104 protein-coding genes (1 of these 104 only partly in view) are annotated in these 113,717 nt (G+C 64.5%); 32 read left to right on the forward strand and 72 right to left on the reverse strand.

From position 1 onward, the window contains the following. Positions 1-132: 132 nt before the first annotated feature. Positions 133-606, reverse strand: a complete 474-nt coding sequence (locus tag TO66_RS14565; RefSeq protein WP_044462986.1) for an LEA type 2 family protein — start codon at positions 604-606, stop codon at positions 133-135. A gap of 225 nt (positions 607-831) precedes the next feature. Next, a complete protein-coding gene (locus TO66_RS14570; protein ID WP_044462987.1) occupies positions 832-2,271 on the reverse strand; it encodes a nucleobase:cation symporter-2 family protein in 1,440 nt (479 codons plus the stop codon). Between the two features lie 455 nt (positions 2,272-2,726). Between TO66_RS14570 and TO66_RS14575 the strand changes: the two genes are divergently transcribed. From TO66_RS14575 to TO66_RS14595, 5 genes are all read left to right on the forward strand, one after another. Then, the gene (locus TO66_RS14575) at positions 2,727-3,443 is read left to right on the forward strand and encodes a YafY family protein (RefSeq protein ID WP_044462988.1); all 717 of its coding nucleotides are present in this window, start codon (positions 2,727-2,729) and stop codon (positions 3,441-3,443) included. A 54-nt stretch (positions 3,444-3,497) separates the two neighbouring features. Further along, positions 3,498-3,839 (forward strand): nuclear transport factor 2 family protein, encoded by a 342-nt coding sequence (locus tag TO66_RS14580; protein WP_044462989.1) that lies wholly within the window; start codon positions 3,498-3,500, stop codon positions 3,837-3,839. 210 nt (positions 3,840-4,049) lie between these two features. After that, a complete protein-coding gene (gene zapE / locus TO66_RS14585; protein ID WP_044462990.1) occupies positions 4,050-5,162 on the forward strand; it encodes a cell division protein ZapE in 1,113 nt (370 codons plus the stop codon). A 27-nt stretch (positions 5,163-5,189) separates the two neighbouring features. Continuing rightward, the gene (locus tag TO66_RS14590) at positions 5,190-5,777 is read left to right on the forward strand and encodes a DinB family protein (RefSeq protein ID WP_044462991.1); all 588 of its coding nucleotides are present in this window, start codon (positions 5,190-5,192) and stop codon (positions 5,775-5,777) included. Positions 5,778-5,878: 101 nt separating this feature from the next. After that, positions 5,879-6,370 (forward strand): GNAT family N-acetyltransferase, encoded by a 492-nt coding sequence (locus TO66_RS14595; protein WP_044462992.1) that lies wholly within the window; start codon positions 5,879-5,881, stop codon positions 6,368-6,370. A gap of 72 nt (positions 6,371-6,442) precedes the next feature. On the opposite strand, the gene TO66_RS14600 is transcribed toward TO66_RS14595, so the two are convergent. The 5 genes from TO66_RS14600 to TO66_RS33665 form a co-directional block, all read right to left on the reverse strand. Continuing rightward, positions 6,443-7,864: a heavy metal sensor histidine kinase gene (locus tag TO66_RS14600; RefSeq protein WP_044462993.1), complete on the reverse strand. Its 1,422-nt coding sequence runs from the start codon at positions 7,862-7,864 to the stop codon at positions 6,443-6,445. Next, positions 7,861-8,535, reverse strand: a complete 675-nt coding sequence (locus TO66_RS14605; RefSeq protein ID WP_044462994.1) for a heavy metal response regulator transcription factor — start codon at positions 8,533-8,535, stop codon at positions 7,861-7,863. The genes TO66_RS14600 and TO66_RS14605 overlap by 4 nt, the downstream gene beginning before the upstream one ends. 500 nt (positions 8,536-9,035) lie before the next feature. Then, positions 9,036-9,254 carry a hypothetical protein gene (locus TO66_RS14610; RefSeq protein ID WP_044462995.1) on the reverse strand — a complete coding sequence of 73 codons (219 nt, stop codon included), beginning with the start codon at positions 9,252-9,254 and terminating at the stop codon, positions 9,036-9,038. 293 nt (positions 9,255-9,547) lie between these two features. Further along, positions 9,548-11,299, reverse strand: a complete 1,752-nt coding sequence (locus tag TO66_RS14615) for a phosphoethanolamine transferase CptA (RefSeq protein ID WP_044462996.1) — start codon at positions 11,297-11,299, stop codon at positions 9,548-9,550. 286 nt (positions 11,300-11,585) lie between these two features. Continuing rightward, positions 11,586-11,759: a DUF6026 family protein gene (locus TO66_RS33665; RefSeq protein WP_171820054.1), complete on the reverse strand. Its 174-nt coding sequence runs from the start codon at positions 11,757-11,759 to the stop codon at positions 11,586-11,588. A gap of 237 nt (positions 11,760-11,996) precedes the next feature. Between TO66_RS33665 and gnd the strand changes: the two genes are divergently transcribed. The 3 genes from gnd to TO66_RS14630 are packed head-to-tail and all read left to right on the forward strand — an operon-like array spanning position 11,997 to position 15,339. Continuing rightward, positions 11,997-13,004 carry a phosphogluconate dehydrogenase (NAD(+)-dependent, decarboxylating) gene (gene gnd, locus TO66_RS14620; protein ID WP_256243769.1) on the forward strand — a complete coding sequence of 336 codons (1,008 nt, stop codon included), beginning with the start codon at positions 11,997-11,999 and terminating at the stop codon, positions 13,002-13,004. Beyond that, a complete protein-coding gene (gene zwf / locus TO66_RS14625) occupies positions 13,001-14,521 on the forward strand; it encodes a glucose-6-phosphate dehydrogenase (protein WP_044462998.1) in 1,521 nt (506 codons plus the stop codon). Before gnd ends, zwf begins: the two co-directional genes overlap by 4 nt. Then, the gene (locus tag TO66_RS14630; protein WP_044462999.1) at positions 14,518-15,339 is read left to right on the forward strand and encodes a Cof-type HAD-IIB family hydrolase; all 822 of its coding nucleotides are present in this window, start codon (positions 14,518-14,520) and stop codon (positions 15,337-15,339) included. The genes zwf and TO66_RS14630 overlap by 4 nt, the downstream gene beginning before the upstream one ends. 47 nt (positions 15,340-15,386) lie before the next feature. On the opposite strand, the gene nhaB is transcribed toward TO66_RS14630, so the two are convergent. The 16 genes from nhaB to paaF all read right to left on the reverse strand — a co-directional run bounded on the left by nhaB (position 15,387) and on the right by paaF (position 32,614). Beyond that, positions 15,387-16,889, reverse strand: a complete 1,503-nt coding sequence (gene nhaB / locus TO66_RS14635) for a sodium/proton antiporter NhaB (RefSeq protein ID WP_044463000.1) — start codon at positions 16,887-16,889, stop codon at positions 15,387-15,389. 184 nt (positions 16,890-17,073) lie between these two features. Next, positions 17,074-19,128, reverse strand: coding sequence for a phenylacetic acid degradation bifunctional protein PaaZ (paaZ, locus tag TO66_RS14640; RefSeq protein ID WP_044463001.1), 2,055 nt, complete (start codon positions 19,126-19,128; stop codon positions 17,074-17,076). A 58-nt stretch (positions 19,129-19,186) separates the two neighbouring features. Then, positions 19,187-20,434: an OprD family porin gene (locus tag TO66_RS14645; protein ID WP_044463002.1), complete on the reverse strand. Its 1,248-nt coding sequence runs from the start codon at positions 20,432-20,434 to the stop codon at positions 19,187-19,189. A gap of 33 nt (positions 20,435-20,467) precedes the next feature. Then, positions 20,468-22,114, reverse strand: coding sequence for a cation acetate symporter (locus TO66_RS14650; RefSeq protein ID WP_080925965.1), 1,647 nt, complete (start codon positions 22,112-22,114; stop codon positions 20,468-20,470). Then, on the reverse strand, positions 22,111-22,419 hold the full coding sequence (locus TO66_RS14655; RefSeq protein ID WP_044463003.1) for a DUF485 domain-containing protein: 309 nt from the start codon (positions 22,417-22,419) through the stop codon (positions 22,111-22,113). Before TO66_RS14655 ends, TO66_RS14650 begins: the two co-directional genes overlap by 4 nt. Positions 22,420-22,513: 94 nt before the next feature. Beyond that, positions 22,514-23,590: a 1,2-phenylacetyl-CoA epoxidase subunit PaaE gene (gene paaE, locus TO66_RS14660; RefSeq protein ID WP_044463004.1), complete on the reverse strand. Its 1,077-nt coding sequence runs from the start codon at positions 23,588-23,590 to the stop codon at positions 22,514-22,516. 24 nt (positions 23,591-23,614) lie between these two features. Then, positions 23,615-24,148: a 1,2-phenylacetyl-CoA epoxidase subunit PaaD gene (paaD, locus tag TO66_RS14665; RefSeq protein ID WP_044463005.1), complete on the reverse strand. Its 534-nt coding sequence runs from the start codon at positions 24,146-24,148 to the stop codon at positions 23,615-23,617. Further along, on the reverse strand, positions 24,135-24,896 hold the full coding sequence (paaC, locus tag TO66_RS14670) for a 1,2-phenylacetyl-CoA epoxidase subunit PaaC (RefSeq protein WP_044463006.1): 762 nt from the start codon (positions 24,894-24,896) through the stop codon (positions 24,135-24,137). The genes paaD and paaC overlap by 14 nt, the downstream gene beginning before the upstream one ends. 8 nt (positions 24,897-24,904) lie before the next feature. After that, positions 24,905-25,186, reverse strand: coding sequence for a 1,2-phenylacetyl-CoA epoxidase subunit PaaB (paaB, locus tag TO66_RS14675; protein ID WP_044463007.1), 282 nt, complete (start codon positions 25,184-25,186; stop codon positions 24,905-24,907). 62 nt (positions 25,187-25,248) lie between these two features. Further along, positions 25,249-26,238 carry a 1,2-phenylacetyl-CoA epoxidase subunit PaaA gene (gene paaA, locus TO66_RS14680; protein WP_044463008.1) on the reverse strand — a complete coding sequence of 330 codons (990 nt, stop codon included), beginning with the start codon at positions 26,236-26,238 and terminating at the stop codon, positions 25,249-25,251. Positions 26,239-26,416: 178 nt separating this feature from the next. Then, positions 26,417-27,739, reverse strand: coding sequence for a phenylacetate--CoA ligase PaaK (paaK, locus tag TO66_RS14685; RefSeq protein ID WP_044463009.1), 1,323 nt, complete (start codon positions 27,737-27,739; stop codon positions 26,417-26,419). Between the two features lie 104 nt (positions 27,740-27,843). Beyond that, on the reverse strand, positions 27,844-29,049 hold the full coding sequence (gene pcaF, locus TO66_RS14690; RefSeq protein WP_044463010.1) for a 3-oxoadipyl-CoA thiolase: 1,206 nt from the start codon (positions 29,047-29,049) through the stop codon (positions 27,844-27,846). Beyond that, positions 29,042-29,491, reverse strand: coding sequence for a hydroxyphenylacetyl-CoA thioesterase PaaI (gene paaI / locus TO66_RS14695; RefSeq protein WP_044463011.1), 450 nt, complete (start codon positions 29,489-29,491; stop codon positions 29,042-29,044). The genes pcaF and paaI overlap by 8 nt, the downstream gene beginning before the upstream one ends. Then, on the reverse strand, positions 29,484-31,001 hold the full coding sequence (gene paaH, locus TO66_RS14700; RefSeq protein WP_044463012.1) for a 3-hydroxyacyl-CoA dehydrogenase PaaH: 1,518 nt from the start codon (positions 30,999-31,001) through the stop codon (positions 29,484-29,486). The genes paaI and paaH overlap by 8 nt, the downstream gene beginning before the upstream one ends. A gap of 2 nt (positions 31,002-31,003) precedes the next feature. After that, a complete protein-coding gene (gene paaG, locus TO66_RS14705) occupies positions 31,004-31,795 on the reverse strand; it encodes a 2-(1,2-epoxy-1,2-dihydrophenyl)acetyl-CoA isomerase PaaG (RefSeq protein WP_044463013.1) in 792 nt (263 codons plus the stop codon). A gap of 45 nt (positions 31,796-31,840) precedes the next feature. After that, a complete protein-coding gene (gene paaF, locus TO66_RS14710) occupies positions 31,841-32,614 on the reverse strand; it encodes a 2,3-dehydroadipyl-CoA hydratase PaaF (RefSeq protein WP_044463014.1) in 774 nt (257 codons plus the stop codon). Positions 32,615-32,972: 358 nt separating this feature from the next. Between paaF and paaY the strand changes: the two genes are divergently transcribed. Together paaY and paaX are read left to right on the forward strand one after the other, a co-directional pair. Beyond that, positions 32,973-33,569, forward strand: a complete 597-nt coding sequence (gene paaY, locus TO66_RS14715) for a phenylacetic acid degradation protein PaaY (protein ID WP_044463015.1) — start codon at positions 32,973-32,975, stop codon at positions 33,567-33,569. Between the two features lie 82 nt (positions 33,570-33,651). Beyond that, positions 33,652-34,575 (forward strand): phenylacetic acid degradation operon negative regulatory protein PaaX, encoded by a 924-nt coding sequence (gene paaX, locus TO66_RS14720; RefSeq protein ID WP_044463016.1) that lies wholly within the window; start codon positions 33,652-33,654, stop codon positions 34,573-34,575. A 255-nt stretch (positions 34,576-34,830) separates the two neighbouring features. On the opposite strand, the gene TO66_RS14725 is transcribed toward paaX, so the two are convergent. Further along, entirely contained in the window at positions 34,831-35,097 is a 267-nt protein-coding gene (locus tag TO66_RS14725) for a hypothetical protein (RefSeq protein ID WP_044463017.1), read from the reverse strand. Between the two features lie 352 nt (positions 35,098-35,449). Between TO66_RS14725 and TO66_RS14730 the strand changes: the two genes are divergently transcribed. Continuing rightward, entirely contained in the window at positions 35,450-36,775 is a 1,326-nt protein-coding gene (locus TO66_RS14730) for a sigma-54 dependent transcriptional regulator (protein ID WP_044463018.1), read from the forward strand. Between the two features lie 63 nt (positions 36,776-36,838). Here TO66_RS14730 and TO66_RS14735 read toward each other — a convergent pair whose 3' ends face one another. The 9 genes from TO66_RS14735 to TO66_RS14775 form a co-directional block, all read right to left on the reverse strand. Continuing rightward, positions 36,839-38,128, reverse strand: a complete 1,290-nt coding sequence (locus tag TO66_RS14735) for a transporter (protein ID WP_044463019.1) — start codon at positions 38,126-38,128, stop codon at positions 36,839-36,841. 46 nt (positions 38,129-38,174) lie between these two features. Further along, a complete protein-coding gene (locus TO66_RS14740; protein ID WP_044466036.1) occupies positions 38,175-38,921 on the reverse strand; it encodes a hypothetical protein in 747 nt (248 codons plus the stop codon). Positions 38,922-38,965: 44 nt separating this feature from the next. After that, the gene (locus TO66_RS14745; protein ID WP_044463020.1) at positions 38,966-39,646 is read right to left on the reverse strand and encodes a C39 family peptidase; all 681 of its coding nucleotides are present in this window, start codon (positions 39,644-39,646) and stop codon (positions 38,966-38,968) included. Positions 39,647-39,709: 63 nt separating this feature from the next. Further along, positions 39,710-40,720: a hypothetical protein gene (locus tag TO66_RS14750; RefSeq protein ID WP_044463021.1), complete on the reverse strand. Its 1,011-nt coding sequence runs from the start codon at positions 40,718-40,720 to the stop codon at positions 39,710-39,712. A gap of 63 nt (positions 40,721-40,783) precedes the next feature. Continuing rightward, complete coding sequence (locus TO66_RS14755) at positions 40,784-41,362, reverse strand: hypothetical protein (RefSeq protein WP_044463022.1); 579 nt, start codon at positions 41,360-41,362, stop codon at positions 40,784-40,786. A 1-nt stretch (position 41,363) separates the two neighbouring features. Next, on the reverse strand, positions 41,364-41,816 hold the full coding sequence (locus tag TO66_RS14760) for a hypothetical protein (protein ID WP_044463023.1): 453 nt from the start codon (positions 41,814-41,816) through the stop codon (positions 41,364-41,366). A 323-nt stretch (positions 41,817-42,139) separates the two neighbouring features. Continuing rightward, the gene (locus tag TO66_RS14765; RefSeq protein ID WP_044463024.1) at positions 42,140-42,664 is read right to left on the reverse strand and encodes an AAA family ATPase; all 525 of its coding nucleotides are present in this window, start codon (positions 42,662-42,664) and stop codon (positions 42,140-42,142) included. Beyond that, the gene (gene pnuC / locus TO66_RS14770) at positions 42,661-43,227 is read right to left on the reverse strand and encodes a nicotinamide riboside transporter PnuC (RefSeq protein WP_044463025.1); all 567 of its coding nucleotides are present in this window, start codon (positions 43,225-43,227) and stop codon (positions 42,661-42,663) included. The genes TO66_RS14765 and pnuC overlap by 4 nt, the downstream gene beginning before the upstream one ends. Before the next feature lie 109 nt (positions 43,228-43,336). Beyond that, on the reverse strand, positions 43,337-44,971 hold the full coding sequence (locus TO66_RS14775; RefSeq protein ID WP_044463026.1) for a methyl-accepting chemotaxis protein: 1,635 nt from the start codon (positions 44,969-44,971) through the stop codon (positions 43,337-43,339). A 283-nt stretch (positions 44,972-45,254) separates the two neighbouring features. Here TO66_RS14775 and TO66_RS14780 point away from each other — a divergent pair, with 283 nt between their 5' ends. Both TO66_RS14780 and TO66_RS14785 read left to right on the forward strand, forming a co-directional pair. Then, positions 45,255-46,085 carry an undecaprenyl-diphosphate phosphatase gene (locus TO66_RS14780; protein ID WP_044463027.1) on the forward strand — a complete coding sequence of 277 codons (831 nt, stop codon included), beginning with the start codon at positions 45,255-45,257 and terminating at the stop codon, positions 46,083-46,085. Continuing rightward, positions 46,085-46,504, forward strand: a complete 420-nt coding sequence (locus TO66_RS14785; protein ID WP_044463028.1) for a DUF1294 domain-containing protein — start codon at positions 46,085-46,087, stop codon at positions 46,502-46,504. The genes TO66_RS14780 and TO66_RS14785 overlap by 1 nt, the downstream gene beginning before the upstream one ends. A gap of 18 nt (positions 46,505-46,522) precedes the next feature. On the opposite strand, the gene TO66_RS14790 is transcribed toward TO66_RS14785, so the two are convergent. Together TO66_RS14790 and TO66_RS14795 are read right to left on the reverse strand one after the other, a co-directional pair. Continuing rightward, entirely contained in the window at positions 46,523-46,867 is a 345-nt protein-coding gene (locus tag TO66_RS14790) for an MmcQ/YjbR family DNA-binding protein (protein WP_044463029.1), read from the reverse strand. Between the two features lie 23 nt (positions 46,868-46,890). After that, on the reverse strand, positions 46,891-47,799 hold the full coding sequence (locus tag TO66_RS14795) for a LysR substrate-binding domain-containing protein (RefSeq protein WP_044463030.1): 909 nt from the start codon (positions 47,797-47,799) through the stop codon (positions 46,891-46,893). Between the two features lie 130 nt (positions 47,800-47,929). Here TO66_RS14795 and TO66_RS14800 point away from each other — a divergent pair, with 130 nt between their 5' ends. Further along, the gene (locus TO66_RS14800) at positions 47,930-48,541 is read left to right on the forward strand and encodes an FMN-dependent NADH-azoreductase (RefSeq protein ID WP_044463031.1); all 612 of its coding nucleotides are present in this window, start codon (positions 47,930-47,932) and stop codon (positions 48,539-48,541) included. A 231-nt stretch (positions 48,542-48,772) separates the two neighbouring features. Then, positions 48,773-49,810, forward strand: coding sequence for a dienelactone hydrolase (locus TO66_RS14805; protein WP_044463032.1), 1,038 nt, complete (start codon positions 48,773-48,775; stop codon positions 49,808-49,810). A gap of 1 nt (position 49,811) precedes the next feature. Here TO66_RS14805 and TO66_RS14810 read toward each other — a convergent pair whose 3' ends face one another. Then, a complete protein-coding gene (locus tag TO66_RS14810; protein WP_044463033.1) occupies positions 49,812-50,999 on the reverse strand; it encodes an MFS transporter in 1,188 nt (395 codons plus the stop codon). Between the two features lie 234 nt (positions 51,000-51,233). Next, complete coding sequence (locus tag TO66_RS14815; RefSeq protein ID WP_044463034.1) at positions 51,234-52,820, reverse strand: ABC-F family ATPase; 1,587 nt, start codon at positions 52,818-52,820, stop codon at positions 51,234-51,236. Between the two features lie 535 nt (positions 52,821-53,355). Here TO66_RS14815 and lpxO point away from each other — a divergent pair. Next, positions 53,356-54,255, forward strand: a complete 900-nt coding sequence (lpxO, locus tag TO66_RS14820) for a lipid A hydroxylase LpxO (protein WP_044463035.1) — start codon at positions 53,356-53,358, stop codon at positions 54,253-54,255. A 59-nt stretch (positions 54,256-54,314) separates the two neighbouring features. On the opposite strand, the gene ligD is transcribed toward lpxO, so the two are convergent. Both ligD and TO66_RS14830 read right to left on the reverse strand, forming a co-directional pair. Further along, positions 54,315-56,912 carry a DNA ligase D gene (gene ligD, locus TO66_RS14825; protein WP_044463036.1) on the reverse strand — a complete coding sequence of 866 codons (2,598 nt, stop codon included), beginning with the start codon at positions 56,910-56,912 and terminating at the stop codon, positions 54,315-54,317. 33 nt (positions 56,913-56,945) lie between these two features. Next, positions 56,946-57,815 carry a Ku protein gene (locus TO66_RS14830; RefSeq protein WP_044463037.1) on the reverse strand — a complete coding sequence of 290 codons (870 nt, stop codon included), beginning with the start codon at positions 57,813-57,815 and terminating at the stop codon, positions 56,946-56,948. A gap of 217 nt (positions 57,816-58,032) precedes the next feature. Here TO66_RS14830 and TO66_RS14835 point away from each other — a divergent pair, with 217 nt between their 5' ends. Both TO66_RS14835 and TO66_RS14840 read left to right on the forward strand, forming a co-directional pair. After that, entirely contained in the window at positions 58,033-58,401 is a 369-nt protein-coding gene (locus tag TO66_RS14835) for a hypothetical protein (RefSeq protein WP_044463038.1), read from the forward strand. Between the two features lie 68 nt (positions 58,402-58,469). After that, positions 58,470-59,621, forward strand: a complete 1,152-nt coding sequence (locus TO66_RS14840; RefSeq protein ID WP_044463039.1) for a PQQ-dependent sugar dehydrogenase — start codon at positions 58,470-58,472, stop codon at positions 59,619-59,621. A 105-nt stretch (positions 59,622-59,726) separates the two neighbouring features. Here the strand turns inward: TO66_RS14840 and rimI are convergent, their stop codons facing one another. Continuing rightward, complete coding sequence (gene rimI, locus TO66_RS14845; RefSeq protein WP_044463040.1) at positions 59,727-60,842, reverse strand: ribosomal protein S18-alanine N-acetyltransferase; 1,116 nt, start codon at positions 60,840-60,842, stop codon at positions 59,727-59,729. Between the two features lie 92 nt (positions 60,843-60,934). Between rimI and TO66_RS14850 the strand changes: the two genes are divergently transcribed. Further along, positions 60,935-62,521, forward strand: a complete 1,587-nt coding sequence (locus tag TO66_RS14850) for a RimK family protein (RefSeq protein WP_044463041.1) — start codon at positions 60,935-60,937, stop codon at positions 62,519-62,521. Positions 62,522-62,528: 7 nt separating this feature from the next. Continuing rightward, on the forward strand, positions 62,529-63,464 hold the full coding sequence (locus tag TO66_RS14855; protein WP_044463042.1) for a magnesium transporter CorA family protein: 936 nt from the start codon (positions 62,529-62,531) through the stop codon (positions 63,462-63,464). Between the two features lie 4 nt (positions 63,465-63,468). On the opposite strand, the gene map is transcribed toward TO66_RS14855, so the two are convergent. Continuing rightward, positions 63,469-64,233, reverse strand: coding sequence for a type I methionyl aminopeptidase (gene map / locus TO66_RS14860; RefSeq protein ID WP_044463043.1), 765 nt, complete (start codon positions 64,231-64,233; stop codon positions 63,469-63,471). Further along, positions 64,230-64,433, reverse strand: coding sequence for a ParD-like family protein (locus TO66_RS14865; protein ID WP_044463044.1), 204 nt, complete (start codon positions 64,431-64,433; stop codon positions 64,230-64,232). Before TO66_RS14865 ends, map begins: the two co-directional genes overlap by 4 nt. A gap of 274 nt (positions 64,434-64,707) precedes the next feature. Between TO66_RS14865 and ilvA the strand changes: the two genes are divergently transcribed. After that, positions 64,708-65,733, forward strand: coding sequence for a threonine ammonia-lyase, biosynthetic (gene ilvA / locus TO66_RS14870; RefSeq protein WP_082061085.1), 1,026 nt, complete (start codon positions 64,708-64,710; stop codon positions 65,731-65,733). A gap of 191 nt (positions 65,734-65,924) precedes the next feature. Here ilvA and eco read toward each other — a convergent pair whose 3' ends face one another. Then, positions 65,925-66,407, reverse strand: a complete 483-nt coding sequence (gene eco, locus TO66_RS14875) for a serine protease inhibitor ecotin (protein ID WP_044463045.1) — start codon at positions 66,405-66,407, stop codon at positions 65,925-65,927. 508 nt (positions 66,408-66,915) lie between these two features. Here eco and TO66_RS14880 point away from each other — a divergent pair. After that, positions 66,916-67,185 (forward strand): DUF1652 domain-containing protein, encoded by a 270-nt coding sequence (locus TO66_RS14880; RefSeq protein WP_044463046.1) that lies wholly within the window; start codon positions 66,916-66,918, stop codon positions 67,183-67,185. 115 nt (positions 67,186-67,300) lie between these two features. Here the strand turns inward: TO66_RS14880 and TO66_RS14885 are convergent, their stop codons facing one another. The 8 genes from TO66_RS14885 to TO66_RS14910 all read right to left on the reverse strand — a co-directional run bounded on the left by TO66_RS14885 (position 67,301) and on the right by TO66_RS14910 (position 75,476). Next, positions 67,301-67,558: a DUF2790 domain-containing protein gene (locus TO66_RS14885; RefSeq protein WP_044463047.1), complete on the reverse strand. Its 258-nt coding sequence runs from the start codon at positions 67,556-67,558 to the stop codon at positions 67,301-67,303. Positions 67,559-67,789: 231 nt separating this feature from the next. Beyond that, complete coding sequence (locus TO66_RS14890; RefSeq protein ID WP_256243632.1) at positions 67,790-69,616, reverse strand: phospholipase effector Tle1 domain-containing protein; 1,827 nt, start codon at positions 69,614-69,616, stop codon at positions 67,790-67,792. Then, entirely contained in the window at positions 69,613-70,122 is a 510-nt protein-coding gene (locus TO66_RS32580; protein WP_082061086.1) for a DUF3304 domain-containing protein, read from the reverse strand. The genes TO66_RS14890 and TO66_RS32580 overlap by 4 nt, the downstream gene beginning before the upstream one ends. Positions 70,123-70,245: 123 nt before the next feature. Continuing rightward, positions 70,246-70,746, reverse strand: coding sequence for a DUF3304 domain-containing protein (locus TO66_RS32585; protein WP_082061087.1), 501 nt, complete (start codon positions 70,744-70,746; stop codon positions 70,246-70,248). A gap of 40 nt (positions 70,747-70,786) precedes the next feature. Continuing rightward, positions 70,787-71,269 carry a DUF3304 domain-containing protein gene (locus tag TO66_RS14895; RefSeq protein ID WP_044463049.1) on the reverse strand — a complete coding sequence of 161 codons (483 nt, stop codon included), beginning with the start codon at positions 71,267-71,269 and terminating at the stop codon, positions 70,787-70,789. A gap of 1 nt (position 71,270) precedes the next feature. Continuing rightward, on the reverse strand, positions 71,271-72,110 hold the full coding sequence (locus tag TO66_RS14900) for a DUF4123 domain-containing protein (RefSeq protein ID WP_044463050.1): 840 nt from the start codon (positions 72,108-72,110) through the stop codon (positions 71,271-71,273). Further along, complete coding sequence (locus TO66_RS14905) at positions 72,107-74,179, reverse strand: type VI secretion system tip protein VgrG (protein WP_044463051.1); 2,073 nt, start codon at positions 74,177-74,179, stop codon at positions 72,107-72,109. The genes TO66_RS14900 and TO66_RS14905 overlap by 4 nt, the downstream gene beginning before the upstream one ends. Positions 74,180-74,447: 268 nt before the next feature. After that, positions 74,448-75,476 carry an NAD-dependent epimerase/dehydratase family protein gene (locus tag TO66_RS14910; RefSeq protein WP_044463052.1) on the reverse strand — a complete coding sequence of 343 codons (1,029 nt, stop codon included), beginning with the start codon at positions 75,474-75,476 and terminating at the stop codon, positions 74,448-74,450. Between the two features lie 767 nt (positions 75,477-76,243). On the opposite strand from TO66_RS14910, the gene TO66_RS14915 reads away from it, so the two are divergent. Next, the gene (locus TO66_RS14915) at positions 76,244-77,545 is read left to right on the forward strand and encodes an OprD family porin (protein ID WP_044463053.1); all 1,302 of its coding nucleotides are present in this window, start codon (positions 76,244-76,246) and stop codon (positions 77,543-77,545) included. Positions 77,546-78,483: 938 nt separating this feature from the next. Here TO66_RS14915 and TO66_RS14920 read toward each other — a convergent pair. From TO66_RS14920 to TO66_RS14960, 9 genes are all read right to left on the reverse strand, one after another. After that, positions 78,484-79,101 carry a lipoprotein gene (locus TO66_RS14920; RefSeq protein WP_044463054.1) on the reverse strand — a complete coding sequence of 206 codons (618 nt, stop codon included), beginning with the start codon at positions 79,099-79,101 and terminating at the stop codon, positions 78,484-78,486. A gap of 51 nt (positions 79,102-79,152) precedes the next feature. Then, on the reverse strand, positions 79,153-80,091 hold the full coding sequence (locus TO66_RS14925; protein WP_044463055.1) for a carbohydrate kinase: 939 nt from the start codon (positions 80,089-80,091) through the stop codon (positions 79,153-79,155). Between the two features lie 2 nt (positions 80,092-80,093). Beyond that, positions 80,094-81,602, reverse strand: coding sequence for a xylulokinase (xylB, locus tag TO66_RS14930; RefSeq protein WP_044463056.1), 1,509 nt, complete (start codon positions 81,600-81,602; stop codon positions 80,094-80,096). A 393-nt stretch (positions 81,603-81,995) separates the two neighbouring features. Then, a complete protein-coding gene (locus TO66_RS14935) occupies positions 81,996-83,468 on the reverse strand; it encodes a mannitol dehydrogenase family protein (protein WP_044463057.1) in 1,473 nt (490 codons plus the stop codon). A gap of 17 nt (positions 83,469-83,485) precedes the next feature. After that, a complete protein-coding gene (locus TO66_RS14940) occupies positions 83,486-84,589 on the reverse strand; it encodes an ABC transporter ATP-binding protein (protein WP_044463058.1) in 1,104 nt (367 codons plus the stop codon). 131 nt (positions 84,590-84,720) lie between these two features. After that, positions 84,721-85,551: a carbohydrate ABC transporter permease gene (locus tag TO66_RS14945; protein WP_044463059.1), complete on the reverse strand. Its 831-nt coding sequence runs from the start codon at positions 85,549-85,551 to the stop codon at positions 84,721-84,723. Between the two features lie 10 nt (positions 85,552-85,561). After that, positions 85,562-86,488, reverse strand: coding sequence for a carbohydrate ABC transporter permease (locus TO66_RS14950; RefSeq protein ID WP_044463060.1), 927 nt, complete (start codon positions 86,486-86,488; stop codon positions 85,562-85,564). Positions 86,489-86,623: 135 nt separating this feature from the next. Continuing rightward, entirely contained in the window at positions 86,624-87,895 is a 1,272-nt protein-coding gene (locus TO66_RS14955) for an ABC transporter substrate-binding protein (RefSeq protein ID WP_409077193.1), read from the reverse strand. A gap of 356 nt (positions 87,896-88,251) precedes the next feature. Further along, complete coding sequence (locus TO66_RS14960; RefSeq protein WP_044463062.1) at positions 88,252-90,459, reverse strand: TonB-dependent siderophore receptor; 2,208 nt, start codon at positions 90,457-90,459, stop codon at positions 88,252-88,254. Positions 90,460-90,697: 238 nt separating this feature from the next. Between TO66_RS14960 and TO66_RS14965 the strand changes: the two genes are divergently transcribed. The 6 genes from TO66_RS14965 (at position 90,698) to TO66_RS14990 (ending at position 98,413) form a co-directional block, all read left to right on the forward strand. Then, positions 90,698-91,714 carry an AraC family transcriptional regulator gene (locus tag TO66_RS14965; protein WP_044463063.1) on the forward strand — a complete coding sequence of 339 codons (1,017 nt, stop codon included), beginning with the start codon at positions 90,698-90,700 and terminating at the stop codon, positions 91,712-91,714. A 1,128-nt stretch (positions 91,715-92,842) separates the two neighbouring features. Then, a complete protein-coding gene (locus TO66_RS14970; RefSeq protein WP_044463064.1) occupies positions 92,843-94,507 on the forward strand; it encodes an AMP-binding protein in 1,665 nt (554 codons plus the stop codon). Between the two features lie 19 nt (positions 94,508-94,526). Next, entirely contained in the window at positions 94,527-95,288 is a 762-nt protein-coding gene (locus tag TO66_RS14975) for an SDR family NAD(P)-dependent oxidoreductase (protein ID WP_044463065.1), read from the forward strand. Between the two features lie 12 nt (positions 95,289-95,300). Then, positions 95,301-96,488, forward strand: coding sequence for an acetyl-CoA C-acyltransferase (locus tag TO66_RS14980; protein ID WP_177330402.1), 1,188 nt, complete (start codon positions 95,301-95,303; stop codon positions 96,486-96,488). Between the two features lie 9 nt (positions 96,489-96,497). Further along, a complete protein-coding gene (locus TO66_RS14985; protein ID WP_044463067.1) occupies positions 96,498-97,625 on the forward strand; it encodes an acyl-CoA dehydrogenase in 1,128 nt (375 codons plus the stop codon). A 14-nt stretch (positions 97,626-97,639) separates the two neighbouring features. Further along, positions 97,640-98,413 carry an enoyl-CoA hydratase gene (locus TO66_RS14990; protein ID WP_044463068.1) on the forward strand — a complete coding sequence of 258 codons (774 nt, stop codon included), beginning with the start codon at positions 97,640-97,642 and terminating at the stop codon, positions 98,411-98,413. 374 nt (positions 98,414-98,787) lie between these two features. On the opposite strand, the gene TO66_RS14995 is transcribed toward TO66_RS14990, so the two are convergent. From TO66_RS14995 to TO66_RS15015, 5 genes are all read right to left on the reverse strand, one after another. Further along, positions 98,788-99,939: an acyl-CoA dehydrogenase family protein gene (locus tag TO66_RS14995; RefSeq protein WP_044463069.1), complete on the reverse strand. Its 1,152-nt coding sequence runs from the start codon at positions 99,937-99,939 to the stop codon at positions 98,788-98,790. 3 nt (positions 99,940-99,942) lie between these two features. Further along, on the reverse strand, positions 99,943-101,031 hold the full coding sequence (locus TO66_RS15000; RefSeq protein ID WP_044463070.1) for an enoyl-CoA hydratase/isomerase family protein: 1,089 nt from the start codon (positions 101,029-101,031) through the stop codon (positions 99,943-99,945). A 239-nt stretch (positions 101,032-101,270) separates the two neighbouring features. Further along, on the reverse strand, positions 101,271-102,710 hold the full coding sequence (locus TO66_RS15005; protein WP_044463071.1) for a glycosyltransferase family 39 protein: 1,440 nt from the start codon (positions 102,708-102,710) through the stop codon (positions 101,271-101,273). Further along, on the reverse strand, positions 102,707-103,699 hold the full coding sequence (locus TO66_RS15010) for a glycosyltransferase family 2 protein (protein ID WP_044463072.1): 993 nt from the start codon (positions 103,697-103,699) through the stop codon (positions 102,707-102,709). The genes TO66_RS15005 and TO66_RS15010 overlap by 4 nt, the downstream gene beginning before the upstream one ends. Next, complete coding sequence (locus tag TO66_RS15015; protein WP_052506122.1) at positions 103,686-104,060, reverse strand: GtrA family protein; 375 nt, start codon at positions 104,058-104,060, stop codon at positions 103,686-103,688. Before TO66_RS15015 ends, TO66_RS15010 begins: the two co-directional genes overlap by 14 nt. A 327-nt stretch (positions 104,061-104,387) precedes the next feature. Between TO66_RS15015 and TO66_RS15020 the strand changes: the two genes are divergently transcribed. The 3 genes from TO66_RS15020 (at position 104,388) to TO66_RS15030 (ending at position 107,148) form a co-directional block, all read left to right on the forward strand. Next, entirely contained in the window at positions 104,388-105,158 is a 771-nt protein-coding gene (locus tag TO66_RS15020; RefSeq protein WP_082061089.1) for a molecular chaperone, read from the forward strand. Continuing rightward, positions 105,158-106,168 carry a fimbrial protein gene (locus tag TO66_RS15025; RefSeq protein WP_044463074.1) on the forward strand — a complete coding sequence of 337 codons (1,011 nt, stop codon included), beginning with the start codon at positions 105,158-105,160 and terminating at the stop codon, positions 106,166-106,168. Before TO66_RS15020 ends, TO66_RS15025 begins: the two co-directional genes overlap by 1 nt. A 116-nt stretch (positions 106,169-106,284) precedes the next feature. Continuing rightward, on the forward strand, positions 106,285-107,148 hold the full coding sequence (locus tag TO66_RS15030; RefSeq protein WP_044463075.1) for a LysR family transcriptional regulator: 864 nt from the start codon (positions 106,285-106,287) through the stop codon (positions 107,146-107,148). A 216-nt stretch (positions 107,149-107,364) separates the two neighbouring features. Here the strand turns inward: TO66_RS15030 and TO66_RS15035 are convergent, their stop codons facing one another. From TO66_RS15035 to arnE, 7 genes are all read right to left on the reverse strand, one after another. After that, a complete protein-coding gene (locus TO66_RS15035; RefSeq protein WP_044466038.1) occupies positions 107,365-108,072 on the reverse strand; it encodes an HPP family protein in 708 nt (235 codons plus the stop codon). Positions 108,073-108,228: 156 nt separating this feature from the next. Continuing rightward, a complete protein-coding gene (locus tag TO66_RS15040; RefSeq protein ID WP_044463076.1) occupies positions 108,229-109,413 on the reverse strand; it encodes an MFS transporter in 1,185 nt (394 codons plus the stop codon). Positions 109,414-109,606: 193 nt separating this feature from the next. Beyond that, positions 109,607-110,128 (reverse strand): GNAT family N-acetyltransferase, encoded by a 522-nt coding sequence (locus TO66_RS15045; protein ID WP_044463077.1) that lies wholly within the window; start codon positions 110,126-110,128, stop codon positions 109,607-109,609. Positions 110,129-110,169: 41 nt separating this feature from the next. Then, on the reverse strand, positions 110,170-111,789 hold the full coding sequence (locus TO66_RS15050; protein ID WP_044466039.1) for a phospholipid carrier-dependent glycosyltransferase: 1,620 nt from the start codon (positions 111,787-111,789) through the stop codon (positions 110,170-110,172). After that, on the reverse strand, positions 111,789-113,162 hold the full coding sequence (locus TO66_RS15055) for a UDP-glucose/GDP-mannose dehydrogenase family protein (RefSeq protein ID WP_044463078.1): 1,374 nt from the start codon (positions 113,160-113,162) through the stop codon (positions 111,789-111,791). The genes TO66_RS15050 and TO66_RS15055 overlap by 1 nt, the downstream gene beginning before the upstream one ends. Beyond that, positions 113,159-113,572, reverse strand: a complete 414-nt coding sequence (gene arnF, locus TO66_RS15060) for a 4-amino-4-deoxy-L-arabinose-phosphoundecaprenol flippase subunit ArnF (protein ID WP_044463079.1) — start codon at positions 113,570-113,572, stop codon at positions 113,159-113,161. Before arnF ends, TO66_RS15055 begins: the two co-directional genes overlap by 4 nt. Continuing rightward, positions 113,569-113,717, reverse strand: partial view of a 4-amino-4-deoxy-L-arabinose-phosphoundecaprenol flippase subunit ArnE gene (gene arnE / locus TO66_RS15065; protein WP_044463080.1) — the end only. It continues 196 nt past the right edge of the window; only the last 149 of its 345 coding nucleotides appear in the window; its start codon lies beyond the right edge, outside the window; it ends in the stop codon at positions 113,569-113,571. The genes arnF and arnE overlap by 4 nt, the downstream gene beginning before the upstream one ends.

Below are 113,717 nucleotides of genomic sequence, written 5' to 3' on the forward strand. Positions count from 1 at the left end.
CGTAAAACCTGCATCCGCGATCTGCGTGGAGAAATGCAGCGTCCGATTTGCGACCGCTACGCGCTCGATCGCAGCCTCGCTGGCGCTCGACAGCGGCTACAGGCTCGGCAGCGGCTACAGGGATTGTGGGGGTTACCAGACGACGTTGGCGGTCTTGGGCAGGCTCAACTGGCCTTTGTCGACGAAACGCATGGTGCCGAACAGGCCGCCGGCGAGCTTGCCACGCAGCACGTAGGGCAGGTTGTCGAGGCTTTGCGTCTGGCTCAGGCCCAGGGTCTGGCGCAGCACGGCGAAGGCCGAGACGCTGACCGGCACCACCAGCACGCCCTCGGAGAAGCGCCCGATGGTGCCGCGCTGGTCGCTGACCCCGGACGCCAGCGGCCGGCCGTTGACTTCCAGGTCCAGCGCCACGCCGTTGTAGTCGATCGCGGTTTCATTGGGGTTCTGCAAGCGCAGCTTGATCGCGAAACGCACTTCCAGGTCCTGGCTGGGCAGGGGGTCGATGCCCACCACATTGATATTCAGCGGATCGCGCTGGGGAAACAGGGCGCAGGCGCTCAGGCTGAGCAACAGCAGGGACAGGATAAGGCCGAAGGATCTGCGCATCGCGGAAGGTCTCAGGAGAAGAAGGCTGCGACGAATCTAACGCGCCCAGGCCGTGGCTACAAACCGCGAGCGCTTTGCCGGTGCTTTTGTAGGAGCGAGGCTTGCCCGCGATAGCGTCCGGTCTGGCACCGCACGGGCAAGTCGGATCGCCGTCCGCCCGTTCTGTCGGCGCGAGGCTTGCCGGCCCTATCGCGGGCAAGCCTCGCTCCTACAACGGCGTGGGGTTCAGGCGTTGGACTTGGCGCTCATGTCCGGGTCCTGCATGACCTTGAGGGTCGCCGCTTCCGGGTCGAACTCGTCTTCTTCGAGCTCGATGAATTCTTCCGGCAGGAAGATGTTCAGCAGGATCGCGCACATCGCGCCCACGGTGATCGGCGACTCGAAGATGTTGTGCAGCGCCTTGGGCAGCTCGCGCAGGACTTCCGGCACCGCCGCCACGCCCAGGCCCATCCCCAGGGAAATGGCCACGATCAGCACGTTGCGCCGGTGCAATCCGGCTTCGGCGAGGATCTTGATCCCGGCCACGGCAACGGTGCCGAACATAATCAGGGTCGCGCCGCCCAGCACCGGCTTGGGCATCAGTTGCAGCACCGCGCCGATCACCGGGAACAGCCCCAGCAGCACCAGCAGGCCGGCGATGAAGTAGGCCACGTAACGGCTGGCCACGCCGGTCAGCTGGATCACCCCGTTGTTCTGCGCGAAGGTGACCATCGGCAGGCTGTTGAACACCGCCGCCACGGCCGAGTTGAAACCGTCGGCCAGCAGCCCGGACTTGATGCGCTTGATGTACAGCGGGCCCTTGACCGGCTGCTGGGAAATCATCGAGTTGGCGGTCAGGTCGCCGGCCGCTTCCAGGGGCGAGATCAGGAAAATCACCGCCAGCGGGATAAAGGCGATCAGGTCGAAGGAGAAGCCGTACTTGAACGGCACCGGCACGCTGACCATCGGCACGTCCGGCATCGTTGCCATGTCCACCCGGCCCAGCAGCCAGGCGACGACGAAGCCCAGGGTCAGGCCGATGACGATCGAACCCAGGCGCAGCATCGGGTGGCTGAAGCGGTTGAGGACCACGATGGTCAGCAGCACCAGGGCGGCCAGCCCCAGGTTGCTGGCGGCGCCCAGGTCCGCCGTGCCGAAGCCGCCGGCCATGTCGGTGACCGCCACCTTGATCAGCGACAGGCCCATCAGGGTGATGATGGTGCCGGTCACCACCGGGGTGATCAGCTTGCGCAGCTTGCCGATGAACTGGCTGAGGAACATCTCGATAAAGGCCGCGCAGAAGCAGATGCCGAAGATGGTCGAGAGGATCTCTTCGTTGTTGCCGCCGCGGCCCTTGACCATCAGGCCGGCGCTGAGCAGCACGCTGATAAAGGAAAAGCTGGTGCCCTGCACGCACAGCAGGCCGGAGCCGATCGGCCCCAGGCGTCGGGCCTGGACGAAGGTGCCCAGGCCGGAGACGAACAGCGCCATGCTGATCAGGTAGGGCGTTTCGTTCTGCAGGCCCAGCACGCCACCGAAGATCAGGGTCGGGGAAATGATGCCGACAAAACTCGCCAGCACATGTTGCAGCGCGGCGAAGATCGCCGCGCTGAAATGCGGGCGGTCCTCCAGGCCGTAGATCAGGTCGGACTTGTAGCGCGGCGTGGAGCGATCAGGTGCGGTCATGGGAAAGAGCCTGCCAATGACGTGTCGATGGGGCATGAAACACGTGGAAAAAGGGGCGCGACACGGGTGGTCGAAGGATGGCGCAAGACAAATCTGCGAACCCGGTCAGAAAAATGGAGGCGAAGAATGCCAGAAAGGCGCCGGGGCCAGAAGGGTAGATTTGCCCCAACACCGATGCACCGCGTTTCTCCAGGCAGATCGCAGGTCCAGGTTTTGCGGCAACTGCGTTGCCGATCGCAGCCTCGCAGGCTCGGCAGCGGCTACAAAGACGCTGCACTCCCTGTAGCCGCTGCCGAGCGTGAGCGAGGCTGCGATCGAGCTGGGCGGCATTCCGACAAAGCGCTCGCCAAACCAGGCAGCGCGTCTCTCCAGGCAGATCGCGAAATCGCTACTGACAGTTCCTGACAGGAGGCTCTGCTAAGCTGCGCCGGTCTTTTCCTGCCGAGCCTGCCGACGTGTCGCGTACCACTCGTTTATTGACCCTGCTGCAAGTGCTGCGCAGCAAGCGCTGCCCGGTGACCGCCGCGGCGCTGGCGGCGGAGCTGGAGGTGTCCGAGCGCACCCTGTACCGCGACATCGCCGAGCTCACCGCCCTCGGTGCGCCGATTCATGGCGAGGCCGGGATCGGTTATGTGTTGCGCAGCGGCCTGTTCCTGCCACCCCTGATGCTCAATGCCGACGAAGCCGAAGCCATAGTGCTGGGCCTGCGGTATGTCGACCAGCGCGGCGACGAGGTGCTGGGCAAGGCCGCCGCCGATGCCCTGGCGAAGATCGCCGCGGTGCTGGCGCCGGCGGCCCGGGAAGCCTTGCACAATCCGACATTGCTGCCCGGCCCTCCGGGCTATCGCTTCCCGGAAAACGTGGTGCCGCTGAATGTCTTCCGCCAGGCCATCCGCGAGCAGGCCAAGCTGCAGATCGACTACGCCGACGTGAACCAGACCCCGAGCCAGCGCCTGATCTGGCCGCTGGCCCTGGGCTTTCTCAACGAGGCGCGGGTGATCGTCGCCTGGTGCGAGCTGCGCAACGATTTCCGCACCTTTCGCACCGACCGCATCGCCGTCGCCAGCGAGCAGGGTGAGCGTTATCCGGGGCGCCGCAGCGACCTGCTGCGCACCTGGCGCCAGCGCATGCAACTGGACGATGCCGGGCGTTTCACTCCTGACAAGAACTGACACCGCGGCGTCTTAGCATGGCGGCAGTCTCGATCAACAAGGAGTTGCAGCACCATGTCCAGCACCGCCACCTCACTCGCACCGGCCATCGCCGCCTACCTGGCCGCCACTAATGGCCGCGACAGTTCGGCCGTCGCCAGTTTCTTCGCCGCGGACGCCCAGGTGTTCGATGAAGGCCAGCACCAGGCCGGCACCCGAGCGATTGCCCAGTGGATGGACGACACCGGGCGCCGTTACCAGCCACGGCTCGAGGTACTCAAGGTCCAGCAGCGCACCGGCAAGGTGCTGGTGGACAACCTGATCTCCGGCAGCTTTCCCGGCAGCCCGCTGGAGTTGCGCTACGTGTTCCGCCTCGACGAACAGGGCAAGATCGCCCGGCTGGATATTTCCTTGTAGCTGCTGTCGAGCGTGTTTCCAGATGGATCGCTTGCGGCAACTGCGTTGCCGATCGCAGCCTCGCGGGCTCGGCAGCGGCTACAGGGGTCGCGGCGCGCCTGTTTTTTGCCCAACACTGAACGTGTCGTCGCTGCTCGGCAGCGGCTACACGGCATCGCAGTTCCCGGGGCGTGGCATACTGCGCGGCACATTTGCCGATGCGTGGACGCCATGCCTTTCGATTCCCCCCTCAGCGCCTACCAGTACGCCCTCCAGGAGCGCGGTTTTGTCGCCGACGCGGCCCAGGAACGGGCGATGCAGGCCTTGCAGCAGTGCCATGCCGCCTTGCAGGAAGGGCGGCGTCCCATCCGGGGCGTCTATCTGTGGGGGCCGGTGGGGCGCGGCAAGACCTGGCTGATGGACCAGTTCTACCAGAGCCTCGACGTGCCGGCGCGGCGTCAGCATTTCCACCATTTCATGGGCTGGGTCCACCAGCGTTCGTTCCAGCTGACCGGCACCGCCGACCCGTTGCAGGCCCTGGCCCGGGAGCTGAGCGAAGAGGTACGGGTGCTGTGTTTCGACGAGTTGTTCGTCAATGACATCGGCGACGCGATCATTCTCGGGCGCCTGTTCCAGGTGATGTTCGAGCAGGGCGTGGTGATGGTCTGCACCTCCAACCAGCCGCCGCAACAGTTATATGCCGACGGCTTCAACCGCGAGCGCTTCCTGCCGGCGATTGCCGCGATCGAGCAGCACATGCAGGTGGTGGCGGTGGACGGCGACCAGGACCATCGCCTGCACCCCGGGGCCGCCACCCAGCGTTACTGGGTGACCCCGGCCGGTGAGCCCAGCGCCCTGGGGCCGGTGTTCGCGCAACTGACCGCGGGGCAGGCGGTGTCCGGCGCGGCGCTGTCGGTGGGCTACCGCGAGGTGCAGGTGGTCAAGGCCAGCGAGCAGGTGCTCTGGTGCCGTTTCGCCGACCTCTGCGAACAGCCGTTCGCCGCGATGGACTTCATGGCCCTGTGCGACCGCTTCAGCGCGATCCTGCTCAGCAAAATCCCCGAACTCAGTGCGCAACAGCGCCCGGGGCGCATTGCCCGTGGCACCGAAGACGGGGTCGAGCGGGTAGAGGCCGGCGACCGCGAGCTGCCGCAGTTGTCGGTGCACGACGACGGCGTGCGGCGCTTCATTGCCCTGGTGGACGAATGCTACGACCGCAAGGTGCCGCTCTACCTCGAGGCGCAGGTGCCCATGGAGGCGCTGTACACCGAGGGCTACCTGGAGTTTCCATTCCGCCGGACCCTCAGCCGCCTGAAGGAGATGCAGTTGCAGCGTTTCGGCTGAGCAGGCCATTACAAGGGAGACCTGACCGTGAACCAGCCCCTGTCCCATCATCTGCTGACCATGGCCTACCAGAATGCCTGGGCCAACCACCGCCTGGGCAAGGCCTGGGAAGTGCTGGACCCGAGCGAGCTGGCGGCGCCGCGGGTGAGTTTCTTTCCCAGCCTCAAGGCCACCCTCAACCACATCCTCACGTGCGACTGGTTTTATGTCGACGCGCTGGAGCGCGAGATGCGCGGCGCGGCGCCGCGGCTCGACTGCTATGTGTTTTTCGACGACGAGGAACCCTTCGACCAGGCTGCCGACCTGCGGCGCGAACAGGCGCTGGTGGACCGTCGGCTGATCGCCTACTGCGAGCAATTGCGCGATGCCGACTTGCAGCGCATCGTCACCATCGCCCGGGAACAACCGCAACGCGATACCCGGTTGCGCCTGCTTTCGCACCTGTTCGAGCACCAGTTGCACCATCGTGGCCAGGTGCACGCCATGCTCGCCGGCACCCGGGTGGCGCCGCCGCAGCTGGACGAGTTTTTCTGCGCGGGCGAGGCGGCCCTGCGCGCCGGGGACTTCGCCGAGCTGGGCTGGAGCGAAGCGCAGATCTGGGGCCCGGGCGCCTGAAGCAAAAGCGGCGCGGTATTTGCTCGTTTCGTCATGTCGCGCTGTTTACAATCGCCTGTGCCGGGTGCGTATCCGGATCAATCGAATCGTTGAGGACACACATGGACGTTACAGACGTACTGGTACTCCAGGCCAGCTACAGCAACCCGGTACACGCCGAGGCGATCGCCCTGGTGCTGGACCACTACGCCCGGGATCCGATGGGCGGCGGCGAGCCGCTGGACCCGGATATGTTGCAGCAGTTGCCCGGGGAGCTGGCCAAGCGCCCGCATGCCTTCAGCGTGCTGGCCTTTGTCGGCGGCGAACCGGCGGGGCTGGTGAATTGCTTCGAGGGCTTTTCCACCTTTGCCGGACGGCCGCTGGTGAACGTGCACGACGTCGCGGTGATCGACCGCTTCCGTGGCCTGGGCCTGAGCCGCAAGATGCTGCACAAGGTCGAGGAGATCGCCCGCCAGCGCGGCTGCTGCAAGATCACCCTGGAGGTGCTGGAGGGCAACGCGGTGGCGCAGGCTGCGTACCGCAAGTTCGGTTTCGACGACGCCAGGCTCGACGCGAGCCACGGCCGGATGCTGTTCTGGAATAAATTCCTGTAAGCCACCGGCGTGGCGTTCATCGATCGATGAGCGCACGCCGCCGGTGCTCCTGGGGCAGGGGCGCCGCCCGGCTCATTGCGCCCGTGGTGGGTGGTTGAGCCGGGCGAATACCAGGCGGAACAGGGTAAAGCTGCCCGGTACGCTGCTGACCTCGGTACGGCCCTGGTGCAGGTTCATGATCGAACGCACGATCGCCAGCCCCAATCCGGTGCCGCCTTCGGCGCGCGAGCGGCTGCTGTCGACCCGGTAGAAGCGCTCGAACAGATGCTCCAGATGCTGCTCGGGAATGCCGGCCCCCGGGTTGCCCACCGCCAGCGACACGCTCGAATCGTGTTCTTCCACCAGGATCGAAATGCTCGATGCCCGCGGGCTGTGGCGGATCGCGTTGGACAGCAGGTTGGAGATCGCCCGCTGGATCATCAGGCGGTCGCCATACACCTGGGCGTCGCCGGACAGGCTGATGCCCAGGTGCTTTTCCTCGGCGCTCAGGGCGAACAGCTCCATGACCCGCCGCGCTTCCTCGCCCAGCGAAACCTTCTCGAACGCCACCTGGGACGCCGGGTGGCTGACCTGGGCGAGAAACAGCATGTCGCTGACGATCCGCGCCAGGCGCTCCAGCTCCTCGGTGCTCGACTCCAGCACCGCCTTGTACTCCTCGGGCGGGCGCTCCCGGGACAGGGTGACCTGGGCCTTGCCCATCAGGTTGGTGATGGGCGAGCGCAGTTCGTGCGCCAGGTCGTCGGAGAACTGCGAGAGCTGCTGCACGCCGCCGTCGAGCCGGTGCAGCATGAAATTGATGCTGTGGGCCAGTTCCGCCAGCTCGCGCGGCAGGTTGTCCGGCGTCAGGCGGTGGGTCAGGTCCTGGGTCGTGACCTTGGCCGCCACCCGGCTGAACTGCTGCAGCGGCGCCAGGCCGCGTTGCACCACCCACCAGGCGCCGATGCCGATCAGCATCAGCAGCAGGGGCAGGGCGATCACGGTGGAGCGCAGGTAGGCGCTGAGCAGCGCCTGGTCGTTGGCCCGGTCCAGGGACAGCACCACCCGTACCTGATCGCCGTTGCGCAGGCTGATCAGGTTGGTCGCGCTGAGCAGGCGGTTGCCGGCGGGGTCGAGCCAGTCGAGGAAGGCCGGGCTTTCTGGGCGGGTCAGGGGCTCGGGCAGCGGCTCGAGGCTGCGGTTGCCGATGTTCAACAGCGGTTCGGCAGCGGAATCGGGGCCGTAGATGCTCAGGTGCAGGTTGTCATGGCCCATCACCAGGTCCAGCAGCGAATGCGGCCGGGCGGCGATGTCGCCGGTCTTGAGGTCGGTGGTCAGGGTGTGGCGGATCTGTTCGAGCTTGCTGTCCAGGCTCTTCCTGGCCAGGCTGTCCAGCTCATGGCTCAGTGCCAGGTACGCCAGGGTCGCCAGCAGCAGCACCAGACCGGCGCCCATCAGGCTGACGGTCAGGCCCAGGCGCATCGACAGGCTGCTGGCAGCGCGACTCGCGGCTTTCATTGGCGCACTTCCAGGACATACCCGACGCCGCGGATGGTGTGGATCAGCTTGATGTCGCTGGCATCGTCGATCTTGGCCCGCAAGCGGCTGATGGAGACTTCCACCACGTTGGTGTCGCAGTCGAAGTTCATGTCCCAGACCAGGGAGATGATCTGGGTGCGGGTCAGCACCTCGCCCGACTGGCGCATCAGCACCTGGAGCAGAGTGAACTCCTTGGTGGTCAGGTCGATGCGCCGCGAGCCGCGGTAGGCCCGGTGCCGGCGCGGATCGAGCTCCAGGTCGGCGACACGCAGGGTATCGGTGGCCGGCAGGTGCTCGCTGCGGCGCAGCAGGCTGCGGACCCGCGCCAGCAGTTCGGGAAACTCGAACGGCTTGACCAGATAGTCGTCGGCCCCCAGGTCCAGCCCCTTGACCCGGTCGGCCAGGCGGCCGCGCGCCGAAAGCATCATCACCCGGGTGCTGCTGTCCTTGCGCATGTCTTCCAGGACTTGCCAGCCGTCCTTTTCCGGCAGGTTCACGTCCAGGATCACCAGTTCGTAGTTCTGTTGTTCGATCAGGTAAAGACCGTCGACGCCGGTGGCGGCGCGGTCGACCACATAACCGCTTTCGGTCAGGCCCTGATGCAGATAATCGGCAGTTTTACGCTCGTCTTCGACAACCAGAATGCGCATATGGAAGTGACCTCTTGATCATTAAAAGGAGTTCAAGGGCGCTGGATATGAAGTTGTTGTTGGACCAGCTGTAAAAGCCCGCGAAGTTGTCCCGGACTTGGAGCCCGGACTTCTCGGCGAGAGCAATGCTCAAGCCTGAAGTGGCTTTAGGGTCAAGATTTAAATGGATTCATATCAATGGCTTGTGAGGTTTTTCGACGGCCGGCAATCCAGGGTTCGCCGGTTGACAGGGCGCCATCGCTCGCGGCGGGGACAATAGACTCTTTCATCGCTTATTACTGTTTCTGTATGTTTCAAAGTTGCGGTGAGCTTCATGTTAATACAGGCGAAAACGCGAAATCGTTATATGGCGTAATTGTCATTTTGACGTCAGAAAGTTGATAGCCGGTTGTTAGGTAATCGATATCGAAGGCAAAAAAAGGCGCCCTGAAAAGGGCGCCTCAAGGATCCTCTCTACCAAAGGAGCGTTATTGACAGAGAGGAGCAGAGCTCCGGGCATATCAGGCATCCGGTTGCGCAGTGGCGCGAACCTGGTCCTCGGAAGGCTGGGCGGGTTTCCCGGTCTCGGAGGAGGCCTGTTGGGTATCGGTGCGTGATGCCTGCTGGCTGATGGGGAAGTTGTCCCAGTAGTGCTTCATGCGTTCAGCGCCGCCTTCGGCGAACGCTGCACCCGAGCTGGCGAGCATCAGGCCGGCGAGCAGGAGGGTGGAGGTTTTCATTGGCAGTGTCCCCTTAACGATGATCGGTTCTGGTTGCGTCCCTGTAACCCAGTGGTGAGCGAAGACTGCCGTCATCTTATTAACTGCGGGTTAACAGGACCCTGATGCGGGGATGACAATCCTGTCATCCCCAGGGAAAGCATGCTGTAGGCCTATGTGCAGGCCCTGTGCGGGGACGGTTGCAGCGCAGTAAACGCGCCGGATGATGGTTTTTGCGCGGCAAAAAAAATGCCCCGTGAAGGGGCATCGGAGGCGATGGGCGTGGGGCTGGGGCGGCCCACGCGGGATCTATCCTATTTTTGCACCACGGAGGCCGGGGCGGGGGCGGGCGGGGCCTTGGGCTTCATCAGGCTGAAGTCGATCAGGGCCTTTTCCTGGCGCTCGTAAGGGTTGCCGATCAGCAGCGGACGGGGCTTGAAGCTGTCGCTGACCAGGCTCTTGCTGCGATCCAACTCGTCGAAGCTCAGGCCGGCCATGTCGGCCCAGGTATGGATCAGGTGCGAGCTGCTGTACGGACGGCCCAGGTCGCCGGCGAAGTTCCAGTCATGGTTCTGTTTCCACTTCGGCGAAGCCCAGGCCATGAACGGGATGGTGTACATCGGCGCGGTCGGCTTGCCCTCGTTGCGGCCCAGGGTGTTGTGGCCGGCGGAGTCGAACACGTCTTCACCGTGGTCCGACAGGTACAGCAGGAAGCCGTTCGGGTCGGTCTTGGCGTAGTCCTTGATCAGGCTGGAGACCACGAAGTCGTTGTACAGCACGGCATTGTCGTAGCTGTTGTAGGTCGGCACCTGGTCGTCGCGCACGCCGGCCGGCACGCCGGTGCGGTCGGTGAACTTGTCGAAGGTCGGCGGGTAGCGGTACTGGTAGCTCATGTGGGTGCCCAGCAGGTGGACCACGATGAACTTGCGCGGCGCGCTGTCGGCCAGGGCCTTGGAGAACGGCTCCAGCACGTCGCCGTCGTATTGGCGGGCGTTCTGGTTGCGGTTGTTGTTCAGGTAGACCTGCTCGTCCGCCTGCTCGGAGAAGGTGGTGAGCATGGTGTTGCGCTTGGTCATGGTCTGCTGGTTGGTGATCCAGTAGGTCTTGTAGCCGGCCTGCTTCATCACGCTGACCAGGGACGGGGTCTTGAGGTACAGGTCCGGGTTTTCTTCGTCGGCGAAGGTCAGCACCTGCTGCAGGGCTTCGATGGTGTAGGGGCGCGGGGTGATGACGTTGTCGAAGATCGCCAGCTGGTCCTTGAGCTTGTCCAGCTCCGGCGTGGTCTGGCGCGGGTAGCCGTACAGGCTCATGCGCTGGCGGTTGGTGGACTCGCCGATCACCAGCACCAGGGTCGACGGCTGGTTGGCCATGCTGTCCTTGAGGTTGTGCAGCGGCGGGATCTTGCTCACGTCGTCGAGCATGCCTTGCATGTTGTCCAGCTGCTCGCGGTAGCGCCGATAGGCCACCACCATCTGCCATGGCACCGCGGGTTCGATGCGCGTTTCGAATTTTTCCAGGCCGCCGGCGAAGCTGCCGGTACGCGCGGTCTGCTTGACCAGCGGGTAACCGATGACGGCGACCAGGATGGCCGTGGCCGCGACCAGGGCCTGGCCGCGCGGCAGGTAGACCGGGCGCAGGCGGCTCCAGAGGAAGATCGCGAACGCGGTATGGGCGAGGAACGCCAGCACCATCCACCAGGCGAAGTACTGGGTCAGGTACTCACCGGCTTCGGAAGGGTTCGACTCGAACATGATGAAGATGACGCTCTGGGAGAACTCCTGCTGATAAATGAAGAAGTAACCCAGGCTGGCCATGGAGCAGGCCCAGAGCACGACGCCGATCACCGCCGCCATCAGCCGCGTGCGGGCCGGGAACAGCAGCATCGGCGCCAGCCAGATCGCGCTCATGATGAAGGCCTGGCGGAAACCCGCGAAGCCGGAGGTATCGGTCAGCTGGATCAGCAGCTGGGTGATGCCGGAGAAATACCAGAAGAACAGGAACAGCCAGCCCAGGCCGGCCCAGTCAAATCGTTTCGCGGACGTCTTGTCGCGTTTAAACACTGCCATCGAGCGCTCCAGCCACATTGAACATCACGTTCGCCGCAGAGCTTCGACGACCCCACGGAACGCGTGCCGCACCCGCGGGGGCGGCAATATTGCGCCGGAGTATCCAGAAAAGGGTGTGAAAACTTTGTGAGTTGGTACCTGCGTGTCAGATAATGCCGCCGCCACGAGGTGGGGAAGGGCAGAAAGCGACGGGCAAAAAGAAGCCGGCGATCCGCGAAGGGTTCAGCCGGCTTCAATCGATGACCTGTTGCAGGGACCGGCCACGCCGGGCGGGTTCCGCGTTGCGTCAGGCCTGTAGCTGGGTGACGGCGGCCACCTGACCCTGGTTCTGCAATGCCAGGCGCAGCTGCGCCAGCTCTTGCTTCAACTGGTCGCGCTCGTTCTTGAGATTGCGCAACTCGTCACGACGGATAGTGACGTAGAGGGTTTGTGCAGGTCGTGCCGGTAGTACTGTGCCCATTGCTCACCTCGCAAATGGCGTGCATCAACTGTGATCCGGCCGCCTGAAAATGCCGGCCTGAATCACTATCGGCGGCAATTTTGATTTCTTTTGCCGGCAAAGGGAACTTTTTTATTTTTAACGATCGTTGTGCCTTCGAGGCGATTCGCGTCGTTATCCACTCACTGCGAGGGAAACTTAGTCCGCACGCTCTGGACTAACCCTCACTGGCTCCATTGGGCTAACCTTTTGACACAAATTTTTCGTAGTAAGGAGCATCAGCACATGCAACTGGGGATTATCGGACTGGGCCGCATGGGCGGGAACATCGCACGGCGCCTGATGCTCAATGGGCATGAAACCGTGGTCTATGACCGCAACAGCGCATTCGTCGACACCCTGAGCGGCGAGGGCGCCAAGGGCGTCGCCGACCTGCCGGCGCTGGTCGCCGGCCTGGAAAAGCCTCGCGCGGTGTGGGTGATGCTGCCGGCCGGCGCGCCGACCGAAGACACCATCGAGACCCTGAGCCAGTTGCTCGAGCCGGGCGACGTGATCATCGACGGCGGCAACACCTACTACAAGGACGACATCCGTCGCGCCCAGGCGCTGTCGGAAAAGGGCCTGAACTACATCGACGTCGGCACCTCCGGCGGTGTCTGGGGCCTGGAACGCGGCTACTGCATGATGATTGGCGGCGACGCCGAAGTCGTCCGCCGCCTGGACCCGCTGTTCGACGCGCTGGCCCCGGGCATGGGCGACATCCCGCGCACCAAGGACCGCGTGGCTGAAGACGATCGCGCCGAGCGCGGCTACATCCACGCCGGCCCCGCCGGTGCCGGGCACTTCGTGAAGATGATTCACAACGGCATCGAGTACGGCATGATGCAGGCCTTCGCCGAAGGTTTCGACATCCTCAAGACCAAGGCCTCGCCAAGCCTGCCGGAAGACCAGCGCTTCGATCTCAACGTCGCCGATATCGCCGAAGTCTGGCGCCGCGGCAGCGTGGTGTCGTCCTGGCTGCTGGACCTGACCGCCGACGCCCTGGCCAGCGATCCGCAACTGGACGGCTTCTCCGGCGAAGTGGCCGACAGTGGCGAAGGCCGCTGGACCATCGAGGCCGCCATCGAGCAGGCCGTGCCGGTCCCGGTATTGTCCAGCTCGCTGTTCGCCCGCTTCCGTTCCCGCCAGCAGAGCACCTATGGCGACAAGATGCTGTCGGCCATGCGCTTCGGCTTCGGCGGCCACGTGGAGGCGCCGAAAAAATGACCGCCTCGCGAAAGAAGTCCAAGGCTCAACCGGCTCCACCGACCACACTGTTTCTGTTCGGCGCCCATGGCGACCTGGTCAAGCGCCTGCTGATGCCGGCGCTGTACAACCTCAACCGTGACGGCTTGCTGGATGAAGGGCTGAAGATCGTCGGCGTCGACCACAACGCGGTCAGCGACGGGGATTTCGCCAAGAAGCTCGAGGACTTCATTCGCACCGAGGCCGCCGCCAAGGTCGGCAATGGCGCGCAAGCGCTGGACCCGGCGTTGTGGGCCAAGCTGGCCAGCGGCATCAGTTACGTCCAGGGCGACTTCCTGGACGACAGCACCTACGACGCGCTGGCGGCCAAGATCGCCGCCAGCGGCACCGGCAACGCGGTGTTCTACCTGGCCACCGCGCCGCGCTTCTTCAGTGAAGTGGTGCAGCGCCTGGGCGCGTCGGGGCTGCTGGTCGAGGATGAAAACGCCTTCCGCCGGGTGGTGGTCGAAAAGCCGTTCGGCTCCGACCTGCACACGGCGCAAGCGCTCAACGAATGCCTGCTCAAGGTGATGAGCGAGAAACAGATCTATCGGATCGACCATTACCTGGGCAAGGAAACGGTGCAGAACATTCTGGTCAGCCGTTTCTCCAACAGCCTGTTCGAGGCTTTCTGGAACAACCATTACATCGACCACGTGCAGATCACCGCGGCGGAAACCGTCGGGGTGGAAACCCGTGGCAGCTTTTATGAAAACACCGGCGCCTTGCGCGACATGGTGCCCAACCACCTGTTCCAGCTGCTGGCGATGGTCGCCATGGAACCGCCGGCGGCCTTCGGCGCCGATGCGGTGCGCGGGGAAAAGGCCAAGGTGGTGGGGGCGATCCGCCCCTGGAGCACCGAGGAAGCCCTGGCCAACTCGGTGCGCGGCCAGTACGTGGCGGGCAAGGTGGGCGACAAGCCGGTGGCCGGCTACCGGGAAGAGGCCAACGTGGCCGCGGACAGCAACACCGAGACCTACGTCGCCCTCAAGGTGATGATCGACAACTGGCGCTGGGTCGGCGTGCCGTTCTACCTGCGCACCGGCAAGCGCATGAGCGTGCGCGACACCGAGATCGCCATCTGCTTCAAGCCCGCGCCCTACGCGCAGTTCCGTGATACCGAGGTCGACCGCCTGCAGCCGACCTACCTGCGCATCCAGATCCAGCCCAACGAGGGCATGTGGTTCGACCTGCTGGCGAAAAAGCCCGGGCCGACCCTGGACATGGCCAATATCGAACTGGGGTTCGCCTACAAGGACTTCTTCGAAATGCAGCCTTCCACCGGCTACGAGACGCTGATCTACGATTGCCTGACCGGCGACCAGACCCTGTTCCAGCGTGCCGACAACATCGAGAACGGCTGGCGCGCGGTGCAGCCTTTCCTCGATGCCTGGAAGGAAAAGGCCAAGGTCCATATCTATCGCGCCGGCGAGGACGGACCGGCGGCCGGCGACGAGCTGCTGACCCGCGACGGCCGCGAATGGCACAGCCTCGGATGAGCGGCGAAGGGCGGCCGCCCATCCAGTTCCTGCTCAGCGACATGGACGGCACCTTGCTGCTGCCCGACCACAGCCTGAGCCAGCGCACCGTTGCCGCGGTGCGCGCGCTGCGCGAGGCCGGGGTGTGGTTCAGCCTCGCCACCGGACGGCCGCCGCGCGCCATGTTGCAGCAGATCGAAGCCCTGGGCGTCGATCTGCCGACCGCGGCGTTCAACGGCGGGACCATCGTCAACCCCGACGGCAGTTTCCTGGTGCGCCATCATCTGCCGGTCGAGGTCGCGATCACGGCCCTGGCGTTGTTGTCGCCGCAGCCGCAGGTCGAGGTCTGGGTGTTCGCCGACGGTGAATGGCTGCTGCGCGATCCCCACGGGCCGCTGGTGCCGATGGAGCAGCATGCCCTGGGCTATGCGCCGGTGGTGGTGGAACGTTTCGACGAATATCTGCCGCGCATCGACAAGATTGTCGCCGCCAGCGCCAACACCGAGCTGTTGATGGAACTGGAAGCGCGCTTGCTGACGCAGGTCGAAGGGCGGGCGCAAGCCTCCCGTTCGCAGCCGCGCTACCTGGATGTGACGGCGCTGCAAGCCAACAAGGGGCAGGCGCTGATCACCCTGGCAGCGTTTCTCGGGGTGCCGCTGGCGCGCACCGCGGCGCTGGGGGATGGTGGCAATGACCCGGCGATGTTCCGCCAGGCCGGGCTGTCGATCGCCATGGGCCAGGCGGAAGCGGCGGTGAAACGCCAGGCCGACCTGGTGACGGGGAGCAATGTCGTCGATGGCGCGGCCGAGGCCATCGAGCGTTTTATCCTTCCACGCTAAAAAACTCGTGTAACCGCCGCCTGCGGCAGCGGTTACAGAGGCTTGCCTTACAGCCAGTAACTCACTGCGTACCAGCCCAGTACCCCCATCACCAGGGTGTAGGGCAGCGCCATCCACACCATGCGTCCGTACGACAGGCGCACCAGCGGCGCGATTGCCGACGTCAGCAGGAACAGGAACGCCGCCTGGCCGTTGGGCGTGGCCACGCTGGGCAGGTTGGTGCCGGTGTTGATGGCCACCGCCAGGGTTTCGAAGTGTTCGCGGCTCATCTGGCCGGAAACGAAGGCTTGTTTCACTTCGGTGATGTAGATGGTGGCGACGAACACGTTATCGCTGATCGCCGACAGCAGCCCGTTGGCGATGAACAGCATGCCCGGCTGCTGGCCCGCTGGCAGCGCCAGCACCCACTGGATCAGCGGGGTGAACAACTGCTGGTCGTGAATCACTGCCACGACCGCGAAAAACACCACCAGCAGCGCGGTGAACGGCATGGCGTCCTTGAAGGCGTTGCCCAGGCGATGCTCGTCGGTGATGCCAGTGAAGGCGGTAATCAGCACGATGACCATCAGGCCGATCAGCCCGACCTCGGCGATATGCAAGGCCAGCCCGACAATCAGCAGCAGCGCGGCCAGCCCCTGGACCAGCAGCGCCGCACGTTGCCGGTCGGTACGCTCGGCGTTGTCTTCGGCGGCATAGTTGGCCAGCACCGCACGCACGTTGTCCGGCAGCAGGGTGCCGTAGCCGAACCAGCGCAGCTTCTCCAGCAGCACGCAGGTCGCCAGCCCGGCCACCAGCACCGGCAGCGACACCGGGGCGACCTTGAGGAAGAAGTCGGCGAAGTGCCAGCCCATTTCATGGCCGATCAGCAGGTTCTGCGGCTCGCCGACCAGGGTGCAGACGCCCCCCAGCGCGGTGCCCACCGCACCGTGCATCAGCAGGCTGCGCAGGAAGGCGCGGAACTGCTCAAGGTCCTGGTGATGCAGTTGCGGCAGGTGCCGGTCGTCGTTGTATTCGCTGTCCTGGCGCGGATCGTTGCCAGAGGCCACCCGGTGATACACCGAATAGAAGCCCACCGCGGCGCTGATGATCACCGCGGTGACCGTCAGCGCATCGAGGAACGCCGAGAGAAAGGCCGAGAGAAAGCAGAACAGCAGGCCCAGCAGCGCCTTGGAACGCACCCCGAGCAACAGCCGGGAAAACAGGAACAGCAGCAACTCCTTCATGAAATAGATGCCGGCTACCATGAACATCAGCAGCAGGATCACCGGGAAGTTGTGCACCAGTTCGTCGTACAGCGCCTGGGGCGTGGTCATGCCCAGCGCCACGGCTTCGAGCACCAGCAGGCCGCCCGGCATCAACGGATAGCATTTGAGGGCCATGGCCAGGGCGAAGATGAATTCGGCCACCAGCATCCAGCCGGCCGCCACCGGGCCGACCGTGAACAGCAGCAAGGGGTTGAGCAGCAGGAAGGCGACAATGCTGGCTTTGTACCAGCGCGGTGAATGGCCGAGAAAGTTGTGGGCGAAAGCCTGGGCCAGTGAACCGGACATTGGCTGCTCCTTGTAATGAAGAAGCGCGCAACTTGCCGCAAGCACCGGTGAAGATCAAGAAACTCTGAAATCTTTTGCCACAAATACTCCCCGACCTTTTTGTAGGAGCCAGCTTGCTGGCGATAAGGCTTCACGAGCGGAGGCCTTATCGCTGGCAAGCCAGCGCCTACAGTCAGTGGGGCTGTCAGTCCTCGCGTTTGACCACCAGGGTCAGGATGTCGTAGCTGGCCACCAGTTCGCCCAGCTGGTTGGTGACTTCGACGTCCCAGGCCACCACGCCCTGGGGAATGCCCTGCGGGCTCTGCTTGCCCTGGTCGATCTTGCGCTTGCAGGTCAGGCGCGCCTGGATGGTGTCGCCAATGCCCACCGGGTTGATGAAGCGCAGGGTGTCCAGGCCGTAATTGGCCAGTACCGGGCCCGGTGCCGGGGAGACGAACAGCCCGGCCGCCGCCGACAGCACGAAGTAGCCGTGGGCGATGCGTTTGCCGAACTGCGATTCCCTGGCCGCGATCTCGTCGAAGTGCATATAGAAGTGGTCGCCGGACAGGCAGCCGAAATTCACCAGGTCGGCCTCGGTGACCGTGCGCCTGTGGGTCAGCAGCGACTCGCCGATCTGCAGGTCCTGGAAATACCGGCGGAACGGATGCACCTCGCTCTCGATAACCCGGGCGCCGCGCACGTACTCGCCGGTCACGGCCGCCAGCATGGTGGGCGAGCCTTGCACCGCCGCCCGTTGCAGGTAGTGCTTCACCGCCCGCAGGCCGCCGAGCTCTTCGCCGCCACCGGCGCGGCCCGGGCCACCGTGCTTGAGTTGCGGCAGCGGCGAACCATGGCCGGTGGATTCGGCGGCGGATTCGCGGTCCAGTACCAGCAACCGCCCGTGCCAGGCTGCGGCCACCGGGATGACCCGGGCGGCGATGCGCGGGTCCCGGGTGACGAGGCTGGCCACCAGGCTGCCTTTGCCCCGGGCGGCCAGAACGAGGGCTTCGTCGAGGTCGTCATAGGCCATCAATGTGCTGACCGGGCCGAACGCCTCGATGTCGTGGGCGCCACCTTCGGCATGTGGATCGCGGGCCAGCAGCAGGGTCGGGGCGAAGAACGCGCCCTGGCTGGTGTTTGCCCCGCGTGGCTCGAAGCCGTCCCGCGCGCCGAATACCAGGTCGCTGCTCTGCAACAGGCTCTCCAGGCGTTCGGCCACGTCGCGCTGCTGGTCGTGGGAGGCCAGTGCGCCCATGCGCACGCCGTCCACCGACGGATCGCCGACCACCACCTTGGCCAGCCGCTCGCGCAGGCGGCTGGCCACCGCATCGATGTGCCTGGCGGGGACTATGGCGCGGCGAATGGCGGTGCATTTCTGCCCGGCCTTGACGGTCATTTCCCGGGCCACTTCCTTGACGAATAGCTCGAATTCCTCGTCGTCGGGGCTCACGTCCGGGGCCAGGATCGCGCAATTCAGCGAGTCGGCCTCGGCGTTGAACGGCACGCCGTGGCGAATCAGCTGCGGGTTGGCGCGAAGCTTGGTCGCGGTCTCGGCGGAGCCGGTGAAGGTCAGCACGTCCTGGCCTTGCAGGCGATCGAGCAGGTCGCCAGTGCTGCCGATCACCAGTTGCAGGCTGCCGGTCGGTAGCAGCCCGGACTGGTCCATCAGCCGCACCACGGCCTCGGTCAGGTAGCTGGTGGCGGTGGCCGGCTTGACGATGCACGGCATGCCGGCGAGGAAGCTCGGGGCGAATTTTTCCAGCAGGCCCCAGATCGGAAAGTTGAAGGCGTTGATATGCACCGCCAGGCCACCACGAGGCACCAGGATATGGGTGCCGGCGAAGCTGCCAAGCTTGCTCAGCTGCAGCGCGGGGCCTTCGTGGAGGATGTTGCCCGAGGGTAGTTCCCGCGAACCCAGGCTGGCGTAGGTGAACAGGGTGCTGTTACCGCCTTCGATGTCGATCCAGCTGTCGGCGCGGGTGGCGCCGCTGTGGTGGGAGATCGCGTACAGCTGCTCCTTGCGTTCGCTCAGGTACAGCGCCAGCGCCTTGAGCCGCTGGGCACGCTGCTGGAAGTCCAGGGCCATCAGCGAGGTGTTGCCCTGGCGCCGGCCATGCTCGAGGGCTTCGGCGAAATCCGGGCGCTCTTCGTGGGTGCGGGCCAGTTCGTGGCCGTCGATGGCGCTGCGCAGCACCTGGGCGCCGTGTTGGCCGATCCAGCGGCCGGCGATGAAGCTTTGCAGGGTAGGGGCGTGAGTCATCACGGTTCCTCCGGGGGGTGAATGAGGCCGGCGCGGCCCGCGACCGCGCCGGCGGGGTTTACCAAAGGGCCAGGGTGTAGCCGAGGATCAGGCGGTTCTCGTCGAGATCGGTGGTCAGGCCGTTGCCCGAGCGAAAGCTCAGGTTGCGCCAGCGGATGCTCAAGTCCCTGAGCGGTCCGCTCTGGATCACGTAGGTGATGTCGGTGTCGCGCTCAGTCTCGCGGCCGTTGTCGACCGCGCCTGCCTTGACGTGGCGACCGTCGGTGTAGCGGGTCATGAAGGTCAGGCCGGGCAGGCCCAGCGCCGCGAAGTCATAGTCGTAGCGCAGTTGCCAGGAGTCTTCCTCGGCACGGGTGTAGGTGTTGTAGGTCACCAGGTTGACCACGTAGGGATCGCTACCGTTGAGGAACGGGAAGGCGCTGTCGCCGGACAGTTGCTGCCAGGTGGCGCTGATTTTGTGCGCGCCCTTGATCAGGCTGAACAGGCTGTTGAAGTTTCGGTTGTCGATCCGTCCGGCGCGTTCGGCGCCGTCGCCGCGGCTGTCGAAGTAGCGCAGGTCGCTGCGCAGGGTGAAACCGCCGCCCAGGGGCTGGGTATGCAGCAGGCCGAGGTAGTGCTGGCGATAGATCTGTTCGAGCTTGCCGTAGTAGTAGCTCAGGCTCAGTTGCGGGCTGAAGGCGTAGCTGCCGCCGGCGAAGTCGAAGTGATCGCTGCGAGCGGCACCGTAGCCGATGTCGTCGTTGCTCGAGGAGTCCCGCAGATTGGCTGCGGTCAGGCGCCCGGCATTCACCGACAGGCCGCTGATTTCCTGGCTGGTCAGCAGGCCGCCCTTGAACGTCGAGCCGAGCAGGCGGGTGTCGTTGTAGGTGGCGATGGGTAGCAGCGGTTGCAGGGTGCCGATCTTCAAGATGCTTTTCGACAGGCGCAGCTTGCCGGTCAGGCCCAGCTCGCTGAACTCGTCCGCCGGCTCATGGCTGTCGGGGCCGAACGGCAGCAGGCCGGTGCCGCGGCGGTCGGGGCTGGAGTCGAGTTTCAAGCCCAGCTCGCCAAGGGCGTCCAGGCCGAAACCCAGGGTGCCCTCGGTGTAGCCCGACTCGATCCGCGCGGTGAAGCCCTGGGCCCATTCCTCGGCCTTGGACTGCGCGGCATTGGCCTGGCGAAAGTCACGGTTGAGGTAGTGGTTGCGCATCTCGATCCGCGCCTTGCTGTCGCCGGCGAAGTCGGCCAGCGCCAAGGGGCTGAACAGACCCAGCGCGGCCATGGCCGGCAGCAGGTATTGGGGTGAAACGATGGAAGCGGGGTTCATTGTTGTTATTCCCTGTCATCGATCGGAACGGGTTCAGTGTTTGCTGGCGCCGGACGCACCGATGCCGGTCATCGAGCGGATGAATTGCGCGAGGTAGCGACCCCGTTCCAGCTCGGCCCGTGCCGAGGTGTCGGTCACCGAGAACAGCCAGGCACTGCAGAACGCCAGGCTCATGGAGAACAGCGCCGGGTTGGAGTAAGGGAACAGCGCCCGCTCGTGATGCAGGACGTTGACCCACACCGCCGGGCTCAGCACCAGCAGCACGATCGCCGAGACCAGCCCGGCCAGGCTGCCGCCCACCGCGCCGCGGGTGGTCAGGCCTTTCCAGAACATGGAAAGAAACAGCACCGGGAAATTCACCGAGGCGGCGATGGCCAGCACCAGTCCGGACAGGAAGGCGATGTTCTGCGACTCGAACAGCAGGCCGAGGACAATCGCCAGCACGCCGATGCACAGGGTGGCGATGCGCGACACACGCATCTCCTGCTGCTCGCTGGCCTGGCCCTTGCGCAGCACGCAGGCATACAGGTCGTGGGACACCGCCGAGGCACCGGACAGCGCCAGGCCGGCGACCACCGCGAGGATGGTGGCGAAGGCCACCGCCGAGATGAAGCCGAGGAACAGGTTGCCGCCCACCGCCTGGGCCAGGTGCACGGCGATCATGTTGCCGCCGCCGATGATCGCGCCGCTGCCATCGCGGAACGCCGGATCGGTGCCGACCATGACGATCGCGCCGAAGCCGACCACGATCAGCAGCAGATAGAAGTAGCCGATGAAACCGGTGGCGTAGAACACGCTCTTGCGCGCTTCCTTGGCGTCGTTGACGGTAAAGAAGCGCATCAGGATGTGCGGCAGGCCGGCGGTGCCGAACATCATGCCCAGGCCCAGGGAAATGGCGTCGACGGGGTTCGACAGTAGGCCACCGGGGGCCATGATCGCACTGCCCTTGGCATGCACGGCGCTGGCCCCGGCGAACATCGCCTCGGTGCTGAAGCCGAAATGCCTGAGCACCATGAAGGCCATGAAGCTGGTGCCGAACAGCAGCATCACCGCCTTGATGATCTGCACCCAGGTGGTGGCGAGCATGCCGCCAAAGGTCACGTAGAACACCATCAGCACGCCGACCAGCATCACCGCGTAGAGGTAGCTGATACCGAACAGCAGCTCGATCAGCTTGCCGGCGCCGACCATCTGCGCCACCAGGTACATCAGGGCCACGGTCAGGGTGCCGAAGGCTGAGGTCAGGCGCACCGGGGTCTGTTCCAGGCGATAGGAGACCACGTCGGCGAAGGTGTACTTGCCCAGGTTGCGCAGGCGCTCGGCGATCAGGAACAGGATGATCGGCCAGCCCGCGAGTACCCCCAGGGCATACAGCAGGCCGTCGTAGCCGTTGAGGAACATCATCGCCGAGATCCCCAGGAAGGAGGCCGCGGAGATCATGTCGCCAGCGATTGCCAGGCCATTCTGCAAACCGCTCATGCCGCCGCCGGCGGTATAGAAGTCGCTGGCCGAGCGGGTGCGCAGGGCGGCCCACCGGGTGACGCCGAGGGTGAACAGGACAAACACCAGGAACATGCCGATGGCATTCCAGTTCAAGGGCCGCGTGCTGTCTTCGGCGGCCAGCGCCAGGTCGGTGGCGAACACACAGGGCAGGGCGAACAACGCGAGCAAGCGCTTCATTGGGCGCACTCCTGCTTGAGCTTTTCGTTCAGCGGGTCGATCACGTGGTTGGCGCGATAGACGTAGAAGCCGGTGAGGGCGAAGGCCAGCAGCACGATTGCCACGCCGACCAGCATGCCGACCGTGGTGACTCCGCCGGCCAGCGAGCGGCCCAGGGTGCTGGGGGAGAACGCCACCAGCAGCACGAAGCCGTAATAGATCACCAGCATGGCCAGGGTCAGGGACCAGTAGAGGTTCTGTTTGCGGCGCACCAGCTGGATGAAGTCGGGGTGCCGGCGGATCTGTTCGATGTCTTGCGGGGTCATGGGAGCGCTCTCTCGATGTTGTTTTTGTTGTGGGTGAAACGCGGTGTGGGTTTTGCGCCGGGCCAGTCGAGGCCTGGCAGCGGCCATGGGGGGATCAGAGCTGGTCGAAGTCCAGCACCACCTTGTCGCTGATCGGGAATGACTGGCACGACAGCACGTAGCCGGCGGCCACTTCGTAATCCTCGAGGGCGTGGTTGCTGTCCATCTCCACTTCGCCTTCGATCACCTTGCATTTGCAGGTGGAGCACACCCCGGCGCGGCACGAATAGGGCAGTTCGGCGCCCTGGGCGTTGCCGGCGTCGAGGATGCTCTGGCTGTTGCGCGGCAGGTCGAAGGCCAGGGCGCGACCGTCGCTGATCACGGTGACCTGGCTGACCGCCGCGTCATGCTGGCGTGCCGCTTCGCGCGCCTCGCGCCGCTGTTGGTTGCCAGCGGCGGCGAATAGCTCGAAATGAATACGCTCGGCGGCCATGCCGTGGGCCTTGAGGCTGTCGCGCACGGTTTCGGTCATCTCCTGCGGGCCGCAGATGAAGGCGGCGTCCAGCGCCTGGACGTCGAGCCAGCGAGAGAACAGCCGGGCGCATTTTTCGCTGTCGATCCGCCCGTTGTAGAGGTCGACGTCCTGCTGTTCGCGGCTGAACACGAAGATCAGGTTCAGGCGTTGCAGGTAGCGGTTTTTCAAGTCCTCCAGCTGCTCGCGAAACAGCGCGGCGGAGCTTGCGCGGTTGCCGTACAGCAGGGTGAAGCGGCTGTGGGGCTCGGTTTCCAGGGTGCTCTTGATGATCGACAGGATCGGCGTGATGCCGCTGCCGGCCGCCACCGCCAGGTACTGGCCATGGCGCGCAGGGTCGAGTTCGACATGAAAGTGCCCGGCGGGGGGCATCACGTCCAGGCAGTGGCCGGGCTCCAGGCGTTCATTGGCGAACGCGGAAAAACGCCCGCCGGCCACGCGCTTGACGGCAATGCGCAGTTCACCGTCGTTGATCCCGGTGCAGATCGAATAGGAGCGGCGAACTTCCTCGCCATCCAGCTGGGTACGCATCACCAGGTGCTGGCCCTGGGTGAAATGGAAGCTGTCTTGCAGGTGCTGCGGAATCTCGAAGGCGATGGATACCGCGTCGCGGGTTTCGCTGCGCACATCCTTGATGGTCAGGCGGTGGAATTTGCTCATGATGGTTCTCCCACGGGTACGGCGTCAGATGCACTTGAAATAGTCGAACGGTTCCAGGCAGTCCCGGCAGCGATGCAACGCCTTGCAGGCGGTCGAGCCGAATTCGCTGATCTGTTCGGTGTGGGCGCTGCCGCATTGCGGGCAGCGGATGTCGGCGCTGTCGCCCATCAGGCTGCGCTTGCCGCGACTGCCCGCGGGCGGGGCGATGCCGTAGGCCCGCAGTCGTTCGTGGCCGCCGTCGGTGATCCAGTCGGTGCTCCAGGCTGGGGTCAGCCGGCGCTGCAGCCGGGGCGCGGAAAACCCGGCGATCTCAAGGGCGGCGCGGATGTCGCCCTCGATCACTTCGGTGGCCGGGCAGCCGGAATAGGTCGGGGTGACCACCACCTGCAGGTGGCCGTCGTGCCAGCCGAGGTCACGGACGATACCCAGGTCGACCACGCTGACTACCGGCACCTCCGGGTCCATGACTGTACCCAGCACGCTCCAGGCCGCCTCCAGGTCGCCCGGCCGCAGGGCGCGGGCGCCGCGGTCGCTGGAAATCAGCTCACCAGGTCGCATCGGGGTAGGCTCGGGGCAGCGCCTGCATTTCCGCCAGCAGAATGCCCAGGTGTTCGCTGTGCAGGCCGCGACGGGCGTCCAGGTAGAAATGGCTGGGGGGCGGTGGCAGGGGCAGGGTGGCGCGGGCGAAGACCTGCGCCACCGTGGCCTGCCAGGCACTGGCGACCTGCACGGGGTCGGCGCTGATACCGGCGTAGTGCAGGTGGTTGTCGGCTTCGTCGCAGGTGCTCAGTTCGACAGTGAAGCGCCAGAGCTGGGGAATCGCCTCCAGCATGCGCTGGTGGCTGTGTTCGGTGCCGTCGCCCAGGCGTTCGACCCATTCGCCGGAGCGGCGCAGGTGATAGGTGACTTCCTTCAGCGCCTTGGCGGCGATCCCGGCGATGCGTTCGTCGCTGGATCGGACCAGGCCCTTGAGCACTTCCAGGTGCCAGGCGTCGTAGAGAAACTGCTTGAGCATGGTCACGGCGAAATCGCCGTTGGGTTGTTCCACCAGCAGCAGGTTGCGGTAGGCCCGCTCGTCGCGGCGGAAGGCCAGGTGGTCGGCGTCGCGGCCGTCTGCCAGCAGCTCGGCCGCGTAGTCCAGCCAGTTGCGCGCCTGGCCCACCAGGTCGAGGCCGACGTTCATCAGCGCCAGTTCTTCTTCCAGGACTGGCGCGCGGCCGCACCACTGGCACAGGCGCTGGCCCTGGATCAGGGCGCTGTCGCCCAGGCGCAGCAGGTACTGGATCAGTTGGTTTTGTGTGTTCATGCCCGACCTCACATATGCCCGACTTCGGCCGGTAGCTCGTAGAAGCTGGCGTGGCGATAGACCTTGTCGTCCGCCGGATCGAACAGCGGGTCCTTTTCGTCCGGGGACGAGGCGATGATCAGGGCCGAGGGCACTACCCACAGGCTCACGCCTTCGCTGCGGCGGGTGTAGAGCTCGCGGGCGTTCTCGATGGCCATGGCGCTGTCGGCGGCATGCACGCTGCCCACATGCTTGTGGTTGAGGCCGTGCTTGCTGCGCACGAAGACTTCGAAGAGGGTCCATTCAGACATAAGGGTGACTCCACATCAGGGGCACAAGCGCTGTAACCCGGGCCGCAGGCCGCGGCCTGGGTTCATGCGGCGTTTTTGTCGGTTTTCTTGCGGGCGTGGGCGACTGCGGCTTCGCGTACCCAGGCGCCGTTCTCGATGGCTTTGCGGCGGGTGGCGACGCGTTCCTGGTTGCAAGGGCCGTTGCCCTTGAGCACCTCGTAGAATTCGTCCCATTGGATCTCGCCGAAGTCGTAGTGGCCGCGTTCGGAGTTCCACGCCAGGTCCGGGTCCGGGCAGGTGCAGCCGAGCAGCTCCAGCTGCGGGATGGTCTGGTCGATGAAGCGCTGGCGCAGTTCGTCGTTGCTCTGGCGCTTGATCTTCCAGGCCATCGATTGCGCGCTGTTGGGCGAGTGTTCGTCGCTGGGGCCGAACATCATCAGGGCCGGCCACCACAGGCGGTTGATGGCGTCCTGGACCATGTCCTTCTGCGCCTGGTTACCCTCGCGCATCATGGTCAGGAGGATTTCGTAGCCCTGGCGCTGGTGGAAGCTCTCTTCCTTGCAGATGCGCACCATGGCCCGGGAGTAGGGGCCGTAGGAGGTTCGTTGCAGCACCACCTGGTTGACGATCGCCGCACCATCCACCAGCCAGCCCACCGCGCCCATGTCGGCCCAGTTCAGCGTTGGGTAGTTGAAGATGCTGGAGTACTTGGCGCGGCCGCTGTGCAGCTTGGCGATTTCCTCGTCGCGGTCGGCGCCCAGGGTCTCCATGGCGCTGTACAGGTACAGGCCGTGGCCGGCTTCGTCCTGGATCTTGGCCATCAGTTGCAGCTTGCGCTTGAGAGTCGGGGCGCGGGTTACCCAGTTACCTTCCGGCAGCATGCCGACGATTTCCGAATGGGCGTGCTGGGAGATCTGCCGGATCAGGGTTTGCCGGTAGGCATCCGGCATCCAGTTCTTGGCTTCGATCTTGATTTCCGCATCGATTTTTTCTTGGAAGGCACGTTCCTGTTCGGACATCTGCGAATAGGGCTTGATGCTTTTGACTCCGGTCTCTATCAGCTGTGCGTACATGGTGGGTCTCCTGCCGTGAAGGATTGCCTGGGCATAGGGAACTTTATATGTGATACAAAAATAAATATCAAACACAAAATAAAGTGTCATATGTTTTTTCGTATCGCTTTGCTTGCCACAGGTTTTCGCGAAGGCGAAAAAAAGCCCCGCCGAAGCGAGGCCTTGAGAGGCAGTGGGCTTAGTTTTGTCGATTGTCTACTACATGGCTGGCCTTGCCCTCGGAGCGCTTGAGAGAAAAGGCCGGACGTAAAACGATACGGGAGCTGATACCAATATAGGTTTTTATGTGCCTACTCAGTTCGCCGCAAATGGCGTTCTGCTGTTCGTCGCTCAGTTGCCGGTGTTCGTTCTTGAGTTCCACATGCACCTCGACGCTGTCGAGATTGCCGTTGCGGTGCAGGTGGATCTCATAGCACTCGCCGAGTTGCCGGACCTTGAGCACCTGTTCCTCGATCTGCGTCGGGAACACGTTGACCCCGCGGATGATCAGCATGTCGTCGCTGCGTCCGGTGATCTTGTCGATGCGCCGCATGGGGCGGGCGGTACCGGGTAAAAGGCGGGTCAGGTCGCGGGTGCGATAGCGGATCATCGGCAAGGCTTCCTTGCTCAGCGATGTGAACACCAGCTCGCCCATCTGGCCGTCCGGCAGCACCTCGCCGGTCACCGGGTCGATGATCTCCGGATAGAAATGGTCTTCCCAGAGGGTCGGCCCGTCCTTGGTCTCGGCGCACTCCATGGCCACGCCTGGCCCCATGATTTCCGAGAGCCCATAGATATCCAGCGCGGTGATACCCAGTCGTTGCTCGATGGCGCTGCGCAGTTCGGCGGTCCAGGGCTCGGCGCCGAAGATGCCCAGGCGCAGCGCGAGCGTTTGCGGGTCGATGCCCTGGCGCTCGATCTCGTCGGCGATGTTGAGCATGTAGGAGGGGGTGACCATGATGATGTCCGGCTGGAAGTCCTTGATCAGTTGCACCTGCTTTTCGGTCTGGCCGCCAGACATCGGAATCACCGTGCAGCCCAGGCGCTCGGCGCCGTAGTGCGCCCCCAGGCCACCGGTGAACAGGCCATAGCCGTAGGACACATGGACCTTGTCGCCGCGCCGGCCCCCGGCGGCGCGAATCGAGCGCGCCACCACCTTGGCCCAGGTGTCGATGTCGTTCTGGGTGTAGCCGACCACCGTCGGCTTGCCGGTGGTGCCGCTGGAGGCATGCAGGCGCACCACGTCCTGCACCGGTACGGCGAACATGCCGTAGGGGTAGTTGTCGCGCAGGTCGGACTTACTGGTGAACGGGAATCTCGCCAGGTCCTCCAGGTGGCGCACGTCGTCCGGGTGAACCCCCAGGGCGTCGAAGCGCTGGCGGTACAGCGGCACATTCCGATAGGCGTGGTTCAGGCTCCAGCGCAGGCGTTCCAGCTGGTGCTGGCGCAACTGATCGACACTGGCGGTCTCCAGCGGGTCCAGCAGGGGATCAAGCACGGCTTTGGCAATTGGCATGTTCATGGCATCACTCGAATTATTGTTGTGTTGCGACCCGCCGGCGGGCGGACCTTGAGTGCCTGCGCCAAGAATACCCGTCGGGGTTCCGGGCGCGGGTGTATCCGGTCTTAAAGTCGTTCGATGATCAGGGCGATGCCCTGGCCCACGCCGATGCACATAGTGCACAAGGCGTAGCGGCCCTGGCGCTGCTCCAGTTCGTGCAACGCGGTGGTCACCAGGCGCGCGCCGCTCATGCCCAGCGGATGGCCCAGGGCGATGGCGCCGCCGTTGGGGTTGACCCGCGCGTCGTCGTCCGCCAGGCCCAGTTCGCGCAGCACCGCCAGGCCCTGGGCGGCGAACGCCTCGTTGAGCTCGATCACGTCCATGTCCGAGAGATCCAGTCGGGCCAGTTCCAGCACCTTGCGCGTGGCCGGCACCGGGCCGATGCCCATGATCCGCGGCTCGACCCCGGCGGTGGCCATGGCCAGTACCCGGGCTCGGGCCTTGAGGCCGTAGCGTTGTGCGCTCGCGGCATCAGCCAGCAACAGGGCGCAGGCACCGTCGTTGACGCCCGAGGCATTGCCCGCGGTGACGCTGCCGCCCTGGCGGAATGGCGTGCCGAGCCTTTGCAGCTGTTCCAGGGTGGTGTCGCCCCTGGGGTGTTCGTCGTGTTCGACCAGGGTCGGCGGGCCCTTGCGCTGGGGAATGGGCACCGGGACCATTTCCCGGGCCAGGCGCCCACTGGCTTGCGCGGCGGCGGCACGCTGCTGGCTGCGCAGGGCAAAGGCGTCCTGGTCGGCGCGGGATATACCGAACTGCTCGGCGACGTTTTCCGCGGTTTCCGGCATCGAGTCGATGCCGAAACCTTGCTCCATCAGCGGATTGACGAAGCGCCAGCCAAGGGTGGTGTCGAACAGCTCGGCCTGGCGGGAGAACGCCGTCTGCGCCTTGCCCATCACCAGCGGCGCGCGGGACATCGATTCAACGCCCCCGGCCAGCACCAGCCCGGCCTCGCCACAGCGCAGGGCGCGAGCGGCGGTGCCGATGGCATCCAGGCCGGAGCCGCACAGGCGGTTGAGCGTAGTGCCGGGGACTTCCACCGGCAACCCGGCCAGCAGCGCCGACATGCGCGCCACATTGCGGTTGTCTTCGCCGGCCTGGTTGGCGCAGCCAAGGATCACCTCGTCGACGCGGTGCCAGTCGACGCCGGGGTTGCGCTGCATCAGCGCGCGCAAGGGCACCGCGCCCAGGTCGTCGGCCCGCACGCTGCTCAAGGCACCGCCGTAGCGGCCGATCGGGGTACGGACCGCATCGATGATCAGGGCATCATTCATGAGGATTCTCCGGCGCCAGCACCGGGCCGCGCACTTTGTAGGATTTGCCGTGGAACAGGGCGATCAGCACGCCTTGCTGGTTCTCGATCCGCACGTCGTAGTTGCCGGTCCGGCCGTTGCGGCTCTGCTCGACGCAGTCGGCGGTCAGGGTGTCGCCCAGACGCGCCGGCGCGATGTAGTCGATGCTGCAACCGATGGCCACCGTGGCTTCGTCGTAGGTGTTGCAGGCGAAGGCGAAAGCCGAGTCCGCGAGGGCGAACAGGAAGCCGCCGTGGCAGGTGCCGTGGCCCTGGAGCATGTCTTCGCGCACGCTCATGCCGAGGCGGGCGGCGCCCGGCGCTACCGACAACAGCCGCATGTCCAGTGCCTGGCTGGCGTTGTCGCGCTTGAACAGGCTTTGCGCGCAAGCGCTGGCAAGGCTCATGGCGGGTTGGTCAATCATGCAGCGTCCTCCCTTCGGCAAGCCGGCGACGCAGCAGTAGGGACGTTCGATAACGTTCCTCGCCATAGGCCGCCTGCAGGTTTTGCAGAACCTCGACTACCTTCGCCAGGCCCAGGCGGTCGGCCCAGGCCAGAGGGCCTTCGGGGTAATTGACCCCGGCGCGCATGGCCAGGTCGATGTCTGCCGCCGAGGCCACGCCGTGCAGCAGGGCGTCGGCGGCTTCGTTGGCGAGCATGGCCACGGTGCGCAGGACCAGCAGGCCCGGGCTGTCGCTGAGCTGGCTGACCTTGAGGCCGGCGCGCTGCAACAGCGCCACGGCCTGGTCGCGGGCCAGGGGGCTGGTGCTGGCGCAGCAACTGATGGCCAGGCGACCGGCGCTGGCATAGTCATGCGCCAGGTCCAGCAGGATCAGGTTGCTCAGGCCCTGGTCGCGGGCGCGCTGGCAGGCCAGGCGTCCATCGCTGACCGCCAGCACCGCGTCGCCAACCCGCAACAGGCCGGGGCCGTCGCGTTCGACCAGGCGCACGCCGGCTTCGCGCAACCGATGCAGCAGGCCGTGGGCGACTCCCAGGTCGCCCTCGACCACGCACTGCTCGACGCGCAGGGCGCTGTGCAGCTCGGCAGGCGCCTGGCGCTCGGCGCCTTCGGCGTAGGCATGGAAACCCTGGCCGCTCTTGCGCCCCAGATGCCCGGCATCCACCAGCTCCTGCTGGATCAGCGACGGCTGAAAGCGCCTGTCGCCGTAATAGGCGTCGAATACCGAGCGGGTCACGGCGTAGTTGACGTCATGCCCGATCAGGTCGGTCAGTTCGAAGGCGCCCATGGCAAATCCCCCGGCTTCGCGCAGCAGGGCGTCGAGGGTCGCGCAATCGCCGGCGCCTTCCTGCAGCAGGCGCAGGCTCTCGGCGTAGAACGGCCGGGCCACGCGATTGACGATAAAGCCCGGCGTGGAGCGGGTATGCACCGGTTGCTTGCCCCAGCTCAGCGCGGTGTCGTACAGGCACTGCGCCAGTTGCCGGTCGCTGGCCAGCCCCGAGACGACCTCGACCAGCGGCATGACTGCCGCCGGGTTGAAAAAGTGCAGGCCCAGCAGGCGTTCGGGGTGTTGCAGGCCGGCCGCGATGCGGGTGATGGACAACGAAGAGGTGTTGCTGGCGAGGATGCAGCGCTCGCTGCACACGCCTTCCAGCAGGCGAAACAGCTCGCGCTTGGCCTCCAGGTTCTCGGCAATGGCTTCGATGATCAGTTGGCTGTCGGCGAGTTGGGCAAGGGATTCGGCCGCCTGGAGGCGGGCCATGGTCGTTAGGTGCGCCTGGGGATCGAGCTTGCCGCTGCTCACGCGCCGGGCGAGTTGCCGGTCGATGCCGGCGATGGCTTGCGCCGCGGCCTCCGGGCGGCTGTCCAGCAGCCAGACCCGGTGGCCGGCCTGGGCGGCGACCTGGGCGATGCCGGCGCCCATCGCGCCGGCGCCGATCACCGCGATCCGGGCCTGGGGAGTCAGTGCACTCATGTTCAACGCCCCTTGAAGACCGGTGTGCGCTTGTCCATGAAGGCGCTGACGCCTTCGCGGTAATCCTCGCTGCGCCCGGCCAGGCGTTGCAGGTCTTTTTCCAGTTCCAATTGTTCGTCGAAGCTGTTGTTCAGGCTGGCGTTGAGGCTGCGCTTGATCAGCGCAAGGCCATAGGTTGGCTGGGTGGCGAGGTGGCGCGCGAGCGTGAGGGCCTCGTCGCGCAATTCGGCGTCTTCGACGCAGCGATAGATCAGCCCCCAGTGTTCGGCCTGTTCGGCCGGCAGGCGGTTGCCAAGCAGCGCCAGGGCCTTGGCCCGTGCCATGCCGACCAGGCGCGGCAACGCCCAGGTGCCGCCGGAATCGGGGATCAGGCCGATCTTGCAGAATGCCTGGATAAAACTTGCCGAGCGGGCGGCCAGCACCAGGTCGCAGGCCAGGGGAATGTTGGCGCCGGCCCCGGCGGCCACACCGTTCACCGCGCAGATCACCGGCAGTGGCAGGTCGCGCAACTGGCGGATCAGCGGGTTGTAGAAGCGTTCGATCGATTCGCCCAGGTCCGGCACCTGCGCGCCAGGGGCCACGTTGCGGTCGCTCAAGTCCTGGCCGGCGCAGAAGCCACGGCCTTCGCCGGTCAACAGCAGTACCCGGGCCCCGGGATTGGCGCGTACGTGCTTGAGGGCCTCGCGTACCTCGTCGTGCATCCGCGCATTGAAGCTGTTGAGTTGCTCGGGGCGGTTCAGGCTGAGGAGGGCGACGCCCGCCTCGACGGAAAACAGGATGTGTTCGAAGTTCATGGTCTTGGCGTTCTCTGGCGGTCGTATGGGGCGGTAGCCGGCGGCCTACTGGCCGGTGAAACTCGGCCGGCGTTTTTCCTGGAAGGCGCGGATGCCTTCTTCGCGGTCGCGGGTGCCGGCCAATACCGTGAAGGCATGGCGCTCGAAGCGCAGGCCGCTGGCGAGGTCGGTGTCGAGCGCCCTGAGCAGCGCCTCCTTGGCCAGGCGCAAGGCCAGCGGGGCCTTGCCGGCGATCAGTCGCGCCAGTTGCAAGGCCCGCTCGACCGTAAGTTCCGGCTGGGTGACTTCGCTGACCAAGCCGGCGCGCAAGGCATGCCGGGCATCGATCGGCTCGCCGCCAAGGACCATCTGCATGGCCAGGGATTTGCCGACGGCCCGCAGCAGGCGCTGGGTGCCGCCGGCGCCGGGCATGATTCCGAGGTTGATTTCCGGCTGGCCGAAGCGTGCGTCCTCGCCGGCGATCAGGATGTCGGCGTGCATGGCCAGCTCGCAGCCACCGCCGAGGGCGAAGCCGTTGACCGCGGCGATCAGTGGCTTGCTGAAGCGGGTGATCTGCTGCCAGGAAGCCTGGCGCGGATCGTTGAGCATGCCGGTCAGATCGCGCTCGGCCATCTCATGGATGTCGGCACCCGCGGCGAACGCCTTGCGGCTGCCGGTCAGCACCACTACCTGGATGGCACTGTCGGCCTCGGCGGCATCCAGCGCCGCGGCCAGTTCGGCGAGCAGCTCGGTGTTCAGGGCATTCAGCGCGGCGGGGCGTTGCAGGGTAATCAGTCGAACGCCGCCATCGAGGCTTTCGATGGCAAGGGTCTGAGGCATGGCGGATATCCTCGTGGTGCACGCCCGGCACGGGGCTGGGCCATTGTTGGAGCGGCGGGGGAGCCGGTTTTCGCCGAGTATATCGCCAATGCGATACATAAAATCAACGTAAAAATATAATTAGTGTGTCTTTATGTTGGGGCTTGAATCCTTTCGATTAATGGGGAAGGGAGGCTGTAAGGCAGAGGTTTCGCTGATTTTATTGGGATTTTCCATAATAAATGCGGGGTATCTATACGTCGGGCGTGATACTGCATTTATGCTTTTTTGCTCGAGATTGATGTGATACAAAATAAATGTAATTTGGTATCGCATTGTGCGTAATGCCGTCAAGCCGCCTTGACCAAGGAGTAGCCCCATGACCTGTTACAGCCTCGACGGCCTGATCCCAGTGGTCCATCCCAGTGCCTATGTGCATCCGTCCGCCGTGTTGATCGGCGATGTGATCATCGGCGCCCATTGCTATGTCGGCCCGCTGGCCAGCCTGCGTGGCGATTTCGGGCGGATCGTGCTGGAGGAGGGGGCCAACCTGCAGGACACCTGCGTGATGCATGGTTTTCCCGATAGCGACACGGTGGTCGAGCGCAACGGCCATATCGGCCACGGCGCGGTGTTGCACGGTTGCCGGATCGGCGCCGACGCGCTGGTGGGCATGAATGCGGTGGTGATGGACAACGCCCATATCGCAGCGCGTTCCTTCGTGTCCGCGGCGGCGTTCGTCAAGGCGGGTTTCCAGTGCGCGGAGCAGTCGCTGGTCATGGGAGCCCCCGCCAGGGTCAAGCGCCGCCTCAGCGACGAAGAGTTGCACTGGAAACAGGCCGGTACCCGTGAATACCAGCAGTTGGCCAGGCGCTGCCTGGAGCGGATGCAGGCCTGCACGCCGCTCGCGGAGCCCGAAGCCCATCGCCCGCGGATCAGCGACAGCGGCCTGCGCCCGAAAAACAGCCCTCGTTGAGCGCCCGCGTCATCCTGGAGAGAGCGGTCCCCTCCAAGTCGATGAAACCCGGTATATTTCTTCCTTTTTGTCCGGTACGCCCATGTCGTCCCTAGCCCCTTTGAATCACCTCGTGACCCGTTTCCAGGAGCAGACGCCGATTCGCGCCAGTTCCCTGATCATTACGCTCTATGGCGATGCCATCGAACCCCATGGGGGCACGGTATGGCTGGGCAGCCTGATCCAGTTGCTCGAGCCCATCGGCATCAACGAGCGGCTGATCCGCACGTCGATCTTTCGCCTGACCAAGGAAGGCTGGTTGAGCGCCGAGAAAGTCGGGCGCCGCAGCTACTACAGCCTGACCGGCAGCGGTCGGCGGCGCTTCGACAAGGCTTTCAAGCGGGTCTATAACGCCAGCGTGCCGGCCTGGGACGGTTCCTGGTGCCTGGTCATGCTGTCGCAGCTTGCCCAGGACAAGCGCAAGCAGGTTCGCGAAGAGCTGGAATGGCAAGGTTTCGGGGCGATTTCGCCGGTGCTGCTGGCGTGTCCGCGCAGCGACCGGGCGGATGTCAACGCCACCCTGGTGGACCTCGGCGCCCAGGAAGACACCATCCTGTTCGAGACCACCGCCCAGGATGTGCTGGCTTCCAAGGCGCTGCGCCTGCAGGTGCGGGAAAGCTGGAACATCGACGAATTGGCCGCTCACTACAGCGAGTTCATCCAGCTGTTCCGGCCGCTCTGGCAAGCACTGCGCGAGCAGGAGCAATTGCAGCCGGCCGATTGCTTCCTGGCGCGCCTGCTGCTGATTCACGAATACCGCAAGCTGCTGCTGCGCGACCCGCAATTGCCGGATGAGCTGCTTCCCGGCGATTGGGAAGGCCGGGCGGCGCGCCAGCTGTGTCGCAATATCTATCGGCTGATTTACGCCAAGGCCGAGGAGTGGCTCAACGCTGTGCTGGAAAACGCCGACGGTCCGCTGCCCGATGTGGGCGAGAGTTTCTACCGGCGTTTCGGTGGCTTGAAGTAAGCGTCTAGTCGCAGGCCCTTGGCGGGATCGAAGGGCCTTTCGGGAAATACCGCGCGCACTAAGGCGCACCGCCAAGCGTGGACTAAGGCAGCAATAAAAAGGCTCTAGGAAGTATTCGAGGAATCGCCTTCAACAGTCGGCGAGAAGAACGTCAGCGCCGCGAAAGTTTAACTTTCCGTCAGCGGGACGAAGTGCGGATATAACCACTGCGACAAAATAACGCAGATCACCCGAAGGTGATCTGCGTCGGCATGTTTATTCCGGCATGGCCCAGGACTGAAGTTTGTAACCTTCTTCGCTGAGTTCGGCGCGGGCCTGTTTCAGCAGGTCTTCCAGCTGGGCCGGGTCGGAGTAGGCGCTGCTTGGAATCTGCTTGCGGCCAATGCGGGTATTGGTGCGGTCGATGACGGTCAGGCTCAGTTCGCCGTTACCGTCTTGTGGGGCCCAGGCGACGCATTGGAACGGCTGGAATGCGCGGTCGGCGATCAAAAGTGCTTCGTTGATACGGAGCGGGGCGTTCATGGGGTCTTCTCTCTATGTGCCCAATCAAATGATGTGCCGTCGGTTGGGCGTACCGTTCGGCTGGTTATTTGTACTGATGTCTCGAACCGGGTATCAGGTCACATAGAAAGACCAGAATTTACAACTTTTGTTCAGAACCACACTTCATCTTCCTGTAATGAAAGCTGAATGAAAGATTCGCGGGGAAGCAAGTAACGCGGGTTTGGCAGCCTGCTCACAGTTAGTCCAATTGGCGATGGACGCTATAAGCAATCGATACAAGCGACCGTCAAGTTCTTGCTAGTGTTACTGCCAGGTTTGCCAAACTACTGTTTCTACTACCTTTTCTTATTTTTGGCGCCAAGGAACAGTCATGCTTGAAGCGACCTCCCAGCGCCGCCTTCTTGTGGTCGACCCCTGCGATGACTGCCATCGCCTGCTGCCGGGCTTGCGCACGGTGGGCTGGGAAGTGGACAGCTGCGACCTGGAGTCGGCTGTCGACCGTGGCTGTGACGTCGGCCTGTTGCGTTTGCAGGCGACACACCTGGAACGCCCCGAAGCGGTCAAGGAGCTGATCAGTCGCAGCGGCACCGAGTGGATCGCGGTGCTCAGCCCCGACGTGCTGCGTTTGCAGAACGTCGGGGATTTCGTCTGCGAATGGTTTTTCGATTTCCACACCCTGCCGTTCGATGTCTCGCGGGTCCAGGTGACCCTCGGGCGGGCTTTCGGCATGGCGCGCCTGCGGGGCCAGGGCACTGTTCGCGTCGACCAGCCCGAACACGAGTTGCTGGGCGACAGCCGCTCGATCCGCGAGTTGCGCAAACTCCTGGGCAAGCTGGCGCCCACCGAGTCGCCGGTGCTGATCCGCGGCGAGAGCGGCACGGGCAAGGAGTTGGTGGCCAGGACCCTGCACCAGCAGTCGCAACGCCACGACAAGCCCTTCGTGGCGATCAATTGCGGGGCCATCCCCGAGCACCTGATCCAGTCCGAGCTGTTCGGCCACGAGAAGGGCGCGTTCACCGGCGCCCATCAACGCAAGATCGGGCGTATCGAGGCGGCCCATGGCGGCACGCTGTTTCTCGACGAAATCGGCGATCTGCCGCTGGAGCTGCAAGCCAATCTGTTGCGCTTCCTGCAGGAAAAACACATCGAGCGAGTCGGCGGCAACCAGCCGATCCCGGTGGATGTGCGGGTATTGGCCGCAACCCATGTCGACCTGGAAGCGGCGATCGGCCGCGGACGCTTTCGCGAGGACCTGTATTACCGCCTGAACGTGTTGCAGGTGGTCACGGCTCCGCTGCGCGAGCGGCATGGCGACATCGGCATGCTGGCCAGCCATTTTTCCCGCTTCTATAGCCAGGAAACCGGCCGTCGGCCGCGCAGTTTCAGCGAAGACGCCCTGGTGGCCATGGGCAAGCACGATTGGCCGGGCAATGTCCGCGAGCTGGCCAATCGGGTGCGTCGCGGCCTGGTACTGGCCGAGGGACGCCAGATCGAGGCCCGCGACCTGGGCCTGCTCAGCCCGCAGGCCGGCATCGCGCCGATGGGTACGCTGGAGGACTACAAGCATCGCGCCGAGCGCCAGGCCCTGTGCGACGTGCTGGATCGGCACAGCGATAACCTGAGTGTCGCGGCCAGGGTCCTGGGCATTTCCCGCCCGACCTTCTACCGGTTGCTGCACAAGCACCAGATCCGCTAGGACGGCACAACGAAAAAGGCCCGCGGCGAGCGATTCGCCGCGGGCTTTTTTTTATCGGTGGCGTCAGAAGTAGTAAGGGAATTTCAGGCTGAAGGTGAAGTCCGGCGCATCGTCGGTCAGGCCGATCGACAGGCTGGGCACTATGGTCAGGTTATCGGTCGCGGCCAGGGTCATGCCGACGTTGAAGTAGCCGGCGTTGGCATCGCTGGACACCACCGACTGCCAGTCGCCGCCGTCTTCCTTGAGCTTGCTCTTGCGCTGGATCAGGTCGGAGACCGAGAACGACATGCTCATTTTCTCGTTCAGGGCGAAAGCCACGCCCATGCCGATCTGGAAGCTGTCGCCCAGCTTGACCTTGCCGGGGGTCTTCAGGTTGACCGTGGAGCTGATGTCGTCGAACGATTCTTCCAGGTTGTGGGTGTAGGAGAGGCTGCCGAACAGCACCGCCGGGTCGTAGGTCTTGACCAGCGAGATGCCCGGCGTGATCGACCAGACGCCATTGCCGGTGGGCAGGTCATCCGGGACGAACAGGTTGGTGTTGTCCTGGACCTGGCGCAGCTTGATGCCAAAGGGTTCCTTGCCGGTCGGTGCCTTGACGCGCAGGGTCACGACGGCGTCCGGGGCGTTGACCGACTCGTCGAGGAACTTGTAGGCAACGCCGAAGTTGACGTCGCCAAGGGTCGGATCGTTGGACACGGATTTTTCGCTGGTGACCCCCGCCGCGCCGTTTTGCGCGCCGCCGGACTGGTAGGTGGATTCGCGGTAGACCACCGGCACGTTGACGTCGAACTGCCAGCGATTGTCCAGGTTGTAGCGGCCGGTGAGGTCGAGGGTCCAGTTGTCGGCCTTGATCCGGTCGAGGTTGATATTGCCGAGGAAAATCGAGTCCAGCGCCAGGAAGCCGTTGAGAATCAGCTGCCGGGTGTCATAGCGCGAATAGGTCATGCCGGTTTCGAAGCTGAACTTGCCGCCGCCGAAGAAGCCGCTGGCCTCGTCGTACAGGTTGGAGACGCTCTGCGCGGGTTGCGAGTCGTCCTTGAGCGACTCCCCGTAGGAACTGCTTCCGGCCGCGCTCGACCCCTTGCCGGCGCCTGCCACCTGCGGGTTGCCGCGCATGTCTGCCGGCGACTTGGCCAGGCGTTTGGGAGCGGGCGTCGCCGGCTGGTCCTCGACCTGGCGCACCCGCTGTTCCAGCACCGCCAGGGCCTTCTGCTGCACGTCGTAGCGTTGCTTGAGTTCCAGCAGCTCCTGCTTCAGGGCCTCTATCTCGGCATCCGGCGCGGCCTGCAGCACCGTTGCCGGCAAGAGCGCGCCCAGACACACAACCGTAGTCAACGAAACTGATCGATACATGAAATAAGCCGTCCGTTTGAGCCTGAGGGGCGACACCCAACCTGGATCAATAGCCGAGGTTGCGCAGGCCCTTGAGCTGGGTCAGGTTGCAGTCCAGGGCGCCGGCGCTGGGGCCGTTGTTATTGAGGATCACGTTCAACTGGGTCAGGTTGTTGACCAGGTTGCTGTTGCCCAGCAAACGGGTGTTCTGCAGCAGGCCGCCCTGGGCGACTTGTTGCAGGGCCGCGCCCTGGTTGTTGCTGGCCTGGATGGCCATCTGGATCCCGCCGCCGGTGGCGGAGACCGCGACACTGCCCGCGGCGTTGCTGCCGGTGATGGTGTGCCCGCTGGTCAGCAGCTGGCCCTGGGCCGGGACCAGCGCCGGCGCCTGGCTGGCTTCCTTGACGTCGATGGCGACGTTGTTGAAAGCGCTATTGCCGTCGCCCGCGGCCCGCACGCTCTGGGTCACGCCCTGGGAGGTGGCCAGGCCCGCGCCGCCGATCACGTTGCCCGTGCCCTGGGTCGGCGTCGACCCGTTGCCGGTTTCCTTGATCGTCGAGACATAGAATTGCGGTTTGACCGTGGCCTGCTGGATCTGCATCGAGGTGGTGGCCCCGATCAGGTCGCCCGAGGCGTTGCGCCAGGTGCTGCTCATGACGATGCCGAAGCTGATGATCCGCCCCGGCATGACGTAGCGACCCCGCAGCTCGGAGAGCTCCTGGTCCTTGATTTCGATGGGCTTGAAGCCCCCGTTGGCATACGCAGGAACACTTGCTACCAGGCAGGCGGCGGCCAGCCAGCATGAGGTTTTCATCTGCTGCTCCCGGAGCATCCGGCTCCTTTATCGTTCTCGCGGCCCTAGAAGAAGTCGCTCTGGATGAAGCCGAATTCCATCAGTTCTGCGTCCTTGACCGGATTGAAGGTATCCAGCCGATTCTTCGCGGTCAGCGGGTTGGGCGGGGCGAGCAAGGCGTTGGCCTTGTCGTAGCCGGGGCCGATGATGGCAAAGACGATACCGTTCCAGCCTTTGACGAAGTCTTCGTGGGTGTAGCGCTTGTGGCCCAGCACCGGATCGCCGACATAGACCCAGTCCTTCTGTGCCCGCAACAAGACCACGAAGTGCTTGTAGCCACGTATGTCCATCAGGACCACCACCGGAATCGACACCGCCTCCAGCTTGTCGGGAGGTATCCGGTAGCCCCGGGCGCGCATGCCGATGCTTTCTATGTAGAGCTTCATGTCGAGCATGGAAAAACCCTGGGTGCGCACCAGATCCTGGTCCGCAGTGGCCAGCATGCCTTTGATGACGTGCTCCTCATCGACGTTGAGCCAGTAGGCTTGGCGCAGGATCGTCGCCAGCGCGGCGGCGCCGCAGCTGAAGTCGGTCTTCTGCTCGACCAGGTCGGCGAACTTGCGCTCGCGGACGCTTTGCACCTGCTTGTACACCAGGTTCCCGCCAGGCAGCGCGGCTACCGGCATCTGTGCGGCCTGAGTCAGGCCCGCCAGGCCAAGCAGCAGGCAGAAGGTTGCAATCCGCATGATCGATACGCCTTGTGACACGGTGGAAAAGCCCCGTTTCCGGGGCTTTCGTCACGCACGTGGTTACATGCAGGCCTTGCAGCCGGCAGCGATGGACAGCGAGTTGCTCTGCTGGTTGCCGACCCCCGCCGAGACGTTGACGCCGCCGTTGCCGGAGAAGCCGTTCAGCGAGTTGGTCAGCGACGCGTTGTTGATCACAGGGTTTTTCCAGCCGTCTTTGGTCAGCACTTGCTGGGTCCAGTAGCCAGAAAGCTCGACCGTGCCTTGTTCCTTGAAGGCGAATTTCTGATCGTCGTTGTCGTGGCCGCCGCCACGGTTGTCGCTGTAGTGGCCGCCACCGCCGTGGTGATCGTCGTCGCCTTCGATCTTGCCGGAGCCGGTGCCCTTGTAGGTGCCGGAGGCGTGGAAGTCGCTGGTGAGGGTGTCTTTCTTGTAGGTGCGCACGCCTTGGTTTTCCACGACCAGGCCGGTGGAAGACTGGTTGGCCGAGGCTGCCGCGGTGGCGACGCGACCGCCGGACACGGCGATGGCCAGGTTGTTTTTCTGTTGGTTGAAGTTGCCGGCGGTGACGTTGATGCCGATGTTGCCGGAACCATTGTTGCCAGCGTTGTTGAGGGTGGCGTTGTTCAGCGTCGAAGCGTTTTTTACATAGTTGTCGACGTTGTTCTGGGTTGCGCTGGAAGCGGCTATAGCACTGCCGAAGATGAAGCTTTCATCGGCGGTGGCCAGGGCCGCGGCGTTGTCTTGCTGGTTGCCGTCGCCGGCGGCGACGTTGGCGCCCATGTTGCCGTTGGAGTTGTTCAGCGAGTTGTCGGCCTTGGCATTGTTGTTGGTGCCCTGGTTGTTGACCACATTGCCGCTGCTGTCTTGCACATCGATGACGGCGGCCCCGGCGCCGGCAGTGACCTGCAGCAGGGTGTTGAGGTCCGGGCCACGTGGGTCGTGGCCGCCATGACCGCCATTGTGGCCGCCGTTATGCCCGCCATGGTTGTCGTCGTTGCCAGCCTGTGCAGCCATCGCCATGACCGCGGCGAGGGCAAACACCAGTGGTTTGAGAGCCATTGTAGGTTTCATGGTGTTTCTCCGTGCTTATAAGTTGGTTAAGTGTTGGTACTTTTCCAATCGCACTGCTGCGGGTCAGTCTGCGACCCGTATGCTCAGGGTGTTAGCCATGCGGTTCCCCACCCCGGCACTCTGGTTCAGCTGAATCACCCCTCGGCTGCCGGTGAAGGCCTGGTCGCTGGTAACGACCTGGCGGCTGCCTTGCGGAATGTCAGTTGCTCCCGAGCCTGGTAACAGCGCCACGTTCTGTTGGGACAGGACGCTGTCGTCGATGCTTTGCGGCTGGGCACTGATGCTCACCCGCAGGGCATTGACCATCTGGTTGTTGGCGCCGGCGCCCTGGTTCACGCCCAGGACCCCGTTGCCGTTGCTGAACGCGTTGCCGCCGATCCGGCTGCTGGCGTCGATCGCGCTGCTGGCCGGTGTCCCGAGTGCCTGGCGCACCACGGTGGTGGCATGGGCCTCGGTGCCGATGGCGATGGCGCGGGTATTGGTCTGTTGCTGCTGGTCGCCGGCGGCCTGGTTGAGGTTGAAGTTGCCGTGGTAGCGGGCGCCGACGTTGTCGAGGGCGGCGCTGTCCTGCGTGCGCAGGCCCGGGTCGGCCATGACCGACGTGCAACCAGCCAGGGCCAGCCATAGCAAGGTGCGATTCATTTCATTGGCCTCCGGCCAGCCGGCCCAAGGGCGCCAGGCCCGAACTCAGGGAACGGTTGATGGTGTTGGAGATGGCGCCGCCACTGCCGCCGCCATGGCCGGCGCCCATGCCGGCCATGCCATTGGGATTGGTGACGACATTCAGCCCTTGCAGGCTGGTGCCGTTGGGCAGGACGTTGCGACTGAGGGTGGCGCCGCTGCTGACTCCGGCAAAATCGCCGTCGCTCAGCTCGGTGTTGCCGGTCATCTGGGTGACCCGCTCCGACGGGTTGGCGTTGACGGTGGTCGGGTAGGGGTCGGGGTGCATCGGGGGGCGGCCGACGGCCTGGGGTTGCACGTCGCGATCGAGCACGATCCGGCCATCGCCGGCCGCCTGGGCCGCAGGATTGAAGAGCAAACCGAGGGCGCAGCCGACCAGCAGCAGGCGAGCCCAGCCAATAGGATGATTCCCCATGACAGCATTCCTTTTTTTGCGCGCTGGCCCTAGTCAGCGTCGCAAGGGGTAGAGCAGGAGCTGTGCCGTGTTTGGAATAGACAGGAAATTCAATGGCTTATGGACGGATCGCGGATTTCGCGGGGTGAGCTGTTTCAGCGCTGAGACAGGATCGGCGTGCGCCGGCCCGGCGCAGGCGGGGCAGGGCGCTATGGCGGGGGGGATTGCGGCGGGCTGTCTCATCGGTTTGACAAACACCGGATGGACGGCGCGAGCCCTGTGATTTCGTGGCTCCGTCCCGCAAGCCGTGTTTCAGGAGTGGACACTGCGCCACGCCCCGGGCATCAGCCCTGAAGCAACTTGGCCACCTGGGCGAACGCCTGTTGCCGACGCGCTTCCCAGTCTCCGCGGATCACCTCGAAGGGTTGCCCGTGTTCTCGCAACCAGGCCTGGATGGCCTGGAAAAACACCAGGCGCTCGCCCAGTTCGGGCTGGCAGCGCTGGCCATCGCCGACCCAGTCGACGTCTTCCGGGGAGAGCAGCAGGTGCAGGTCGTAGTGGCGTGCCAGCAGTTCGCTTTCCAGCCAGCCCGGGCAGGCGCCGAACAGGGTCTGGCTCCAGAGGATATTGCTCAACAGGTGGGTGTCGAGAATCAGCAGCGGCGGCTGTTGCGCGCGGCCCTGGTCTTCCCAGGCCAATTGCCCGCGGGCAATCTGCGGGATATCCGCCAGGCAGGTGTCGCGCTGCTCCTGCTCCATGAAATGACGGACGTACTCGCCCACCTGGATGCCGCCGAAGTGGCGCTGCAATTGGCCGCTGAGCCAGCTCTTGCCGCTCGACTCGGGGCCGGTCAGGACCACGACCTTCATGCCGGGCGCAGCGCCGGGTCGGCGTGCCAGGAGCGCCAGCCTTGTATCGCCAGCAGGGTGAACAGGCCGTACAGCGCCGCGGTCAGGTACAGGTTCTTGTAGATGAACAGGCCGACAAAAATCACATCGACGACGATCCATAGGGGCCAGCACTGCACGCGCTTCTGCGCCATCCACCATTGCGCGACCAGGCTGAAGCCGGTGAGGGCGGCGTCCAGCCAGGGCTGCGCGGCATCGGTCCAGTGGGCCATGGCGGCCCCGAGCAGCAGGCTGCCGATGGCCCCCAGGCCGAGCCCCTGGAGCAGCGCTCCGGTGGTCAGTTGGCTGACCGGCCGGCCCTGGTGACTGGCGCCGCCACGGGTCCATTGCCACCAGCCGTACAGCTGCAGGACGGCATAGACCCCTTGCAGCAACATGTCCGAATACAGTTTCACCTCGAAGAAGATCCAGCTGTACAGCAACACCATGACCAGGCCGATCGGCCAGCACCAGGGGTTCTGCCTGACTGTCAGCCAGACGGCGATCACGCCGAGTGCAGCGGCGAACAGTTCGAGACCGGACATGAAAACTACCTTGAGGCGAAGGAGGGGGCGGATTGTACCCAGAAGCGGCCCCGCATGTTAGCCGGGCCCGGGGCGCCGTGGCGGGGGAGCCCCCCCGCCACGGCGGGTGTCAGACCCGGAACTGGCGCAACAGGCCGTCGAGCTGCTCGCTCAAGGCCTTCAGGTGCAGGCTCGCGGCGCTGGACTGCTCGGCCGCCAGGGCGGTGCTGTGGGACAGGCCCGCGGCCTGGGTCACGTTCTGGTTGATGTCTTCGACCACATGCGCCTGTTGCAGGGTGGCGCTGGCGATGGAGGCATTCAGCCCGTTGAGGTTGCGCAGGGCCTGGCCGATGGCGTTCAGGCTTTCGCCGGCCAGCCCGGCTTGCTCGATGGTCTGCTGGGAAGCGCGGCTGCTGTCGCCGATGACCTTGACCGCGGCTTCCGAGTGGCCCTGCAGGCGTTCGATCATCGACTGGATCTCGGCGGTGGATTTTTGCGTGCGCTGGGCCAGCAGCCGCACTTCGTCGGCCACCACGGCGAACCCGCGTCCCTGTTCGCCGGCGCGGGCGGCTTCGATCGCGGCGTTGAGGGCCAGCAGGTTGGTCTGCTCGGCGATGGAATGGATCACCTCCAGCACGCTGCCGATCTGGGTGCTTTCCTGGGCCAGGGTGCGGATCACCTCCACCGCCTGGTCGATGGTGCCCGAGAGCCGATCGATCTGCTGCAGGCTGCCGTCGATATTGACCTGGCCCTGCTGGGCCTGGGCTTCGGCGTCGCGCATTTCGCTGGCGGCATGTTCGGCATTTTTTGCCACGTCCTGCACGCCATAAGTCACTTGGTTGATGGCGGTGGCCACCAGTTCCATCTGTTGCGACTGCTGTTGGCTGCGTTCCTGGGCCTGGCTGGCGTTGTCGCCCAGCTCGGCGGAGGACTGCGCCAGGGCGCTGGCCGACGCCTGCAACTGGCTGACCACCAGCCGTAGCTTGGCGGTAAAGCCATTGAAGTGACGGGCCAGTTCGGTGACTTCGTCCTGGCCGTGGGTATCGAGGCTGCGGGTCAGGTCGCTTTCGCCGCTGGCGATATTGGCCATGGCGTGCACTGTTTCCTGCAACGGACGGACGATGCTGCGGGCGATCAGCAGCACCAGCAGGGTCATGATCAGCGCAATGCCGATACCGACGACCGAGGCTCTCACCACCTGGCTGCGGAACTCGGCCTGGACGTCGTCGATGTACACGCCCGAGCCGATGATCCAGCCCCAGGGCTCGAACAGCTGGACATAGGAGGTCTTCTGCACCGGTTCGCTGGCGCCCGGTTTTGGCCAGCGGTAATTGATCATGCCGGCGCCCTTGGCCTTGGCGATGGCCACCATTTCGTTGAACACGGCAAAGCCGTCGGGATCGCGGATCGCCGCGAGGTTCTGGCCGTCGAGCTTGGGGTTGGCCGGGTGCATGACCATGACCGGCGTCAGGTCGTTGATCCAGAAATAGTCGCTCTGGTCGTAGCGCAGGCCGCGGATGGCGCTCAGCGCCTGTTTCTGTGCGGTGGCCCGATCGAGGTTGCCACTGCTTTCCAGGCCATGGAAATAGGCCAGCACGCCGTTGGCGGTCTGCACCACATGCTGGGTTTTCTGCGCCTTGGCCTGGTAGAGGTTGTCGTGGGTCTGCTTGAGCATCAGCAGGCCCAGGACCAGCAGCATCAGTACCGCGACAATCAGGATGAGCCACAGCCGGCGGCTGATCGACATTCTGCGTAAGCTGTTCATGAATCTGTCACTCCCGATTGTTGTTCTTGTCATGAAACGCTGCGTACATGCAGCGAGGCCGCCGCGCAGTCGCTATCCTTGCGACGCTCAACGCGACAGCGTTTATCGAGCATGTCTGATAGGATTTCGGCCTCATTGCAAAAAACCTGAATCCGGCTGATTTTTCACGGAATTTTCAAGGGCAATGATGATCCTATAGCGTCCGCGAATCCGCGGGCGTACGCGTCAGTGAACATGAAAAAATACTAATGAGGCATGCCCAGGCATGACCTTTGGGGGATTGATGGAACTTTGGACGGCCGTACAGGCACTGATTCTAGGCATCGTAGAAGGGCTGACCGAGTTTTTGCCCATCAGCAGCACCGGGCACCAGATCATTGTCGCCGACCTGCTCGACTTCGGCGGCGAACGCGCCATGGCGTTCAACATCATCATTCAACTGGGCGCCATCCTCGCGGTGGTCTGGGAGTTTCGGCGCAAGATCTTCGACGTGGTCACCGGCCTGCCGACCCAGCGCAACGCCCAGCGCTTCACCGTCAACCTGCTGATCGCCTTCCTGCCCGCCGTGGTGCTGGGGGTGATCTTCGCCGACCTGATCCACGAATACCTGTTCAACCCGATCACCGTCGCCGCCGCGCTGGTGGTGGGTGGCGTGATCATGCTCTGGGCCGAACGCCGGCAGCATGAGGTGCATGCCAGCAGCGTGGACGAGATCAACTGGAAAGACGCCCTGAAAGTCGGCTTTGCCCAGTGCCTGGCGATGATCCCGGGGACTTCGCGCTCGGGGGCGACCATCATCGGCGGCCTGCTGTTCGGCCTGTCGCGCAAGACCGCCACCGAGTTCTCGTTCTTCCTGGCCATGCCGACCATGGTCGGGGCCGCGGTGTATTCGGGCTACAAGTACCGCCATCTGTTCCAGCCGGACGATCTGCCGGTGTTCGCCGTGGGCTTCATCACCTCGTTCATCTTCGCGATGATCGCGGTCAAGGGCCTGCTCAAGTTCATCGCCAACCACAGCTACGCGGCATTCGCCTGGTACCGGATCGTCTTCGGCCTGCTGATCCTGGCCACCTGGCAGTTCGGCTGGGTCGACTGGACTTCGGTCCACAGCTGATGGAGACGCGTAACCAGAACCGCCCCGGCCAAGGCACGCGAATCCAGCGGCCCCGGCTCAAGGCGGCGATCTTCGTGCTGCTGTGCGCCTTGCCACTGTGCGGTTCGCTGCTGCTGGGCGTGAAGGGTATTTCCTGGGTGCCGCTGGCCGCCTACGGGGTGGTCAGCGTGCTGGCGTTTTTTCTCTACTGGAGCGACAAGCGCAAGGCCCGCAGCGACAGCTGGCGGACCCCGGAAAACGTCCTGCATGCGGTGGAACTGGCCGGCGGCTGGCCAGGCGCCTTGCTGGCGCAACAGGCGTTTCGCCACAAGACCCGCAAGGTTTCCTATCAACTGGTGTTCTGGCTGATCGTGCTGGCGCACCAGGTGTTCTGGATCGACCGGCTGTTTCTCGGCGCCAGCCTGTTCGCGCTGTTCTAGGGCCGGCCGGGCGCCGCGCTAAAGCAGCAAGCCGACCCGCAGGCGCTTGGGCAGCTTGCTCACCACCAGTTGGTGCGAGCGTTGCAGCAGGTCTTTCAGTTCATCGGCGCCCAGCGGGTAGGGCGTCTGCATGATGATCCAGTGCGCTCGCGCCAGGTAAGGCGCCGGCGCGATGCCGGGACGGTCGACATGGCCGAGGAACAGCGCCTGGTCCACCTTGAACGCCAATGACTCGCCCCGCAGGCCCTGCAGGGCGAACATCTTGTTGCCGGCCACGGAAAACACCCGCACGCCGCCCCATTTGTAGTCTTCGCGCGCGCCCGGCAAGCCCAGGCAAAAGTGCGCCACATCCGCTTCTGTCATGATTTTTCCTTGTGTCGCGACGGTCACAATCTACGGTCTCCACAGCCTTTGAACGCCTCGCTCAAATGCTCGATCCAGGCCCTGACCGCCGGCAGTACGCCGCGCCGATGAGGGTAGACCGCCTGCAGCCAGCCGCCAGGCAGCGACCATTCGGGCAGCAGCTGCACCAACTGGCCGTTCTGCAGTTCTTCTTCGCAATGCATCATCGGCAGGATGGTACAGCCCAGGCCGGCGAGGGCGCAGGTGCGACGCACGAGAAAATCGTCGATGCCCAGGCGTGCCTCCAGGGCCAGGTCGCATTTATTGCCCTGGGCGTCGAGCATGCGCAGATGCACCAGGCGGTCGGGCTCCAGGGCCCCGAGTACAGGCACCTTGTGCAGGTCTTCGGGGCTGTGGATCGGCCATTCCCGGGCAAACGCCGGGCTGGCGACCATCACGGTCTGCGCCTGGCGCAGGCGCCGGGTCACCAGCAAGGGGTCTTCGTCGCCCTGCTCACGAACCCGCAGCGCCACGTCGATGCCCTCGGCGATCACATCCACCCGGCGGTTGAGCAGTTGCATCTCCAGTTGCACCTGGGGGTATTGCGCCAGGAAGCTGCTGACCACGTTCGGCAGCATGTATTGGGCCAGGCCCACCGGGCAGGAGACGCGCAGGCGCCCACGGGGTTCGCTGGACATGCTGGCCACCGCCTCGTCGGCCATTTCCGCTTCCAGCAGCATGGCCTGGCAATGCCGCAGGTAACGTTCGCCGACCGCGGTCAGTTTCAATTGCCGGGTGGTGCGTTGCAGCAAACGGGTGTGGAGCCGTTCTTCCAGCTCGGCGATCCGGCGCGACAAGCGGGACTTGGGCACCCCCAGTAAACGCCCCGCGGCCGCGAATCCGCCGGCTTCCACCACCTTGGCGAAGTAATAGAGATCGTTGAGGTCTTGCATGGAAAGGGCTCGACTGTCCTGTTGGTGGGACAAACTATCGCATTTATGCCGACTAATCAGCTATTGGTTTCGTCTGTAGGATTGTCACCATTCGATCGCCCGGTAGCGATCCTCACTTGGAGAATCCCAGATGAAACTGTTGCATATCGACTCGAGCATCCTTGGTGACAACTCGGCTTCCCGCCAGCTGAGCGACAGCGTGGTCAAGGCCTGGAAAAACGCCGACGCCAGCGTCGAAGTGACTTACCGCGACCTGGCGAGCGACGCCATCAGCCATTTCAGCTCGGCTACTTTGGTCGCCGCCGGCACCCCCGCCGAGGTGCGTAACGCCGCCCAGCAGCACGAAGCCGAGCTGAGCGCCTCGACCCTCGCCGAATTCCTGGCCGCCGACGCCGTGGTGATCGCCGCGCCGATGTACAACTTCACCATCCCGACCCAGCTCAAGGCCTGGATCGACCGCATCGCCGTCGCCGGCCAGACCTTCCGCTACACCGAAGCCGGCCCTGAAGGCCTGTGTGGCGGCAAGAAAGTCGTGGTGGTCTCCACCGCAGGCGGCCTGCACGCCGGCCAGGCCACTGGCGTGGCGCACGAAGACTACCTGAAAGTGCTGTTCGGCTTCCTCGGTATCACCGACATCGAGTTCGTCCGCGCCCACGGCCTGGCTTACGGCGAAGAAGTCCGCGCCAAGGCCATGAACGACGCCCAGGCGCACATCAGCGGGGCGCTCTTCGCCGCTGCGTAAGGCTTATGTAAAAGTCGTCTACATCCCGGGCGACGCCCTTTAAACTCCGTATTCCAACGCTCTGTGCGGCGATGGGATACGGAGTTTTTTGCGTTGGCGTTCGTTGATTCTGGCCCGGGTTATGCAGCCTGTTTGGCGACCGGCCCGGGCAAGGGCCGCAAGCGGGGCCTGTGTTTCCTGGCCCCGGCTGAAGTGGATCGATGTTTTCAAGAAGGAAGAAGGGGTGCATCCATGATGCGTCTTTGGGCACTATCCCTGGTTTTTCTGCTCGGCAGCCCGCTTATCGTGCAGGCCGCGCCTGCGCTGCATCCGCTCTGGAGCGTGGGTTTCCACGAGATGGACTTTCTCGACCCGCTGGACCTGCAGCCGATGCACGCCATTGCCTTCTACCCCTCCACCGGCATCGAGCACAGCAGCAAGATCGAGGGCTACCAGATTGCCGCCTCCCGGGATGCCAAGGTCGCCATCGGCCGTTTTCCGCTGTTGATGCTATCCCACGGCAATACCGGCACGCCGCTGGCCCTGCATGACCTGACTACCTCCCTGGCGCGCAAGGGCTTCGTGGTGGTGGCGGTGGTTCATCCGGGCGACAACTACAAGGATCACAGCCGCCTGGGCACCCTGAGCAACCTGTACGGCCGGCCGCTGCAGATTTCCGAAGCCATCAGCGCGACCCTGGCCGACCCGATGCTGTCGCCTTTCGTCAATGCCGGGCAGGTCGGGGTCATCGGCTATTCCGCGGGCGGCGAAACCGCGTTGATCCTCTCCGGCGCCACCCCCGACCTGGACCGCTTGCGGCGTTACTGTCAGGAACGTCCGGACGATCATGATGCCTGCAATACCCAGGGTGAATTGATCGTCGACCGCGACGATCTGCAGCCGATCGCCGACCCGCGGGTCCGCGCCCTGTTGCTGATGGCGCCGTTGAGCCTCAAGTTCGGGCGGCAGACCCTGTCCGGCGTGCATGTGCCGGTACTGCTGTACAGCGGCGACGTCGACAAGCTGGTGGCGCTGGACAAGAACGCCGCGGCGCTGGCCCGCAAGCTGCCGGTCGCGCCGGACTTCAAGCTGCTGGCCGGGGCCGGGCATTTCGTGTTCATGGCGCCGTGCACCGAGGAACAGCTGGCGGCCATGCCGGCGTTATGCACCGACGCCGACGGGGTCGATCGCGAAGACATCCACCGCAACCTGATCGCCGAGGCCGGGCGCTTCTTCAGCCATGTCCTGGGCAAGCCGAGCCGGGCCGGGCTACAGACGGCGGATCAGTGATTCAGCCGTCGGCCCGGCGCTTGAGCAGCAGGGTCAGGCCCAGGGCGCCGAGCGACAACAGCGCCGCACAGAAGAAAATCCACGAATAACCCAGCTGCAACGCCACCGCGCCCATCAGCGGGCCGGCAATCGCCAGCGCCAGGTCGAAAAACACCGCGTAAGCGCTCAACCCGGCTCCGCGGCTGGTGCTGGGCACCTGCTTGATCGCCTCCACGCCCAGCGCCGGGTACACCAGCGACAGGCCGAAACCGGCCAGCCCGGCGCCGATCAGCGCGAACGCGGTCGAGGGCGCCAGCCACAACAGGACCAGGCCCAGGGTCTCGATGCTCATACAGGCGATCGCCGCGCGGAAACCGCCAAAGCGGCTGATGCAGGAGATGAACAGCAGGCGCGACAGGATGAAGCACAGGCCGAACACCGTCAGGCAGTAGGCCGCGCCGGTCCAGCCGCGGCTCAAGTAGAACAGGGTGATGAAGGTGGTCAGCGTGCCGTAGCCGATGGAGGCCAGGCTCAGGCCGGCGCCATAGGGCGCGATGCGGCCGAACACCGCGCGAAACGGCAGGCGTTCGCCGCGGATCACCGGCACCGAGGGCTTGCGGCGAATCAGCAGCAACGCCAGGGCCGCCAGCAGCGCCAGGGCCAGCCCCAGACTTTCGAAACCATGCTCGGCGACCATCACCACTCCCACTGGCGCGCCGATGGCAATCGCGCCATAGGAGGCGATACCGTTCCAGGAGATCGAGCGCGCGGTGTGCTCGGCCCCGACCTGGCCCATGCACCAACTGATGGTGCCCACGCCGATCAGGCCCTGGGCCACCCCCAGCAGCAGGCGCCCGAGCAGCAGGAAACCCAGGCTGAGCAGCGGCCAGGCTTGCAACAGGGTGGAAACCAGGGTCAGCAGCCCGCTCAAGAGGATGCCCGTCAGCCCGTAGACGATCGCGCGCTTGGTGCCGATGCTGTCCGACAGGCGCCCGGCCATGGGCCGGCTGAGGAGGGTGGCGAGGTATTGCGAGCCGATGGTCAGCCCGGCCACCACGGCGCTGAAGCCCAGTTCCTCGTGGACATACCCCGGTAGCACGGCGATCGGCAGGCCGATGCAGAGGAACGCGATAAAGGTATAGAAGACGATGGAGACGATCTGCAGGGTGATCGCCATGGAACTGGGGGCGGGCGCTTGTGGCACGGACATGAGGGCTCGTTCGCGGGCGGGCGGTTGGAGAACTGCATCATGGCGTGCGCCGGAAAATAAAGGAAGCAGGCTAACGATTTGTTTATGAGCCGCTATTTACAGGGCCTGGGAGGACGCTATCGCGGGCAAGCCTCGCTCCTACGGAAAAACGCGCTTGGCGCGAGGCTTTTATCGTCACGAAAAAAAGCCCCGTCACAGGACGGGGCTTGCAGGCCGACGGGCAGCGGGCGTTCCTTAGAACACCACGCCCTGGCTGCGCAGGTAGTCGTCGTAGGTGCCGCTGAAGTCGGTCACGCCATTCGGGCTCAGCTCGATGATGCGGGTCGCCAGGGACGATACGAACTCGCGGTCGTGGCTGACGAAGAGCAGCGTGCCCGGGTAGTTTTCCAGCGCCAGGTTCAGCGCTTCGATGGATTCCATGTCCAGGTGGTTGGTCGGTTCGTCCATCACCAGCACGTTGGGCTTTTGCAGGATCAGCTTGCCGAACAGCATGCGGCCTTGCTCGCCACCGGAAATCACCTTGACCGACTTGAGGATCTCGTCGTTGGAAAACAGCATGCGGCCCAGGGTGCCGCGGATCATCTGCTCGCCCTGGGTCCATTGGCCCATCCACTCGAACAGGCTGACGTCGTCTTCGAAATCGTGGGCGTGGTCCTGGGCGTAGTAGCCGACTTCCGCGCTTTCGGTCCATTTCACCGCGCCGGCGTCCGGGGCCAGTTCACCGACCAGGGTGCGCAGCAGGGTGGTCTTGCCGATCCCGTTCGGGCCGATGATCGCCACGCGCTCGCCGGCTTCGACGGTGAAGCTGAAGTCCTTGAACAGCTGCTTGCCTTCGAAACCCTTGGAGACTTTCTCCAGGGTCACGGCCTGGCGGTGCAGCTTCTTGGTCTGCTCGAAGCGGATGAACGGGCTGACCCGGCTCGATGGCTTGACCTCGGCCAGCTGGATCTTGTCGATCTGCTTGGCGCGGGAGGTGGCCTGCTTGGCCTTGGAGGCGTTGGCCGAGAAGCGGCTGACGAAGGTCTGCAGTTCGGCGATCTGGGCTTTCTTCTTGGCGTTGTCCGACAGCAGCTGCTCGCGGGACTGGGTCGCCGCGGTCATGTACTCATCGTAGTTGCCCGGGAACAGGCGCAGCTCGCCGTAGTCCAGGTCGGCCATGTGGGTGCAGACACTGTTCAGGAAGTGACGGTCGTGGGAAATGATGATCATGGTGCTGTTACGCGCCGTGAGGATCGTTTCCAGCCAGCGGATGGTGTTGATATCCAGGTGGTTGGTCGGTTCGTCGAGCAGCAGCACTTCCGGATCGGAGAACAGCGCCTGGGCCAGCAGGACCCGCAGTTTCCAGCCTGGCGCGACTTCGGTCATCGGGCCGAAATGCTGTTCCAGGGGAATACCCAGGCCCAGCAGCAGTTCGCCGGCGCGGGATTCGGCGGTGTAGCCGTCCATTTCGGCGAACTCGGTTTCCAGCTCGGCCACGGCCATGCCGTCGGCTTCGGTCATTTCCGGCAGCGAGTAGATGCGGTCGCGCTCGGCCTTGACCTTCCACAGCTCTTCGTGACCCATGATCACGGTGTCGATCACGGTGAATTCTTCGTAGGCGAACTGGTCCTGGCGCAATTTACCCAGGCGTACGTTCGGCTCCAGCATGACCTGGCCGGCGGATGGCTCGAGGTCGCCGCCGAGGATTTTCATGAAGGTCGACTTGCCGCAGCCGTTGGCGCCGATCAGGCCGTAGCGGTTCCCGTTGTTGAACTTGACCGAAACGTTCTCGAATAGCGGCTTGGCGCCGAACTGCATCGTGATGTTAGCTGTGGAGATCAATTACTTACCTATCAATGATTTAGCTGCAACAGTTCAGAGCTGACATAAGGTGGCTGGCGCCGATCGGAAAGCCTGTTCCGGGACGAAGGGATCGGCAGAAGCTGAGCCAGCGGGCATACGTCGACAGCAGCTTTGAGGCCAGGGGCCAAGCTACCGAGCAAGAAATGCGGGGGTTCATGTTGGAATTTGGCGCGCATTGTCGCATATGTGCGCCGTCAGTTACATGACGGCGGGTCATGGATTTTCATCCTGCCCGCGCGCGTTATCATCAGCCGCGAAAATCCCGGCCCGGGATTTGTGCCTGGCAACATGCCCCGGGTCGCGCCAAAGGTCGCGGACACATTTTCACAAATCGGAGTTAACCTTTGGTTACAAACTGTGGCTAAATGCTGACCAGTTGCCAGATGCCACCATTGGCGTGGGCTCAAGGATGCGCCATCAGGACCTCTTATCTTTCGGACGCTGCACATGACCCCCTCGGCCTGAAAGGCCACATGGGGCGCAGTATGTTCTCTTCTGACATGTGACGATTTCCGTGAAACTCATCATTGCCGCTGTTTACATCCTTTCCATTGCCTATGTGCACCTGCGGGGCCGCGTGCGCCACAAGCTGGGCCGCCAGCTTAGCGATCACTCGACCTTCCTCGCGCCGATCAACTGTTTCCTCTACCTGTTCTCCAGGAACCCCAACCGGCCGTTTCTCGATCCGGCGGATTTTCCCGACCTGAGCCCATTGCAGGCGCATTGGGAAGAGATTCGCGCCGAGGGCCAGAACCTGCTCAAGGCGGGTGAGATCAAGCGTTCGGAACAGTACAACGACGTGGGTTTCAACTCGTTCTTCAAGACCGGCTGGAAGCGCTTCTACCTCAAGTGGTACGGCGACAGCCATCCGTCGGCGATGAAGCTGTGCCCACGGACCACCGAGCTGGTGCAGAGCATCGGTTCGATCAAGGCGGCGATGTTCGCCGAGTTGCCGCCGGGCTCCAAGCTGGTGCGCCATCGCGACCCCTACGCCGGTTCCTACCGGTATCACCTGGGGCTGGAAACGCCGAATAGCGCCGGTTGCTACATCAATGTCGACGGCGAGAACTATCACTGGCGCGATGGCGAAGCGGTGATGTTCGACGAGACCTACATTCATTACGCGGAAAACACCACCGATCAGAACCGCATCATTCTGTTCTGCGACGTGGAGCGGCCGATGAAGTACCGCTGGGCTGCGGCGTTCAACCGCTGGTTCAGCCGCACCGTGATGGCCGCCGCCGGCTCGCCGAACGATGCCGGCGACCGCACCGGGGGCCTGAACCGGGCCTTCGCCAGGCTGTACAAGATCCGCCTGCGCGGTAAAGAGCTGAAAAAGCGCAATCGCACGCTCTATTACCTGGAAAAGTGGGCAATCTTCGCTGCGCTGTTGCTGCTGTTCATCTTTATCTGATTCGCCGCCAGGCGCATCGCTGATCGCGGGCAAGTCGGATCGCCGCCCGCGATGCTTTCTTAAGGCGGGTCCATCCCTAACTGCCGCCACATCTTCGCGCTGATCCGTTGCCGATGGGCGTAGCCGTGCCACGGATCCTCCCCCAGCCCCTCCAGGCGCTGTTGCAGGTTCGCCACGTTCCATTGCTGGGCGTGGCGGATGTCATCCAGTTCGTCGCGCGCGATCGGCACCGAGACCGGCAGGCCCGGGCGCGCCCGTACCGAATAGGCGGCTACGGTGCTGGCGCCGCGGGCGTTGCGCAGGTAATCGACGAAAATCTTCCCGACCCGATTCTTCGGGCCCATGGTGGCGGTGATGCGTTCCGGCAACTGGTGCGCCATGAACTGCGCGATCGCCTTGGCGAACAGCTTGACGCTGTCCCAGCCGGCCTTGCGCGCCAGCGGCACGACCAGGTGCATGCCCTTGCCGCCGCTGGTCTTGAGGAACGCCTGCAAGCCCAGCTCGTCGAGTACCGAAAGGGTCAGGTGGGTGGCCTCCAGCATGCTTTTCCAGGGCAGGGCCGGGTCCGGGTCGAGGTCGAGGACGAACAGGTCCGGGGTATCGATCCGGTCGTGGGTCGCGCCCCAGGTGTGCAGCTCGACGGTGCCCATCTGCACCGCTCCGATCAGCGCCGGGCCGCTGTCGATTTCCATCAGCCGGGCGTGGCCGGGATCCAGCGCCGGGTCCAGGTGCCGGATATGGGGAATGGCCATGTGTTCGGCGTGTTTCTGGAAGAACTGCTCGCCTTCCACCCCTTCGGGCGCGCGTAGCAACGACACGGGCCGGTCGCGCAGGTACGGCAGGATCTGTGCCTCGATGCTGGCGTAGAACTGCGCCAGTTGCAGCTTGGTGGTGCCGGACTGCGGGTCGATGACGCGTTCGGGATGGGTGATTTTCACCCCGGCCACGCTGGCGCCGACGTTGTGCTTGCGCGGCTCGGGGCTGGTGCCGCTGCTGCGGGCGGCAAGCGCCTTGGGCGGCAGCGGCTGTTCGCGGACGATCTCGCTGGCCGGCTTGTCGCTGCGCAAGGCGATGAACGCCGCCTGGCGCACCACCTGTTCGCGGGTCCACTCGGCGAACTCGACTTCGGCCACCAGCTGCGGCTCGACCCAGCGCGCGCCGCGGGCCTGGGCCGCGCTCAGCGGCGTGTCCAGCGGCGAGGAGGCACGCGCGAGCCCTTGCAGGCGTTCGTGCAGCTGTTTCAGGGTCTGCTGGTTGAAACCGGTGCCCACCCGGCCGGCGTACCGCAGCCGGCCATCCTCATGGACCCCCAGCAGCAGGGCGCCGAAGCCGCTGCGCGAACCTTGCGGCGGGGTGTGGCCAATGATCACGAACTCCTGGCGTAGCCGGCACTTGAGCTTGATCCAGTCGGCGCTGCGGCGCGATACGTAGAAGCTGCCGGCGCGCTTGCCGATGACCCCCTCCAGCGACAGGGCGCAAGCGCTTTCGAGGATGTCGTTGTGGTGGGCGGCAAAGGCCTCGGAGAAGCGCAGAAGCTTGCTCGAATTGCCCTCCAGCGCTTCCTTGAGCGCCTTGCGCCGCGCTTCCAGGGGCGTTTCGCGCAGGTCTTCGCCGCGCAGGAACGGCGCGTCGAACAGGTAATAGATGATGTCCAGGCTGCGGCCGATATCGAAGGCGTTCTGCAGGGCCTGGAAATCCGGCAGGCCCTTGTCGTTGAGCACCACCACTTCGCCGTCCAGCCAGCTGTCCTTGAGCTTCAGCGCGGCCAGGGCCTTGGCTTGCAAGGGCAGGCGCGCGGTCCAGTCGTGGCCGTTGCGGGTCAGCAGGCGCACGCCGCTGGCGTCGATGCGGGCGAGGATCCGGTAGCCGTCGAACTTGATCTCGTAGCGCCAGTCGCCGCCGGGGGCCTTTTCCACCAGGGTCGCCAGTTGCGGCGTGAGGTGCTCGGGCAGGGCGATGGCCGAGCGTTTCGGGGCTTTCTGCGAGGCTTTTTGCGGGGTTCTCTCCGGAGCTTGCTCCGGCGTTTTGCCCGGTGTCTGTCGCGACGGTTTTTTCGCCGCCGGCTTGGCGGGCCGGGAGTTGCCTTCGCCGACCGTGGCGCCGCTGAGCACGCTTTCGGGCAGGGCTCGGACCACGTCGTACTCGGCGCTCGGCCGCGCCTGGGCGTCCTGCTCCTTGATCAGCAGCCATTGTTCCTTGTCGCCGCTGCCGCGCAAATGGGTGCGCACCAGGGCCCAGTCGCCGCCGAGCTTTTCGCCGATCAGGGTGAACTTGAGCTTGCCGGCCCGGTAGCCGGCCTCGGGGTCGTCGTGGGGCTGCCAGACGCCGTGGTCCCAGACGATCACCTCGCCGGCGCCGTATTGTCCGGCGGGGATGCTGCCCTCGAATTGGCCGTAGCCCAGGGGATGGTCTTCGACGTGTACCGCCAGGCGCTTGTGTGTCGGGTCCAGGCTCGGGCCCTTGGGCACGGCCCAGCTTTTCAGGGTGCCGCCCAGTTCCAGGCGAAAGTCGTAGTGCAGGTTGCGCGCCGCATGTTTCTGGATCACGAAGCGCAGGGAGGCGGCCTTGCCGGTGCGCGCGGCGGGCGGATCGGCAGCGGGTTCCGAGGTGATGGCGAAGTTGCGCTTGCGCTGGTATTCACTCAAGGGTTTAGCCATGACTGCCTGCCTTGTGGTGTGCGTCGCGCCGGCTCAGGCGCGGGATTTTTTCGTGGGTTTCCTGGCCGCCGCGGGCTTGCCGGGCTTTGCCTTGGCCGTGGCCGGGCTGCGGGCCTTGCCGCCCAGGCTGCGCTTGAGCATCTCGGTGAGGTCGATGACATCGGCGCTTTTGCGCGGTTCTGCGTCCGCGGCGCTTTCCACGTCCTCGATCTTGCCGGCGCGGGCCTTTTTCTCCACCAGGGCCATGATCTTGTCGGCGAAGCTGTCGCGGTACTGGTCCGGCTGCCAGTCGGCGCTCATGTCTTCCACCAGGCGCTTGGCCATCTCCCGTTCGCCCTTGGCCAGGTCCGGGTGTGTCACCTCCGGCCCCAGGGACAGTTCGTCGAGGCCGCGCACTTCGGCCGGCCAGCGCAGCATCACCAGCACCAGGGCCGATTCCAGGGGCATCAGGGCCGCCAGGTGTTGGCGGGTATGCAGTACCACCTGCGCCAGGGCGACCTTGGAGGTGCTCTCCAGGGTTTCGCGCAGCAGGGCATAGACCTTGCCGCCGCGCTTGTCCGGCGCGAGGAAGTAGGGGGTGTCGATGTTCTGCAGGGGGATCTGCTCGCTGTCGACGAAGGCGAAGATGTCGATGGTCTGGGTCGAGACCGGGTGGGCCGAGCGGATCTCTTCTTCGCTGAGCACCACGTAGCGGCCTTTTTCGTACTCCACGCCCTTGACGATATGTTCCTTGGTGACTTCCTTGCCGGTGACCTTGTTGATCCGCTTGTAGCCGACCGGGTCCATGCTGCGCTGGTCCAGCCAGTCGAAGTCGACCCCCTGGGAGACGGTCGCCGAGACCAGCGCCACCGGGATGTGAACCAGACCGAAACTGATCGCGCCTTTCCAGATTGCCCGTGCCATGCGCCTGTGCCCCCGTTATGACTGCTGGTGACCGTTGTGTTCAGGTGACCTGCGGCGCGCAGCAAAAGTTTCCCCGGGTTGCCGGCCTGGGTCGGCAGCGAGCGGCGAGGGGACAAGGGGTGTTACATGTCTGACGGATTATTTAATTAACAAGGCTGAACGCGCGGCGTAGCGTGGACTCGAACCCCATATCGCGTCGCCCTCCAGGAGGATCGCCATGAACAGCCTGCTTCGCGCGCTGCTCGCCTGCGCACTGTCGAGCGGGGCCAGCATCGCGGTGTACGCCGCGCCCCAGGCGCCCGCCGCCGAGTCGGCGCCGCTGGCCGGCGTGCTGCTGGCGCAGAACCTGCCCGGCAGCAGCAACAACCCCTACAACAGCCCGATCCGCCGGGCCAACCCCAACAGCATGCAGGGCACCCAGCCCAGCGCACCGCCCCTGCGCGGCCCCAATACGGTGCCGGTGCCGCGCCCTCCGACCCTGGAAAACGGTGGCATCGGCAACGGTTACCCACGGACTGCCCCACCGCCGCGGACTGTAGATCCCACACCCACGACCACACCGCCGCGTAATCAACCGCAGCGATAGACGCTGACCGCCCCTGGCCGAGGCCGGCCGCGGTGCGGGAATCTTTTTATCGACAGAAGGAATCGTGCATGTTGCGTAAAACCCTCCTGGCCACTGTGTGCGCCAGTCTTTTGTTCGGCGCCGCGCTTCCCGCGCTGGCCGCCGGCAGCCAGTCGTTCCCGAGCGAACAGGGCACCCTCAGTGTGACCCCGGTGGCCCAAGGCCTGGATCACCCCTGGGCGCTGGCGTTCCTGCCGGACCGCCAGGGCATCCTGATCACCGAGCGGCCGGGCAACCTGCGCCTGGTCGGCGCCGACGGCACGCTCTCCCAGCCGCTGGGCGGCGTGCCGCAGGTCTGGGCCAAGGGGCAGGGCGGGTTGCTGGATGTCGCCTTGTCGCCGGACTTCAAGCAGGACCGCCTGGTCTACCTGGCCTATGCCGAAGGCGGCGGCGAGGGGGGCACGGCAGGCACCGCGGTGGGGCGTGGACGGCTGTCCGAAGACTTGAAGAGCCTCAAGGATTTCCAGGTGATCTTCCGCCAGGAGCCCAAGCTGTCCACGGGTAATCACTTCGGCTCGCGCCTGGTGTTCGACCCGGCGGGCTACCTGTTCGTCACCCTGGGCGAGAACAACGACCGCGCGACCGCCCAGGACCTGGACAAACTGCAGGGCAAGATCGTGCGCCTGTACCCGGACGGCAGGATTCCGCCGGACAACCCCTTTGCCGGCCAGCCGGGCGCGCGGCCCGAGATCTGGTCCTACGGGCATCGCAACCCCCAAGGCGCGGCGCTCAATCCCTGGAGCGGCACCCTGTGGGACAACGAGCACGGCCCCAAGGGCGGCGACGAGATCAACCTGATCGAGCGCGGCAAGAACTATGGCTGGCCGCTGGCAACCCACGGCATCAACTATTCCGGCGCGCCGATTCCCGAGGCTAAAGGCAAGACCGCTCCCGGTACGGTGCAGCCGCGGCACGTCTGGGAGAAGTCGCCGGGCATCAGCGGCATGGCCTTTTACGACAGCGATCGTTTCCAGCCCTGGCAGCACAACCTTTTTATCGGCGCGCTGGCCTCGAAGGAGCTGATCCGCCTGCAATTCGACGGCGACAAGGTGAGCCACGAAGAGCGCCTGCTGGGCGAACTCAAGGCGCGCATCCGCGACGTGCGTCAGGGGCCGGACGGCTACCTGTATGTGCTGACTGACGAAGACAAAGGCGCGCTGTATAAAGTCGGCCTGGAATAACCCCGATACCTGTAGGAGCGAAGCTTGCTCGCGATAAATCTGCAACGCTGACGCAGGTCTAAGGATGGATCGCCGCGTCGCGGCTATCGCGAGCAAGCTGCGCTCCTACAAGGTTTGGGGCTTGTCCTGGGGGGCGTAAAGGACCACCGCGGCCTGCAGCTTGCCGCTGCCGAAGCGGCACATCTTGGCGAACTCGCCGTGGTTCACCGGCAGGTGCTGGCAGTCCAGCGGCTGACGGTGCTGGCTGTGGTCGACATCGGGGTCGTGCAGGTAGACGAATTCCTCGTCGCAGTCGGTGATCATCACCCAGTGCGGGGCCTTGGAGCGGGTCAGGCGGTAGCTGCTGATCAGCACCAGCGGCTGGCCACCGCCCTGCAACAGCGCCGGCAGATCCAGCGGGCCACCCACTACTTGCAGCACTTCGCTGCGATCCAGCTCCGCACAGAACTCCTCGTGCACCAGGCGCATGACGTCTTTTTTATGTGCGTCGCGCACCCCAGCGAGAAACAGCGGCCCGCGGGTATTGACCTGCAACCTGACCCCGAAGCCCCGGCGCCACGCGGCCAGCGCCAGGCCCTGGGGGCTGCAACCACCGTGGCCGGAGGTCATGAACACGGTGGTTGCCTCGCGCCAGATCTGCAGCTCTTCGCGCCGCTCCAGGGCCCGCGCCGGCTGCAGCGCGCCCATGGCCATCAGCAGGCAGGCCGGGCCGCAGGTGAAGTCGGTGGTCTGCTGGTAATAGGGCACGTGGACGCTGCCGGTTTCGCGATGTTGCAGGATGCGTTTTTCCAGGCGCAGGGCATCGGCGTGGTCCTGGTAATAGTCGTGGCGCACGGCGAAGCGCCGGTAGCCGTTGCGTTCGTACAGGGCGATGGCGGTCGGGTTGTCGGCCCGTACCTCCAGCCGCAGATAGGCGCAGTCATGTTCCCGGGCGCAGGCCTCGATGCGTTCCAGCAAGCGCTTGCCCAGGCCCAGCCCGCGAGCCTCGAGGGCGATGGCGATCGAATACAGGCGGGCCAGGGACGTACCGCGATGGAACAGCACCAGGGCGTACCCCAGCAGTTGCCCCGACTGTTCGGCGACGATCAGCCGTGCATGGGCGCGGCTGACCATCCACTGGAAACTGCGCGGTGACAGGCGATCGGTGGTGAAACACTGTTGTTCCAGCCGCGTTAATGCGGGCAGATCCTGCGGGGTGGCAATGCGAAAGACCAGGTCCATATAACCGCCGTAAAAGTTGCGTAACGAAACGAGACTTTCAAAAAAGTTCGTGCTTAATAGAACAGGTCTTGTTCTTCAACGGATCAAACACTATGTCAGCGGTACAAGGTCATTGGCGTGAAGTATCGGAGCAAAGTTTGCCGGCGACAATAACTTCGACTACTTATTTTTCCACGCCCGGTACAACCTCAAGTCAGTTGTTGATTATTGTCGAACGCAAGGAAGACTGGGCCTCTTACTTCCCCTGCGAAGATGTCCTCAGCGCCCAGGAATACCTCGAACAAAACCGGGTGACGCCGCCTGGCAAGCGGGTCCAGGTCATCAACCTGTGCCGCAGCTACAAGTACCTGGGGCACGGCTACTATTGCTCGCTGCTGGCCGAAGCCCGGGGGCACAAGGTGATTCCTTCGGTACGCACCATCAGCGAACTGACGCGCAAAGCCCTCTACGGGCTGGCCCTGGACGATCTGAATAAAACCCTGGAAAAGGCCCTGAGCCATCATCTTTACAGCGATACCGAAGCGTTTACCTTGACCCTGTATTTTGGCCGGACCCATATAGAGCCCTTGCAGGAATTGGCGCGCCAGTTGTTTGAAGTATTTCCCTGTCCGATATTACTGGTGGACTTCAAGCGAACTAACGGCTGGCATATCGAAGGCGTGAAGTCCGGCGCACTGCATAAGTTGCGCGAAGACCAGGAAGACCAGTTCGCCCACTCGCTGGACAACTTCAGTCGCAAGATCTGGCGCCTGCCTCGCTCGAAAAGGCTGGCCCGCTACGACCTGGCGATCCTGCACGATCCGCACGAGGCCTTGCCGCCCTCCAACGCCCGGGCGCTGGAAAACTTCGTCCGGGTCGGCCAGGGCCTGGGCATCGACATCGAGCTGATCGAGAAAAAGGACTACGCGCGCATCGCCGAATACGATGCCCTGCTGATCCGCGAGACCACCAGCATCGATAACCACACCTACCGTTTCGCCAAAAAGGCCGAGAGCGAAGGGCTGGTGGTGATGGACGATCCCGCCTCGATCCTGCGCTGCACCAACAAGGTCTACCTGACCGATCTGCTGAAAAGCCATCGGCTGGGCATGCCCGCCACCGAGATTCTCTACAAGGACCGACCGCAAGACTTCGAGCGCGTGGGCGAACGCCTGGGCTTTCCGCTGGTGCTGAAGATTCCCGACGGTTGTTTCTCCCGTGGGGTGATCAAGGTGGAAAGCCGGCAGGCGCTGCTGGAGGCCACCGCCGAGCTGTTCGAGCACTCGGTGCTGTTGCTGGCCCAGGAATTTTTCTACACCGAGTACGACTGGCGCATCGGCGTGCTCAACCGCAAGCCGATCTACGCCTGTCAGTACTTCATGTCCAAGGGCCACTGGCAGATCTACAACCACCAGGCCAAGGGCCAGGATATCAATGGCGAGTGCCGGACCCTGGCGGTCCATGAAGCGCCGCGGGCGGTGGTGGAGCTGGCGGTGAAGACCGCCAACCTGATCGGCGATGGGCTGTACGGCGTCGACCTGAAGCAGGCCGGCGATCGGGTGGTGGTGATCGAAGTCAACGACAACCCCAACCTGGATGCCGGCATCGAAGACGCCTACCTGCGCGACGATCTGTATGGCCTGGTGCTGGAGGAATTCGTCCGCCGCCTGGAGCTCAAGCGCCGCGGCCAGGCCTGGTGAGCCGCCGATGATCAAGCGCTTTCAGTTGGACCGGGGCGGCTTGCTGCCCACTGCAAAGCTGGATGCCCAGGTGCTGCTGTTCTGCGCCCCGGACTCCGCCGAGCGCGATGTGCTGCTTAACGATTTCAAGCTCGACGAACACGCCCTGGCCTCGGCCCTGGACCCGGACGAGGTGTCGCGCATCGAGTTTCACCCGGACAACCTGTTCCTGATCTGGAAACGTCCGGAAAGCTGCTCCGGCGGCGCCAGCCTGGCGTTCGAGGTGTCTTCCTGCGGGTTGCTGTTTTCCCCGCAGCGCCTGCTGGTGATCGCCCACGACGACAGCCAGCTCAACGGCCTGGGCGCGCGCCAGCCCCTGCATAGCCCACTGGATGTATTGCTGGATCTGCTGGCCAACAACCTCCATCACTACCTGGGACACTTGAAGGTGATCAAGCTGATTGCCCGCGAGTTGCAGCAGCGGTTCAACGAATCGATGGAAAACCGCCACCTGATCCAGATGTTCAACCTCAGCGAAAGCCTGATCTATTACATCAACGCCATCCACAGCAACGGCGCGGTGCTGAGCCGCCTGCGCAACCATGCCGAGAAGGCGCAGTTCAGCGCCGAGGCCATCGGCCTGATCGACGACCTGATCATCGAGAACAACCAGTGCTACAAGCAGGCGGAGATCTATTCGACGGTGTTTTCCGGGTTGATCGATGCCCGCGGCAACCTGATGAACAACAACACCAACAGCCTGTTGCGCAAGCTGACCCTGATCAACGTGGTGTTCCTGCCGCTGAACCTGATCGCCAGCATTGGTGGCATGTCCGAGTTCAGCATGATGACCGCCGGTACGCCGTGGTGGATCGCCTATCCGCTGTTTCTCGCGGCCATGCTGCTGGGGGCAGGGGGGATGCTGCTGGGGCTCAGGCGCCTGGCGGCGGGCAAGGGCGCCTGAAGGCTCAGGCCGGTGGCAGGGTCAGGACCTCGAAGCCGTCGCGGGTCACGGCCACGGTGTGCTCCCACTGCGCCGAGAGGCGATTGTCGCGGGTGACCACGGTCCAGCCGTCCTTGAGGCCGCGGACCCGCGGGCTGCCCTGGTTGAGCATCGGCTCGATGGTGAACACCATGCCTTCGCGCAGTTCCAGGCCGGTGCCGGGGCGGCCGAAATGCAGCACCTGCGGTTCTTCGTGCATCTGCCGGCCGATGCCGTGGCCGCAATATTCGCGCACCACGCTGTAGCCCCGGGTTTCGGCGTATTTCTGGATGGCATGGCCGATATCGCCCAGGCGTGCGCCGGGGCGCACCGCCTCGATGCCTTGCCACATGGCCTCGAAGGTGGTGCTGACCAGGTGCCGGGCCTTGGGGCTGACATCGCCGATCAGGTACATCTTGCTGGCGTCGGCGATAAAGCCGTTTTTCTCCAGGGTGATGTCGATGTTGACGATGTCGCCGTCCTTGAGCACCGCCTGTTCGTGGGGCATGCCATGGCACACCACTTCGTTGATCGAGGTGTTGATCGAATAGGGGTAGCCGTACTGGCCCTTGCTCGCGGGGCGGGCGCCGAGGTCATGGCGGATGAAGCGTTCGACCGCGGCGTCCAGGGCCATGGTCGACAGGCCGGGCGCGACCAGCGCGTCGAGATAGGCGAAGACCTGCGCCAGCAGGCGCCCAGACTCGCGCATCAGGTTCAGTTGCGCCGGGGTCTTGATCAGGGCCTGGGTCATTCGCTGCGGCCCCGGATCAGGTCGGCCTTGTTCAGCAGCAGTTTGTTGATCAGGTCGTTGTAGGCCAGGTGCGGGTTGAGCTCGGCCAGCAGGCCGATCTTGATCCAGAACTCGGCCTGGGCGTTGATGGAGCGATCCATCTCGGCGCTGGCGACGCGGATCTGTTCATGCAGTTGATCGGAAATCTTGACGATGCCCATGGGACTCATGCTCGTGGAAATATACGAAGCATATATGTTTCGTATATTCGTGGGCAAATAATTGTCCTTTTGGTTTTCCTCGACACGAGCATTGACTTGCCGGCCGCGCGCCGGTTAATTTCCTTGCCATGACTTTTTCCGCATTCCGTTCCCAGCCAAGCATTATTACCGCCATTCCTGATTGGCGGGCTTGCTGACGAGTGCACCCAACCCGCCCTAGAGGCGGGTTTTTTCTTTCTGTCTCCGGGGTCTTCAACACAGCCAGGAGACGCCCATGAACCATCCCGCCGAGCCCTCTGAGCCACTGGAACTGCTTGAGCGCTATGTGAAAAAAATCCTCGCGGCGCCGGTCTACGACCTGGCGGTGCGCACACCGCTGCAGCCGGCGCCGAGCCTGTCGGCGACGCTGGGCAATCAGCTGCTGCTCAAGCGTGAGGACCTGCAACCGACCTTTTCCTTCAAGATCCGCGGCGCCTACAACAAGCTGGTGCACCTGAGCGAGGAGCAGCAAGCGCGCGGGGTGATCACCGCGTCCGCCGGCAACCACGCCCAGGGCGTGGCCCTCGCGGCCCGGGAACTGGGGATCAAGGCGACCATCGTCATGCCGTGCACCACGCCGCAGTTGAAAGTGCAGGGCGTCAGCAGCCGCGGCGCCGAGGCGGTGCTGCAGGGCGAGAGCTTTCCCTTTGCCCTGGCCCATGCCTTGCAACTGGCTGAACGCACCGGGCAGACCTTTGTCTCGCCCTTCGACGACCCGCATGTGATCGCCGGGCAGGGCACGGTGGGTATGGAGATCCTGCGCCAGCACCCGGGGCGCCTGGATGCGATCTTCGTTCCGGTGGGCGGTGGCGGGTTGATCTCCGGGATCGCCGCCTATGTGAAATACCTGCGCCCCGAGGTGCGCATCGTCGGCGTCGAGTCCGAACACTCCAACTGTCTGCAGCAGGCGCTAAGGGCAGGGGAAAGGGTGGTGCTGCCCGGTGTCGGCACCTTCGCCGACGGGGTCGCCGTGGCGCAGGTCGGCGCCCATTGTTTCGAGCTGTGCCGCCTGTTGGTGGACGAGGTGATCACGGTCAGCAACGACGAACTCTGCTGTGCGATGAAGGACATCTACGATGACACTCGCTCCATCACCGAGCCCTCGGGCGCGCTGGCGGTCGCCGGGATCAAGCAGTACGTGGCCCGCAGCGGGGCGCGGGGTGAAACCCTGGTGGCCATCGACTCCGGGGCCAACATCAACTTCGACCGCCTGGGGCAGGTGGCCGAGCGCGCGGCCTTGGGAGCCGGCGCGCTGGTGTGAGAGCGGGCTTTCTGGATAACCGCAGCGGCAGGTTTTGCGACGGCTGCGCCGCCGATCGCAGGCTGCGCCAGCGGCTACAGGAGCCGCGCTGCCCTTGTAGCCGCTGCCGAGCACCAGCGAGGCTGCGATCGGCAACGCAGTTGCCGTAAATCCTGAATCCCGGATTTCCCCGGACAAACGCGTCGGCGAGCTTACTCCGCGCTGGCCTTCTCGACCTTGTCCGAGGCGGACCACAGGCGGTAACGCACTTCGATGTCCTTGGGCGCGTAGATCACGATCGGCAGCTTGCTGTTGTAGCGCAGCACGAAACCTTCGCCGACCACCGGCACGAACGCCTGTTTGCTGGTGCCTTCAGGACAGGCCATCAAGGTGCTCATCGGGCCGCTGACCTTTTCCAGGCGGTAGTAGGAATAGCCCCAGCCTTCCAGGTTCTTCTCTTCCAGGGTGCCGCCCAGGCGCTGACGGTTGCAATCGACGGTCAGGGTCTTGCCGGCCAGGATCTCGACCTTGAAGTCCTCTTCCTTGGCCTGCTTGGGCAAATGGATCACCTGGCGCACAAAACCGTTATCGGCCTTGGGGTAGGGCGCCACGTCTTCGAGCTTGGCCGCCTGGCTCAGGGTGGAAACACCGCTCAGCAGCAGAGCGACGGTAGTGGCAACGGGAGAAAAGCGCATAAGGCCTCCTTGCAGATTGATCGACGGCTTCCATGGAAAGAAGCCGCTGGCATGAAACGCCGCGCAGTTTGACCGGCCAAGGCCCGTCGATGCAAACCTCAGCCCATCCGACCCCGGCAAATTGCCGGGCGACCAGCGGCAAATCCGGCAATTTGCACGATGCTGCTGTTCGCCAAGACGCCTAACCTGATGATTTGTCGCGCATTGTCCAGCCGCTGCTAAACGGCACGATTGATGCTCCTTGCCATACAGGGCGTCGACTGCTGCGCAGAGCCGGATCGCCAGCCGACAGCCCGCCGTATCCGGCCAGATACCGCAGATGTCCGTGGAAAAAAGGCTCGATACTCAGACCAAAAAAGAATTTAGCGGCGCCGCGAATCCGGCCTACGCTAGGGATTGGCTTGTTCTTCAAGGGAGGTCAAGTCATGCCCTACGCCGTATTCGGGTAAGGAAGCCCGAAACGATTTCTGGCCATCGCCGATGGCCGTTGCAGCAACGGAGATCTGCCATGTTTTTATCTGCCTTGGAATTGCGCAACATCATTGAAAGCAGCTTTTTGCCCAAACGCTGCCAGTGCACCCTGAGCCCCGATCTGCACATGACCGTGAAAGTCTTCGGCGACCACGAAACCGACCGTGTGGACCTGGTGGTCACCGGTATCGACGCGGCGAGCCTCAATGGCTGCCGGGAAATCAACGACCTGATCGCCGAACTGCGTTATGACCTGGCGAACCCGCCAGACAGCCAGTCCAGCCGCCCAAGAATCAGGGCTCATTGATCGGTGAGTGACCGCTTTGCTCGGCCTGGCCCGGTAAACCCGGGCCGGCCGCCATTCAACAGCTGCGCTGATACGCAATCGCCAGATTCCCAACCGGGTGCGAGACAGAACATCGTCAGTTCTGATTGCTGCAGGCATCCGACAACTTGCGGTAACTGATGGCTTCGAGCTGGCCCGCCTTGTCGATAAAGGTCATGTCCGCGGTAATCACCTTGCACTCCGGCGTCGCCGGCTCGCTCATCGACACCACCTTGGCCACGTTCAGCGGCATGCCGTAGTGATAGGGCACCGGCTGCACCCGGGCGCTATCCGCCTGCGCCATACCAACGGCCCCCAAAGCCAGGGCCCCGACCAGCAAAGTACGCATGTTCATAAGAGTTCTCCGAGAAGTCGGCTCGACACATGAAAACGTCGAGGCGCCGCGGAGGGCGACAGAGGATTCTGCGCTGCGCGGTCCCCAGCAGTGTTGGACTGGGGGATTAATCGGAGATTAAGCAGGGGGCTAGGGGGGAGCGGGCAGGCCGCTGTTCTGAATGCCTTTATCGTCTAGTCGCGGCAAGGCGTGAAGGCAGGGGCCGAGCCCCTGCCTTGCGTACCCAGGGGTCTATTTCTTTGCTTTTTCCTGCTCTTTTTCCTTTTCTTCCGCCTCCGGCACATCGATCCCGCGGATATCGAAGTAGCATTGCCCGCCCAGTGACTTCGCTGACCGCTGGGCAACGGACTGGACCAACTGGTCGTGAATGAAGTTGCCGAACAACAGGCTGACTTCCTTCGACAAGGGCGACAGTTGCTCCTTGAACCATTCCTCTTCCAGCAGCACTTGCCATACCTGCATCTGCTGCGGAGTGCCGGCGGCCCTGTAGCCGTCGCGCGCGCGGCCGCTGCGCATGCTGCGGGCCTCGCTGTCCACATCCTCCAGCCAGCCCAGTTCGGTCCTGAGCGCCTCGCGCTCGGTTTGCAGTTCCTGGGTGCGCTTGAGGCGCACCTGCCTCTTTTCCTGGGTTTCCAGCGGACGCCCGAACATGCCGGCACTGTTCCCCGCGGCATACTGGCTGGCGTTGAGGCGGTCTTCCTCTTCGCCAATTTCCTTCAGGCGCTGCACATAAGGACGCGAGATAGACGCCAGCCAGCGGATATATAGGCGCATATGGCCGAGGAAGGGCGCCTGATCGCCCAGATTGAGATTTTTCAACTGGGCGATGCTGGACTGGGCGGCCGACTGATAGTACCTGACCAGCCCAAGGGCGCTCTTGCCGTTGATGTGGTCTTTGAAGGTGAACAGCTCAGCAGTATCGGCATCCTTCTCATATAACTCTTCTAGATGAGGGAACGGCACCCCAGCCTTGAAGGCTGCCCGGTACATACGGTGCAGGCTGACCAGGGCCAGCTCGGCGCTGGGCTTCTGCTCGCCGGGCAGCAGGCTGCCGCCGATATCCTCGCTGACCCCGGGCATCAACTCCTCACGCCACTTGCCATTCCCTTTGCCGAGCAGGCAGGCCCGCCGGTAAAAGCGCCGCTCGTGGGCGGCGACCAGGTGCAGCGCCTGCCGTACCTGCTTGGGCAGGCTGTTGAAGTCCCCCAGCACCGTGCTGGTGGGCATGGGCATATAGTCGTCGATCAGCGGTATTTCGCTATGGCTGCGGTCCACCGCGTCGAACAGGCCGGCGAACAGCACGACCACTTGCGCGCCCTGGTATTCCACCTTCTCGCCGTCGATTTCGCATTTTTCCAGCAAACGGTGCAGAAAGCCCCGGGCCAGGGTGGCGCCGTAGTCGAAGCCATACACGGACAGTTCGATGCGTTTCAGGGGCGGGCCGCTCAATGCCTTGACCCTGCCGATTTCATCGTTCAGGTAGTCGATGGCGCCATCAATGCGGATAGTGGCGCCGGTCTTGGCCACTTGAGCCATGATCGGGTGATCGCGCAGGGGAGGGACAACTTCGGAGGCAGCTTCAACCACCGCGCCCTTGAACACTTTCAGGGCTTTGAAGGGCGCGTGTACCAGATCGTTCAGGTCGCGCTTCAAGCGTTCCCACCAGTTACGACCTTCCAGCACATCCAGGATGACTTTTTTCCCTTCGTCCTGTGCCGTGTCCTTGGGGATATCCGCTGCCTTATCACCGAGGATATTCACGCCAGCATTGGCGGTGGTAGTCAGGTCTGCAAGGTATTCCGTGCCCATACCTGAAACATATAACCTTCGATAGTTGTAGGAAGACTCATCTTTTCCTGTAGTGGGATGCGCCATATACATCTTGCCGATATTACTAACTCGCCCTGCCTGTAAGTCTTTAAGCAAATGGCGTCCAAAACCGTCGAAAAAGAATCCGATCCGCAGGGTTCGTTCACAGCTGGTGATATGTGAGTTTTTGACCGATCCCACACAACGGGCGCTGGCAGCGGTCGCCAGATCAATATCACGAGTGCTCATTGGGATTTAGCTTCCTTATCCTTGGTATTAGCCACTGGCGGCGCTTCCTTCAAATTTTCATATGGAGTATCGAGATTGGTGCTCCAAGCTACGCGGACCTGATCTTTAGGGAAAAAGTGCACATGTAGATATCGGTCACCACGTTGACGAGGAGGATTAGGAATCTCGATTGATAGGGTTTCTTTTTTAACCCCGTCGCGCACTTGTTCGCCTGTACGACCTTTTATCCAATCCACCTTCAGAGTTTTGCCCTCAATGCGCCAGCAGCAGGTTGCTCCACCTCCTCCGTTTGCGGTGGCATTGCCTCCCCAATTGTCATTGACGAAATAGCTGAAAATAGGACGATCCGTTTGGTTGTGAACGTAGAGCATGGCTCCCGGCATACGATTGTGTTGCCAGATGAAATACGCAGCGATCAACCCTCCCCAAATGACCAGATTGATTAGGGTCTTCTGCAGACCAGACAGGGATTTCCAGCGCTTCCTGAGTGATTGAATCGATGTCACAACAAACTCCTTGTCGGTGCGAATCCGTTTCGGCGCACGGTCACGTTCTTTGGCCTGGATTGCACGTTCGCCGCTCCAGCCGGGCTGTCTGCAAAGGCCTCTATCCGAGGGGGCTATCGGTATTTAGTTTCCTGAGTCTTGATAAAGGGGCACTGGTGGCGCCTGTTCGAGGTTTTCATAAGGCGTGTCCAGGTTGGGGCTCCAGGCCAGGCGGACCTGGTCGCCGGGGAAAAAGTGCACATGCAAATAGCGATCGCTGCGTTGTCGGGGAGGATTAGGGAGCTCGACCGATAGCGTTTCTTCTCGAGCACCTTGCTCATATTGGGTGCGGGTCATGCTCTTGATCCAATCTACCCTCAGCATCTTGCCCTCGATACGCCAACAGCAAGTTGCACCACCGCCAGCATTTGCAGTGGCATTTCCCCCCCAATTGTCATTGATGAAATAACTGAAAATGGGGCGGTCGGTATGGTTGTGTACATAGAGCCATGCTCCTGGCATACGGTTGGATTGCCAGATGAAATAGACAGCAATCACTAGCCCCCAAATCAACAAGTTGACCAGGGTTTTCTGTAGGCCAGTCAGCGAACTCCAGCGTTGCCGCAGTGACGAAAGCAGGATCACATTGCCCCCTCGTTGCGCAGCAAGATCAACGTCGCGAAGCTCATTCGGATTTGCGCTCCTGATCCCTGGCGTAGAATTCGCTCAGTTCTTTCTTGAGCGGGCTTGTGTGCTTGTCGCTCCAAGCTACCCGCACTTGATTTCCAGGCAGAAAGTGCACATGCAGTGTGTTGTCAGTGCGCTGTCGAGGCGGGTTAGGAATCTCGATTGACAGGGTTTCCTCTTCAAGCCCCTGTCTGATTTGTTCTGGCGTGACATCCAGTATCCAGTCCACCTTGAGCACCTTGCCCTCTATGCGCCAGCAACAGGTCACACCGCCGTTCCCACCCCAATTGTCATTCACGAAGTAACTGAAAATCGGCCGATCCGTATGGTTATGCCCATAAAGCCCCGCACCCGGCATGCGGCTGGATTGCCAGATGAAATAACCGGCGACCAGCGTCCCCAGAACCAGCCAGTGGACCAGGGCTTTCTGGTGGCCGGACAGGCGCTTCCAGCGTTGGGTGAGGGCGGGGAGCACTGTCACCTCAGGCGTCTTCCTGCGTGGCCAGGGCGTTTTCCAGGGTGTCCTGCTCATCGCCGACCTGACGAAGCAGCTCGGGCCAGTAAGGGCGCTGATGCAACGGGTCGCCGGTGATCAGGCTGTGCAACACGAAGGTCGACTGATCCTCGGGGTGTTGCAGCCCTTGCGCCCTGGCGGTTCCCAGCAAATCCTGGATCTGTTGCAGGCGTTCGCCATGGCAATCGCTGGCGAAGGCCTGGGGGGCGACGTGTTCGGTCTGCGCCAGCAACTGCTCGGCCTGGGCGTCATGTTGCAGGCTGTGCATCATCGGTTCATCCAGGCGGATCGGGTGATACTCGGGCACGTCGCCAAGAGCCGGGCCGGTAAGACGCTGCCAGTGCTTTTCGCCCTTGACCCACCAGGTGCCGAGGGGGCCGAACAACCAGCGTTGCCATGGCTGCGCACTTTGCTGGTAGAGCAGGGGCAGTACCTCGGCGCTGTAGCTACGGATCAGCAGCACGGCATCGTTGGCGTCCTGGCAGACCAGGGCATCCCCCAGGTGAGTGGCGAGGCGATCGGCGGGCAGGGTGGTGCTCAACCAACCGGCCAGGTTCGAGGCAAACAGCTCGTCGATGGCGAGCAACTGCTCGAAAGGTTGTTCGCTCAGGTCCAGTAACAGCGGCCCATCGCTGCGCAGTTGCGCCAGTTCGGCCTGGTACATCAGCGGCCAGCGGGCGCCTTGCAAGTTCGCCAGGGCCTGGCGCTGCTCCATGGAAAGTGGCGCCTGCTCGATGATCGCCATCAGGCGCAAGCCCTTGGTCCGGGCCTGGGTCCAGTCCTGTTCGCCTTGTCGTACCTCGCTCATGACTGCGCTCCGGACAGGATCGCCTGGCGTTGGCGGATGGCCTTGAGCAGGCATTCCACGCAGATGCCTTTGGGTGGTGCCAGGCGCGGTATCAGCGTGTTCGCACGGGTTTGCAGCAGGCCGCCGGCCTTGTCGGCATCCGCCAGCTTCAACAACCCGGGCAACAACGGCGCCGCCGGCGTACCCACCCCCGGTGCTCCCCCGGAATTGATCTTCACATCCGCACCACCGATGGTCACGCCGCCGCCGTCGAGCTTGACGAAGCTGCCGCCGGCCTTGGCGGTGAGTTCGGCGCCGGCTTCGAGCACGGCCTTGGTCCCGGCCTTGTAGTGGATCTCCTGGCCGGCCTCGACGAATTGCGCGGTGCCGAGTTTCAGGTGCTGGCTGACGGCCACGGTCAGGTGGTCGTTGGCGCGCAGGTCGCTCTTGCGGTCCAGGTGGGTGATGCGGTGTTCTTCGGCCTTGAGCTCGGTAAGGCTGTTGGCTTCGACCGTGTCGTGGCGTTCGTTACCGACGCGGATGCGCTGGTCGTGCTCGACGTTTTCATCCCAGTCGCGCTGGGCGTGCAGGTAGATCTGCTCGGCGCCTTTCTTGTCTTCGATGCGCAGCTCGTTGTAGCCGCCGCCCCCGGGGCTGCTCAGGGTCTTGAAGGTGCTGCGGGTCTTGTTCGCCGGCAGGTCGTAGGGAACGACGTTTTCCTTGTGGTACAGGCAACCGGTCACCAGCGGCTGGTCGGGGTCGCCTTCGAGGAAGGTCACCAGCACTTCCATGCCGATGCGCGGGATGGCGATGCCGCCATAGGCCTTGCCGGCCCAGCCGCTGGCCACGCGCAGCCAGCAGGAGGTGTTGTCGTCGGCCTGGCCGTCGCGGTCCCAGTGGAACTGCACCTTGATCCGCCCGTATTCGTCGCAGTGGATCTCTTCGCCCTTGGGCCCGGTGACCACCGCGGTCTGGCTGCCCAGGGACTTGGGTTTTGGATGCTCCAGCGGCGGCCGGTAGTGGGCGTCCCACGGGGTGGCGAGGAAGCGGTTGCGGTAGCCCTGGTGGAAGTCGTCCTTATTGCTGGTGACATCGCTGGTGATGTTTTCGCCCAGCACCTGCGGCTGCTTGCCTTCGTGGATCACTTCCAGCAGCAGCCACAGGTCGTTCCATTCGCTGCGCGGGTGGCCGGCCAGGGTCAGGAAATGGCCGCTGAGCAGGGTCGGCTCGTCGCCCTTGCCCTCGGCCAGCCGGTAGTCGCTGCGGTGGCGTTCCAGGGCGCGGGTCGCCAGTTGCTTGCCGCGGGCCTGCTGGGTGAACAGGCCGGGATAGTCGTAGTCTTCCAGGTCCGGCATGACCCCGGACTTGGCCGCGGCTTCGGGCAGCAGGCGCGGTTTCTCGAAGTCGTAGTCGCGGCGGCCGACGCGGCTGGTGCGGGTTTCCAGGCGCAGGCCGAAGCGCTTGATCACCGGCTGTTCGGCGGCCATGCCGGAGTCCTGCTGGTAGTTCACCGCCGGCAGTTTGCGGAACACCGTCTGGTCGTCGCCGAACACCAGGGTGTGGCCGCTGGCCGAGTGCTGGAAGTGGAAATGGATGCCTTCTTCTTCGCACAGGCGCTGGATGAAGTGCAGGTCGGATTCGTCGTACTGGGTGCAGTAGACCCGTTCCGGATAGGTCGCGCCGAGCTGGAAGCGGTAGGCATCGGCGAGGATGCCGCGAGCCTCGAGGACCTGGGCGATGATCTTCGGCACGCTCAGGTGCTGGTAGATTTTCTGGTTGAAGTTGTGGCGCAGGTAGTTGAGCTGTGGGGTCAGGCTGAGGCTGTAGCGGGTCAGCTTGCGCCCGGAGTCGCCTTGGGCGATGCGGTACACCAGGCCGTGGATCAGGCCTTTGCCAGTGCTGCCAAACGTCAGGCAGGCCGGTTTATGCAACAACTCCTCGAGCTTGAGGTCGGGGCGGGCGCTGACCAGTTCGATATCGAAGCAGAAGGGTTGGTTGAGGGCTTCGCGGCCGACGAAACCGAGGACCTGCAGGTCGACCGAGGCACCTTCGATCGTCAGGGAAATATGGCTAGCGTTAGCATCCAGCATGCCGTGAAATCCATCCATTGAATAAGCAGGGGCGGATGGTGCAGGAATAGAACGGTCGATTCAAGCCGAAGCGATAACGGTGAGCGGCCGGGCGAATTTTTCAGAAAACTCCGTAATAACCGTTATTTATGCCCTACAGCCCATCCGAGTATCGCCTTACAGCTATTGGCTGTAGGGGAGAGGAGCAGGCCGCTCAGGGATTCCCGTGCAGTCAGTCCCTGGGCAGACTCCGGGCCGATCATCGACAGCCCTCGGACGCTCGCAGGGTTCAAGCCTGTGGCGGCAAGGGCGGCTGATAGTAGCTCTGGAACCAGTCGACGAAGCGCCCCAGGCCCTCGGCCAGGGGAACCTGCGGGCCGAAACCAGTGACGTTCTCCAGGGCGCCGATATCGGCGCAGGCGTTGAGCATGTCGCCGGGTTGCAAGGGCAGGTACTCGATCTGGGCCTTGCGCCCGAGCAATTGCTCCAGGGTGGCGATGTAGTCCTTGAGTTCCACCGGCCGTTGCCCGCCGATGTTGAACAGGCGCCAGGGCGCCATGCTGCTGGCCGGGTCGGGCTGCTCGCGGTTCCACAGCGGATCGTGCTGGGGCGGCTTGGTCAAAAGACGGGCCAGGGCTTCGACTATGTCGTCGATGTAGGTGAAGTCGCGCTGGTGCATGCCGTAGTTGAACAGCTTCAGCGGGCGGCCTTCGCTGATGGCCCTGGCGAACAGGATCGGCGACATGTCCGGGCGCCCCCAGGGGCCGTACACGGTAAAGAAGCGCAGGCCGGTGGCCGGCATGTCGTACAGGTGGCTATAGCTGTGGGCCATCAATTCATTGGCCTTTTGGCTCGCGGCGTACAGCGACAACGGGTGGTTGGCGTTGTCGCCGACCTTGTACGGCATCTGTTGGTTGGCCCCGTATACCGAACTGGACGAGGCGTAGATCAGGTGCTCGACCGGGTAGCGCCGGCACATCTCCAGCAGGTTGAGAAACCCGCCGAGGTTGTTGTCCAGGTAAGTCTTGGGATTTTCCTGGGAATAACGCCCCCCGGCCTGGGCCGCGAGGTTGATCACCACCTGCGGCCGGGTCTGGGCGAACAACCGGGCGAGGGCTTCGGTATCGCTCAGGTCGAGGCGGTACAGCGGGAAAGGCCCCACTTGTTGTTCGACCCAGCGCACTCGGTCGTGCTTGAGTTGCGGATCGTAATAGTCGTTGAAGTTATCCAGCCCGGTGACTTGGTGCCCATCCTTGAGCAGGCGCAGAACGGTATGGGCGCCGATAAAGCCGGCAGCCCCGGTGATCAGGATATTCATCGGCAAAGTGCCCTCGGTGCACGGCAGGGCACGCCTGCAAGCGGGGCGGCGAAGGGCAGGCGAGTGGTCGGGGCGCCCGTCTGTACCGGGCCGCTGGCGCCGATACCAGAAATGCTGACATCCAAGGTTGTCACCTCGTCCGTGATGCAAAGAGTGAATGAGCATTTCTGCTCATTTTTTTAAGAACTGAATAGGCCCAAGCCTTTGGTGTGTTCTTTTTTTGACACTACCATAGAGGATTGTCGATTAATTGACGTTTTGCCGTGCTGTATAAATGACGACGAGGTCCGCGTTCTGTTTTTTTAATGGAATAATTTCTTTTGAATCAAAGAGATAAATTTGAAGGCTGACAGTGAAAAGTGTTGTCCCGGTTTCGGGGGGTAAAGGCCGGGCGGTTAAAAATTGCCGACGAACGGTAGAGCTCGAATGACGGAAAAAACCGGTTCGCTGGACGAAAAGCACGGGATTGGATCCGCATGCCGTTCTGGGCGCCAGTGCCTCGCGATGCGGCCGGCGGTGGGTTATCGAAGCAAAAAGTGTTGGAAATGATTGCTTTTCGGGCGCGGCGAAAAGCCTGTCGAGGCAGGTAGCGGCCGACCAAGGCTGTAGTAGCTTCAGACTAAAGTCGGGTGTGTAGGGTCGAGGCTATCTGCCACTATTGCCGGTCAACATTGACCCTATCAATTCAACTGGCCAGAGATGATTCGCCAGGTGGATTGCTATTGCTTTCTTTCATCCGCGTTACCGATGCACTGCTGGAGCTTTTCATGCGTCCCCCTTTTCCTTTGCTGCACTCCTACCGTCCCCTGGGTCTCGGCACCCTTTGCCTGTGCGCGGGTTTTACCGCCCAGGTCCAGGCCGCGGGCTTTTTCGAAGACAGCAGCGCCCGGCTCGAATCGCGCACGGTGTACTTCAACCGTGACTTCCGCGATGGCCACACCGGCAACGATCAAGGCGCCTCCAAACGCGAAGAGGCGGCCCAGGGCTTCATTCTCAACCTGCAATCGGGTTACACCGAAGGCACGGTCGGCTTTGGTATCGATGCGCTGGGCATGCTCGGCATCAAGCTCGATTCCAGCCCCGACCGCAGCAACAGCGGCCTGCTGCCGTCCAGCGGCCAGGACCCGCGGGGCTCCAAGGACCAGTACGCCAAGCTCGGCCTGACGGCCAAGGTGCGGGTGTCGCAGAGTGTGCTCAAGTACGGCGCGCTGCTGCCGGACCTGCCGCTGCTCAAGTACAACGACGGGCGCCTGCTGCCGACCATGTTCAACGGCGCCATGCTCACGTCCCGGGAGATCAAGGACCTGACCTTCATGACCGCGCGCCTGGACCGGTACACCGCCCGGGACTCCACGGACGCCCAGGACATTCGCGTGCACTGCAAGAACAAGCGTTACGCGTGCAACGTCACGGCCGACCATTTCGACATGTACGGCCTCGACTACAAGTTCAACGACCGCCTGACCGGGCAGTATCACTACGCAGAGCTGGAAGACATCTACCGCCAGCATTTCATCGGCCTGGTGGCCAACCAGCCGCTGGGCAGTGGCGTGCTGAAGGCCGACCTGCGCCTGCTCAAGAGTGCCGACAGCGGCGCCGAGCGTGCCGGCTCCATCGATAACCGCGCGCTGAGCGGCATGCTCGGCTACGCCATTGATGGCCATACCTTCAGTGCCGGCTGGCAGCGCATGAACGGCGAGAACTCGATGCCGTACCTCGATGGCAGCAACCCGTACCTGGTCAACTATGTGCAGGTCAACGACTTCGCTGCGGCCCAGGAGCGTTCCTGGCAACTGCGTTACGACTACGACTTCAAGGCCATCGGCATCAACGGTCTGAGCTTCCTGACCCGTTATGTCAGCGGCGACCATATCAAGGTCCCGGGCAGCGACCAGGAAGGCCGCGAGTGGGAACGCGACAGCGAACTCAAGTACGTGGTGCAGAGCGGCACCTTCAAGGACGTCAGCCTGCGCCTGCGCAACGCCACCTACCGCAGCAACTACGAGAAATACGCCCGCGACGTGGACGAGACGCGGCTGATCGTCAGCTACAACTTCTCGATCCTCTGAGTGCGCTAGCTGCGATCGGCAACGCAGTTGCCGCCAAACCTGAATCCGCGGTGTGTCAGACAGAACGCGGCGCCTGGCTTGCGATCGCTTCGCGATCGATCGCAGCCTCGCTGACGCTCGGCAGCGGCTACGGGATCGCAGTGTCATATCGCAATGTCGAAGGATCGCAGCGTCCTTGTAGCCGCTGCCGAGCCATGGCGAGGCTGCGATCGGCAACGCAGTTGCCGTAAAACCTGAATCCGCGGTGTATCAGGCAGAACGCGGCGCCTGGATTGCGACCGCTGCGCGATCGATCGCAGCCTCGCTGACGCTCGGCAGCGGCTACGGGATCGCAGTGTCATATCGCAATGCCGAAGGATCGCAGTGTCCTTGTAGCCGCTGCCGAGCCATGGCGAGGCTGCGATCGGCAACGCAGTTGCCGCCAAACCTGAATCCGCGGTGCGTTAGACAGAACACGTCGCCTGGCTTGCGACCGCTTCGCGATCGATCGCAGCCTCGCTGACGCTCGGCAGCGGCTACGGGATTGCAGTGTCATATCGCAATGCCGAAGGATCGCAGCGTCCTTGTAGCCGCTGCCGAGCTATGGCGAGGCTGCGATCGGCAACGCAGTTGCCGCCAAACCTGAATCCGCGTTGTGTCAGACAGAACGCGGCGCCTGGCTTGCGATCGCTGCGCGATCGATCGCAGCCTCGCTGATGCTCGGCAGCGGCTACGGGATCGCAGTGTCATATCGCAATGCCGAAGGATCGCAGCGTCCTTGTAGCCGCTGCCGAGCCATGGCGAGGCTGCGATCGGCAACGCAGTTGCCGCCAAACCTGAATCAGCGGTGCGTCAGACAGAACGCGGCGCCTGGCTTGCGATCGCTTCGCGATCGATCACAGCCTCGCTGACGCTCGGCAGCGGCTACAAGATCGCAGTGCCATAGGGACGTGTGTGTGCTAGAGCCAGTGCCAGAACCGGCTCCAGAACCCTCGGTTCAGTTCTTCCTTGCAGCCGGCGTATTGCCGGCCGTAGAGGTTGGAGCGGCTCTGCACCTTGCCGGCCACGCCCTGCAGCCAGGGCTTGGCGGCGTAGGTCTGGCGGCGGTAGCCGCCCCAGCCTTCGTGGTAGTTCAGGTACTGGCGGTAGGCGTCCTGCTTGGTCACGCCGTTGACCCGCCAGGTCTGGTCCATGTACCAGCCGATAAAGTCGGTGGCGTCGGCGAAATTGCTGCGGCTGGCCCAGTAGTTGTCGCCCTTGCGCTGGTAGTCGCCCCAGACTTCGTCCTTGGCCTGCGGGTAGCCGTAGGCGCTGGTGACCCGGCCCCAGGGAATCACCCAGAGCAGGTATTTGCGCGGCGCCTTGGCGTCCTGCTTGAAGCTCGACTCCTGGTAGATGATCGACAGCGGCACCTGGATCGGCACCCCCCATTTCTCTTCGGTGGCCTTGGCGGCTTTGTACCAGTCGCTTTTCTCGCGAAAGATCGCGCAGATGTCATTGGGGTTGGCGGGCGGCGCGGTCGCGCAGCCGGCCAGGAGAAAGGGCAGGACGAGGGCGGCACAGGTAAAACGGGTCAAGGGCAAGGCTCTGTTCGGGTCGTGCGGGGCGCCGGCAGGGCGCCCCTTCGATCAATTCAGTTGGTGGCGATAGGGCAGGTCCGGTCCGGTCTTGCCACAGGTCAGCGCCGCGGCGTGGATGGCGAACCGGAGCATCTGCTCGATCTGTTCGCGGCTCAACCGCGCCACAGCCTCCAGTGAATCCAGCTGCCGCTCGGTCAGCCAGGCGATCAGGGCCGCCTGGAAGGTGTCGCCGGCACCCACGGTGTCGGCCATCTTAATCGGCACGGCCGGTGCCGACCAGTGGCCATGTGCCCGGCTGAAGACCGTCGCGCCCTCTGCGCCGCGGGTCAGGAACACCAGTTGGCAATGATGGCGCAGCCAGCCTTCGATCACGTCCCGGGGCTCGCGGTCGGGGTAGAGCAGGTGCAGGTCCTCGTCGCTGACCTTGATCAGGTCGGCCAGAGCGGCCAGGGTCTCGATGCGCTGGCGCCACTGTTCGAGGTCCGGCGCGGGGTTGAGGCGCACATTGGGGTCGAGGCTGATCAGGCGCCGGCCACGCTCGCGCCGCACCAGCGCCAGCAGGGTGTCGGCGACCGGCTGCACCACCAGGGAAAACGAACCGACGTGCAGGCCACGCACCCGGCTGTCGAGCTCGGGCAGGTCGTCCAGGTGCAACTGGCGATCGGCGCAGCCTTCGCCCCGGAAGCTGTATTGCGGCACGCCGTCGGCGCCCAGCGCGACCATCGCCAGGGTGGTCGGGGCCGGGACGTCCAGCAGGTAGTCCGGGTTCACGCCTTCGTCGCGCAGCACCTGCCGCAGGCGCCGGCCCAGGTAGTCGGTGGACAGCCCGGCGAACAGCGCCGCGTCGACGCCCAGGCGTCGCAGGCCGACCGCGACATTGAATGGCGAACCGCCGGCAATCGCCTGGAAGTTGACCTGCGAGGCGCGCCCGCCGGCGTCGTCTTCGCTGAAAAAATCGAACAGTGCTTCACCGCAGACCAGGTACATAGTCACTCGCTCTTCAAAAGGGTTGCCACGTGCTGTTGGTAACGTTCATAGACCTGCTGGTAGGCCGCCACATGGGCGGCGATCGGCAGGGTTTCGCTGGCCGGGTCGAGTTTCACGCAGCGCTGGCACAGTTGCGCCAGGCTGTAGCGCTGTTCGCCGTCCGCGGAGCGGCACCAGGCCGCCTGGATCGCCGCGCCCAGGGCCGCGGCCTCGCTTTGCTCGGTACAGACCACCGGGGTGTGCATGATATCGGCGACCATCTGCCGCCACAGAGGACTTTTCGAACCGCCGCCGATCAGGCGGATGCGCTGGCTCTGCAAGCCGTTGCGGCGCAGCAGGTCGAGGCCGTAGCGCAGGCCGAAGGTGGTGCCTTCCAGTACCGCCCGGCACAGGTTGGCCTGGGTCAGGTTGTCCAGGGTCAGGCCCAGCAGGCTGCCGCTGGCCTGGGGCAGGGCCGGGACCCGCTCGCCATTGAGGAACGGCAGCATGCACACGCCCCCCGCACCGATCGGCGCCTCGGCGGCCCGTTGGTTGAAGCGCGCAAGGTCCAGCTCGAACAGCTCGCGCACCGCGCCGGTGGCGTTGGTCAGGTTCATGGTGCAGATCAGCGGCAGCCAGCCGCCGCTGGAGGAACAGAAGGTCGCCACCGCGGCGTCGCGGCTGACCCGCGGCTGCTCGGCGTAGGCGTACAGGGTGCCGGAGGAACCCAGGCTCATGGTGATGACCCCGGGCTGGATATTACCGGTGCCGATGGCGCCCAGCATGTTGTCGCCACCACCGCTGGAGACCCGCGCGGCGGGGTTGAGCCCCAGGCGTTCGGCGATTGCGGGCAGCAGGGTGCCCACCGGCCGGTCGGCCTCGATCAGTTCCGGCAAGGCGGCCTCCAGGCCCCCGTCCGGGTCGATGTGGCGCAACAGTTCCAGGTCCCACTGGCGGGTGCGCACGTTGAAATAGCCGGTGCCGGAGGCGTCGCCGTACTCGCTGCAGGCGCGTCCCGTCAGCCAGTAGTTCAGGTAGTCGTGGGGCAGCAGGATGCGCGCGATGCGCTGGAACAGCTGGGGATGGCGTTCTCGGGTCCACAGCAGCTTGGAGACGGTGTAGCCGGGAGCGATCGCCACGCCGAGGCGCTCCAGGGAACCCTGTTCGCCCCCCAGGTATTCCAGCAGGCGCCGGTTCTGCTCGCTGGACTCGGTGTCGCACCAGAGCTTGGCCGGGCGCAGGACCCGGCCCTGGCGATCGAGCAGGACCAGGCCGTGCTGCTGGCCCGACACGCCGAGGCCGAGGATCTCCTGGCCGCTGACCCCGGCCGCCTGCAACGCCCGCCGGGTGGCCAGGGCGAACGCCTCGCACCATTGCTCGACGTCCTGTTCGCGGCGGCCGTTGGCGCCGCTGATCAGGCTGTGCGGCGCGGCGCCCAGGCCCAGCACGTCGCCGCTGGCGACGTCGAGGATCAGCGCCTTGGTGCCCTGGGTGCCGCAGTCGATGCCGAGGTATAGCTGTCGTTTGGTCATGGATGAACCTGTGCAAAATTCAACTCGGGGCCGCTGTGGGAGCCGGGTTGCCTTGAGATCGCTGCGCCCGTGCCGGGCGATCGCAGCCTCGCTGGCGCTCGACAGCGGCTACATACATACCGCGCCCGTAGCCGCTGCCGAGCCTGGGCGAGGCTGCGATCGGCAACGCAGTTGCCGCGAAACCTGAATCCGCGGTGTGCCAGGCAGAACGCGTCGCCTGGCTTGCGACCGCTTCGTCGGAATGCCGCCCAAACCGATCGCAGCCTCGCTGGTGCTCGACAGCGGCTACATGCATACCGCGCCTGTAGCCGCTGCCGAGCCTGGGCGAGGCTGCGATCGGCAACGCAGTTGCCGCGAAACCTGCGCTCACGATGCGTCAGGCGTAGCGCGTTGCTACGCCAACACCCGCTCCAGGGTGCGGGTCACGCCGTTTTCCCGCAGGTCATTGAAGCAGCGCTCGAAGGCTTCGACAAAGGCCGGCGACTGGGGAATGGCGCCGCCGAAGATTTCCTCGACCGCCAGCAGGCGCTGGCTGACCCGCGCCTCGTCCGTCACCAGCGCCTGGCAGAACGCCGCGCGTGGATCGGGAATCGCATAGCGCTCGCCGTTCTCGTCGACGCCCCTGAGGTACAGGGCCCAGGCCGCGATCACCAGGGCGGCGCGTTCGGGGTCGCCGCCGTCGGCGAGCAGGCGGTTGATGGTCGGCACGCTGAACTTGGGCAGCTTCGACGAGCCGTCCGAGCAGACCCGCTCCAGCTGGTCGGCGATCGCCCGGTTGGAGAAGCGCGCCACCAGGGTGTCCTTGTAGGCGGCCAGGTCGATGCCCGGCACCGGTGCCAGTTGCGGGGTCACGTCGAGGTCCATGTAGGCGCGGATGAAGGCCACGAACAGCGGGTCGGCCATGGCCTGGTGGACAAACCGGTAGCCCTTGAGGAACCCCAGGTAGGTCAGCGCCAGGTGGCTGCCGTTGAGCAGCTTGATCTTCATCTCTTCATAGGGCGTGACGTCGTCGGTGAACTGCACCCCGACCTTTTCCCAGGCCGGCCGGCCGTTGACGAACTTGTCTTCCAGCACCCATTGCACGAACGGCTCGCAGACCACCGGCCAGGCATCGTCGACGCCGTGCTGGTCGTGCAGCTGCAAGCGGTGGGCGATGCTGGTCATCGGGGTGATGCGGTCGACCATGGCGTTGGGGAATCCGACGTGGGCGGCGATCCAGTCGTGCAGTTCGGGATCGCGCAGGGCGGCGAAGGCCAGCAGCGCCTTGCGCGTCACCGCGCCGTTGTGCGGCAGGTTATCGCAAGACATCAGGGTAAAGGCCGGAGTACCGGCCGCCCGGCGCCGGGCCAGGGCCGCGCAGAGAAAGCCGAACACGGTCCGCGGCTGCCGCGGGTGCGCCAGGTCGTGCTGGATCTGTGGCAGGTGGGCCATGAATTCGCCGCTGCTGTCGTCGATGCAGTAGCCGCCCTCGGTGATGGTCAGGGAGACGATGCGGATCCGTGGGTCGGCCAGTTTGTCGATCAGCGCCTGGGCATCATCCTCGGCCAGCAGCATGTCGCGGATTGCGCCGATCACCCGCACTTCGCTGGCCTCGTCGTCGCCCAGCTCGAACAGGGTGAACAGGTAGTCCTGGTCGGCCAGGTCGTCGCGCGCGCGGCGGTCCTCGGCGCGCAGGCCGACCCCGCAGATGCCCCAGTCCAGGCCTTCGCCGCGGTTCATCAGGGCGTCGGTGTAATAGGCCTGGTGGGCGCGGTGGAAGCCGCCCACGCCGATATGCGCCATGCCTTGCCGGACCTCGGCCAGGGCGTAGGCCGGCACCCGCACTTCGGGAGCCAGGCGGTCAAGGTTGTGTCGGTTCAGTTTCATCGTGGGTTCTCGGTTGATCAGGCGGCGGCGCGCAGGGTTCTGGCCACGGCCACGCCGGTGGCATCGAACAGGTGGCAGTGCTCGGGGTCCAGCTTGAGCGCCAGTTGCTGGCCGTAGGCGCTGGCCAGGTCGCCGCGGATGCGCAGGGTCAGGGCTTCGTCGGACGCCGTGCGCACATGGCAGAAGGTGTCGCTGCCCAGGCGCTCGCTGACGTCGGCGGTGACCTGCAGGGTGCAGTCGCCGGGCCGGGCCAGTTCCAGGTGCTCGGGACGGATGCCCAGGGTCACCGGGCTGCCAAGGCTCAGGTGGGCGGCGTTGTGTGGCAGGCGGACGCGGGTGCCGGCGTCCAGCTCGACCTCGCAGCCGAGGTCGTCGATCCGGCCGACCTTGCCCTTGAGAAAGCCCATTTTCGGCGTGCCGAGAAAACCGGCGACGAACAGGTTGGCCGGGCGGTGGTACAGCTCCAGCGGCGAGCCGACCTGTTCCACGCGGCCGCCATTGAGCACCACCACCTTGTCGGCCAGGGTCATGGCTTCGACCTGGTCGTGGGTCACGTAGATCATGGTCGCCTGCAGCTCTTTGTGCAGGCGCGCCAGTTCCAGGCGCATCTGCACCCGCAGCGCGGCGTCGAGGTTGGACAGCGGCTCGTCGAACAGGAAGATCTTCGGGTTGCGCACGATGGCCCGGCCGATGGCCACACGCTGGCGCTGGCCGCCGGACAGTTGCTTGGGCTTGCGCTCGAGCATCGGCCCCAGTTCGAGGATGCGCGCCGCCTCGTCGACCTTCTGCTGCACCTCGGCCTTGGCCACGCCGGCCAGGTCCAGGGCGAACGACATGTTCTTGCGCACGCTCATGTGCGGGTACAGGGCGTAGGTCTGGAACACCATGGCCAGGTCGCGCTTGGCCGGGCTGACCTCGGTGATGTCGCGGCCATCGAGCTCGATGCTGCCGCCGCTGACATCCTCGAGGCCGGCGATCAGCCGCAGCAGGGTGGATTTGCCGCAGCCGGACGGGCCGACGAAGACCACGAACTCGCGGTCGTTCACCTCCAGGTCGATGCCCTTGATGATGGAAAACCCCTCGAAGCCTTTTTGCAGGTTGTTGATTTTCAGGTGAGCCATGGAATCTCTCCGGATTGCATAATTTCGTCGTAGCCGCTGCCGAGCCTGCGAGGCTGCGATCGGCCGCGCAGCGGACGTGCTCTGGAAGGCCGCGAAGAGTCTTCGGGCCTTATCGGGTATCGGGTTACCTGTTACTTCACCGCGCCGAAGGACAGGCCGCGCACCAGTTGCTTCTGGCTGATCCAGCCGATGATCAGGATCGGCGCGCAGGCCAGGGTCGAGACGGCCGAGAGCTTGGCCCAGAACAGGCCCTCGGGGCTGGAGTAGGAGGCGATCAGCGCGGTCAGCGGCGCGGCGTTGGACGAGGTCAGGTTGAGTGACCAGAACGCCTCGTTCCAGCACAGGATCAGCGACAGCAGCACGGTGGACGCCAGGCCGCCCTTGGCGATGGGCAGCAGCACCCGGAGCATTTCCTGGCTGAGCGTTGCGCCATCCAGCCGTGCGGCCTCGAGGATGTCCCGGGGGATGTCCTTGAAGTAGGTGTAAACCATCCAGACCACGATCGGCAGGTTGATCAGGGTGTAGATCGCGATCAGCGCCAGGCGCGTGTCCAGCAGGCCGAAATGCTTGGCCAGCAGGTAGATCGGCATCAGCACGCCCACCGGCGGCAGCATCTTGGTTGACAGCATCCACAGCAGGGTGCGCTTGGTGTTGCGGGTCTCGTAGAAGGCCATGGAGTAGGCCGCCGGCACCGCGATCAGCAGGCACAACGCGGTGGCGCTGAACGAGATCGCCACCGAGTTCCAGGCGAAGGCCAGGTAGTTGCTGCGCTCGTTGATGTGCAGGTAATTCTCCAGCGTCGGCGTGAAGATGAACTGCGGCGGCGTGGCGAAGGCGTCGATTTCGGTCTTGAAGCTGGTCAGCAGCATCCAGAAGATCGGGAAGAAGATCAGGATGGCGACGATCCAGGCCAGGGTGCCGAGCAGCAGGCTGTGCAGGCGGCGGGATTGTTGCAGGGTCATGGCGCGCACCTCAGGGCTTGTCAGTCAGGTTTTTGCCGAGCATGCGCACCAGCACGATCGCGGCGATGTTGGCGATGACCACGGCGATCAGGCCGCCGGCCGACGCCATGCCGACGTCGAACTGCACCAGCGCCTGGTTGTAGATCAGGTAGGCGAGGTTGGTCGAGGCGTAGCCCGGGCCACCGTTGGTGGTGGTGAAGATTTCGGCGAACACCGAGAGCAGGAAGATGGTCTCGATCATCACCACCACCGCGATCGGCCGCGCCAGGTGCGGCAGGGTCAGGTGCCAGAAGATCGCCAGGGGCCCGGCACCGTCCAGGCGCGCCGCCTCCTTCTGTTCCTGGTCCAGGGACTGCATGGCGGTCATCAGGATCAGGATCGCGAACGGCAGCCACTGCCAGGACACGATGACGATGATCGACAGCAGCGGGTAGTGCGCCAGCCAGTCCACCGGCTGGGCGCCGAACAGCTTCCACACGGCGGCGAGGATCCCCGACACCGGGTGGAAGATCAGGTTCTTCCAGATCAGCGCGCCCACCGTGGGCATGATGAAGAACGGCGAGATCAGCAGCACCCGGACGATGCCGCGGCCGAAGAACTCGCTGGCTTCCAGCAGGGCGCTGATCAGCACCCCGAACACCACGCTGATCGCCAGCACGCTGCCCACCAGCAGCAGGGTGTTGCCGGCCCCGGGCAAAAAGCCCGAGTCAGTGAGGAAGTAGCTGAAGTTCTCCAGCCCCACGAACTGGTTTTCTCCGGGGTACAGCAGGTTGTAGCGGATCAGCGAGAAGTACAGGGTCATGCCCAGCGGCACGATCATCCACAGCAGCAACAGCGCCACCGAGGGGCTGACCAGGAACCAGCCGGGGTTGGCCGGGCGGCGCTTGCGCGCGGCCCGGGGTATTTCCAGATGAGCGTTGGCAGTCGAAGTATTCATGACGATCACAACCGTTCAGGTGTGTTTCCCGTAGGAGCGAGGCTTGCCCGCGATGAACGATGACGCGCTTATCGGATAGACCGTGGTGCGGCTATCGCGGGCAAGCCTCGCTCCTACAGGTACGGGATTAGGGGGTTACTTGGGGTAGCCGGCGCGTTTCATTTCGCGTTCGGTGGTCTGCTGCGCCGCGGCCAGGGCCTGGTCGACCGTGCTCTGGCCGATCAGGGCGGCGGAGAACAGCTTGCCGACCTGGGTGCCGATGGCCTGGAACTCGGGGATGGTCACCAGTTGGATGCCGATGTAGGGCACTGGCTTGAGGGTCGGCCGGGTCGGGTCGGCGACCTTCAGCGATTCCAGGGTCACCCGGGCGAATGGCGCGGCCTGCATATAGGCCTCGCTGTAGGTCGAGGCGCGGGTGCCGGGCGGCACGTTGGCGATACCGTCCTTCTCGGCGACCAGGGCGCCGTATTCCCTGGAGGTGGCCCAGGTGGCGAAGGTCCGCGCCGCGTCCTTGGCCTTGGAGCTGGTAGGGATCGCCAGCGCCCAGGAGTACATCCAGGCGCTGCCCTTGTCGGTGACCTGGTGCGGCGCATAGGCAAAGCCGACGTGGTCGCTGACCTTGCTCTGCGATTTGTCGGTGACGAACGAACCGGCGACGCTGGCGTCGACCCAGATCGCGCACTTGCCGCTGTTGAACAGCGCCAGGTTTTCGTTGAAACCGTTGCTGGAGGCGCCGGGCGGGCCGGCCTTTTTCATGGTGTCGACGTAGAAGGTCAGGGCGTTCTTCCACTCCGGCCCATTGAATTCGGGCTGCCACTGCTCGTTGAACCAGCGCGCGCCGAAACCGTTGGCCAGGGTGGTGATCAGGGCCATGTTCTCGCCCCAGCCGGCCTTGCCACGCAGGCAGATGCCGTATTGCTCCTGCCCGGGATTATTGAGTTTGCCGGCGAATTCGCCGATCTGCTCCCAGGTCGGGCGTTCGGGCATCTGCAGGCCGGCGGCCTGGAACAGGTCGGTGCGGTAGTAGGTCATCGAGCTTTCGGCGTAGAACGGCAGGGCGTACAGCGTGCCCTTGGCCGACAGGCCTTGGCGCACCGCGGGGAAAATGTCTTCCAGGTCGTAGGCGGCGGGCAGGTCCTTCATCGGTTCCAGCCAGCCCTTGGCACCCCAGAGTGCGGCTTCGTACATGCCGATGGTCAGCACGTCGAATTGTCCGCCCTGGGTGGCGATGTCGGTGGTCAGGCGCTGGCGCAGCACGTTCTCTTCGAGTACCACCCAGTTGAGCTGGATGTCCGGGTGTTCGCTCTCGAAGGCCTTGGAGAGTTTCTGCATGCGGATCATGTCGCTGTTGTTGACGGTGGCGATGGTCACCGTCTGGGCGCCGAGGCTGACGCCGCTCAAGGTCATGCAGGTGGTGACGAGCAGGGCTTTGACACAGGGTTTCATCGTGCACTCCTCTTCCGCACCCGCAGGCCGCGAAAGGCTGGTTATTGTTGTTGTTTCTTCCGGATGCCGGGAAGAATGTGAGGCTGATTACAAGCCTTCGACGACCACGCTGACAAATCATCCCTGACACTTGAATCGGTACTTTTTTGCACTGGGCAGAAATCGATTTCGGCGCGCGAGCCGCAACAGGCGGGGGCTCGCCCGGCCGGGGCGGGCAAAACGCGGGAGATTGCGTATCGGTTTTTGCCCGGGGCGAGCGGGTGCAGGAAGGGCCGCGGCGCGGTCCGCTGGAACGGGACCGCGCCTGGAGGGAGGGGTCAGAAGGAGTAGGTGGCGGACAGGATCGCCGCGCGCGCGTCGCCGTATTCGATGGCCGAGGAGCGAGCGTCGCTGCCGGCCTGCTGGCGGACCCGCTCGACGTAGTCCTTGTCGAACAGGTTGTTGACGTTCAGTTGCAGGTCGAGGTCGCGGTTGACCTTGTAACCGAGCATCGCGTTATGCACCCAGTAGGCATCCAGTTTGGCCTTGGTGCTGGAGCTGACGTTGCGCTCGCTGACATAGCGCGTGCCGTAGCCCAGGGTCCAGCCGGCCGGCAGTTCGTAGGTGGTCCACAGGTTGAGCGAGCGCGGCGGCGTGTTGCCCAGGGCCTGGCCCTTGCGGGCGATGCCGGAAGCGGTGTTCGCCGCCTTGAGGATCTCGCTGTCGAGGAAGGTGTAGTTGGCGAACACATCCCATTGCTCGGTGACGTGGCCGGTCAGGCCCAGTTCCACGCCCTGCACCCGCTGCTTGCCGGCCAGCTGGGTCGAACCGTCGGCCATGGTTTCCCGGGCGTTGCTCTTTTCCACGCGAAACAGCGCGGCGTCCAGTTCCAGGCGCTTGTCCAACAGCGCCCACTTGGTGCCCAGTTCCCAGGTCTCGTTCTTCTCCGGCGCCAGGTCCTCGGTGTTGGCGCTCAGGCCGCCGCCGGTGGAGGCAAGGTTCTCCGCGGAAGGGTTGAAGGAGTTGCCCCAGGCCGCATAGATCCGGCCGTTCTCGCTGGGCTTGAACACCAGCCCGGTGCGCGCGCTGACCTTGGCGTCGTCGGCGGCGCGTTTCGCGGTTTTTACCTGGGCGCCGGAGTAGCTGTCGGCCTTGCCGCGGACTTTGTCGTAGCGCAGCCCCAGGTTGAGGTCCCATTGCTCGTGCAGGGCGATGTTGTCGAACAGGTACAGCGCCTGGTCCGTCAGCCGGGTCTCGGTGTAGCCGCTGGCGGCCTTGCGCAGCGGGCCGTTCCAGCGGCCGGGCGGGTTGCCCAGGGCATAGCCGTCGCGCGGGTACAGGGCTGTGCCCAGGCCATGGTTGTAGGTCTTGAGGTCCAGGGTTTCGTGGGACAGCTCCAGGCCTGTGGTCACTTCGTGGCGCATGCCGGCGAACTCGAAGCCGCCGATCAGGTTGCTCTGGTTGATCCACATCTCGGTGGTGGCGTCGCGTCCGTAGGCCTGGGGCCCGGCGGGGCGGTAGCGGCCCGCGGGCACGCCGCTGGTGTTGGCGTGCGAGGCCGAGACGATGGTGTCGCGGTCGGTGCGGCTGTAGCGCGTGAGGTTCTGCAGGCGCAGGTTGTCGTTGAAGTCGTGTTCGAAATCGGCGGTGAAGGTGTTCTGCTCGATCTCTTCCTTGTCGAGGTTTTTCCAGCCGAAATAGCCATCGCGTTTGGCCCCGGCCAGCTTCTTGCCGTCGCGCGCCGGCACGCCGTAGTCGGGCAGGTTGTCGTCGCTCTGGTGGAAGGCGCTCAGGGTCAGGCGGGTGCTGTCGCTCAGGCCCAGGCGCAGCGACGGCGCGATGCCCCAGCGCTGGCGATCGATCTTCTCGCGGCCGGGCACGGCGTTCTGATGGGTCATCAGGTTGAGCCGCACGGCGCTGTCGTGGCCGACGCCTGCCAGCGGCTGGTTGCTGTCCAGGGTCAGGCGGTAATAGTCGTCGGTGCCGAGGCTGCCGCCCAGGCGGGTGAACGCCTGGTCGCGCGGCTGCTTGCTGACCACGTTGATGCTGCCGCCGGTGGTGCCGGCGCCGCCGAATACCGAGTTGGGGCCCTTGATCACCTCCACCTGCTCGACGTTGAAGGTGTCGGAGCGGCTGGTCTGCGCGCTGTCGCGCAGGCCGTCGATCTGCATATTGCTGTTGGCCGAGAAGCCGCGGATGTTGATGCTGTCCCCGGAGCCGCCACCGCCTTCGCCGGCATTGAAGGTGATCCCGGACACGTTCGACAGCACCTGGCGCAGGCTCAGGGCCTGTTGCTCCTGGATCAGCTTGGGCGGCACCACGGTGATGGTCTGCGGGGTGTCCAGCAACGGCGCCACGTATTTGGCCGAGGCGGAGCGTTCGGTTCGGTAGCCCGGTTGTTCGGCTTCGACCTTGATGTTGTCCAGTTGCAGGGATTTCTCTCGTTCCGCGGCTTCGGCCAGGCCGGCGCCCGAGGCGAGGGCCAGGCCCAGGGTAGAGGCCAGCAGGCGGTGTGGCGGCAAGGCGGTGGGGGCTTTCGCGTGCATGGGAAACGCTCTCTTTTTAGTGAGAGTGAATCCTATTTGAGATTAATTATTAAAAAGAGATCGCCAGGATTGGCTGGGAGTTATCCGGTAGATTTTGGGAAATTTCGCGATGGAACTCTGTAAAAGTCGTCAATCTGCATAAGACTTGGCTGTAGTCAGCCAAAAGCCCACTGGATTTTTACCGGTCACTGCCTAAGATGGCCGGCCTGTCCCTCGATGCCGGAAGCCCTGACGCGCGATGTCGGAAAAAGACACCATCTCCATGCAACTGGTGCGCGAAGCGCTGCTGCAAAGCTGCGAACCCGGCGCTGCCACCGAAGAAGTACTGAACAAGGTCGGCATCGACCCGGCCCGGCTGGACGTCAGCGCCGCGCGGGTGCCGGCGACCGCTTATGCGCGCCTGTGGCGTCTGCTGGCGCGGCGCCTGGACGACGAGTTCTTCGGCATGGACCCGCGCAAGCTGAAGTCCGGCAGCCTGGCGTTTCTCTGTCGCAGCGCCATGGCCCAGCCGAACCTGGCGGCGGGGCTGGCGTCCGGCCTGGGGTTCCTGTCACTGATGCTCGAACTCCTGCCGGCGCAACTGGTGCGCCAGCAGAGCCTGGCGGAAATAGTCCTGCTCGAAGACGAGCAGCCGCCGCGCCGGGCCTTTGCCTATTTCACCTACTGGATGATCGTCCACGGCGTGGCCTGCTGGCTGGCCGGGCGGCGCATCCCGATCCTGGCCATCGAGCTGCGGTGCGCGCAGCCGGATTTCTGCGACGACTATCAGGTGATGTTCTCGCAGAACCTGCGCTTCGACCGCCCGCGCACGCGGATGATCATCGCCGCCGATTGCCTGGACCTGCCGATCAAGCGCAGCGTCGAGGAGCTCAAGCGCTTCCTGGCCCAGGCGCCGGCCAACATCCTGGTCAAGTACCGCGACCCGCAGAGCCTGGCCAGCCGCATCCGCCACGACCTGCGCCAGCTGCCCGCGGCGCAGTGGCCGGAAACCGAGAGCCTGGCCCACAGCCTGTGCATGTCGGCCTCGACCCTGCGCCGGCGCCTGGCGGAAGAAGGGCAGACTTACCAGGGCCTCAAGGACGGCGTGCGCAAGGAGCTGGCAATTACTTGGCTGGCCGAGCCGCAGATCAGCTTCACCGAGATCGCCGCCCGGCTCGGCTTCGCCGACGCCAGCTCGTTCTACAAGGCCTTTCGCAAATGGTCCGGCTCCAACCCCGGGCACTACCGCAGCCTGATCCTCAACGACCCTGCCTGATACACCCTGGCCCTTGTAGCCGCTGCCGAGCCATAGCGAGGCTGCGATCGGCAACGCAGTTGCCGCCAAACCTGAATCCACGGTGTGCCAGACAGAACGCGTCGCCTGGCTTGCGACCGCTGCGCGATCGGTCGCAGCCTCGCTGGCGCTCGGCAGCGGCTACAGGATCGCAGCGTCAGAGGAGCGCAACGTCAGAGGAGCGCAACGTCAGAGGAGCGCAACGTCGAAGGATCGCAGTACCTGTGTAGCCGCTGCCGAGCCATAGCGAGGCTGCGATCGGCAACGCAGTTGCCGCCAAACCTGAGCGCGCGGTGTGCCAGATAGAATGCGCCGTCTGGATTGCGACCGCTTCGCGCTCGATCGCAGCCTCGCTGGCGCTCGACAGCGGCTACAGGATCGCAGCGTCAGAGGAACGCAATGTCGAAGGCTCGCAGTACCTGTGTAGCCGCTGCCGAGCCATGGCGAGGCTGTGATCGGCAACGCAGTTGCCGCCAAACCTGAATCCACGGTGTGCCAGACAGAACGCGTCGCCTGGCTTGCGACCGCTTCGCGCTCGATCGCAGCCTCGCTGGCGCTCGACAGCGGCTACAGGATCGCGGCGTCAGAGGAGCGCAATGTCGAAGGATCGCAGTACCTGTGTAGCCGCTGCCGAGCCATGGCGAGGCTGTGATCGGCAACGCAGTTGCCGCCAAACCTGAGCTCGCGGTGTGCCAGATAGAATGCGCCGTCTGGCTTGCGATCGCTGCGCGATCGATCGCAGCCTCGCTGGCGCTCGACAGCGGCTACAGGATCGCAGCGTCAGAGGAGCGCAACGTCGAAGGATCGCAGTACCTGTGTAGCCGCTGCCGAGCCACAGCGAGGCTGCGATCGGCAACGCAGTTGCCGCCAAACCTGAGCGCGCGGTGTGCCAGATAGAACGCGTCGCCTGGCTTGCGACCGCTTTGCGCTCGATCGCAGCCTCGCTGGCGCTCGGCAGCGGCTACAGGGCTACAGGACGCCATGGCCCATGGCCTTCTTGGCCAAACCAGTCACGCAACTTGAAAGCTTTGACCATTGTCCCGCCAGGGCCGTGGCGCCAGTATCTGCCTGTTGTTCCCATCCTAATAAGAACAGTGAGGGATTCTGGCGATGCGCGATTACTTGTCTGCCACTGCACACTTCAATTACCAGCACAGCGTCGATGCGGCCCTGCAGGGTTCGCTGGCGGCGCTCAATGCCTGTGTCGAATGCTGTGACCGGCACGCCTTGCCGGGGCGCATCGCGCTGTTCTGGGAGGGCCGCGACGGCAGTAGCGCCACCTACACCTTCAGCGAGTTGCAAGACCAGGCCGCGCGTTTCGCCAACTTCCTGCTGGCCCAGGGCGTGCAGAAGGGCGACAGGGTCGCCGGCCTGTTGCCGCGCAATGTCGAGCTGCTGATCGCGGTGTTCGCCACCTGGCGCATCGGCGCGGTCTACCAGCCGCTGTTCACCGCCTTCGGCCCCAAGGCCATCGAGCATCGCCTGGGCAGCTCCGGGGCCAAGGTGGTGGTGACCGACGCGGTCAACCGGCCGAAGCTCGCCGAGGTCGCCGACTGCCCGACCATCGTCACAGTCGCCGGGGCCAAGGGCCAGGGCATCGTCCGTGGCGACTTCAGTTTCTGGGCCGAGCTGGCCAACTACCCCGCGCAGTGCGAGCCGGTGCTGCTCACTGGTGAAGACCCGTTCCTGCTGATGTTCACCTCGGGCACCACCGGCCCGTCCAAATCGCTGTACGTGCCGCTCAAGGCCATCGTCGCGTTCCAGAACTACACCCGCGACGCGGTGGACCTGCGCCCCGAAGACGCGTTCTGGAACGTTGCCGACCCGGGCTGGGCCTATGGCATCTACTTTGGCGTCACCGGCCCGCTGGGCATGGGCCACCCGATCACCTTCTACGATGGTCCCTTCACCCTGGAAAGCACCTGCCGGGTGATCAACAAATACGGCATCACCAACCTCACCGGATCGCCCACCGCCTACCGCCTGCTGATCGCCGGCGGCGACGAATTCGCCCGCTCGATCAAGGGCCGGCTGCGCATTGTCAGTAGCGCCGGCGAGCCGCTGAACCCCGAGGTGATCCGCTGGTTCGCCGACCACCTGGGCGTGGTGATCCACGACCACTACGGCCAGACCGAGCTGGGCATGGTCCTGTGCAACCACCACGGCCTGGAGCACCCGGTGCATGTCGGCGCCGCCGGTTTCGCCTCGCCGGGCCACCGCATCGTGGTGCTCGACGACAACTACCAGGAACTCTCGGTGGGCCAGCCGGGGATCCTCGCCATCGACCGCAGCCAGTCGCCGATGTGCTGGTTCAACGGCTACCACGGCGTGGTGACCAAGGCCTTCGTCGGCAACTATTACCTGAGCGGCGACACCGTGGAGCTGAACCCGGACGGCAGCATCAGCTTCGTCGGGCGCAGCGACGACGTGATCACCACCTCCGGTTACCGGGTCGGCCCGTTCGACGTGGAGAGCGCGCTGATCGAGCACCCGGCGGTGGTCGAGGCGGCGGTGATCGGCAAGCCCGATCCGGAGCGCACCGAGCTGGTCAAGGCCTTCGTCGTGCTCAGCCCGCAATACCGTGCGGCCCCGGAACTGGCCGAAGAGCTGCGCCAGCACGTGCGCAAGCGCCTGGCCGCGCACTCGTACCCCCGTGAAATCGAATTTGTCAGCGAGTTGCCGAAAACCCCAAGCGGCAAATTGCAGCGCTTTATCTTGCGCAACCAGGAAATCGCCAAGGCTCAAGAGGCCGCGGCGCACACAGCTTCGGCTTGAACAACGTCAGGAACGTGCAATGCAGATCGAAAACAAGGTTTTTCTCGTCAGCGGCGGGGCCTCGGGCCTCGGCGCGGCCACCGCGCAGATGCTGGTCAAGGCCGGCGCCAAGGTGATGCTGGTGGACCTCAACGCCGAAGCCGTGGCGGCCAGGGCGCAAGCGCTCGGCTGCCAGAGCACGGTCGCCGACATCAGCAGCGAAGCCGCTGCCGAGGCGGCGGTGCAGGCCACGCTCAAGGCCTTCGGCGGTTTGCATGGGCTGGTCAACTGCGCCGGCATCGTGCGCGGCGAGAAGATCCTCGGCAAGAACGGTCCCCATGCGCTGGCCAGCTTCAACCAGGTGATCAACGTCAACCTGATCGGCAGTTTCAACCTGCTGCGCCTGGCCGCCGCGGCCATCGCCGAGAGCGAGCCGAACGCCGACGGCGAGCGCGGGGTGATCATCAACACCGCCTCGGTGGCGGCGTTCGACGGGCAGATCGGCCAGGCCGCCTACGCCGCGTCCAAGGGCGCCATCGCCAGCCTGACCCTGCCGGCCGCCCGCGAGCTGGCGCGCTTCGGCATCCGCGTGATGACCATCGCCCCGGGCATTTTCGAAACCCCGATGATGGCCGGCATGACCCCGGAAGTACGCGACTCCCTGGCCGCCGGCGTACCGTTCCCGCCACGCCTGGGCAAGCCGGACGAATACGCCGCGCTGGTCGGGCATATCATCGGCAACAGCATGCTCAACGGCGAGGTGATCCGTCTCGACGGCGCCTTGCGCATGGCCGCCAAGTAAGGAGGATTGACCATGAACCACGATCCGATCGTTATCGTCAGCGCTGTCCGCACCCCCATGGGCGGCTTCCAGGGCGAATTGAAAAGCCTGACCGCGCCGCAACTCGGCGCCGCCGCCATCAAGGCCGCGGTGGAGCGCGCCGGGGTCGCCAGCGACGCCGTCGATGAAGTGCTGTTCGGCTGTGTGCTGCCCGCCGGCCTCGGCCAGGCACCGGCGCGCCAGGCCGCGCTGGGCGCCGGGTTGGACAAGTCGACCCGCTGCACCACCGTCAACAAGATGTGCGGCTCGGGCATGGAGACCACCATCCTGGCCCACGACATGCTGCTCGCCGGCAGCGCCGAGGTGGTGATCGCCGGCGGCATGGAAAGCATGTCCAACGCGCCGTACCTGCTGGACCGCGCCCGCAGCGGCTACCGCATGGGCCATGGCCGGGTGCTGGACTCGATGTTCCTCGACGGCCTCGAAGACGCCTACGACAAGGGCCGCCTGATGGGCACCTTCGCCGAGGATTGCGCCCAGGACCACGGCTTCAGCCGCGAGGCCCAGGACGCCTTCGCCATTGCCTCGACCACCCGCGCCCAGCAGGCCATCGAGGACGGCAGCTTCAAGGCCGAAATCGTCCCGCTGACCGTGACCGTGGGCAAGGAGCAGGTGCTGATCAGCCACGACGAACAGCCGCCAAAGGCCAAGCTGGACAAGATCGCCTCGCTGAAACCGGCGTTTCGCGACGGCGGCACGGTGACGGCGGCCAACTCCAGTTCGATCTCCGACGGCGCCGCGGCGCTGGTGCTGATGCGCCAGTCCCAGGCGCAACGGCAGGGCCTGAAGCCGCTGGCGGTGATCCATGGCCACGCGGCGTTCGCCGACACCCCGGGGCTGTTCCCGGTGGCGCCCATCGGCGCGATCAGGAAGCTGCTGAAGAAGACCGGCTGGTCGCTGGAGCAGGTCGATCTGTTCGAGATCAACGAAGCCTTCGCCGTGGTCGCCATGGCCGCCATGACCCAGCTGGAAATTCCCCATGCCAGGCTCAACGTCCACGGCGGCGCCTGCGCCCTGGGCCACCCGATCGGAGCGTCCGGCGCGCGGATCATCGTGACCCTGCTCTCGGCCCTGCGCCAGAAAGGCCTGAAGCGTGGCGTCGCGGCGATCTGCATCGGCGGCGGCGAAGCCACGGCCCTGGCCGTCGAATGCCTGTATTGAGGAGCGGCCATGTTGCCCGATGACGAACAACAGCAGATCAGCGACGCGGCCCGGCAGTTTGCCCAGGAGCGTCTGAAACCCTTCGCCGCCGAGTGGGACCGCGAGCACCGCTTCCCCAGGGAAGCCATCGCCGAGATGGCCGAGCTGGGCTTTTTCGGCATGCTGGTGCCGGAGCAGTGGGGCGGCTGCGACACCGGTTACCTGGCCTACGCCATGGCCCTGGAAGAGATCGCCGCCGGCGACGGCGCCTGCTCGACCATCATGAGCGTGCACAACTCGGTGGGCTGCGTGCCGATCCTCAAGTTCGGCAGCGACGAGCAGAAGGAGCGTTTCCTCAAGCCCCTGGCCAGCGGCGCGATGCTCGGCGCCTTCGCCCTGACCGAGCCCCAGGCCGGTTCCGACGCCAGCAGCCTGAAGACCCGGGCCCGGCGCGATGGCGATCATTACGTGCTCAACGGCAGCAAGCAGTTCATCACCTCCGGGCAGAACGCCGGGGTGGTGATCGTGTTCGCGGTCACCGACCCGAGTGCCGGCAAGCGCGGCATCAGTGCCTTTATCGTGCCGACCGATGCGCCGGGCTACAGCGTCGCGCGGGTCGAGGACAAGCTCGGCCAGCACGCGTCCGACACCTGCCAGATCCTCTTCGAGGATGTGAAGGTGCCGGTGGCCAACCGCCTGGGCGAGGAGGGCGAGGGCTACAAGATCGCCCTGGCCAACCTCGAAGGCGGCCGCGTGGGCATCGCCTCGCAAGCGGTGGGCATGGCCCGTGCGGCCTTCGAGGCGGCCCGCGACTACGCCCGGGAGCGGCAGAGCTTCGGCAAGCCGATCATCGAGCACCAGGCCGTGGCGTTCCGCCTGGCGGACATGGCCACCCAGATCGCCGTGGCGCGGCAGATGGTGCTGCATGCCGCAGCGCTGCGCGACAGCGGCCGGCCGGCTCTGGTGGAAGCCTCGATGGCCAAGCTGTTCGCCTCGGAAATGGCCGAGAAGGTCTGCTCCGCGGCCTTGCAAACCCTGGGTGGCTATGGCTACTTGAACGACTTTCCGCTGGAGCGGATCTACCGCGACGTGCGCGTCTGCCAGATCTACGAAGGCACCAGCGACATTCAGCGCATGGTCATTTCGCGCAACCTCTGACAAGGAATCCATCGATGAGCTACGAAACCATCCTGCTGGAGATCAAGGACCGCGTCGGCCTGATCACCCTCAACCGTCCCCAGGCGCTGAACGCCCTCAACGCGCAGATCGTCAGCGAGCTGAACCGCGCCCTGGACAGCCTGGAAGCCGACCCGCGGATCGGCTGCATCGTCCTCACCGGCTCGAAGAAAGCCTTCGCCGCCGGCGCCGACATCAAGGAAATGGCCGAGCTGACCTACCCGCAGATCTATATGGACGACCTGTTCAGCGACAGCGACCGGGTGGCCAACCGGCGCAAGCCGATCATCGCCGCGGTCAACGGCTTCGCCCTGGGCGGTGGCTGTGAGCTGGCGTTGATGTGCGACTTTATCCTGGCCGGCGACAACGCTAAGTTCGGCCAGCCGGAAATCAACCTCGGCGTGCTGCCGGGCATGGGCGGCACTCAGCGCCTGACCCGCGCCGTGGGCAAGGCCAAGGCCATGGAAATGTGCCTGACCGGGCGCTTTATCGATGCGGTGGAAGCCGAGCGTTGCGGCATCGTCGCGCGCATTGTGCCGGCCGACGAGCTGCTGGACGAAGCGCTGAAAGTCGCCGCGCTGATCGCCGGCAAGTCGGTGCCGGTGAGCATGATGATCAAGGAAAGCGTGAACCGCGCCTTCGAGGTCAGCCTGTCCGAAGGCGTGCGTTTCGAGCGCCGGGTGTTCCACGCGGCCTTCGCCACCGAGGACCAGAAGGAAGGCATGGCGGCCTTTATCGCCAAGCGCGAGGCGCAGTTCCAGGATCGCTAAAGCGGGCCTTTTGCTGTAACAAAAATCGCAGCCTTGGCTGCGATTTTTTTGTGCCTTCAATCCTGTAGCCGCTGTCGAGCGCCAGCGAGGCTGCGATCGGCAACGCAGTTGCCGCAAAACCTGAGTCCCGGATCTATCTGGAAGACCGCGTTGGCTGGTTTGGCGCCTGCTGCGCAGTCGATCGCAGCCTCGCTGGCGCTCGACAGCGGCTACAACGCGTCGCCTGGTTTTACGACGGCTGCGCCGCCGATCGCAGCCTCGCCAAGGCTCGACAGCGGCTACAGGGACCAGGTTTTTGTTTATCGCGGGCAAGCCTCGCTCCTACGGACAGTGAAAACCTGTAGGAGCGAGGCTTGCCCGCGATGCTTTTGGGGTCACACCAGATAGTGCTTCAGCTCGCGGGCGATCAGCATGCGCTGGATTTCGCTGGAGCCTTCGTAGATCTGGGTGATGCGCGCGTCGCGGTAGTAACGCTCCACCGGGTAGTCCTCCAGGTAGCCGTAGCCGCCGTGGATCTGGATCGCCGAGGAGCAGACCTGCTCGGCGATTTCCGAGGCGAACAGCTTGGCCTGGGAGGCTTCCGACAGGCACGGCTTGCCGGCGCTGCGCAGGCGCGCGGCATGCAGGATCAGCAGGCGCGCGGCGTTGAGGCGGGTGTGCATGTCGGCCAGCAGGTTGGCGATGCTCTGGTGCTCGATGATCGGCTTGTCGAACTGCACCCGGTCGCGGGCGTAGACCAGCGCCGCCTCGAAGGCGGCACGGGCGATGCCCAGGGCCTGGGCGGCGATGCCGATGCGGCCGCCTTCGAGGTTGGACAGGGCAATCGCCAGGCCCTTGCCGCGCTCGCCCAGCAGGTTGGCCGCAGGCACGCTGCACTGGTTGAGGGTCACCGCGCAGGTGTCCGAGGCGCGGATGCCCATCTTGTGTTCGCTGCGGTCGACCACGAAGCCCGGGGTGTCGGTGGGCACCAGGAACGCCGACAGGCCTTTCTTGCCCAGCTCCGGGTCGGTGACCGCGAAGACGATGGCCAGCTTGGCGCGGCGGCCGTTGCTGACGAACTGCTTGGCGCCGTTGATCACCCACTGGCCGTCCTTGAGTTCGGCGCGGGTGCGCAGGTTGTGGGCTTCGGAACCGGCCTGGGGTTCGGTCAGGCAGAAGCAGCCGATCGCCTGGCCGCTGGCCAGGTCGGCCAGCCAGGTTTGTTTCTGTTCCTGGGTGCCGTAGTTGAGGATCGGCCCGCAACCCACCGAGTTGTGGATGCTCATCAGCGCGCCGGTGGCGCCGTCGCCGGCGGAGATTTCCTCCACCGCCAGGGCATAGGCCACGTAGTCGATGTAGGTGCCGCCCCATTCCTCGGGCACCACCATGCCGAGCAGGCCCAGCTCGCCCATCTTCGCCACCAGGGCGTCGTCGATCCAGCCGGCCTTTTCCCAGGCCTGGGCGTGGGGGGCGATTTCACCGCGGGCGAAATCCCGGGCCATGTCGCGGATCATCACCTGCTCTTCGGTCAATTCAATATCGTGCATGGCTCAGCTCCGGCTCGGGTCGAAAGCGCTGAAGAAACTCGCCACGTGCGCGGCGTCCAGCGCCTGCAGGGTCGGCGGGTTCCAGCGGGGGTTCTTGTCTTTGTCGATCAGCAGGGCGCGCACGCCTTCGATCAGGTCGCCGCGGTCGAACCACTGGCGATCCAGGTGCAGCTCCAGGGCGAAGCACTGTTCCAGGCTCAGCTGGCGGCCGCGGCGCAGCATTTCCAGGGTCACGGCCATGGCCAGCGGCGAGCGGGTCGCCAGCAGGTCGGCGGTGCTGGTGGCCCAGTCGTGGCTGTCGCCGAGGCGTACTTCGCGCAGCTGCTGGACGATGCCGGGGACGTCGGCCTGGGAGAAGAAGTGATCGATGGCCGGGCGCAGGGCCGCCAGTGGCGCATCGGGCAATTGCTGCACGGCGAGCCTGGCCAGCAGGCCCTGCAGGTCCTTGAGCGGATGGTCGCCCCATTGCAGGCTGTCCAGGCGCTGGTCCAGCAGGTCCAGCTTGTCGCTTTCCAGGTACCAGTCGGCCAGCCCGCAGTACAGGGCATCGGCGGCGCGGATCTGCACCCCGCTGACGCCCAGGTAGATGCCCAGCTCGCCGGGAATGCGCGACAGGAAATAGCTGCCGCCGACATCCGGGAAATAACCGATGCCGACTTCCGGCATCGCCAGCCGGCTGCGCTCGGTGACCAGCCGCAGGTCGGCGCCCTGGACCAGACCCATGCCGCCGCCGAGGACAAAACCGTCCATCAGCGCCAGCACCGGCTTGCGGTAGTGGTGGATCGCCAGGTCTAGCGCGTATTCCTCGACGAAGAATTCCTCGTGCAGGGTCTGGCCGTTCTTATAGCTGTCGTACAGGGTGCGGATGTCGCCACCGGCGCAGAACGCCTTGTCGCCGGCGCCGCGCAGGACCACCGCGTGCACCTGCGGGTCCTGGACCCAGGCATCGAGCTGGCGTTGCAGGGTACGGACCATGCCGAGGGTGATGGCGTTGAGGCCGGCGGGGCGGTTGAGGGTCAGGTGACCGATATGGTTGCGGACTTCGGCCAGGATTTCCGTTTGCGTGGCCTGGGGTGATACCTGAGCAGTCATCACTAACTCCCTGCTTTTATTGTTCTTTATCAATGTGTTCGCGCGCGAACGATGAGCGATCCTAGCAGTGCAAATTTGCCATGTACAAGCCAGATAACTGCAGCTTGGCTGTGCATTTTTGCATGGGCGGGCGTCGCTCCGGCGCCAGCGGGCAGAGCGGCCCGGGCCGCTCTGCCACGCGATCTTCGGGAGAGAGGGGGCGGGGCCGCGGCACGACCCCGGTGTCGCGGCGGGCGCACTCAGCCTGGCGTGGGCGGCGTCGCCAGAGTCAGCGGCCGGGAGGCCGGCCCCGAGCACCTGAACAGAACGCTCTGGCTGGCCCGCAGCCGTTCTTCGCAGCCCAGGGGCTGCAACTGCGCGCGGTCCTGATCGAGGTCTTTTTCCCGGCGGGCGAGGTAGAAGCCGCCACGCTCCGGCAACTCGTCGAGGGTCTTGACCCGTCGCGCCTGGCCGGCGCTGTAGAACTCGCCGGCATAGGAACGTCGCCCCCAGTAGTACAGCGGCGCGGGATCCGTGGCCTGCAGGCTGCTCCAGGCCCGGGCCAGGGCTTGCTGGTTCTGTGGCCGCTCGAACAGCCCTCCGTGGAGCACGGCCGCCATCAGGCCCAGCGGCAGCGCCAGCGCAACGCCGGCGACCAGCTTGTCCGGCGCGTTCAAGCGCGCCCGCAGCGCCAGGGCCAGCAACAGGCCCCAGGCCGGCAGGGCCGGTAGCACGTAGGTCCACAGAATGTTGCCCGAGAGGGTGAAGAACAACGGGGTGGTGAGCGCCCACAGGGTGATGAAGCTCAGGGCCGGGCGTCTGTCGCCGGTGGGCCGGTAGACCCGGTACAGCAGGGGCAGCAGCAGGCTCCAGGGAAACAGGGCCATCAGCAGGTCGAGCCAGATGCTCGCGGGCGGGCGTTCGTGGGCGCTGCCATACAGGTCGCCGCCCCAGTCGCTGACCACATAGCGTTTCCAGTGTTCGCCCACCAGGAAGTAGTCGAGGAAACCGGGGCTGCGCAGTTCGGCGATCACGTACCAGGGCAGCGCCACCAGCAGCATCAGGCCCAGGCCGCTGAACCAGGGCAGGGCCAGCAGCGCGCGCCACTGGCGGTTCCACAGGGTCCAGAGCCCGGCCTGGGCACCGACCAGCACCAGCGCCAGCGGGCCCTTGGCCAGCAACCCCAGGCCCAGGCCGAAGAAACCGGCCAGGGCCCAGGCCCGGTCGGCATGCACGGTGCCGCGCCAGAAGCCGTAGCAGGCCAGCACGATGGCGAAACTCAGGGCCGGGTCGGTCAGCACCACGCCCGCCGCCAGCAGGCCCAGGCTGGAACTGGAAAACAGAATGGCGGCCACCAGCCCGGTGCGCTCGTCGTATTCCTCGCGGGCGAAGCGGATCAGCAGCAGGCAACTGGCGATATGCAGCAGCCACGCGGGCAAGCGCACGGCGAACTCGTTGATGCCCAGCCGTTGCATGCCCAGGGCCTGGGTCCAGAAGGCCAGCGGCGGCTTGCCCCAGAACGGTACGCCGTAGTCGAACATCGGCGTCACCCAGTCGTCGAGTTCGAGCATCTTGCGCGCCATTTCGGCATAACGCGCTTCGGAGGTGTCCATCAGGGGGTAAAGGCCGAGGCTCACCAGGCGCACGCCGAGAATGCCCAGCAGCAGCCACCACAGGGTGCGGGTCGAAAGGTTGTTCATCGGATCTTGTCTTGTTCGCCAGGTTGCACGGTGGGGGGCGCTTCGAGCTGGCGGGAAAAGCCGCCAAAGGTGCTGCGCAGGAAATACAGCGGCCGGCGCTTGACCTCCACCAGCGCGGCGCCGATGTATTCGCCGACCATGGCGATGCCGACCAGGGCCAGCGCCAGTGCGCCGAGGATCAGGTGATGCACGTTGAAGGCGTCGGTGAGCCACTGCTGCAGCAGGTAGACGGCGGTCAGCAGCAGGGTCGCCAGGCTGAGCACGCTGAACCAGCGCAACGGCTTGCGGGAAAACGCCAGCACGCCCTCCATGGCGAGGTCCACCAGGGCCATTGGGCTCCACTTGGTCTGGCCCGCGCCGCGCCTGGCCCGTTGGTAGGGAATCTCCACCGTCTTGAACCCCAGCCAGTTGACCAGGCCCTTCATCAGGGTGGCCCGCTCGGGCATGTTGCGCAGCGCGTTCAGCGGCGCGGCGCCAATCAGGCGGAAATCGCTGACATCCGGCGGCACCGGGTATTTGTCCACCAGCACGTTCATCAGCTTGTAATACAGCCGCGCGCTCAGGCGTTTGCCGGCGGTGTCGCTGCGTCGGTCGCTGCGTTGCATGTTGACGATGTCGTTGCCGGCCAGCCATTGGCGGACCATCAGCGGAATCAGTTCCGGCGGATCCTGCAGGTCGGCATCGATAAACAGCACCGCATCGCCGGTGGCGTGATCGATACCCGCGGACATCGCCGATTCCTTGCCGAAGTTGCGGCTCAAGTTGAGGCAGCGTATGCGTGGCGCGCGGCAGAATACTTCCAGCAGTTCGGAACTTCCGTCCTGACTGCCGTCATTCACATAGAGCACTTCATAAGCCAGCGGAAGTGTCTGCATCACCAACATCAGGCGGCGATGGAATTCGGGCAATACATGGGCTTCGTTATAACAGCAGACAATCACGCTGAGCACTTCGTGAGTGTCCGCTTGAACACGACTAGGCAACTTCATTTTTAAAGGTCCAGGTTCGGTTGATCCAGTAAGTCATGAGGGTCAGGCTCGCCGTGCTGAACACTTGCATCAGCAGCGGCGAGCCGGGCCAGCGATCGAGCAGGGCCAGCATCGCCAGGGCGTTGCCCAGGTTGTAGGCCAGCGCCGTGAGGCAGAACCGCAGCAGTTGCCCGGGCCGCGCCGCAGGCTTTTCCCGGGCGAAGGTCCAGCGGCGGTTGCCCTGGTAGCTCACCGCCGTGCCCACTGCCGCGCCCAGCAGGCTGGCCGCCAGCGGCGTGGTAAGCGTCAACGCGAGCAGGAACACGCCGAAATGGCTCAGGGTGGCCAGGGCGCCGACCAGCAGGTAGCGGGGCAGTTGCACTGAATGTCGTGGTCGAGTGTTATCGGCCGGAAGTGTCATCGGGAAGCCCTGATTCAATGGGGTTAAATCAGGGGCAAGTCTTTAGTTGAAAGCGTGATGAACAAGTTTGGCTTTCGTGAAAAAAATGTTTTTCAAGAAGGCCAATTGTTTCAGGGTTTATAGTTTCAGGATTGTTATTTTTCGCTAGGAGGCAAGTATCTTGGGTGCTTGTTGAAAGAGCGGAAGAGAATATGGGCTTTTATATAACGGTGATGTTATCTAGTTGTCAGCTTTCTCTTTAGGAAACGTCTGATTCCTGTCGAATTCCTTTCCTGAAAAAATCCGCTGATGAACTTCAACGTCCCCTCCCTTCGAACGTTTCTCCGGCGTTTTTTTCCGAAATCCGGTAAGCGTTCCTCCAAAACCCTGGCCTGCCTCGTTGCCGTGCTGGGATTGACGATCAGCGCAAACGCCCGGGCGGAGATCAGTTTTGGCGGCTTTACCCGTTTCATCTTCGATGGCGAGCAGCAGTCGCTGATGGTTACGCTGATCAACGAAGATCCTCAGCCGGCGCTGGTTCAGAGCCTGCTTCAGTGGGGCGACGGAGACCCGAACCGGGATCTGCCCATGGTGGTGAATAAACCGCTGCTGCTGATTCCCGCCCAGGGCAGGGCTTCGATCACCCTGTTTTATCAAGGCACCGGCTTGCCGACCGACCGTGAGTCGTTCCTGCTGCTGCGGGTGATGCAGGTTCCGCAGAAGCCCAAGGAAGAAAACAGCATGCAGATCGCCCTGCAGCACAACATGAAGCTGATCTTCCGCCCGAAACTGCCTGGCAGCCTGGAAGATGCAGTGGAAAAGCTTCGTTGGGCGCCATCCCAGGCAGCGCCGGGCTCATACCAAGCGCGCAACGACACACCCTATTACCTGACGCTCACCGAGGTAGGCCTGCGCGACCGCACAGGCATTCCCTGTGGCAACTCCATCGAACACCTGATGATCGCGCCTTTTTCCAGCTACGACCTGATAGTGCCAGGGTGTAGCCAAGCCGCTGGCCAGATTAGCTACCAGTTCATCAGCGACTCCGGCATCGCCCACGCTCGACAACGCGATCTGTAATGCCATTCAACTTAAAAGGCTTTGTCATGATGACTAGGAAGTTTTTAGGAATTTGCCTTCTGTTCTTTTTGAGCATTCCCAGTAGCTATGCGTTGAAATGCCAGAGGCAAGTAACGTCGACGATCAATGATTCGACGACTATTTCCACCACGACCGCCATCATGAACTCGAGGCCGGCCGGTACGGTTCTTTGGCGCCAACCTACGCAGAGCATCGATCTGGAATGCTGGGTGGATATTCTCAGCGGCGACGAAAATGTCTACTTCTATATCAACCCCGCCAAAGCCAACCTCGGCCCCGATATTGAAATCGGTGTCACCTACGAGGGGCGGGATTATTTGTACTCTTCGTTGAGTGGAGGAAAGCTGGATACCCAGTGGAGGATCGGGGGGTGTTTCAGTGAGCCTTGTGGAAGGGGAAAGGCGAAGAAAACCATTACCTATTCGATCTATTTCTCGAAGAAGTCAGCTGCCGGTGCCAACAAGGACGGGCCTCTTTCTCCCATCAATAATTACCGGGCGTTCCAGCTGGATGGGGCTGGTGGGGTACGTCTCGGATCCAGCTATAACGTTACCGTCAATGGGTTGGACAAATTCCGTTATGTGCCCTGTACCTCGACCATCAGCATCTCTCCGAGCACTGTGAGCTTTGGCAAGATCAGCAATGTGAACCCGGTGATCGGCGGCACTATCACTGCGGTTCCGTTCTCGATCAATGAAAAGCGCGACTGTGATGCCAGTTACGGCCTCAATGCCTTGCTCGAGCCCTCGGGCGCCACCCTGTCATCGACCCGGGACACCTTGATTCCCAGTAACAACACCTCGGTGGGAATCAGCCTTCTCAAGGCGGATGACCTGTCGGTGGTGAAATTCAGGGAAGAGTTCGCCCTGATCCCGCTCACCAACTCCCGGAACAATTCTCGCAAGCTCCTGGCCAGGCTGAAGTGGATGACTGCCCCCAAGCTCGGGTCCTTCAACGCCAGCGCGGTGCTGAACATCTATTACAAGTGAACCCATCCCCGAGGGAACGGTGGTCCTGTAACCCTCGAAAAAAGTCTCCGGGCGCGAGCGTACAGCCAGCCTGCGCTCTGGCTAAAATGGCGCTCGACTTTGAATGACGAGACGCCATGGACATCGATCTGGCCCGCACTTTCTTGCAAATCGTCCGCAGCGGCAGCCTGATCGCCGCGGCCGAGCAGTTGCACCTGACCCAGACGGCCATCAGTGCGCGGGTGCAGAACCTCGAGGGCCAGCTCAACTGCAAGCTGTTCGTGCGCAATCGGGCCGGCGCGCGGCTGACTGCCGATGGCGAGGCGTTCGTCGTCTACGCCAACCAGCTGGTGCAGACCTGGGAGGCGGCGCAGCGCGACCTGCCGCTGCTGGCCGGTTATCGCAACGTGCTGCATATCGGCGGCGAGGTGAGCCTGTGCAACCCGCTGATGCTCAACTGGGTGCGGCGTCTGCGCCAGGCGATTCCCAGCCACACGGTGCGCAGCCAGATCGCCGAGGGCGCGAGCCTGCAACGCCAGCTGGAGTTGGGGGTGCTGGATGCCGCGCTGGTGTTCCAGCCGGTGTACGGGCCGGGGCTGCAGGTCGAACAGTTGCTGGAGGAAAAGCTGATCCTGGTGCGCCTGGCCGGCCGTCCCGAGCCTTATGTGTACATCGACTGGGGCGAGGACTTCCGCCGCCAGCACGACGCGGCGCTGCCGGACCGGGCCAAGGCGGCGGTGGGTTTCAACCTCGGGCCGCTGGCGTTGCAGTTCATCCTCGAGGGCGGCGGCAGCGGTTACTTCCGTACCCGGGTGGTGCAGAGCTACCTCGACAGCGGTGTGCTGGAGCGAGTGGAAAAGGCCCCGGAGTTCAATTTCCCGACCTACCTGCTGTACGCCCGCGAACGGGACTCGGCCGAGTTGCAACAGGCCTTCGACGTACTGCGCGAGGTCGTCGCCAACGATACCGACTGGTCCCAGCGTTGGGACCCGATGATCTGAATCGGGATACACAGCCGCACCAGGGTTACAGGCGGGTGTAGCCGCTGCCGAGCGTTAGCGAGGCTGCGATCGACTGCGAAGCAGGCGCCAAACAAGCCAACGCGTTCTTTTAGAAAAATCCGGGACTTAGCCTTTGCGGCAACTGCGTTGCCGATCGCAGCCTCGCTGGCGCTCGGCAGCGGCTACAGGTTGCAGGGCTATTGCCGCAGGGCTGGGTCACACCCGCGGCGCGAGGACCTCGCCGATGCTGCGCCGGCGGGCGTGGGCTTCGCTGGCGTGGATCAGTTGCTCCAGGTCCTGGGGGGTGACGTCGAAGAATTCCTGCATTTCTTCCAGCGCCAGTTTCAGGTCGGCGGCGGTAATCGCCTGGGTCGTGCTCGCCGGCTGTTCGGCGGGCAGCCGGGGCGCCGGGTCGCTCTGGCCCTTCGGGTAACGGATGCGGGTCAGGTTGTTGTAGACCAGGGCGGACCCCAGCAGGCACAGCGCGGCCAGCATCACCGGGCCGAGGGCCAGCCAGTCGAGGGCGATGGTGGCCGGGTCGGCCAGGACCATGGTCAGGGCCACAGCGCCGGCGGGCGGATGCAGGCAGCGCAGCCAGCACATCAGGATCAGCGACATGCCAGCGGCCAGGCAGGCGCTGCCCAGGGTGCGGCCCAGCACATGAGACACCAGCAACGCCAGCACCGCGGCACACAGGTAACCGCCGAGGATCGACCAGGGTTGCGCCAGCGCGCCGGACGACACCGCGAACAGCAGTACCGCCGAGGCCCCGAGCGGGCCGATCAGGTGCAGCGACACCTCCATGCCGAACACCCGGCTGCACAGCCAGACACTGATCAGCGTGCCCAGCGCCATGCCGATGGCGGCGCGGCTCCATTCCGAGGGGCGGGTATTGATGGCGGCGGGTTTCCAGCGAGCGAGCATCACGAAGCAGTCCAATTCCGGTTCGGCGGGCAAAAAGAAGGGCTTGTCCGGATCACCGGAAAGCCCTGAAGCGTTCCAACAGTTGGGGGAGGAACCGGCACAGTGTGCCGATCAATCTCAACGGCTACAAATTCATAATAATGCTGTTTAAGTGCATTATTTTTGCACTGTGGTTCGCTGCACCACCTGCCGTCCGCTCATGTAGCAGAGCATGCCGCCCAGGGCCGCCAAGGCGCTCAGGGCATAGAACATGGTCGGCGCCGGGGTATGCACCAGCAGGTAGCCGCAGATCACCGGGCTCAAGGCCCCGCCCAGGGCCGCGAGGTTCTGCGCGCCGTAGTAGCTGCCGCGCAATTCCTCGGGCGCCAGGGTGTCGATGAACAGGAATTCCGCCGGGTAGATGATCATTTCGCCCAGGGTGAAGACGAACATCGCCAGGCACCAGCCGGTCAGGCTGTCGGCCAGGCTGAAGCCGATCAGGCCGAGGACGAACAGGCCGGTACCGACGGCGATCCAGCGCCGCAGGTGCTCGCGCTTGAGGAAACGCCCGATCTGGTATTGCAGCAGGATCACGCTGATCGCGTTGCACGCCAGCAGCGCGGCCATGGTGTCGAGGGTGGTCCTGGTGTCTTCGGTGACCAGCAGGTACTGCGACAGGTACAGGGTGAAACGCCCATGGACGATGGTGCTGAGCAGGCAGCCGCAGGTGAACATGATCAGCGTGCGGTCGTTCTTCAGGGTCACCAGGGTGGTGAGGAAACTCTGTGGCCTGAGCGCCGCCGCCACGACGGGCGCCACCGCGACGCCGCGCATCAGCAGGGTGCTGAACAGGGCGATGGCGCCTGCGATCAGGAACGGTGCCAAGGGCTGGTACCCGGCGATCACCACCCCGAGCATCGGCGCGGTGGCGTAGCCGATATTGGTCAGGGTGTAGCGCAGGGAGAACACCTTGGCTCGCTGGCTCATCGGCAGCTGTTCGCTGATGATCGCCTTGGAGCCGATCAGGAACAGCGCCGAGGCGGTCTCGGTGATCACCAGGATCGCGGTGGTCAGGTAGAGGTTGTGGGCGAAGGTCAGCAGCACGAAGCCGATGCCGCTGGAGAGCATGGTCAGGATCAGCAGCCGGCGCTTGTCCAGGCGGTCGAGGATGTAGCCGCCATAGAGGGCGAGCAGGGTGGCGAGGAAGACCGCGATCCCCAGCAGCAGGCCGACGTCCTGCTGGTCGAGGCCGAGCTTCTGGCTGAGGAACAGGGTGAGCAGGGGGCTGGTGATCGCGCGGCTGAGGACAATGGTCAGCGAGCAGATCATCAGGCGGCGGATAACCAGCGAATAAGTGGCCACGGGTGCACGAATCCTTGTTGTCGGTGGACGACACTCTCTGTCGTCTTCGCTATGGGTTGGCGACCCGCCATCCTCTGCCACTTATCCCGACGGCACAACCTCCCCTTGTAGGAGCGAAGCTTGCTCGCGATAAAGGCGGCACATTCAACACGGATGTTGCCTGGGCAATCGCTATCGCGAGCAAGCTTCGCTCCTACAGGTTGGCGATTTCCAGGCGCATGGCGCAGCGCCTGGCCGCTGGCAAGCCGTGGCGGGCTTCCTCGGCGAGCACCTGTTGCAGGCGCGGGTCCAGCTGTTCGCCCTCCAGGGTGACGAAGCCGCAGCGCTGGTAGAAGGGTTCGTTCCACGGCACCTGGCGGAAGGTGCTCAGGGTCAGCGCGGCGAACCCTTGTCGACGCGCCTGCTCGGCCACCGTTTGCAGCAAGCGCCGCCCGATGCCGCGGCCCTGGGCGGCGGCATAGACCGAGATTTCCCAGATATGCAGCGCATCGCCACAGGCCTCGGCGTCGAGGAAGGCGCACACCCGCTGTTCGAGCACGGCGACCCATACCCGCTGCTGGCGGATACGTGCGCGGTGTTGTGCGGCGTCGGGCACTTCGGCGTCGGCCAGCCAGGCCAGTTCGGGATCGCGGCGAAACAGCGCTGCGGCGCTGCGCTCGATGGCGGGCAGCAGCGTTGCGTCGGTTTCGATGGCTGGGCGGATATGCAGATTCATGGGGCGCGAGTGTAGGAGCCCGGGTGGCGTGGGGCAACCGCTCAAGGGCCTGTCGGCGCGGGCAGGTGCAGCAGGACGTAGTCGTTCTTGTCGAAACGCCCGCTGAGGACCGGAACCAGCGTCGCCAGGGGCGTGCCTTGCAGCGCTGGCAGGTCGGTACGGTCCAGCATGATCCAGGCCGGGCCCGCCAGGGCTGCAAGGGCCTCGGGACGTTCGGTGAACAGCGGCTGCAGGTCCTGGTCGAGGTTGACCATGAACTTGATGGCCTTGGCGTCCTTGCCCATGGCGTGCAACACCAGCGGTGCCGGGTCGCTGCGTATCAGTTCCTGCGTGGCGAGGCTGAAATCCCGGGTGTCGTAGAGCTGGCGCGTGACCGGTTCGAACACTCCGATGTAGGTGGCCCAGACCGCCAGCACCGCGGTATAGGCCAGGCCCACCGCACGCCAGCGCCGGCGAGTCAGCCACCACAGCGCCAGCGCTTGCAGAGCGCCGAGGCACGCGATCATCAGGCTCGGCTGGGGCAATTGCTCGGGAAACTTGTGGCGCAGCACCAGCAACCCGACGATCAGCAGCCCCGGCAACAGCAACCAGCAGCCCTGGATCGCCACCCGCAATCCGGCGAGAAAACGCCCCCGGCGCGCCTGGAATGGGTAGGCCGCGACAATCGCCGCCATGGGCAGCATCGGCAGCAGGTAGCGGGCTTTCTTCGCCTGGGGGATCGACAGGCCGATCATCACCAGCAGCCCTGCGGCGGTGCACAGGCGCAGCAGTTTCAGCGCCGGGTCCGAGGCGTTGTCGCGGGCCAGGAGCACGCCGAGCCACGCCAGGATCGCCAGGGGGTAGGCCAGGGCGTAGTTGCCCAGGGAACTGCTGAAGTAGAAGAACCAGTCGCTGCTGCCTTCGCTGCCGTCCATGCGCCCGAGGAACTGCATGCGGATCACCTCCTGGACGAAGTCCGCGCCGCCACTGAGCCGCGCCAGCCACAACAGCAGGCCGATGCAGGCCAGCAGCAGGAGCAGGGCGCCGCAGCCGAAGCCGAACAGGCGCCGCCACTGGCCGCCCAGCAGGTAGTAGCTGCACAGCATGCCCGTGGGAATCACCAGGCCGATCGGCCCGCGGATGGCAAACCCCGCCACCAGCAGGAGCAGGATCAGCCACAGCCGGCGGGGCGCGGCAAAGTGGTCATGGGCGTAGCCCAGGTAGAACACCGCCAGCGACAAGGCGGCGAGCATCTGGTCCAGGGACACGGCGCGGGTTTCGCTGACGAAGGTATTGCTGAGCAGCAGCAAGGCGATGCTGAGCAGCGCCCAGGTGCGGGAATAGGGCGCCAGCAGCCGGTAGAGCAGGCCGACGATGGTGGCCGAGGCCAGGGCGGTGGGCAGCCAGGCGCTCAGGCCGGTGACCTGCCCGAACGGCAACGAGCAGAGGTAGATCAGCAGCGTCGAGGCGCTGCTGTAGTCGGCGTAGGGCTGGCCATAGGTGGTGGGAAAGAAGCCCGGCCCGTGGCGCAGCATCTCCTTGGCGAACAGCACGAACCGGGAATCGAACCCGGTCGTGCCCTGCGAATGAATGCCGGCGCAGAACAGCAGCAGCGCCAGCAGCCCGAGCCCCCACGCTTGCCTGGAGAGAGTCGGCGCGGGGGCGGCGGTGAGTGGGGGCATCAGGCGTCGACCGAGGCGGCGGCCCATTGCTGGTGAGGAATCGGCAGGTTGCGCGAGTCACCCCGACCGATCGGGAAGTAGGTGAAGCCGCTGCGGGCCAGGCGTTCGGCGTCGTACAGGTTGCGCCCGTCGAAGATCACCGGCGCCTTGAGGCGTTGTTGCAGCAGCTGGAAGTCCGGCGCCTTGAACTGCTGCCATTCGGTGCAGATGATCAGCGCGTCGGCATCGCCCAGCACCGATTCCGGGGTGCCCATCAGCATCAGCTTCGGCTCCTCGGGGTACAGGCGCTGGGTTTCCTGCATGGCTTCCGGGTCGAAGGCGCGCACGCTGGCACCGGCGGCGAACAGTGCGTCGAGCAGCACCCGGCTCGGGGCGTCGCGCATGTCGTCGGTGTTGGGTTTGAACGCCAGGCCCCAGAGGGCGAAGGTCTTGCCCGCCAGGTCACCCTTGTAGAACGCCTTGATGCGCTCGAACAGCTTGTGTTTCTGCCGCTCGTTGATGGCTTCCACCGCCTGCAACAGGTCGCTGGAGCAATGCGCCTGTTCGGCGCTGTGGATCAGCGCGCGCATGTCCTTGGGAAAGCACGAGCCGCCATAACCGCAGCCGGGGTAGATGAAGTGGTAGCCGATGCGCGAGTCGGCGCCGATCCCCAGGCGCACCGACTCGATGTCGGCCCCCAGATGCTCGGCCAGCTCGGCGATCTGGTTGATGAAGCTGATCTTGGTCGCCAGCATGCAGTTGGCGGCGTACTTGGTCAGTTCGGCGCTGCGCAGGTCCATGAACATGATGCGGTCGTGGTTGCGGTTGAACGGTGCGTACAGGTCGCGCATCACGTCGCGCACTTCCTCGCGCTCGCAACCGACGATGATCCGGTCCGGGCGGCGGCAGTCGGAAACCGCCGAGCCTTCCTTGAGGAATTCCGGGTTGGAGACGATATCGAACTGCAGCGGCCGCCCGTCCAGGGCTCGCTCGATATGCGCCTTCAAGGTGTCGCCGGTGCCCACCGGCACGGTGGACTTCTCCACCAGGATCACTGGCTGTTCGCGATGGCGGGCCACCGCATCGCCCACCGACAGCACGTAGCGCAGGTCGGCCGAGCCGTCTTCGCTGGACGGCGTGCCGACCGCGATAAACAGCACCTGGCCATGCTGCACCGCGAGTTTCTCGTCGCTGGTGAAGCTCAGGCGCTTGCCTTCCAGGTTGTCGCGCACCAGGCTCGACAGCCCGGGTTCGAAGATACTGACGTGCCCCTGTTGCAGCTGCTGGACCTTGTGCTCGTCGATGTCCATGCAAATGACATCGTGGCCGACTTCAGCCAGCACGGCAGCTTGTACGAGGCCGACGTAACCACTTCCAAATACGCTGATTTTCATGGGGTATTCCTGGGACTTGTCGCGGGAGCAGGTCGTGAGTTGATGGTAATGACGCCGAGGATGACCAGCGCCACCCCCAGGGTTTTCGAAAGGCTGAACGCTTCGTTGAACAGCGGCAGCGCCGCCGCCAGCAGGTACACCAGGGCGTAGCTGATGCTCAGCAGGGAATAGGCCCGGCCCAGCGGCAGGTCGCGCAGGGCCAGCAGCCAGCAGAGCATCGACAGGGCATAGGCGAGGATCGCCGCCAGCACCACGCCCAGCGCCAGCAGGTCGAACTGGCCGCCGGACAGGGTCGCCAGCCACTGCTCGGGAGCGGGCAGGCGGGTCATGCTCCAGCGCATGCCCAGCTGTGCGCCGCTGACCAGCAGCACGCTACCCAGGGCGAAGGTGAAACCGCGCGCCCGGCTCATGCGTGCCGGCTCAACAGCAGCACACCCGACAGCACCAGGGCGACGCCCAGCCAGTGGCGCCGGTCGATGGGCTCGCGGAAGACGAAACGCGCGATCAGGGTGACGAAGATGAAGTTCAGGCTGAGCATCGGGTAGGCCACGCCCA

Origin of the sequence: Pseudomonas sp. MRSN 12121 (assembly GCF_000931465.1) — a bacterium.
Taxonomy (GTDB): domain Bacteria; phylum Pseudomonadota; class Gammaproteobacteria; order Pseudomonadales; family Pseudomonadaceae; genus Aquipseudomonas.

Bases quoted from the DNA above. Each gene is read 5' to 3' on its own strand.
- TO66_RS14565 (WP_044462986.1), bottom strand. From the start codon at position 606: ATGCGCAGATCCTTCGGCCTTATCCTGTCCCTGCTGTTGCTCAGCCTG.
- TO66_RS14570 (WP_044462987.1), bottom strand. From the start codon at position 2,271: ATGACCGCACCTGATCGCTCCACGCCGCGCTACAAGTCCGACCTGATC.
- TO66_RS14580 (WP_044462989.1), top strand. From the start codon at position 3,498: ATGTCCAGCACCGCCACCTCACTCGCACCGGCCATCGCCGCCTACCTG.
- zapE (WP_044462990.1), top strand. From the start codon at position 4,050: ATGCCTTTCGATTCCCCCCTCAGCGCCTACCAGTACGCCCTCCAGGAG.
- TO66_RS14595 (WP_044462992.1), top strand. From the start codon at position 5,879: ATGGACGTTACAGACGTACTGGTACTCCAGGCCAGCTACAGCAACCCG.
- TO66_RS14600 (WP_044462993.1), bottom strand. From the start codon at position 7,864: ATGAAAGCCGCGAGTCGCGCTGCCAGCAGCCTGTCGATGCGCCTGGGC.
- TO66_RS14605 (WP_044462994.1), bottom strand. From the start codon at position 8,535: ATGCGCATTCTGGTTGTCGAAGACGAGCGTAAAACTGCCGATTATCTG.
- TO66_RS14610 (WP_044462995.1), bottom strand. From the start codon at position 9,254: ATGAAAACCTCCACCCTCCTGCTCGCCGGCCTGATGCTCGCCAGCTCG.
- TO66_RS14615 (WP_044462996.1), bottom strand. From the start codon at position 11,299: ATGGCAGTGTTTAAACGCGACAAGACGTCCGCGAAACGATTTGACTGG.
- TO66_RS33665 (WP_171820054.1), bottom strand. From the start codon at position 11,759: ATGGGCACAGTACTACCGGCACGACCTGCACAAACCCTCTACGTCACT.
- zwf (WP_044462998.1), top strand. From the start codon at position 13,001: ATGACCGCCTCGCGAAAGAAGTCCAAGGCTCAACCGGCTCCACCGACC.
- TO66_RS14630 (WP_044462999.1), top strand. From the start codon at position 14,518: ATGAGCGGCGAAGGGCGGCCGCCCATCCAGTTCCTGCTCAGCGACATG.
- nhaB (WP_044463000.1), bottom strand. From the start codon at position 16,889: ATGTCCGGTTCACTGGCCCAGGCTTTCGCCCACAACTTTCTCGGCCAT.
- paaZ (WP_044463001.1), bottom strand. From the start codon at position 19,128: ATGACTCACGCCCCTACCCTGCAAAGCTTCATCGCCGGCCGCTGGATC.
- TO66_RS14645 (WP_044463002.1), bottom strand. From the start codon at position 20,434: ATGAACCCCGCTTCCATCGTTTCACCCCAATACCTGCTGCCGGCCATG.
- TO66_RS14650 (WP_080925965.1), bottom strand. From the start codon at position 22,114: ATGAAGCGCTTGCTCGCGTTGTTCGCCCTGCCCTGTGTGTTCGCCACC.
- TO66_RS14655 (WP_044463003.1), bottom strand. From the start codon at position 22,419: ATGACCCCGCAAGACATCGAACAGATCCGCCGGCACCCCGACTTCATC.
- paaE (WP_044463004.1), bottom strand. From the start codon at position 23,590: ATGAGCAAATTCCACCGCCTGACCATCAAGGATGTGCGCAGCGAAACC.
- paaD (WP_044463005.1), bottom strand. From the start codon at position 24,148: ATGCGACCTGGTGAGCTGATTTCCAGCGACCGCGGCGCCCGCGCCCTG.
- paaC (WP_044463006.1), bottom strand. From the start codon at position 24,896: ATGAACACACAAAACCAACTGATCCAGTACCTGCTGCGCCTGGGCGAC.
- paaB (WP_044463007.1), bottom strand. From the start codon at position 25,186: ATGTCTGAATGGACCCTCTTCGAAGTCTTCGTGCGCAGCAAGCACGGC.
- paaA (WP_044463008.1), bottom strand. From the start codon at position 26,238: ATGTACGCACAGCTGATAGAGACCGGAGTCAAAAGCATCAAGCCCTAT.
- paaK (WP_044463009.1), bottom strand. From the start codon at position 27,739: ATGAACATGCCAATTGCCAAAGCCGTGCTTGATCCCCTGCTGGACCCG.
- pcaF (WP_044463010.1), bottom strand. From the start codon at position 29,049: ATGAATGATGCCCTGATCATCGATGCGGTCCGTACCCCGATCGGCCGC.
- paaI (WP_044463011.1), bottom strand. From the start codon at position 29,491: ATGATTGACCAACCCGCCATGAGCCTTGCCAGCGCTTGCGCGCAAAGC.
- paaH (WP_044463012.1), bottom strand. From the start codon at position 31,001: ATGAGTGCACTGACTCCCCAGGCCCGGATCGCGGTGATCGGCGCCGGC.
- paaG (WP_044463013.1), bottom strand. From the start codon at position 31,795: ATGAACTTCGAACACATCCTGTTTTCCGTCGAGGCGGGCGTCGCCCTC.
- paaF (WP_044463014.1), bottom strand. From the start codon at position 32,614: ATGCCTCAGACCCTTGCCATCGAAAGCCTCGATGGCGGCGTTCGACTG.
- paaY (WP_044463015.1), top strand. From the start codon at position 32,973: ATGACCTGTTACAGCCTCGACGGCCTGATCCCAGTGGTCCATCCCAGT.
- paaX (WP_044463016.1), top strand. From the start codon at position 33,652: ATGTCGTCCCTAGCCCCTTTGAATCACCTCGTGACCCGTTTCCAGGAG.
- TO66_RS14725 (WP_044463017.1), bottom strand. From the start codon at position 35,097: ATGAACGCCCCGCTCCGTATCAACGAAGCACTTTTGATCGCCGACCGC.
- TO66_RS14730 (WP_044463018.1), top strand. From the start codon at position 35,450: ATGCTTGAAGCGACCTCCCAGCGCCGCCTTCTTGTGGTCGACCCCTGC.
- TO66_RS14735 (WP_044463019.1), bottom strand. From the start codon at position 38,128: ATGTATCGATCAGTTTCGTTGACTACGGTTGTGTGTCTGGGCGCGCTC.
- TO66_RS14740 (WP_044466036.1), bottom strand. From the start codon at position 38,921: ATGAAAACCTCATGCTGGCTGGCCGCCGCCTGCCTGGTAGCAAGTGTT.
- TO66_RS14745 (WP_044463020.1), bottom strand. From the start codon at position 39,646: ATGCGGATTGCAACCTTCTGCCTGCTGCTTGGCCTGGCGGGCCTGACT.
- TO66_RS14750 (WP_044463021.1), bottom strand. From the start codon at position 40,720: ATGAAACCTACAATGGCTCTCAAACCACTGGTGTTTGCCCTCGCCGCG.
- TO66_RS14755 (WP_044463022.1), bottom strand. From the start codon at position 41,362: ATGAATCGCACCTTGCTATGGCTGGCCCTGGCTGGTTGCACGTCGGTC.
- TO66_RS14760 (WP_044463023.1), bottom strand. From the start codon at position 41,816: ATGGGGAATCATCCTATTGGCTGGGCTCGCCTGCTGCTGGTCGGCTGC.
- TO66_RS14765 (WP_044463024.1), bottom strand. From the start codon at position 42,664: ATGAAGGTCGTGGTCCTGACCGGCCCCGAGTCGAGCGGCAAGAGCTGG.
- pnuC (WP_044463025.1), bottom strand. From the start codon at position 43,227: ATGTCCGGTCTCGAACTGTTCGCCGCTGCACTCGGCGTGATCGCCGTC.
- TO66_RS14775 (WP_044463026.1), bottom strand. From the start codon at position 44,971: ATGAACAGCTTACGCAGAATGTCGATCAGCCGCCGGCTGTGGCTCATC.
- TO66_RS14780 (WP_044463027.1), top strand. From the start codon at position 45,255: ATGGAACTTTGGACGGCCGTACAGGCACTGATTCTAGGCATCGTAGAA.
- TO66_RS14785 (WP_044463028.1), top strand. From the start codon at position 46,085: ATGGAGACGCGTAACCAGAACCGCCCCGGCCAAGGCACGCGAATCCAG.
- TO66_RS14790 (WP_044463029.1), bottom strand. From the start codon at position 46,867: ATGACAGAAGCGGATGTGGCGCACTTTTGCCTGGGCTTGCCGGGCGCG.
- TO66_RS14795 (WP_044463030.1), bottom strand. From the start codon at position 47,799: ATGCAAGACCTCAACGATCTCTATTACTTCGCCAAGGTGGTGGAAGCC.
- TO66_RS14800 (WP_044463031.1), top strand. From the start codon at position 47,930: ATGAAACTGTTGCATATCGACTCGAGCATCCTTGGTGACAACTCGGCT.
- TO66_RS14805 (WP_044463032.1), top strand. From the start codon at position 48,773: ATGATGCGTCTTTGGGCACTATCCCTGGTTTTTCTGCTCGGCAGCCCG.
- TO66_RS14810 (WP_044463033.1), bottom strand. From the start codon at position 50,999: ATGTCCGTGCCACAAGCGCCCGCCCCCAGTTCCATGGCGATCACCCTG.
- ligD (WP_044463036.1), bottom strand. From the start codon at position 56,912: ATGGCTAAACCCTTGAGTGAATACCAGCGCAAGCGCAACTTCGCCATC.
- TO66_RS14830 (WP_044463037.1), bottom strand. From the start codon at position 57,815: ATGGCACGGGCAATCTGGAAAGGCGCGATCAGTTTCGGTCTGGTTCAC.
- TO66_RS14835 (WP_044463038.1), top strand. From the start codon at position 58,033: ATGAACAGCCTGCTTCGCGCGCTGCTCGCCTGCGCACTGTCGAGCGGG.
- TO66_RS14840 (WP_044463039.1), top strand. From the start codon at position 58,470: ATGTTGCGTAAAACCCTCCTGGCCACTGTGTGCGCCAGTCTTTTGTTC.
- rimI (WP_044463040.1), bottom strand. From the start codon at position 60,842: ATGGACCTGGTCTTTCGCATTGCCACCCCGCAGGATCTGCCCGCATTA.
- TO66_RS14850 (WP_044463041.1), top strand. From the start codon at position 60,935: ATGTCAGCGGTACAAGGTCATTGGCGTGAAGTATCGGAGCAAAGTTTG.
- TO66_RS14855 (WP_044463042.1), top strand. From the start codon at position 62,529: ATGATCAAGCGCTTTCAGTTGGACCGGGGCGGCTTGCTGCCCACTGCA.
- map (WP_044463043.1), bottom strand. From the start codon at position 64,233: ATGACCCAGGCCCTGATCAAGACCCCGGCGCAACTGAACCTGATGCGC.
- TO66_RS14865 (WP_044463044.1), bottom strand. From the start codon at position 64,433: ATGGGCATCGTCAAGATTTCCGATCAACTGCATGAACAGATCCGCGTC.
- ilvA (WP_082061085.1), top strand. From the start codon at position 64,708: ATGAACCATCCCGCCGAGCCCTCTGAGCCACTGGAACTGCTTGAGCGC.
- eco (WP_044463045.1), bottom strand. From the start codon at position 66,407: ATGCGCTTTTCTCCCGTTGCCACTACCGTCGCTCTGCTGCTGAGCGGT.
- TO66_RS14880 (WP_044463046.1), top strand. From the start codon at position 66,916: ATGTTTTTATCTGCCTTGGAATTGCGCAACATCATTGAAAGCAGCTTT.
- TO66_RS14885 (WP_044463047.1), bottom strand. From the start codon at position 67,558: ATGAACATGCGTACTTTGCTGGTCGGGGCCCTGGCTTTGGGGGCCGTT.
- TO66_RS14890 (WP_256243632.1), bottom strand. From the start codon at position 69,616: ATGAGCACTCGTGATATTGATCTGGCGACCGCTGCCAGCGCCCGTTGT.
- TO66_RS14900 (WP_044463050.1), bottom strand. From the start codon at position 72,110: ATGAGCGAGGTACGACAAGGCGAACAGGACTGGACCCAGGCCCGGACC.
- TO66_RS14905 (WP_044463051.1), bottom strand. From the start codon at position 74,179: ATGCTGGATGCTAACGCTAGCCATATTTCCCTGACGATCGAAGGTGCC.
- TO66_RS14910 (WP_044463052.1), bottom strand. From the start codon at position 75,476: ATGAATATCCTGATCACCGGGGCTGCCGGCTTTATCGGCGCCCATACC.
- TO66_RS14915 (WP_044463053.1), top strand. From the start codon at position 76,244: ATGCGTCCCCCTTTTCCTTTGCTGCACTCCTACCGTCCCCTGGGTCTC.
- TO66_RS14925 (WP_044463055.1), bottom strand. From the start codon at position 80,091: ATGTACCTGGTCTGCGGTGAAGCACTGTTCGATTTTTTCAGCGAAGAC.
- xylB (WP_044463056.1), bottom strand. From the start codon at position 81,602: ATGACCAAACGACAGCTATACCTCGGCATCGACTGCGGCACCCAGGGC.
- TO66_RS14935 (WP_044463057.1), bottom strand. From the start codon at position 83,468: ATGAAACTGAACCGACACAACCTTGACCGCCTGGCTCCCGAAGTGCGG.
- TO66_RS14940 (WP_044463058.1), bottom strand. From the start codon at position 84,589: ATGGCTCACCTGAAAATCAACAACCTGCAAAAAGGCTTCGAGGGGTTT.
- TO66_RS14945 (WP_044463059.1), bottom strand. From the start codon at position 85,551: ATGACCCTGCAACAATCCCGCCGCCTGCACAGCCTGCTGCTCGGCACC.
- TO66_RS14950 (WP_044463060.1), bottom strand. From the start codon at position 86,488: ATGAATACTTCGACTGCCAACGCTCATCTGGAAATACCCCGGGCCGCG.
- TO66_RS14955 (WP_409077193.1), bottom strand. From the start codon at position 87,895: ATGACCTTGAGCGGCGTCAGCCTCGGCGCCCAGACGGTGACCATCGCC.
- TO66_RS14960 (WP_044463062.1), bottom strand. From the start codon at position 90,459: ATGCACGCGAAAGCCCCCACCGCCTTGCCGCCACACCGCCTGCTGGCC.
- TO66_RS14965 (WP_044463063.1), top strand. From the start codon at position 90,698: ATGTCGGAAAAAGACACCATCTCCATGCAACTGGTGCGCGAAGCGCTG.
- TO66_RS14970 (WP_044463064.1), top strand. From the start codon at position 92,843: ATGCGCGATTACTTGTCTGCCACTGCACACTTCAATTACCAGCACAGC.
- TO66_RS14975 (WP_044463065.1), top strand. From the start codon at position 94,527: ATGCAGATCGAAAACAAGGTTTTTCTCGTCAGCGGCGGGGCCTCGGGC.
- TO66_RS14980 (WP_177330402.1), top strand. From the start codon at position 95,301: ATGAACCACGATCCGATCGTTATCGTCAGCGCTGTCCGCACCCCCATG.
- TO66_RS14985 (WP_044463067.1), top strand. From the start codon at position 96,498: ATGTTGCCCGATGACGAACAACAGCAGATCAGCGACGCGGCCCGGCAG.
- TO66_RS14990 (WP_044463068.1), top strand. From the start codon at position 97,640: ATGAGCTACGAAACCATCCTGCTGGAGATCAAGGACCGCGTCGGCCTG.
- TO66_RS14995 (WP_044463069.1), bottom strand. From the start codon at position 99,939: ATGCACGATATTGAATTGACCGAAGAGCAGGTGATGATCCGCGACATG.
- TO66_RS15000 (WP_044463070.1), bottom strand. From the start codon at position 101,031: ATGACTGCTCAGGTATCACCCCAGGCCACGCAAACGGAAATCCTGGCC.
- TO66_RS15005 (WP_044463071.1), bottom strand. From the start codon at position 102,710: ATGAACAACCTTTCGACCCGCACCCTGTGGTGGCTGCTGCTGGGCATT.
- TO66_RS15010 (WP_044463072.1), bottom strand. From the start codon at position 103,699: ATGAAGTTGCCTAGTCGTGTTCAAGCGGACACTCACGAAGTGCTCAGC.
- TO66_RS15020 (WP_082061089.1), top strand. From the start codon at position 104,388: ATGAACTTCAACGTCCCCTCCCTTCGAACGTTTCTCCGGCGTTTTTTT.
- TO66_RS15025 (WP_044463074.1), top strand. From the start codon at position 105,158: ATGCCATTCAACTTAAAAGGCTTTGTCATGATGACTAGGAAGTTTTTA.
- TO66_RS15030 (WP_044463075.1), top strand. From the start codon at position 106,285: ATGGACATCGATCTGGCCCGCACTTTCTTGCAAATCGTCCGCAGCGGC.
- TO66_RS15035 (WP_044466038.1), bottom strand. From the start codon at position 108,072: ATGCTCGCTCGCTGGAAACCCGCCGCCATCAATACCCGCCCCTCGGAA.
- TO66_RS15045 (WP_044463077.1), bottom strand. From the start codon at position 110,128: ATGAATCTGCATATCCGCCCAGCCATCGAAACCGACGCAACGCTGCTG.
- TO66_RS15050 (WP_044466039.1), bottom strand. From the start codon at position 111,789: ATGCCCCCACTCACCGCCGCCCCCGCGCCGACTCTCTCCAGGCAAGCG.
- TO66_RS15055 (WP_044463078.1), bottom strand. From the start codon at position 113,162: ATGAAAATCAGCGTATTTGGAAGTGGTTACGTCGGCCTCGTACAAGCT.
- arnF (WP_044463079.1), bottom strand. From the start codon at position 113,572: ATGAGCCGGGCGCGCGGTTTCACCTTCGCCCTGGGTAGCGTGCTGCTG.